Raw genomic sequence first — 82,115 nt, 5'->3', positions numbered from 1 at the left:
ATCCACGCCGTCGTCTCAGCGTAAACAAGCGTCCACCGCAACCCGCCCAACGTCCGTGACGACGGCCGACGCCCTTCTGAGTAGGACGGGATGGCGATAGATGCGCACTGATTTGGGTCGGCCGACAACAGAAATATTTTTGATTTACGGAATTTATCTGCTTGACACGATTTCCGTAAATCGGAAGTGATTTGCCCGTCGGGTTTTTTTGTCGCATACCCATGCATAAACGAAAAAAGGGCCGCTTGAATGAACAAGCGGCCCAAGTCTAGGGAGGAAACGCCCCAAAAGAGGGCAGCGACAGCGCGAGGCGCCGCCGCACAGTGCATGTAGGTACTAAAATGCGCCGATCAAGACGGGGACTCACGCTTCGTGCGGATTGTCCACTCGGTCTCTCAAGAAGAATTATGGTGACGCACAGGCGTCATTGCGAGCGAAGCGAAGCAATCCATACCGCGCCAAGCCGGCCCATGGATTGCTTCCTCCTTCGCTCTTCGAGCTACGGCGGACAAGTCGTCGCTTTCGCTCCTCGCAATGACGGCAAGTGGCGAAGGTCCCCTCACTTCATCACCGCCTGCACCTCGCTGCGAAACGCCTGCCGTGCCGCATCGCGTGAATAGAACATGTGGCCGCCGGGATAGACCACGAGTTTGACACGGTTCGGACTGGCGAAGGCCGGCAACCCGTCGAGGATGATCTTCGAGGCAAAATACGGCGTGGCGAGATCGAACAGGCCGTGCCCGACCAGCAATTTCATCTTCGGGTCGAGCGCGAGAATCTGCCGCAATTGGGAAACCGACTCGGCAGGTCCGCGGCCGAAATCCCAGGAACTGAGGACGCTGCCGTTGAGCAGATGGTACGAGCCGTCCGGCCGCCAGTTCAGCTTGCGCGTGGTGAGATCGACGGCGGCGCTGGTCAACGGCGCCATCAGCGAATCCCCGGACGGATCGCCGAAGTGCGAGGAGTCCGAATCCGGATAGGGATCGAAGCCCGACACCGACGCGTCATAGCGTCCGGTCACCCGGCCGTTGCGGCGGTCGAACTCGCGGCGGAATTCGCCGACCTCGAAGCGTCCGGCAAGCCGGCGGCTCACGGCCTGATCGATGCCGGTCAACGACGCGACCTTGTCGGCGAGCCGGTTGGTGGCCTCGGTGTCCGCCTGCCCCTTGAGCAGGTCGCTGACAAATTCGCTGCGCGCGTAGCGTTCAACATCGGCGAGATCGGCCCATTTCACCGGACTCTTCGCTTCGCGCGCCACCGCGGCCATGGTGGGAAGCCGGTGGACATATTGGAGCTGGCTGGAGCCGGAAAATTCGCGGTAGTCGAGCAAGGGAGAGACGAGGATCAGCCCGCGCACGCCGACGCCCTGCTGGGTCTGCAGGTTGCGGACGATCTTCGGGCCGCGGATGCCGCCATAGCTTTCGCCGGTGACATATTTCGGCGACAGCAGCCGGTCGTATTTTTCGAGCCAGCGCCGGATCACCAGCGCGATCGAACTGACGTCGCCATCCAGGCTGAAGAACCGCTTGCGCGCGTCCTCACCCGTCGCGACGAAGCGGCTATAGCCGGTGCTCACGGGATCGATGAAGACCAAATCAGTAAAGTCGAGCCAGGTCTCGGCATTGGGCACAAGCTCGGGCGAAGCGGAAGCAATCGCGCCATCTCCTGTAATCGACAGCCGCCACGGTCCGGCAGTGCCGAACTGCAGCCACGCCGATGATGCGCCCGGCCCGCCATTGAACAGGAACGTGACTGGCCGCGTGCCGCGATCGGTGCCGTCGAGCTGGTAGGAGGTGTAGGCGATGTCGGCCTGCGGCTCGCCTTTTTCGTCGAACAGCCGGATCGAACCTGCGGTCGCGGTGAAAGCCAGCGTGCGCCCGGGCAGCGCCAGCGTCTGTTTGGTGGTGGAATCCGGCGGTAGCCGGTGCTGATCGGAAACCGGTTGCGGCGTGGCGGCGTCGCCGCGCCGTCCGCCGCCCTTCTGTCCCTGCGGCGGTTGCGGCGGAAGCGTTGGCCCGGGCGTCGGCGTCGCGGCGGGTTGCTGCTGCGCGGCCGTCGGGCTTGCGTCCTGGGCGCGCACGCCGGCCACGCAAGACAGCATGACAAGCGTGATGGCGAGTTGCATATGACGCCGCGCGGTGAAGCGAAAAGCCATGACGTCCAGCTCCCTCTCACTTGCTCCCGGCCACTTGCTCCCTGCGCCGCGCGGTTGCGCCGCGGATTTCAGCCTGGGATGGCGACAGAAGAGCTGTGCTACAACAGGACGAAACCCGCTGGCATCACAATCCCGACAGTATTGCGTGAAAGCAATCCGCATGGGGCTTGATCCGCCGCATCGCCATGGTTGTCCTCGCCAACCGTTAGGTGATATCGGTCGGTTCCGCCCGCGGACCCGGCCAATTATTTTGATTCATCCATGAAACCATTTTGGCGCTGGCGAGACTAAAGAACCTGCGCTTTCCAATGGGGACCAAAATGAAACGTGCGATTGTTGCCTGCCTCGGCCTGCTGACGCTGGCTTCTCCCGCCGCGGCGGATTCACCGGTTGCGGTGGTCGAGGACATCAAGGGCAAGGTGACCGGCGCCGAATTCATGGACTATGTGACGGCCAGGTCCGTCATCAAGATCGCCGACGGCGGCTCCGTCGTGCTCAGCTATTTGAAGTCCTGCCGGCGCGAGACCATCAGCGGCGCCGGCACCGTTGTCGTCGGCAACGAGGAGAGCATGGTCGATCAAGCCGTCCTCAAGGCAGAGAAGACGAACTGCGATTCCAACCAGGCCAACGCCACCACCAAGGACACCAGCGCCGTCGCCGCCACCCTGCTCCGCAGCGCCAAAACCGCTTCGCTGCCCGAGCCGCAGCTGACGATCTACGGCGCCTCACCGTTCGTGCAGGCCAAGGGCCGCGGCACGCTGGTGGTGCGCCGGCTCGACCTCGCCGGCGAGCGTCACCAGATCGCGCTCGGCGGCACCCAGCTCAAGGGCAAGTTCGTCGATTTCGCCGGCGAGAACGTCGCCCTGGTCCCCGGCGGTCTCTACGCCGCCTCGTTCAAATCGTCGGAAATCGTGTTCCGGGTCGACGCGCAGGCAAAGCCCGGCGCGACGCCGATCGTCGGCCGGCTGCTGCGGCTGGAATAGTCGTGCCGGACCTCCGCGCTTGAGAATCAGGCGCAGCACGCGCAACCAGATGGTGATCGCCGCCATCGCGCTGGTCTGCGCGGCGGCCTCGGTTTCTCCGGCGGTCAGGCCGATCCGCGGGCTCTCGCTCGATATCCTCACGGCGCTGCGCTGGGAGGTGTTTGGCCGCAGGCAGGATCCGGCGGCCTCTCCGACGGTCGTCATCGCGATGGACGAGGAAAGCCTGCGCACCGCCCCGTTCAAGGGCTCGCCGATGCTGACCTGGACCGGGGAGATCGGCCGCGTGCTGACCGCGACCCTGGAAGGCGGCGCCAAGGTCGCCGGCTTCGACGTGGTGATCCCGACATCGATCGAGCAGTCGGAGATCCCGTTCGGCGAGAACATGCTGGGCACGAGGGTGCGCGGCTTCGACCGCGATTTCCTGCGCGCGCTGGCCGGCGCGACAGTCAATGGCAAGGTGGTGCTGGGGGAAACGCTCGGCGGCAACCAGCCGGTCAGGCCCTCGGCCGGACAGCGCATCGCGGTGCGGCAGCAGCAGAACATCCGCCCCCTCAACGTTCATACCGACCATGACGACGTGGTGCGGCGCATGCCGCTGACGTTCCCCATCAACGGCGCGAAGGTGCCTTCGATGGCGGTCGAGCTGGCGGCGCGCGCGATGGGCGCGGCTCCCGAATTCGACAAGAATGGCCGGATGACACTCGGTGGTTACCGGATCCCGGGCCGGGTGCCGAATACGCTGACGCTGAATTTCGAGGGCGGCGCGGCCGACATTCCGACGTTCTCGTTCGCCGACCTGCGCAACTGCGCGGTCAAGGACGACAAGGACTATTTTCGGCGCTGGTTCGACGGCAAGGTCGTCATCTTCGGCACCGTTCTCGATATCGAGGACCGGCGCATGACGTCGAAGCGCTTTGCAACCGGCATCGAGGGCGCGCGCACGCCGCGCTGCGCGGAGGGGAGCACGCCGGTCTCCGCCGCCTTCAGGACCAGCACGATCGCCGGCGTCTATATCCACGCCACCGCGGTCAACAACCTGATCTCGCGCAATGCAGTGGTTGAACCGGGGCCGCTGTCGCGCTTCCTGATCGCGGCTGTATTCGCGGCGCTGGCCGCCATTGCCGCGTGGCAGCTCAGACCGCTCGTCGCGGCGACGGCCTGGGCGGTCATGGTCGTGGCCGGCATCACCGGCGCCACCCTCGCCTTCAACCACGCGCTGGCGCTCCCGGTCGCCGAGCCGTTGCTCGCCAGCCTGTTGGCGCTGGCCTCGACGATCGGTTTCCGCTTTGTCGTCGCCGACAAGGATCGCCGCCTGCTGCAAAAGAGCTTTGCGCTGTACCTTGCCCCGCACGTCATCAACCGGATGCTGTCGTCGAACAAACTGCCGGAGCTCGGCGGCGAGACCCGCGAGGTGACGGTGTTCTTTTCCGACATCGAAGGGTTTTCGCTGATCGCCGAGAAGATGTCGCCGGACAGCCTGATGGAGCTGATGAACGAATATCTCTCGGCGATGACCGACGTCATCGAAAGTCATGGCGGCTATGTCGACAAATATATCGGCGATTCCGTCGTGGCCGTGTTTGGCGCGCCGGCCGACGATCCCGACCATGCCGCCAATGCGGCGCGCGCCGCGCTGGACTGCTGCACAAGGTTGGCCGAGCTCAACGCTTCCTCGGCGCTCTTTCACGAACACAGACTGGCGCAGCGGATCGGCATCAATTCCGGCGAGGCGCTGGTCGGCAATTTCGGATCGCGGCGCCGCTTCAATTACTCGGTCATGAGCGATGCGGTGAACCTCGCCTCGCGGCTGGAGGGGGCTAACAAATTCTACGGCACGACCGTCATCGCTTCGGAGACGACGGTTGCCCTTGCCGGCGACGCTTTCGCCTGGCGCGAACTCGACGCTATCAGAGTCAAGGGACGCAACCAGGCGCTGAAAATCTACGAACTGCTGGCGCTCTCGACCGGGCTTGGCGCATCCCGGCAGGCGCTGATCGCCCATTACGCCGACGGACTTGCGCATTGGCGGGCCCGGGAATTCGGGCTTGCCGCAACATGCTTCGAGCGTTCGGCTGAGATCGACCGGCCGGCAGCGCTGTTCAGGCAGCGCGCCCGGGAGTTGGCTGAAAATCCGCCTGACAAGGATTGGGACCCGATCCGAACCCTGCAGGAGAAATAACCGCTCCGGCCCTTCGGTTCAGGTTACCATCCCGGGCGTGGCGCCCTTCCATCTCGACAAGCGCCGCCAAGGTGTATAGACGAGCGCGGCGCAATCCGGCGCCACCATGAGCCCGTAATCCGATGGCCAGCCCCAAGCGATATGACCGCATCGCCTTCGTTGCGAGCGCTTCCGCCGAGGCGCAGGCGGCACTGGCGGAGTTGGTCAGCCTTTACGGCAATCACGACCCGGATACGGCCAATATCCTGGTGGCGATCGGCGGCGACGGATTGATGCTGGAAACGCTGCACCGGTACATGCGGACCGGCAAGCCGATCTACGGCATGCATCGTGGCACCGTCGGTTTTCTGATGAATGAATTCTCCACGCACGATCTGCATGCGCGGCTGGCCGCGGCGCGCGAGTCGCTGATCAACCCGCTGTTGATGCGCGCGACCGATATTCACGATCAGGTGCATCTGCATCACGCCATCAATGAAGTGTACCTGTTTCGCCAGACCTATCAGGCCGCGCATGTGCGCATCCTGATCGACGAGCACGAACGCATGGCCGAACTGATCGCCGACGGCATTCTGGTGGCGACGCCGGCCGGCTCCACCGCCTATAACCTCTCGGCGCAGGGACCGATCCTCCCCATCAATGCGGCGCTGCTGGCGCTGACCCCAATCAGCGCGTTCCGGCCGCGGCGCTGGCGCGGCGCCCTGCTCCCCAATACCGCCTTCGTGGTCATCGAAGTGCTCGAGGGCGGCAAGCGTCCGGTCGCAGCCGTGGCCGACCATGACGAAGTGCGCGACGTCCGCCGCGTCGAGGTGCTGTCCGACAAGTCGATCTCGATGCGCATGCTGTTCGACCCCGGCCACAGCCTGGAAGAGCGCATCCTGCGCGAGCAGTTCGGGCATTAGCTGTCGTCCCGGCCTTGAGCACAGATGCGCAATTGCGTATCGGGGGACCCATACCGCGTTGTGCTATCGGTTGAAGCGAGGTGGCTCACGCCTTCCGCAACAACAACGTTCGGTGGCTATGGGTCCCGGCTCAAGGCCGGGACGACGTGCTGATAGAGCGGTGACTAAGCTGCCGCCAGATCCCCCGCCGCCCCCTTTCGCAACCATTCGTTAACCGGCCCCGCGATATGGTTAACGCCGGGTGTACCGTGTTGCCCGGTATGCGCTTTAGGGCCGGACCATGTATCGCATCGACTTCAACAAGCTGCGGTTTCTGATTTGCGACGACAACCCGCATATGCGCCGCATCCTGCGGACGCTGCTGCACTCGTTCGGCGCGCGCGAGGCTTATGAATCCGAGGACGGCGCCACCGCGCTCGAAATGTACACCCATTACGTCCCCGATATCGTCATCACCGACTGGGCGATGCCGATCTTCGACGGGCTCGAGCTGGCACAGATGATCCGGCAGCCGGACTCCAAGGGCAACCCCTACGCGCCGATCATCATGCTGACCGGCCATTCCGACAAGCGCCGCGTGACGGTCGCGCGCGACGCCGGCGTCACCGAATTCCTGGCCAAGCCGATCTCGGCGAAGGGGCTTTATCAGCGCATCCTCAACGTCGTCGCCAACCCGCGGCCGTTCATCAAGACCAAGACCTATTTCGGACCCGACCGCCGGCGCAACACCAACAATGCCTATATCGGCCCCGAACGCCGCATCGGCGGCGAGATGGAAGTGATGCAGCAGCCGTCGCTGCTCGACAAGGCGCGATCCAGCGTCTAGCGCGCGAAACCGCTAAGGAACCCATCATGGCGAAGGAAAAACCCGGGAAGCTGGAGGTCACGAGCTTCGCCGATCACCACGTGATCACGCAGCCAAATCCCTTGCGCAAGGTGCTGCTGCGCGTTCCCGAATCCGACCTCGACGATCCGGTCGGACGTGCCGAGAAAGCGCTGGCCGGGCTGTCGGGTGAATTCAAGAACTGGATGACGATCGAGGCCGACCGGCTTTCCGCCGCGCACGCCGCCATCCTGCGAAGCGGCTTCACCGACGACGCCCGCGAAGAACTGTTTCGCGCCGCCCACGACATCAAGGGGGATGCTGCGACATTCGGCTTTCCTTCCGCGGGCGCCGCTGCCGAGAGCCTGTGCCGCATCATCGAACACGCACCCGATCTCGACCAGGTGCCGTCGGATCTCATTCGGCATCACATCAACGCCATTCAGGCCATCGTCCGCGAGCGCACCAAGCTCGACACCGCGGCCACCGCCGGCGTGCTCAGCCGTTCGCTGCGCGGCATCGCCGACGAATTCTTGACCCACGCCAACCGCGACCGCCCCGAACATCTCGAAGCGATTTTGGCGCCTAGCATTATTCCGGTGGAGTGAGGCTTCCCGTCATTGCGAGCGAAGCGAAGCAATCCATCGGGCCGCATACGCGGAAAGATGGATTGCTTCGTCGCTTACGCTCCTCGCAATGACGGTGAGGCGCAGCCTACGCCGCAATCAGATCGTGCGTGATCGCGTCCTCGGCAACGAGCTCGTCGCAGAACATGCGGGCTTCCTCGCGCGCCGATTCCGTCGCAAAACGGCGCAGCAGGATCAAGAGCGGTTCGGCGGCCTTGCGGTCGGTCTCGCAATGGGTCAGCACGCGCTCGACCATGCGGCGGCGCAGGCGCGCCGCACCGTCCAACGTGTCGACAAAGCCGGTCTCGTGGCAGACCTCGAGTGCGATCCGGAAGGCGGCGAAGGTGGATTCCGGCAGGCCCGCGCGGATCAGCAGCGCCTGCAGGCTGGCGCCGCCGCGATCGTGCAGCAGCGCGGTGACGCGGGCATGCGGCAGGCCGGACAGTTCGGCCAATGATGCGTCGAACAGTTCGAGATTACCTGACAATAGCGCGCGCAGGATCAGGCCCGCGGTGAGCTGGCCGGTGGCGCGCAGATGCTGCACCAGGCCCTGCATGTCCTCGCCGCGCGAACGCGCCGCGATGTTAACGGTCGAACGTTCGCGCGCTTCAGAGGCGAGCCGCCCTGCCCGGTCCGGGCTCAGCCAGTTCTTGGCGACGACGAATTGCGCCAGCGTGTCGGAAAGCTTGGCGACCAGCGCCATGCGCGTGGCGGAGGGCAGTCCCTCCAGCACCAGCATCGATTCACGTATCGCGGCGAGATGGCCGTGACGCTCGACGATGCGGTCCCAGGAAAAAGGCGCCAGCTCCGCATAGGCGTTCTCGATCAGCTCGAGGGCGGCGGCCGGCGAGCCGACTTCGGCGATCGCGGCGGATACCGATGGCGGCAGATTGACCCGGCGGGCGATCGCGCATTGCGTGTCGCTGTTGCCGGTCGCGACGATGTCGACGAGGTCGGCGTCGATCAGCAGCGGGGAATGTTCGAGCACCGGCAGCGCGATTGAAGCCTGGTCGAGCGCGAGCGCCTGCACGATCGCGGCGGGCGCTTCGGCGCTGCGCGAAAACACCTGCGACATCGCCTGGCGGACCAGCGGGGATGGATCGTCGAGCAGCATCAGCAGCGCGCCTTCAGCGGCGGCGCGGTCGTCCTCGGTGAGATCGGAAATCAACCAGGCCCGCGCCAAAGACCGCGTCGCCTCTGCCCGCTCGCCTGCCGGAGCGGTACGTATCCAACTGATGAACTGCCGAACGATCATGGTCTAGCCGGCCTACGCAACCCGAAACGACACCGTGACGCGGTGCCACTGTCATAGAAAATAAACCATGACGCTTAACAAAGGGTTCACCATAAACGTTTGGGATTATTGACGTTTCGTTAAGGGAACTCGCGCGCGCGGCCGGACTGTAGATGATCGGCCTCGCCGCGCACCGCTGGCGCTACCGCCGAAACCGCCCGGATTTGACGCGTTCTCTTGACGCGAACCATCTCGACACCAGGCGCCAATCCTTGCCTAACTACTCCTTCGTAGGCGCAAATCGACCTCGACAGGTCGGCGTTCGATCGCGCGATCCAGACTTTTGGTAACGAGCTCACCGGCGCCGATGTCGCGCTGTTCTATTACGCCGGCCACGGCGTGCAGGTCCGCAACGTCAATTATCTGGTGCCGATTTCGGCCAATGCGCCGCAAGGACAAGGAGAGATACGTCAAGAACTGGCCGAACCGATCGTACCGGCTGCAGATGGATACGATACGAACCTCGTGCGATCAGGCGAGATCAAGCTGCCAGATCAGCGGCGCGCTGGAATTCAGCCATTCCAATCCATCGAACGGCAAGAAGTCCTCAGGCACCGCATCGTTCGAATACGGCATCAGGTTTGGCCCCGACGGCGGCAAGATATTTTATGAGCAGGGCAAGACGCTGTCGGCGCAGAGGTAGCTCAGCGGTCTGTGTGCTGAGCAGCCTTAGCTGCTGAACGTGCCGTTGCGATCGCTGAACAGATCAAGCCGGCCCGGTGCGCGGACTTCGGGCTTCTGTCCCGATACCGATGGTGTCGCCGAGGCGACTGAGGTCGCTGACGCGACCGAGGTGAGCGCGGATCCCCTGCCCCACAATTCCTGCACCGCCGGCGAAATCGGTTCGCTGCGTGCGCCGGCCTGGAACAGCGAGCGGAAGATCGGCTCGGGCTGCGCGGAGGCGGTCTGCGAGGTCGCGGCGACCGGCGCCACGCTGCGGGTATCCGGGAAGCTCGACAGGTAGGCCGCGTTATCGATCACAGGCGCAGCCGGCATCGCTTGCGAGGCGCTCGCGACGGTGATGCGACGCGGCAGGTCACCGCCGACCGCCGCCATCGCGGTGCGGGTGGCCGGCGAACTGGCGGCGCTGGCGTAGCGCGAGTTCAGCACCGAATAGACCTCGGAGACGCTGCGGCCGCGGCCCGAACGATCGTAGAAGATCGAGCGGTTGGCCTCGGCGGCGGCCGGAAACATCTGCACCGCGGAAGCCTGCGGATTGTCCTCGGCGCTCGAGATCAGTTTTCCCGCGCCGCCGACGCCCATGAAATGCGCCATATAGAGTTCGGCGTCGCTCGGGCGGCGGCCGATCTTGCCGGTGAGCTTGAAGCTGTTCGACTGGGTCAGCACCCCCGCCATCGACGAAGCGGCTTGCGGATCGTCGCGCAGCTTCATGATCGCGGCACGCGCGGTCGGGTCGCTGACCGAATAGCTGCCGGACGGATTGCTGGTAATGGCGTCGGCATATTTGCCGTAGCCGAAATGGCTGCCGGCTTCCTTGACGGTGCCGAGCCAGGTCTGGTCGATGAACTGAAACAGCCCCCGCGCCGACGAGGTGGTCGCCGCCGCCTTCGGGTTGAAGTTGGATTCCATCTTGGCGGTGGTGAGCAGGTATTCGAAGCTCGCACCGGTGGTCGAGGCGGCCTGCTTGATCGAGCCCGCGATCTTCGTGCGCGTGGGATCGACACCTGCCGTGGCGTTCAATGTGTCGACCGACATGTTTCCTGGTGCCCCGCTCCCCGCGAAACGACCGCGCGGCCTAAAGCGAAAATCGCAATCAGCGCCCAATACGGCGCCACACTGGGACAGTTATGGTTAATGGGAGGTTAAGGCGACCTATCCGCTAAATGACACCGCCTTGTCGAAGCGCCGCAATTGCAGCCGGGTCATAGCCGAGCTCGGCCAGGACCAGATCGGTGTGCTCGCCCAGCATCGGCGGGCGCGCCGCGATTTCACCCGGCGTTTCCGACAGCCGGACGGCAGCCCGTACGACCGGCGCGGGTCTCGGCAGGCCCGGATAATCGACATCCTGCATGAAGCCGGCAGCGCGAATATGCGGATGATCGAGCGCCTGTTGCGGGCTGAGCACCGGTCCGGCCGGAATCATCGCTTCCCCCAGCGTGTCGACCGCTTCCTGCGTGGTGCGCTCGGCGCACCAGCGCGCCATCCGTTCGCTGATGACAGCGCCGTTGTCGCCGCGCTTGATGTCGTCCGCAAAGCGCGGATCGCTCAGCCATTGGTCCTCTTCGCCCATCAACCTTGCCCAACGAATGAACAGTGGATGACCCGTGACCTGGCACAGCACCCAGCCGTCCCGGGTGCGGTAAATGTCGGCCGGCGCAGCGGTCTGGCCGAGATTGCCGGTCGGAACGCGATTGGCCTTGATCACGGCCTGCTCGATCAACGTTGCGTTGGTGAACGACAACGCGGTTGCAAGCAACGCGCCCTCGACGATCTGCCCGCGCCCGGATTTGCCGCGCTCGATCAGAGCGGCAAGCGTCCCGAACGCACAGTGCAGCGCGGTTCCGAAATCAACCCAATTCACCGCGGCCCGGTAAGGCGGGTCGCCGGCGCCGGTCATGTATACCGAACCCGACATGACCTGCCCGACACCGTCGAAGCCGACGCGGTCGGACCAAGGCCCCGGCCCGCCGAATGCAGTTGCCGTCGTGAGGATGATGTCGGACTTGATCGCTTTCAATGAATCGTAATCGAGCTTCATCGCGCGCAGCGTCTGCGGCGGCAGGTTGGCGACGACCACGTCCGCAGTTGCAACCAGCCGACGCATCACCTCCTGCCCCTCCGGCTTCATCGGATTGAGCGTGATGCACTTCTTGTTCCGGTTGATCTGCAGGAACAGTGCGCCTTCGCCACCTTCGCCGACCGGTGCCACAAAGCGATCTTCGCTGCCGTCACGCTTCTCCACGCGAATGACCTCGGCGCCAAACTCGGCCAGCAGTGTCGCGCAATACGGTCCCGCGATATAGCGACCGAAATCCAGGACGCGCACGCCCTCCAGAACTCCCCTCATCGAACTTTTCCCTTATGTTTGCGCCAGATTACAGGGAATGATTTCCGCGACAAGGCGGCCAGCCGGTACGTCAACTTTTGATTCTAAGCAGACACAATCCACGGTGCGGAATATCAGTGCGACATCCACGACCTTCGCTTGATTTACATCGCCGCTATACTCGGCCGCCAGGCCAAAGCGGGGAGTTCTGTGCTACTTCTCAACCCCGCTTGGTCTTCGCAGTCGAACGATAGAAAAGAAAACAACAGGGCAGGAAAATGAAAAAGCTGACGCGGCGAACGTTGGTGACAGGTTCGGCGGCGATGTTGTGCGCCCCGTCCGTAAAGACCGAGGCGCAAACCGCGTGGCCCGCACGCCAGATTCGTATTCTCGTGCCGTATCCGGCGGGCGGCCAGACGGATGGCATCGCGCGGGCCTTCGGTGACTATCTGGCGCGGCAGGTGGGAAAGACGGTCATCATCGAAAACAAGGCCGGCGCAGGCGGCGTCATTGGCGTGTCGGAAGCGAAACGCGCAGAACCGGACGGCACCACCATCCTGTGCACGATCTCCTCGTCACTCATCCAGAACCGGCTTACGGTGAAGGACCTTCCCTACGATCCCGAGAGAGACTTCATTTATCTGACGATGGTCAGCGGCGCCGGGGGTCCGGTGGTGGCGGCGAAGAAGACGGGAGCAAAAAATCTTCGAGAGTTCATTGAATATGGAAAAAAAGTCGGCAGCCTGAACTGGGGATCGTACGGCGTGGGTTCGACGCCGCACGTCCTCATAGCGACAATGGCGAAGCAATACGGCATTCAATTTCAGGTCGTCCAATACCGCGGCGAGGCGCCGATGTGGAATGACATCGCGGGACAGACGCTGGATGGCGCCGCAGGAAGCTATGCCGCGGCAGCCCCCGTCATACAGGCGGGAACCGGAAACCTGATCGGCGTGGTAGGCAGCCGCCTGCCACCCTATCCGGACACGCCTACAATGACTGAACAGGGCGCCGTCGGCGACTTCTACGACCTTCGCGCATTCACCACTTTTGCCGTACCAACCGGCACACCGCAGGATATCGTCCAGCGGATCTCGGAGCTATTGATCCAGGCCGGATCCGACTCCAAGGTCCAGCAGATGCTGAACAACTTTCTGCTGAGTTCCCCAGCCAATCTCGAAACGACGGCTCGCATTTTCAAGCGCGACAGTGATGTGATGCTCGGTATCCTGCGCGACCTTGGCGTCAAGCCATCGGAGTAAAAACCGAGCGTCCGGCGAGGCCGCCAGCGCAACAACGGATCATTTTCGATACACCGCGTTCGGATCAAACAGCCGGTCCGCATCGACAAACGACAGCTGCGCGCCGCCGTCGCTCGCCGTGACCGCGCGATAGAAGCACGACTGCCGGCCGGTGTGGCACGCCGCGCCGTGCTGCTCGACGCGAATCCAGATCGCGTCCTGATCGCAATCCATCCGCATCTCGACCACGCGCTGGGTGTGTCCGGAGCTCTCTCCCTTGCGCCACAGCGCCTTGCGCGAGCGGCTGAAGTACCAGGCCTCGCCGCTGGCGATGGTCTTGCGCAGCGCCTCGTCGTTCATGTGCGCGACCATCAGCACGTCGCCGGTAGCAGCATCGGTCGCCACGCAGGTCAAAAGACCCGACGCGTCGAATTTGGGCTGGAACGCCAGCCCTTCCTCGCGGTCGTTGATATCTGCGGATGTGGACACGGCGGGCCTCGCGAAGATTCAAGCGAGGTTACCGGGCCGGACCTCGCACCATGGACAGGAAACGCGCCTGCTCCGCCGGATTGTCGCGGAACATGCCGGTATAGCGGCTGGTGAAGGTCATCGCACCGTGCTTGGCGACGCCGCGCACCGACATGCAGGTATGCTCCGCCTCGATCACGACGGCAACTCCGCGGGGCTTGAGCACCTCGTCGATCGCGGCTGCGATCTGCGCGGTGAGATGCTCCTGCGTCTGCAGGCGGCGTGCGAAGATGTCGGTCAGGCGTGCGAGCTTCGACAACCCGACGACCCGTTCGACCGGCGTATAGGCGATATGCGCCTTGCCGTAGAACGGCATCATGTGATGCTCGCATTGCGAGGTGAATTCGATGTCGCGGATCAGGACGAAATCGTCATAGCCCGCGGTTTCACCAAACGTGCGGTCGAGCACTTCGGCCGGGCACTGGTGATAGCCCTGGTAGAGCTCGTCGAAGGCCTCGACGACCCGGCGCGGGGTGTCGAGCAAGCCCTCACGGCCGGGGTTCTCGCCGATATAGCTGAGCAGCGTATGGACGGCCGCTTCGGCCTCGGCGCGCGACGGGCGCGGCTGATCGGCACGGACGGCAGCGGCCAGGAATTCGGCGGGATCGAGTTCGGCGGGGCGGGTGTCCGGCGCCACCTCAGGCGATTTGACCTCAGTCTTGCTGGGGCGAAGGGATTTGATCAATGCGTCCATGTCTTCTCCGTTCGACCGGTCCTTCAGACCGGAGTGTCACCGGGCAGACGGGGCGGGTTTGTTTGCCGCCGGGCGCCTGAGTCCCCTTGTTCCTAACACCACCGGGGTAGAATTGGCTTCCAATCAGGCCGCCGTGGCGACATGGACGGACTGTATTTCCGCCATGACCGTCCATATATAGGACGGTGAAACCCTGCCGCCAAGGGCACTCCCGCCCGCGGGCCCGAGACCTTGCTCCATGCTGAACGACATTTACAACAAGCGCATCATCGAGTTGGCCGGCAATATCCCCCGTCTGGGCCGCCTCCCCGACCCCGACGCCAGCGCCACCGCCCATTCCAAACTGTGCGGTTCCACCGTCAAGATCGACCTCAAGATGGACGGGCCGGTCGTTTCCGACTTCGCCCATGACGTGAAGGCCTGCGCGCTCGGACAGGCCTCCTCCTCAATCATGGCGAGCCATGTCATCGGCTCGACCGCGAGCGAGCTGCGCGAGTTGCGCGAGACCGTGCGCAAGATGCTGAAGGAAAACGGCCAGCCGCCGCAGGGCAAATGGGCCGACATCGCGCTGCTCGAACCGGTGCGCGACTACAAGGCGCGGCATGCCTCGACCATGCTGACCTTCGATGCGGTGGTCGATGCGGTCGGCCAGATCGAGGCCAAGGCGAAGCAGCCGGCGTAGGCGCAGCGGTACGCCGTCCCAAAACACCACTGTCATGCTCCGCGAAAGCGGGGCATCCAGTACGCCGGGAATTCTCGATCAACTACAGACGCCGCGGCCTACTGGATCATCCGCTTTCGCGATGACACCATTTGGCGTGGTTTACTTCGCGGGCTGGCGCCGGCGCGGCGGTGCCCGTGGACGGCTCCAATCGTATTCTGGCTAGAAATTCTAGCTAGTGAGACTGAGGCATGGCCCAGCGCAGTTGGTCGGTACAGGATGCGAAGAACCGCTTCAGCGAGGTCGTCGAGGCCGCGCGGTGCGTGCCGCAGACGGTGACCAAGCACGGCAAGCCCGCCGTAGTCGTGGTGGACGTCGTGGAGTACGAGCGCTTGCGGCACCTCGAACGTGCCCAGGCACCGTCCTTTGCCGATGCGCTGCTTGCCATGCCACAGGACGATGGCGACTTTCCGCGCCGCAACGTGCGCTTGCGCGACCTCGATCTCTGATGTTCCTGATCGATACCGTTACGCTATCCGAGCTGCGCAAGCGCAAGCGCGATCCGATGGGTTGTCAAATGGTTTGAACGACAGCGGACAACCGATCTCTTCCTCAGCGTCATTAGCATTGGCGCAATTGAGCGCGGAATTACGCGACAGCGCACGACCGACCCACGCTTTGCGGGCGCTCTTGCAGAATGGCTGGACCGAATCCTAACCCTCTACGGCGAGCGGGTCGTGCCATTCGACCTGCGAACGGCGCGGCGCTGGGGCGCCCTGAGCGCCGCTCTCGGCAATGACAGCGCCGATCTCATGATCGCGGCGACGGCACTCGAACACGGGCTCACCGTCGTAACGCGCAATGTATCGGATTTCGAGCCTTCCGGCGTCGCCGTTCAAGCGCGCGCAAGGTGCGCGATCCTGACCATGACGGGATAGATTTACTTCTGCGGCTGAGCCGGCGCCGGCGCGGCGGCGCCGCCGGTCGGAACCGCGGCTTCTGTCGCCGCGACGCCACCGGTGGGAACCGAAGCTTCGGCGGTCTTGGTCGACTTCGCCGGCTGTACCGTCGCCCGCTCCTCAACCGAGGAGCTGACAAACCGATCCTGCGTCGGCTTGGACTTCAGTTCGGCAACCGGCGTCGATGAGTCACGCGGCAGCACGTCGGCCACGGCGTCGGTCGTGATGAGATTGGTCAGGCGCAATTCGGCCGCCGACAATTTGTGCAGATCTTCCCACGGCGGCACGCTCAGCGCGAGCGACAACAGATCGCCGGTTCCGCCCATGTCGAAGGTGAACTTGGCGAGCCGGCCGATGTCGCGCTCAACGATCATCAGATCCTGCGCGGTGTAGCTCGCCGCCTTGGCGTCATCGGCGCGATCGCCCATCCAGATCTGATGCACGCGGACATGCGAGGCCGGCGACACATAACGCGTCTTGCCGGACAGCAGCAGGAACACGCACATCGACTCGCAATAGGCTTCCGGAACGACATGGGCGCGTTCGCCCTGCGCCGTCTGCGTGCGCACGGTGGTGCCGACCGTCGTCAGCGCGCCGAGGGCACGGAACCTGCGGCCGAGCGCAATGGAATCATTGACCGACCCGCCGCTGGAATCGAGCACGATGGTGGCGCCGCCAAGCTGGCGATCGCGCGCGAACTCTTCGAATGCCTTGGGACTGTCCGCGGTGACGATGCCGACGGCGGAGACCCAGCCCTTGCAGTCCGGCTGGCATGCGACCCACTTGAAGTGCATCGGCAGTTTGCGTTCTTCGAGGGTCACGCCGGCGTGCGCCGAGTTGACCGGCGTGGTGATCGCGCCAGGCAATGCGATACAGAGGGCGGTGGCACCGAGCATGGCCAAGCCGCGAATTTTAGCCGACGTAACAAACCTCAATTTGGTTCCTTCCCCCAAGCCCTATCGGCGAGCAACGGCAATGGCCCCACTTCAACGCCACATGATTCTGTCATACCGGCGTTATCAAAAAGGTAACCGTGCGCCCTGCGAGCGTCCATAGTACCTTTGCTGCATCGCCAATAAACCATCGGATAGTTTCCAACTGTGGCGTAAATATCTGCGTATGTTCAGTTCCTTACCGTGGAACCCCGCAAGAGTACGGAGATCGTTCGGCAAGCCATATGGAACAGTCATTCATGCCGTCATCACAGTGCACAAGATCACATTGCACAAAATCACAATGCATAGATTGTGCCACGACGGTCCGGCGCTTGCCCCGCAACGCGGGGCGCGGGCTGATCTGGATTTACCGGCGCACGCTGTCGCCGCTGGTCGGCTACAACTGCCGCCACCTGCCGACCTGCTCGGTCTATGGCGACGAGGCCATCGAACGCTTCGGTCTTTGGGGCGGCGGATGGATGACGCTGGCGCGGATCTTACGCTGTCAGCCCTGGGGCACGTCCGGGATCGACAACGTCCCGATCGCAAAACCGCCGGGCGCGCGATGGTATCTGCCGTGGCGCTACGGCCGATGGCGCGGCGTCAACGCGCCGTCGTTGCGCGCCGGCGAACACGACACCTTGTGAATCAACCCGGACGAGCTAGCGCCAGAAGAAGAAGCCGCCTCTCGGCTGCGGTTCGATCGGCGCCGGCGGACGCGGCTTTCTGGGACGCGGTGGCGGCGGCGGTGGCGGCTCGGCCGATGACGTCGTCTCCTGGCTGCCAGTGCCGTCGTCGGGCAACCTGACCGACAGCAGCAAGTTCGATTCATGCGTGCGCCAGCGATAGCCGATACCGAAATCCATCGGCTGCGCGCGCCTGAACAGTTCGGCATAGGATGGCTGATATCGCCCCGGGAACTCGTCGATCGGGCCGGCATAACGGCCGAACGGAAAGAAGCGCCATTTCTTCGGGCTGTAGTAGTGAAGCGGAACGCCGGAATCGTCCTGGATGATGGTGGCGCTGTTGGCGAGGATGTAATCGCGCACCGTGGTGAAATTGCCGGAGTGCAGCAGATAGGACGCGCTCTTGATCAGGCTGTTGCCGGGCGCCAGCGTCGAACAGAATTTCAGGAAGCCCGTGACCTTGACGCCGGAATTGGAAAGATCGGTCGAGAAATAATACAGCGTCTTTTCCGCGCCGTCGCTGCCGGCGAAGACGATGCGCGTGCCGCGCACCGCGTTCGGCCCGGGGTTCTCGTTGCCGAAATACGCCGCGCCCTTGTCGTCCAGCGCCACCGGCGTGACGCTGCGGATGGTCTTGCCCGAGCGCGCAAGAAACACATAGAGGACCGGCAAGGTGCCGTTGATCTGGCCGGCACTCAGATCGGTCTTCATCTGCTTGGTGATGAAGAAGCTGAAGCTCAGGATCGAACTCAGCGAACGCTCCACGCTGTAGAGCGCGGCGCCAACACCGCCGCGCGGCAGTCTCGTCAGATCCGGCACCGAGCCCGTCGGCTCGAGCGCGCTCAGCACGTAGGTCGTCGCCTTCGAATAGAACGCGTCGGCGTAGAGGAAGTCCGGCCCCGAGAACATGTAGAACATGGTCGGCCGCGGCGCCGCCAGGTTGCTATCCGCCCAGGCGCGGATCTTCGACAATTGCCGTTGCTCGAGCTGCGCGAACGCATTGTCGAAGAATTTGGCGTGGCGCTGCCAGGCCGGCTCCCTGGTCAGCGGCATCAGCGGCGAGTCGGCCGAGGGCATCATGCCGGCGAGAAACCTGGCGGTATCGTCGGCGGTTGCCGGATCGGCGGCGCGCGCGGGCAGCACCACCACGAACAACATCGCGGCCACCAGCGCCGCGATTCTCAACGGGGCAATTCTCACCGAAGCAATTTTCAACGAGGCAATTTTCAACGAAGCACGCATCTTCATTCGCTGCCCGCAGACGCGGCCACCGGGCCTTGATCGGCCCGCTTGCGGAAAACGGCGTAAATCAGAAGTCCTGACAGCATGATCAAAACACCAAGGAACACGCGCAGCGGTTGTTCCGTCAAGAGATAGTACATCATGAAGCCGGTCACGAGCAGGAATACCAGCGGGGTGACCGGGTATCCCCAGGCGCGATAGGGCCGCGGCAGGTCGGGGTGCGTGATACGCAGCTTGATGACGCCGAGCACGGTGAAGAACGAACAGAACAACAATGCGAACTGGATGAATTCGAGCACGGCTTCAAAACTGCGCGTGAACAGCATCAGGTTCGCCACCGTCAGCTGAAACAGAATAGCCCAGGCCGGCGCGCCGCCGGTCGACCGGCGCGCGAACGCGCGCAGCACCGGGATGTCCTCGCCCATGGTCATCATCACGCGCGGTCCGATCCACATCATCGCGCTGATCGAGGAGATCAGACCGAAGCAGATCATGGCGCCGACGATGCGGCCGCCGAACTCGCCGAAGATGTAACTGCCGGAGACGCGGGCAACGTCGAGCTGGCCCGCCAGCTTGTCGATCGGCGCCGAGTGCAGGAACACCGCGTTAAGCGCCACATACAGCACCAGCACGATCAGCGTCCCCGCCAGCATCGCGCGCGGCACGTTGCGCTCCGGATCGTGCACCTCGCCAATGATGTAGGTCGCCGCATTCCAGCCCGAGAACGAATACATCACGAATACGAGGCTGATCGCGAACGGCGCGCTGACGATGTGGGAGAAGTCGGACGCCGACGGCGCGAACGACAACGGCTGCGGCGTCGCCATCAGAAACCCAGCGACCAGGAAGGCCACGATCAGCAGCACCTTGAGGATGGTCGCGATCAACTGGAAGGTGCTGGAGTGCCTGACGCCGGTGAGCTGCACCAGCGACACCAGCCAGACAACGCCGACGGCGAGCGCCAGCGGCGGCGCGTCCGGAAAGACCGATTTGCCGTATTCGCCGAACGCCATCGCGGCGAGTGCGACGGGTGCCGCAAAACCAACGGTGGCCGACACCCAGCCCGCCACAAAACCGAAGGCCGGGTGAAAGGCGCGGCCGAGAAAGTTGTACTCGCCGCTCGAGCGCGGAAACATCGCCCCGAGCTCGCTATAGGCAAACACCCCGCACAGCGCGACGATACCGCCGACAGTCCACAGCAACAGGATCGAGAAGCCGGAAGGGATGTCCTTGACCTGAAAGCCCAGGCTGGTGAAGACGCCAACGCCGACCATGTCGGCAACGACGATGGAGATCGCTACCACGACCGAAATGGTCGAGCCGCCGCCGGGACGCGGGCCGGACCATGCCGCGCTGCCCGTTTCTGATGCCGCCATTTCGACCGTACCTTCAGCGCCGCGCGCCTGAACCCTCATGGTGCAGGCTGGAGCTGCCCAATTCAAGCAGCGTTAACAATGATTTAAACCGGGTAACGATTTAGGTATCTAATTACCAAAGGGCGCTGTTTTGACTTTCCCAGTGCACCCTGACATTGCGAAGACAAGATGGCGGGGCTCACAATCAGGACACGATTGGATGGTCTCCTTGCGGACTTCCGGATGTGGGGAGTTTTCTCCGGAAGCTTAACGTCGCCTAAACACGATCGAGGTACGCCGGTTAACGGTGGATCTTGGGTGGTTCTCAGGTGGTCCTTGGGGCACGGGGTGGATGGTCGGAGCGGATCCGAAATTCCAGATACATCATCGCGCAAACCGGGTGATTTCCCCGGCGACGCAGCGCGATGCCCAGCCCCGGCATGCCCATCCTCGTCGTTGGCACTGGATCGCGGCCGCTTCGCTTTTTGTACCCCTGTCGTTCGTGCTGGTTCAATGCGGCAAGGCGCCCAGCGCGGACATGCTGGCCGCGAACGCCCACGCCGCCACCGGCGACAGTTTTGAAGACCGCTTCCCGCAGCCGCAATTCGCCGACCGTTTCCCGACGCCAAGCGAGAGCCTGGTGCAGCAGGTTGCGCTGGCCCCAGCCCCGTCTCAACGCAAGGTGCGGACCGAGCCGGTCAGGGTCGCCTCGCTCAACTCCACGCTGACGCTTCCGCGCCAGAGCGAGCGCGAAGAACTGACCACGCTGGTCAGCATGAAATCCTCCGCCTTCCCCTATTTCGGCACCAATCCGCGCTCCGAGGCGCCGTTCCTCAACATCACCAAGGGCGATCGCAAGGGCCATCGCAGCTATGGCGGCCGGGTCTATTGGCAGGATGAGACCTACAATGACAGCCGCGTGCTGGTGCATGTCCCCGAGACCTTCGACGTCCGCAAGCCCGGCGTGATCGTGGTGTTCTTCCACGGCAACGGCGCGACGCTGGAACGCGATGTCCGCGACCGCCAATTGGTGCCGCAGCAGATTTCGGATTCAGGCGTGAACGCGGTGCTGCTGGCGCCGCAGCTGGCCGTGAACGCCGCCGATTCCAGCGCCGGCAAGTTCTGGCAGCCCGGCGGCTTCAAGCGCTTCATGGATGAATCGGCGACCCACCTCGCCCGCCTCACCGGCGACCCGAAATCGGCACAGGCGTTCGCCAACATGCCGATCGTCATCGTCGGCTATAGCGGCGGCTTCCTGCCGACCGCCTGGAGCCTCGACGTCGGCGGCGCAACCAACCGCGTCCGCGGCGTGTTCCTGCTCGACGCCGTCTATGGTGAACTCGACAAGTTCGCCAGCTGGATCGAGAAGAACCGCACCGGTTTCTTCGTCAGCTCCTACACCCGCTACACCAAGCGACGTGACCAGGAACTGATCGGGATGCTGCGCGACAAGGGCATCACCGTCACCGAGAACATGGACGGGCCGCTGCGTCCCGGCAGCGTCGTGTTCGTGCAGACGCGCGATGGCATTACCCATCGCAACTACGTTACGCAGGCCTGGACCGAGCATCCGGTCAAGGATGTGCTGGTCAAGATGGCGGCTTCGCCGCAGCTGACCCGGATCGCCAGCGCGCCGTCGCCCGCGAACCGGTAATCGGTCGCTTCAGCGAGGCTTCTTCGCAGCTCCTTCATATCATACCGCTGAATTCCACTGATCGAATTGTGATGTTGATGGCCCGACGATTTAGGGCGCGCAGCATTGTTCGACGCAGGCCCGCACCGTAGGGTGCAGCCATTAGGGGATACAACTTTTGGGGATGGTTTTGCAGGACGGCTTATACAAGGTTGAATTTCATACGGTTCACGGAACCGGCACCGGCGTGATTTACGCCATCGGCGGCAAGCTTCGGGGCGGCAATTCGGCTTTCGCGTTCATCGGCAATTACACCGACAAGGGCGACGGCATTCTGGCCAAGGTCACCACAGAGCGTCACAACCCCGATCCGGCTTTCAAGCCGCTGTTCGGCACCGACATGATCACGCTGACGCTGAAGGGGACCGACAACGGCGCCATGGTCGACTTCGAAGGCACCGCGCTGCAATTGCCCGGCGTCACCTTCAAGGCCGTGCTGACGCGGATGGCGGATTAGGGACTCATCGGGCCACGAAGAAAAAGTCTTCGCGTCCGGGCAGCGAGCCATACGTGTAAGGCTCCTGGCGTCCGGCGGTCGCTTCCATCACGTCATCGCGGACGAGGCGGAACAGCTTGTTGATCTCGACGCCTGGCGTCGCGATCCGCTGCACGACCGCGACCGCGAACGGCGAATAGTCCCCCTCGCCGTCCAGCGCGGTCTCGCCATGCTTGGCCGCGTAAACCACCAGCGATGCGCCCTGCACCTTGACCTCGCCAAGCCCGCGGCCGACCGAACGCGTCTTGGCGCCGCGCGTGTCGCCTTCGTTCGAAGCCGGCGCCGGCGCTGCGGTAACCGGCGTCGGGCTCGATGTTGCCGAATTCGCAAACGGGTTGTCCCGGCAGGCATCGAGCATCACGAGCCTGAGTTTCTTTGCGCCGTCGATGGCCGCCATCACCTGATCCAGCGGCATGGCCTCGAACAGGGCGTCGCGGCTGGATGCCAGTTTGGCATCGACCGGTATCAGGTAATTGACGCCATTTACCTCGATGCCGTGGCCGGCATAATAGACCATCGCCCAGTCGGACTTGTCGGCGGCCGCTGCAAACGTGCGCAGCACCTCGGTCATTTTCTCGCGCGTGACATCGATGGCGACCGTTACGCTGTCGAAGCCGATTGCACGCAATGTGCCCGCGATTTTTTCGGCGTCACGGCCTGGGTTCTCGAGCGCCCGTACCGATTTATAGGCGGAGTTACCGATGATCAGTGCGGCCCGGCGGCCTTGCTTTGCAGCCGTAGCCTTGGCCGCTGCGGGTGCCACGACGGGTATCGCAACAGCCGGGGTCGGCACCGAATTCGTCGAGACCGCCCTGATCGGGACCGGAAGGATGGTCGGCTGCGGCACACCAGAGGAAAGCGCCGCAAGACGCGCCTCGGCCGTATCACGCGCGGATTTCGACAGGTCACCCCGGCCGGAATTCTCGCTGATCGACAGCGCCGTTCGGAACTCGGATTTTGCGCGCTCGAGATCGCCGGTGCGCTCGAACGTCAGTCCGCGGCCGGTGAGTGCCGGCGCGAAGTCCGGTTCGATCCGGATCGCCTGGTTGAAGTCGGAAAGCGCCCGGTCATATTCGCCCATGTAACGCAGCGTCTCGCCGCGCAGTGTCAGGCCAAGGGCGATGCCGGGACCGCCGGCGTAAAGCTCGATGGCGCGGTCCTGGTCCTGCAAGGCACGCTCGAGGTTTCCGGTGCGACGCCAGGCGTCGCCGCGGTTGGCATAATATTTGGCGTTCTTGGGCGCGAGCCTGATCGCAACGCCAAAATCGGCTGCCGCCTTTTCATACTCCCCCATCGTCTTCAGGATCAGCGCCCGGTTGTTGTAGGCCGAGGCGCGATAGGGATCGTTGTTGATCAGAGCGATCGAGCGGTTGATGTCGGCAAGTGCCGCCGCGTGATCGCCCTTGTCGCTGAACATGTTGGCCCGCTGGTTATAGACCGCGGGATCACGGGGCAGGATCGCGGCGGCTTCGTTCAGCACCTCGAGGCCGCGATCGAAATCGCCCTTGCAGTGCTGCCAGTAGTACGAGATCCACAAATGCAGATCGTAATAGTCGGAGCTCTTCTTGGACGGCGAGACGTCCTTGGCGCGCATCAGGTCGGCAAACGCGGCGTCGCATTTCTTCTGGTTGAGGAAGCTCTGCGCGCGGTACGACAGCGCCAGCGCCAGTTGCTTTGGCGACCGGCTGGTATCGATCAGGATCGTGCATGCCGCGACGCGGTCGTCCAGTTCGCTGATGCTTTTCAGCGGACCGACCTTGCAACCGTTTGGGCGTTCACGCGCGATTACCTTGTCTGGCGACGCCAGCCCCACGGCCGCGAATTGAAGCGCCACCAACGCGGCGCAGGCCGCGATCTTGCCCTTCCCCACCATCGTCCCCCTCGGATTCCCCACCACGAGAGAAGCACGCGAACCCGGTCTTGTCACGATGGCGCGGTGTGGAACTTTGGCGTTGTGCCCGCTTGCACACGCGTCAGCGCGGCGCGACGCCCTCGCGCGCTCCGATCGCCTGCACGGTGGTTTTCGGCGGCGGACAGGTCGCCAGCGATCTCGCGGGTCGTCGCACCGAGGATGAGATAGGGACACGCCGAGTTGCAGCTCGCGCCGCGGGTCCAGAGATCGCCGTGGTGGACGCGGCCTGATTGCTTCAGCTTGAGGCAGACATCGCCGTTCTGCGCTTCGAAGCCGCACTCCTTGACCACCGTCCGCGCCACCCTGGCGATAGCGGACTTTTCGCCAGCATCGCGCCCATCGCCACCGCCTGGTCCAGATTGCCGCCGGGCGAGGCGAAATAGATCGGCAGGTTGCGATCCCTGACCTGCCGCAGGAATTTCCGGAAGCGCGCCGCCGCGGCCACATCGATCTTGCCCTCGGCCGCAATCCAGGTGTCGCAGCCGGGCCGCATGATCGGGCGCGCCCTTGACGACATAGAACACCATCTGTGCCGCCGGAACTGCGCCCGGCGCAGGCCTCACCGCGGGCACAGGCCGCGCGACAGGAGGAGCCGCCAACGCCGATCCTGCGACCAGGATGAAGGTAACGGCCAGAATTGCGCGCAGCGTCATGGGGCTCAAATCAAGGGAGACGGGCAAACATCTTCGAAACAACCCGCAAGCCATCCCTACCAACTTCATGCGACGGCAACCAGTGGATGCAACAGAATTCTGTCCGATCAGGGCGCCAAACGTCAAATACGTGGCGCGAATGGCCGATCGCCATATGACGTTGGTCATGCGGGCCTCTGGTGGCGTCCCCGACCGTTCATCGCGGGTCCGATCGGGCCGCCGATTTTCTTGATATTGCCCGATTGCAGGAGCCGAATCCCCTGCTATACCGCCTGTTCCCGCTTACCTGCGCTCGTTCGCAGGAGTGAGCTTTAGGAGACGCCAATGCCTGACAGCAATGCACCCGCACCGGGATTCCAATTTGGCCTTGCGAACTTGAAACCGGCCGAACCCGTGCAAAAAATCACCCTCACCTTCCCCGATGGCGCCAGGCGCGAATTTCCTCAAGGTATTACCGGGCTCGAGATCGCCAAGGGCATCTCGCCGTCGCTGGCCAAGCGCACGGTCGCGATGGCGCTCGATGGCGTGGTCGCCGACCTCAACGATCCGATCTCGGGCGATGCCAGGATCGAGTTCGTCAACCGCGACGACCCCCGCGCGCTGGAACTGATCCGGCATGACGCCGCCCACGTGCTCGCCGAAGCCGTGCAGTCGCTGTGGCCGGGCACGCAGGTCACCATCGGCCCGGTGATCGAAAACGGCTTCTATTACGACTTCTTCCGCAACGAGCCGTTCACGCCGGAAGATTTCGCGGCGATCGAAAAGAAGATGCGCGAGATCGTCGCCCGCGACCAACCCTTCACCAAGGAAGTCTGGTCGCGCGAGAAGACCAAACAGGTGTTCCGCGACAAGGGCGAAGCCTTCAAGGTCGAACTGGTCGACGCCATTCCCGGCGACGAGCCGATCAAGATCTATTTCCAGGGCGACTGGTTCGATCTCTGCCGCGGGCCGCACATGACCTCGACCGGCAAGGTCGGCAACGCGTTCAAGCTGATGAAGGTCGCGGGCGCCTATTGGCGCGGCGACAGCAACAACCCGATGCTGACGCGCATCTACGGCACGGCGTTTGCGAAGCAGGAAGACCTCGACCTCTATCTGAAGCAGATCGAGGAGGCCGAGAAGCGCGACCACCGCAAGCTCGGCCGCGAGCTCGACCTGTTCCACTTCCAGGAGGAAGGCCCCGGCGTGGTGTTCTGGCACCCGAAGGGCTGGACGGTGTTTCAGGCGCTGATCGCCTATATGCGCCGCCGCTTGACCGGCGACTACAGCGAGGTCAACGCGCCGCAGATCCTCGACAAGGTGCTGTGGGAGACCTCGGGCCACTGGGACTGGTACCGCGAGAACATGTTCGCGGCGCAATCGGCCGGCGACGAAGCCGAGGACAAGCGCTGGTTTGCGCTCAAACCGATGAACTGCCCCGGCCATGTGCAGATCTTCAAGCACGGCTTGAAGAGCTACCGCGACCTGCCGCTGCGGCTCGCCGAATTCGGCGTGGTGCACCGCTATGAGCCGTCGGGCGCGATGCACGGCCTGATGCGCGTGCGCGGCTTCACGCAGGACGACGCCCATGTGTTCTGCACCGAGGCGCAGCTCGCAGAAGAGTGCCTGAAGATCAACGATCTGATCCTGTCGACCTATGCGGATTTCGGCTTCGAGGGTGAGCTGACGATCAAACTCTCGACCAAGCCGGAGAAGCGCGTCGGCACCGACGAGATGTGGGACCACGCCGAGCGCGTGATGGCCACCGTGCTGTCGGAAATCCAGGCCAGCGGCAGCAACCGCATCAAGACCGCGATCAATCCCGGCGAGGGCGCATTCTACGGGCCGAAGTTCGAATACGTGCTGCGCGACGCCATCGGCCGCGACTGGCAATGCGGCACCACGCAGGTCGACTTCAACCTGCCGGAACGGTTCGGCGCGTTCTACATCGACGCCGACGGCTCCAAGAAGGTGCCGGTCATGGTGCATCGTGCGATCTGCGGTTCGATGGAGCGCTTCATCGGCATCCTGATCGAGCATTTTGCCGGCAACTTCCCGCTCTGGCTGGCGCCGGTGCAGGCCGTCGTCACCACGATTACTTCCGAAGGCGACGAATACGCGAAGGTGGTCGCTGCGGCGGCGCGGCGCGCCGGCCTGCGCGTCGAAATCGACCTGCGCAACGAGAAGATCAACTACAAGGTCCGCGAGCATTCGCTGGCGAAGATCCCGGCCCTTCTCGTCGTCGGCAAGAAGGAAGCCGAGACCCATTCGGTCTCGGTCCGCCGGCTCGGCAGCGAAGGCCAGAAGGTGATGCCGACCGACGAGGCGCTGGCGGCGCTGGTCGAGGAAGCCACCCCGCCGGACGTCAAGCGGGCCAGGCTCGAGACCTGATGACCGACGAGCAGGAGCTTCCGGCCTTTCCGATCCGGGCTTACCAGTTGATCCCGGATCCCAACCGGCCGACGGTGGTGGCGCTGGCGATCGAAACCGAAGAGGGCCACAGCCTGTTCCTGGCGACGCGGGAGATCCTGGAAGACCTCGGGAAGGATCTTCTGGAGCGGGCGGCGAAGATGCCGGCGAAGCGGGCGCCGCCGATTTAGGCAGCCTTGTTCTGCCCGATCTTGATCAGGGATTCGGCGGGAATGCCGAGTCCCTCGTGCAGCCGTCTAATCATGTTGAGCGTGAGTTCGCGCCGACGATTTAGCACTTCGTGCACGCGATTCCGGCTGCCGATAAAAGGGATGAGATCGCGCGGCTGCAAGCCGCTTTGTTCCATGTGATACCTGATCGCCTCCACAGGATCCGGCAGATCGAGCCGGTAATGTTTGCGCTCCCACGCTTCCACCAACGTGACCAGAACATCTAGCCGATCACCCTCGGGTGAATTGCGCCGGGCACTCATCAACCCTTCGATCTCCTTGAGCACGCGGCGATAGTCACGATGGGATTTAATGGGCGCTATATCCATAATCGGAATCCTCAAATGCTTTGCGCATCGATCGAGTCGTGCTGCCGATGCGTGCCGATGAACCTGATATAGACGACGCGATAGGGATAGTTGATCCAGACCACGATACGATATTTGTTACCGGCGATGTTGAAGACAGCGCGGCCATCCTTGAGAATGCTGGCGCTACGGATGTCCCGCTTGACGTCCGCCGGCTTCGCCCAATCCGCCTGCCTCACCTGGCGAAACCACGCCATGACCGGCTCGCGGGCGTCGGCAACATCCGCGCTTCGCCCGAGAAAATTCTTGATCGTGCTGAGCGCTATCACTCTCACCGCCTGAATCTTATCATAGTCCCACCTTGGGACCAAGACTTTTATCGCGAGCCGTCCGGCCGGTCATCCTCGCCATTCTGATCACAATCGGTCTAAAAAGGCCTTCACCAGCCTCGTCGGCTTCCTATCTACGTGATATCCGGTCGCCAACTCTTGCAACGAAAGCCTCATCGTGCCCGACGCCCTTGAACTTCTGAAACTCCGCCGTTCCGTCAAACCGCGCGAGATGAGCGGCCCCGGCCCTTCGGCCGCCGAACTCGAGACCATCCTGACTATCGGTTCGCGCGTGCCGGATCACGGCAAGCTGACGCCGTGGCGCTTCATCGTGTTCGAAGGCGATGCCCGCGCCCGCGCCGGCGACGTCATCGCAGCCGTGTTCGCGCGGAAGAATCCGGGCGCACCGGCGGCCGATGTCGAAATGGAGAAGCGCCGGCTGATGGATGCGCCGCTGGTCATCGCGGTGGTGAGTTTTGTCAAACCGCACCCCAAGGTGCCGGCGTGGGAGCAGGAATTGTCGGCCGGCGCCAGCGCCATGAACATCGTCACTGCGGCCACCGCGCTCGGCTACGGCGCCAACTGGCTGACCGGCTGGTTCGCATTCGACCGCGACGTGCTCGAAGGGCTCGGCGTGAAGCCGGACGAGAAGCTTGCCGGCTTCATCCATATCGGTACGCCGTCAAAGCCCGCCGAGGACCGCCCTCGCCCGGCACTGTCGGATATCGTGACGCGGTTCTGATCGCTCACGCCGCCTTCGAGGCCCGCCGACCGAATCCGGATAACAGCGCTGCAACCTCGGAGGCCGGTCTCGCCGCGCTGAACAAAAAGCCCTGCACCTCGTTGCAGCCTTCGGCGCGCAGCCAGTCGAGCTGGTCGGTGGTCTCGACGCCTTCGGCAGTCGTGGTGATGTTGAGGCTGCGGCCAAGGCCCGAGATCGCCCGCACGATCGCGACGCAGTCGGACCGCTGCGCCAAATCCTTCACGAAGGAGCGGTCGATCTTGATCTTGTCGAACGGAAAGCTCCGCAAATAGCTCAGGCTGGAATAGCCGGTGCCGAAATCGTCCATCGAGATGCTGACGCCGAGTTCGCGCAGCTGGTGCAGGATCGCCAGATTGGCTTCGGTCTCGGCGAGGAACACCGACTCGGTGATTTCGAGCTCGAGCCGCCGCGGCGACAGTCCGGAATGCGCCAGCGCCGAAATCACCGCCTGAACCAGATGGCGGCTGCGGAACTGCACCGGCGACAGGTTGACGGCGACCTTGATATCCGCCGGCCAGTTCATCGCCTCCGAACACGCCTCCCGCAACACCCATTCGCCCAAAGCCACGATCAAGCCGATGTCCTCGGCGACCGGAATGAACTCGGCCGGGGAGACCATGCCCTTGTCCGGATGGCGCCAGCGCAGCAGCGATTCAAAGCCGCTGATCCGATTGGCGGCGATGTCCACCAGCGGCTGGTAATTCAGTTCGAACTCGCCATGGGCAAAGGCCCGCCGCAGGTCGCGCTCCATGTCGCGGCGCTTCTGCGCCTGCTGGTTCATCTCGCGCTCGAAGAAACGGTGAACGCCGCCGCCGTCGGACTTGGCCCGGTACAGCGCCATGTCGGCGTTGCGCATCAATTCCTCGCAGCTCGCCCCATCACCGGGTGATAGCGCAATGCCGATGCTGGCGCCGACGATGACCTCGATCCCGTCGATATCATAGCCGGCACTCAGCACGCCGATCAGCCGGTCGGCAAAATCGCTGGCCTCGTTCGGCGAGACGTCTGAAGGCAGCACGATGACGAACTCGTCGCCGCCAAGCCGGGCGACGAAATTGTCGCCGCGCACCTCGGACCGCAGCCGCTCGGCCACCGCCTTCAGCAGGCGGTCGCCGATCGGATGGCCAAAACTGTCGTTGACGTTCTTGAACAGGTCGAGATCGACGCACAGCACCGCCACCCGCTTGCCCGCGGGCTGGCTCCGCTCCAGTGCGAGGCGAAGGCGATCCTGGAAGAAATCCCGGTTGGACAGATTGGTCAGGCCGTCATGATGCGCCATGTGGGCGATCCGCGCCTCCGCCTTGCGGCGCTCGGTGATGTCCACCACGGCGACCAGATAGCCGTCGCGGCCGTCGAATGCGACCCGCCGTCCGAATGTCAGAACATGGATTTCGCTGCCGTCGGCCTTGAGATGCCGCCAGTCGCGGCCTGAATCGTAGACATCGCCGACCTGCTGCAGCGCCTGGCTGTGGGTGGCCCATTCGTCCTGCGGCCAGATCTGGCGCAGCTGCATTTGCAGGAACGTTTCACGGCTATAGCCGTAATGCTGCACGGCCGCGTCATTGACGCTGATGAACCGGGTCGTCTCGGCGTCGAATACCCACATCGGCATCGGATTGTTGTCGAACAAGAGACGGAACGAGACCTCGCTTCGCTTGAGCGCCGTCACGTCGGAGAGCGTCAGCGAGAGCATGTCGCCGAACGCCGTGACGCCCAGTCGCAGGCTGCGATCGTCGCGGTCGATCTCGATCTGGCCGCCGTTGCCGTGACTGACGATGTCGCGCAACTGGCGGATCACGTCAGGCGCGCATAACAGGTTTCCACCGGCGCCGAGCCTATGCCACAACAGCGCGGCCAGCGGCTGCTCGAGCAGCCGGGCCGCGCCCTGATTGAGATGGACGATCTGGAAGTCGGCCGGCTGGCCGGCGGCATCGCGAATGGCTGCCAGCGACAGCACGCCCTGGTCGGTCGCGGAGAAGATCGTATCCAGCAGATTGTACCGGGCGTCACGTTCGTTGACATAGGCCCCGACCAGCGTGCCGCCCCAGCGCGACGAGGTCGGCAACGCCAGCACGTCATAGGTCCGCACCAGCCCGTCGCGCACGCAATGTGCCGACGCGAGATACGGACGGCCATTTTGAAGCGCACTCGACGCCGCTTCGCCGAGCGCGGTCGCGCAATCCGGCGGCAAGTCGCTCAACGGAATGTCCCAGCGGTCGTCGTTGAGCCATTGCTGAATGTAGCGGCCGCTGCGCGACAAACCGAGCGCGTCGTCATCTTTCCTGAGCAAGACGATGTGATCTGCCAGCCGGCCGAGACTGCCGAGCATGACATCTTCATATCGCGGCAGTGCTTCGCCCGGCCGCAACGCGGCCTGCCATTTGCGCTGCAGCACCGGAACGTCGTCGAACATCTCGGTGTTGAATTTCCCGGGCTTTCCCGCCGACTTCTTTTTGTTGGTCGCAACCATGACCGCCCCCGCTCGCCAAAATTCACCCCGTCGCATCCCAATGCCGTCGGGTTTAATGCCGTGTAAAAATTGCGGAAGCGATGCACCGATCCGGCGATTATGACAGTTTTAAGTTGTGCGATGGTTAGTGCGCGTTAGAGACTATGACAGTTGAGAGACGCGCCGAGCGGTCAGGCATCCAAGTGCGCCGCGCCCTATCCGCGTCATTGCGAGCGCAGCGAAGCAATCCACCTATCCACTCGCTGAGGCATGGATTGCTTCGCTCGCAATGACGGGATGATAGTGCGACTCCACACAATGCTGTCGTCCTCCGCGAAAGCGGGGGACCCAGTACGCCGCGGCTTTTCGGTTCTATCATCGGCACCTCTGGAATACTGGGTCGCCCGGTCAAGCCGGGCGATGACAACTGAATGTGTGTTTGCATTCCCGCGACGCATTGCGCCCGAGGTTTGCCAGAAACTTCCCGCCCTCTCAAAACAGAGGGCGCAGGGAATGCCGGATGCGCGCTGCACCCGCGGTCTCGTGTGCGAATTGTGCTAAGTAGGCTGCACACGAGCATACAGGGCAGCGGAGAACATCCGACATTCCCTGCGCAATGGCTTTACGGCTTATAACGCGCTCTCCCCGGTGAGACGGCCTCTATTGCCACCGTCGCCCCTCGGAATCGTTGGCTCCCAAAGGACTTGACGCCGTTACGGGCGCCAGGACCACACGCTTTCGCCGTACGCTTCAGCCGCGACCGTCAATCGCAACTGTCACGTCCACCGCAACCCGCCCCTCGTCGTGACGACGGCCGACGCCCCTCTGAGTGGGACGGGATGGGTGAGAATGTGCCGGTGATTTGGGTCGAAGGAAAGAGAAATATTTTTGATTTTCGTAAATTTCAGACTTGACATTATTTCCGTAAATCGGAAGTGATTTGCCCGTCGGGTTGATTTGTCGCACGCCGGCCGCAAGATTGCGCTTGCAAGCAAGGCGACGCAGCTCGCAGTGATGCGGGTTGAACTCATAGAACCGAGCAATCAGCGGACGTCCGCTTTATGAACCTACCGATGAAGGACGCCGGGCCAACTGTGGCGGCCTTTGTTCGGCGATCAGAGCAAAATTGATCGTGCGGGATCGGTGAAGCCGTCCATACTCAAACCATGGCATTAGAAGCAACACCGCTCACCCGTGAAGAGTTGCCTCCTGCTTACGGTCGGTAACGCGGCTGTAGCTCTGCGCCGACTATGCCCGCCGCACATGGCTCCCGGTTGATTGCACTGGGTTACATGGTTGATCTTACCGGTCGGCTGCATATGGGCCTGAAGCCGCGACTTCTCAAGCGGTTGAGGAACGATCCGTGCTGCGGGCGGTTTAACGCACACTGCAACATTTGTCGGGTAGCCGACGTTTCGTGCAGGCACCCATGGTGTGAGCATGACCCCGATGAACCGATTAAGCCGGCTTCCGACCTCCGTCAGGCGAAACCGGAACGTTGCAGCGGGCCATTCCTATGCGGTCGCCGCAGTAGTCGCAGCAGGAGCGCTGGCAGCGACGGCACTTCTGAACCGTCATCTCGCGAAAAAGGCCGAGCACGACAATCCGCCAGCGGGCCGGTTCCTTGATGTGGACGGTGTCCGTCTGCACTACGTGGAAAGAGGCTCGGGTGAGCCGCTGGTGCTTCTGCATGGCAACGGCAGCATGATCCAGGATTTCGAATCCAGTGGGCTAGTCGACCTAGCCGCCGAGAGCTACAGGGTCATTATCATCGACCGTCCCGGGTTCGGCCATAGCAGCCGACCGCGCAATGTCGTGTGGACGCCCGATGCCCAGGCTCAATTGATCGAGCGCGCGCTGAAGCGGCTCGGCGTTTCACAGGCGATCTTACTCGGGCACTCCTGGGGCGCATCGGTGGCGGTCGCCCTGGCTCTCAAGTTTCCCGACATGGTGCGCGGCTTGGTTCTCGCCTCGGGCTACTACTATCCCACCCTGCGTCCCGACGTCGTGGCCCTGTCCGCCCCGGCTGTCCCCGTTGTGGGCGATATCATGGGCCACACGCTGTCGCCCATGATCAGCAGGTTGATGTGGCCGCTCATGATGGCGAAGATCTTCGGACCCAAGTCGGCGCCTGCCAAGTTCCGGCGGTTCCCGAAGGAGATGGCGCTTCGTCCTTCGCAGATCCGCGCTTCGGCCGCCGAGTCGGCGCTCATGATTCCCGATGCCTTCCATTTCGAGGACAAGTATGCCGAGCTCAAAATGCCTGTCGTCATCATCGCCGGCGAAAACGACCGGCTGATCGACATCGACAAGCAATCGGCCCGGTTGCATTCCGACGTTTCGCAGAGCGCGTTTCACCGCGTTCCTCGAACCGGCCACATGATTCACCAGACAGCGACGGGCGAGGTGATGGCGGCGATAAACGAAGTTGCCGGCAACGGCCCCTAGGCCACAATCAACCCAAGATGGCGGATTACGCCTTCGGCTCAATCCGCCTTACGCGCTATGCAAGCAGCAAGACGATTTCGCACGTAAGCCCTTGGTCGCGCCAATCAAAACGTACTTCACCCCTGAGTTGGCCAATCATGTTTTCCATAATGCGTGTGCCGAACCCGCGGTGCGTGGGCGGCGTGGCGGTCGGCCCACCCGACTCGATCCAGCGCAAGCTGAGCCTTCCGCCTGCTGAAACGGACCATGAGATTTCAACGTGCCCCCCCGCTGCTGACAGCGATCCGTATTTTGCCGCGTTGGTCGCCAACTCGTGCAAGGAAATTGCAGCCGTTTGAGCCGTACTCGGCTCCAGCATAACGGTTGGTCCCTCAATTCGCACGCGCGCCTTTTGTCCCCCGCTGTAAGCCATGAGTTCCTGCGTGGCCAGACGGTGAAGCTCGGCTCCCGCCCAGCGGGATTCCACGAACAGCGTATGGACCTTTGCGAGGGCGTCGATACGCCCTTCGATCAGATGCTTCAGATCATCAGACGTATCGGAATTGGAAAGACGCACCGTCGCCAGCACAGTGGCCAGGATGTTCTTTGTTCGATGCTCGGCCTCACGCGCGAGATTGACCATCTGAGCTTCGCTGCGCTTGTGCTCGGTTATGTCGCGAGCGATTTTCGATGCGCCGATGACCTTGCCTTGGGTGTTTCTGACCGGTGAGATGGTCAGCGAAACGTCAATCAAACTCCCATGCTTGCGCTGCCGAACGGTTTGGTAGTGTTCGACGCGCTGGCCGCGCCGAATTCGTCCCATGATCGTTTCTTCCTCTTTTTGATGATCGGGCGGAATCAGAAGCGTAATCGGCTTGCCTATTATTTCCTCGGCGAGGTAGCCGAAAATTCGCTCCGCCCCGCCGTTCCAACTCGTGATGATGCCATCGAGGTCCTTGCTGACGATTGCATCGTCGCTGGATTCGATGATGGCGGCGAGCCGTAGCGCGGTCTCCTCACTACGTTTGCGCTCCGTTACATCCTGAAAGCAGTTGACGGCGCCGACAACGTTTCCACCGCTATCCTTGATTGCCTCGATGTCGACGAGCGCGATGCCGCGCGAGCCGTCCGGTCGCTCGATGTGGACTTCCTGTTCGCGCACGGAAATGCCGGTGCGCAGCACATCAGCCATGGGACATTCGTGGTGCGGGAGCAGACTGCCGTCGGGGCGGAACATTCGATAGGATCCGCAAAACCTTTCATTGGGATCGCTGAGTTTGGGCGACCGGCCCCACAGTTCGGCAGCGCGGCGATTGTACCGCAGAACCAGACCGTCCCGGTCACAAACATAAACGGCAAACGGCAATTGTTCGAACAGTCGCCCGGGCAATTCGAAGGCTTGTTCCGCATCGCGCATATCAAGGACGACGCCGGCTGCGTTCGCAACCGCATCCACCTCGACGGAGGTTCTCGCGGGCTTGCGCCGGAAGAAACGTAGCGCATCGGAAGGTGCATCGCTCATTGTGCTATGACTCGCTCCGAATTCAGGATCTGGATCATCTCGGGTCAAAATCCGACATTCTGCGACTCTCCTGATCCGCGTTATTTCGACTTGGCGGTTTGTGGTGTGAGTGCGCGCTTCATGGTGGCGTACATCCTCAACTGTGCGGCGTTACGAAGCGCATTCTGTCTCGCTTCTCCTTCGGGCAATTGCGTCGCCTCACTGACGCGCGCGTCTGCCTGCTCATCCAGATGGTCGGCCGTCAAGAATGTAACCTTGGTCCTGTTACGCATGCCGGTCCTCATTTCGGGGAGTACAAATTGCTCTCAAACCAAGCGAGAGGGTCGGATTGCGAGGGGCTGGAGATAACTTGCCTTTGGTGGACATGGCCGCAGCTTGTGCAGCGCAGCGTCCATTGCTCGTACCCCGGTTGCGAAGGCGTGATCCGCTGCACCGTGGGTGCGCCCTGGCAACGGTCGCATCGTGAACGCGACCGGACCCGGGGTGGTGAGGGGGCGATTTGAGCGTTCATATTTAATCTCCCAGGCGATTGCCAAAATCTAGTCCGGGGATTTAAGCTCGCCGCTAAGCCACCCTGTCGCGTCGCCGCTCATGGGATCGCTCACCACGAGGGTTCGTTGGGCGCGATCACATTTAGGGCACTCGAATGTGCGGAGTTCGTATCCCGCTGGGCCGGGCGCAATGCCAGCCAGGATCGTGCGGGTCTGGCAGTGCTGACAGCGCGGGCGCTCTAAAACGCTAAGCGGCGGGCCGGTTGGTAACGCATGAAAGCCGGGCATGCGGGCAGCCCTTTCGGATCAGGCGGGTGCACAACACGCTGCCGGACACCGGCTACTGACCGGGAGATTTTCTCACCTGGAAAACGGGTCCGCTGGTCAATATTGACCACAACACCCCATTTTTAATATTTAGGCATCGCTGGTCCAAAGGAGGGGCTTGTGAAGTCAGCAAAGCGACCGTTCGATCCTCAGGCTTTTCTAGCCAAAGTCGGGACCGGCAAAACGATACTGAAGTACCGTAAAGGCCGGATCATCTTCGCCCAGGGCGAAGAGGCTGATAGGATTTTTTACGTCCAATCGGGCAAGGTCAAGGTCACCGTTGTTTCCGAGCAGGGCAAAGAAGCCGTCGTCGGCATATTGGAGACTGCGCAGTTTTTCGGCGAGGGGTGTTTGAATGGCCAGGCAGTCCGCGTTGGAACCGCGAGGTCAATGGAGGAGTGCGTTATCACCTCGATAACGCGGAAGGCGATGCTGGCGGCACTCCGCAAGGAGCCAAAGTTTTCAGAACTATTCGTGACTTATCTGGTGACCCGGAGCAATCGCATTGAAGAAGATTTGATCGACCAGCTATTCAATTCGAGCGAGAAACGGCTCGCGCGCCTTCTGCTGCTGCTGGCCAATTTCGGGAAAACTGGAAAGCCAACGCCAATCGATGCTTCGATCAATCAAGCAACCTTGGCGGAGATGATCGGCACGACCCGATCCCGGACGAGCTTTTTCCTGAACAAATTTCGCAAGCTGGGATTTATCAGCTACAACGGAAAGATCGAGGTGCATCGTTCCTTGCTGAACCCAGTCTTGTATGAAAAACCTCACCTGGAAAGAGCTGACGAGCCAAACCAATAGCCCGCAAGGCGGATTACGCCTTCGGCTCAATCCGCCCTACACGCTGCGCTCTGAGCGATGCACGTACCCCTTCGAGGTAACCCTTCCGAGTGAGGTGACGGCGGCTCGATGCTGCGATAATCCAATCTAACCAACCCCACTTGGCCCCGCCCTCACAGGTGGGGCTTTTCGTTTCCTTGATGGGAACTGGCCGGATCGATCAGCGCGCCACGACCTCGACCTCGCCGTCAACACCGTTGACAACGTTGAACGGGCGCTCGAACACCTTGCCTTCGTTCTTGGCGATGGCGCGGTATTCACCTTCGGACAGCACGACGCGGGGGAACGCGCCGATCGATTCCTTGATGACGTCGCCGCCCGGCGTGATGACCGACCAGGCGGTGTTGGCGAGCGCCTCGCCGCCCCTGTCGCTGACCAGCTTCAGCGTGATGACGGCGGCGCGGTGGGTGACGATCACGTCGGTCAGCTTGCCGGCCTGCACGCGGATGTCGGAGCGGACCACCGAATTGGCGTCGCCGTAGTTGGAGATGATGTAGTAGGTCCCCTCCGGCAACAGCGCGACGTCGCCGCCGGCGACGTTGGGCAACAGCGAGGTCCGCTCGGCGCCGTCGAACTGGCTGCCTTTATAAATCGCGAACGAAATCTGGTTCGGCGGAATCTTGGAGGTGCCGACGCGGCCTTCGATGCGCAGGCCGCCGGCCGGAAGCACGAAGGATTCGCGATCGGTCTCCGACTTCAGGCTCACCGCCCGCACCGCGCTGACGAGGCCGAGCGCGACGTGCACGACATAATTGCCCGGCGGCAGCACGATGTTCGGGGTCGCACCGCGGTCCTCGCGGATCAGGCGGAACGTGCCGTTATCGTCGGGCTTGTCGGCGAACACCCGCCACACCAGTCCGCTGTTGATGACCGGCAAATCCTTGCCGTAGCGCGCCGTCAAGGACAGCACGGCCTGGCCGGGCGGCGAGGCGCCCGACGGTGGCGCCGGCGGCGGGACGGTGGCGATCGACGGCGGCACTAGGGTCGGCTGCGTCAACGTTGGCGGCAGGGTGGGAATCGAGCCGGGCGGCGCCAGGTTCATCGCGGGGCCGGACGGCGCATCTGGAATCGAACCCGGCGGCACCGGCGGTGGGCGATCGGAGAACATCTGGGCTGAAACCGGGCCAGGTGCCAGCAACACCAAGGCAAGCATTGGGGCAAGCAGAAGCCGCGGGAAAAGCCGCCACGCGCCCCCGTCCCCGCCGATGCCATTGCCTCGCCAAGTCATGGCCATGCTTTTCACTGAAAACGCGGCAAATTCAAGCCTGCAGAACAGACCGACTACCCCCTTTGGGCGAGGAACGGGCAGTTGATCCCGCGGTCGTGGTCCAGTCATAATCCCCGCCTAGGCCGCCTCGGCCGGGGCATAAACCATGCGTGGGGAATTGATCAGGGTGATTCTGGCACGGCCGCGCCGCGGCGAATATGCTTGAGCCGCAGGAGAGTTCTTGGTGTTGGATAATTGGATGGGCCGCGGCCAAAAGGGCTCCGACGGCCATGACGAGGTAGGGCTCGGCAGTATCCGCCGGCCGGTGATCGGGCTGGCGCTGGGCGGCGGCGCCGCGCGCGGCTTTGCCCATCTCGGCATCATCAAGACCCTGGTCGCGCACGGCATCCATCCCAATGTCGTGGTGGGAACCTCGATGGGTGCGGTGGTCGGCGGCGCCTATGCCTCCGGACAACTCGACAAGGTGGAGGGCTGGGCGCGCAGCCTGCAGCCGCGCAACATCTTCGGCTATCTCGATATCCGCCTCAACGGCTCCGGCCTGATCGGCGGCGCCAAGCTCGCCGCCGAACTGGAGACGACGCTGGGCCAGAGCCTGATCGAGGATCTGCCGGTGAAATTCGCCACCGTCGCCACTGAAGTCCGCACCGGCCACGAAATCTGGCTGACCCATGGCCGCATGATCGACGCGATGCGCGCCTCCTATGCGCTGCCCGGTATCTTCTCGCCGGTCCTGATCGGCGATCGCTGGCTGGTCGACGGCGCCCTGGTCAACCCGGTTCCGGTGTCAGCGGCGCGCGCCCTCGGCGCCGAGATCGTCATCGCGGCCAATCTCTCCAGCGACATCTTCACCCACGCGACGACGATCTATTCCCACGGCGCGGCAACCGACCTGACGGTTTCGGTCGCACCGGAAGCAATACCTGAAGCCGAGCCGGCAAAGCGCGGCTTCGGCAGGTTTTTCTCGGCCGAACGCACTATGAAGCGCGAATTCTTCGGCGGCGGCGGCCGGCCGGGAATCTCCACCGTCATGGTGGACGCCTTCAACATCATGCAGGACCGCATCACCCGCGCGCGGCTGGCCGGCGATCCGCCGGATCTGTTGATCTCACCCCGCGTCGGCAAGATCGGCTGGTTCGATTTTCACCGCGCCGACGAACTGATCGCCCATGGCGTGCGCGCCGCCGAGCGCGCCATCGATTCCATCCAGGAAGCGATCCACATTCTGGCGCCGCCAGCGGCCGGTACCGCCGCGGCCGCCGAAAAGGCCGGACCAGAGAAAGAATAGCGCTCAGGCGGTCTTGATGTAGTCGCGCAGCGCTTCCTGCTCGGCTTCATATTCATGGACCCGGCGCTTGACGATGTCGCCGATCGAGATCAGGCCGACCACCTTGCCGTCCTCGACGACAGGCAAATGCCTGAACTTGCCCAGCGTCATCATTTCCATGATGCCACTGACCGTGTCCTGCTCCCGGCAACTGACCACCTTGCGCGTCATCACGGCGCTGACCGGTTCATCCAGCACCTTGGCGCCGCGCTCGCCGAGCACACGAACGATGTCGCGTTCCGACAGGATGCCTTCGAGATGTCCCTGGTTCATGACCAGCACGGCGCCGATCTTGCGCTCGCCAAGCAGTTTGACCGCGGCCGAAAGTTTGACGTCCGGCTCGACGCTCAGGATGTGATGGCCTTTGGAATCGAGAATTGCACGTACCGTCATCGCCGCCTCCTGAATCGGTGCGCACCCCTTTTGGGGGTTCGACTTGTTCGCGAGTGTTCAATCAACAGTTTTGCGCCGTCTTCGTTTCAAGAGCGTCCGTTTCAGGCGCGGTTACGTAGCTCGGCTGTCTTGCACGGCAGCGGGCTTTGTCTTGCATCACGACATATGACGATGATGAATGAAATCGCGGTGCGCCGCAAGCGACGATCAGACGCGGTCGGCCTCGTCTTGCGATGACGCATCTGCAGCATGCGTTGCCATCCGCGGCACCGGATCGAACAGCGAAAACAGCATCAGGCCGGCGAGAAATCCGCCGATATGCGCTTGCCAGGCCACGGTGCCGCCGTCGACGCCGATCGCAATCGATCCGACGCCAAAGATGATGTTGACGCCGAACCACACCGCCAGGAATCCCAGCACGCGCGTGTCGCGAAAGGCCTGTCCGAGCGACAGCGCCGGCACCTTCGCCGCTTCATCCGCGTCGCCGCGGCTGAACGACAGAAAGCTCCCCTTCACAAAGGCAAAGCGAATGGCGGCCGCCATGGTGCCGGACACCGACGCCGACGCGCCGATCATCGGCGCGATCGCGTGTTCATGCGTGAGCAGATGCGCAAGCGCGCCGGCCGCCGCCGTCACCGCCATGAACACGTAAAACCTGACCGCGCCGAACCGGCGCGCCAGCGCGCTGCCGAACGGCAACAGCCACAGCACGTTGAAGCCGATATGGGTGAGATTGGCGTGCAGCAGCGAATAGGTGACGAAGGTCCAGACCTTGGCGCCCGCGCCGCCGGGAAAATCGATGTTGAGCAGCGTCGAATCGTAGCGTTTCGGAATGAAACCGAAGACGTCGATGGTCCAGTTCTCGAGTTCCGGCGGCAGCAGCACCCGCAGATGGATGACCGCGATCAGCGCGATATAGGCCGTCAGCGCACCCGGCAGGGTCAGGATCGGCTCTCGCGGACCGTCCGGGGCGTCAAGCTGGGTTTCAGGCTGGGATTCCAAGGGGCCAGGGACCTTTAGAGACACCTTTAGAGGCGGCTTTGGGGAATGATCGGCCCAGATAGGCGGCTTTGCCCGCGCTGTGCAAGTGCACAAAATGGCCGTGGTGGACATCACCCTCGTGTCCCGGACGCGGTGCAGCGTGCAACGCTGCTCCGCAGAGCCGGGACCCACAATTTGCGGTATACTATATCAAACAATGCCCGCCGAAGACCTCTTCGGGTTCAAGTTACGCGTGGACGCCCCCTTCTTCGTCTACATCCTCGAAAACAAGCGAAATGGAACGCTGTACATCGGCGTAATAATCTCGCCCGCCGCATCGCCGAGCACAAAGCCAAGCTGGTGCCCGGTTTCACCCGAATACGGCGTCGATCTGCTCGTCTATTTCGAAGCGTTCGATTCCGTCCTTGAAGCTCGCGCGAGGGAACACGCGATGAAGCGGTGGCGGCGCGCCTGGAAGATCGAATTGATCGAGAAACTCAATCCGGACTGGCGGGATCTGGCGAACGAGCTGAACGCGTAGCGGCTTAGATGGGTACCGGCTCTGCAGTGCACCGCAAGGGCGCTGCACTGCGTCCGGGACACGAAACTGCTGTGCCAAAAAAAGAAAAAGGGAGGATGCTGAGAACATCCTCCCTCATCGTGTGCCGATCTTTTCGCGCCCCTGGAGTTTAGGGAACATCCCCACCCCTCCCCGCGCGACGACCAAACTGTTTGACGCCACCTGTGTACCAACCGAGCCGAGCCGGTAAGTCGGAGATAAGCCGGCCGGGTCCGATGCGTTCCACTCTACGCAGGCCGCATCGGGATCGCCAATCGCATAGTTAATTTAACGTTAACAACGCAAAGCCGCCGCCAAAGCGGCCAAACCGCGTCCACGGCATGGACGCTGCACAGCCTGTCCTGCACAACACAGAAGGGACAGCACGTGAGCAAAATCGGGACAGATATGTGCCGCCAGGCCACGGGCGGGGGCAAGGCCAACGTATGAAACATCCATCGAGCCGTCAGTTTTTTGCCTATTGGGACGCAAAACGCGGCCACGCGCGGGCACCTGACCGCAGCGAGATCGAACCATCAGCGGTACGCGAACTGCTCGGCGACATCTTCGTGCTGGGTTACGAAAACGAGGCCGGCTTCCCCTTCCGCGTCGCCGGAACCCGGGTCTGCGCCCTGCTCGGCCGCGGCGCAAAGGACAGCAGCTTCTCGGCGCTGTTTGCCGAAGAGAGCCGCCGCGAAATCGAAGACATCGTGACGTACGTCGCCGAGGAAATGCTGGCCGCCGTCGCCGGCATCACCGCGACCTCGGAAGACGGGCGGACGGCGCATCTGGAATTGCTGCTGCTGCCGTTCAACAACCGCGCGCACGCGCCGATCAGCATCACCGGCCTGCTGGCGCCGTTCGAGGACGATCTCGGCACGCTGAAGGATTTCAGGCTGACGTCGTGGCGCTATCTGCACCGGCCGGAGAAACTCGTTCCCCGCGCCTTGCGCAAGCTCGCCATCGCGCGCGGCTTTATGGTCTATGAAGGGATTACCGGCCGCTGAACCGCGCCGCGCGCTTTTCCAGAAACGCGTTGCGCCCCTCCAGCGCATCCGCGCTCTTGCGGATCTCGGCCTGCGTCTCGATTTCGCGCCGGAACTGATCGGCATAGCTTGAGTGTTCGCTCTCCTCGATCAGGCGGCGTGTCGCAACCAGCGCCCGCGTCGGACCGCTTGCAAGCTTGCGCGCCAGCGCCAGCGCGCCGCCCTGAAGCGCGGCATCATCGAACACTTCCCGGACCAGTCCCCATTCCCGGGCCGTCTCGGCCGATAGCGGCTCGTTCATCAGCATCAGTTCGAGCGCACGCTGCCGGCCGACCAGGCGCGGCAACAGCCAGGTCGAGCCGAGATCAGGCACCAGCGCGATCCGGCTGAAAACCTGAATGAAGCTCGCCGAGCGCGCCGCGACAATCACGTCTCCCGCCATCGCGAGGCTGAAGCCGCCGCCGGCCGCAACACCATTGACCGCCACCACGACCGGCACTTTGCATTCACGCAGCGCCTTGAAGGCCGGCCAGTAATACCGCATCACGCCATCGACGATGTCGTCGCCGAGGATGGCGGCGGCCTTGAGGTTCTGGCCGGAGCAAAAGCCGCGGCCGGCGCCGGTCAGGACCAGCGCCCGTACCCCGGGATCCTCGGTCATCTCAGCGATCGCGAGGGCCAGATCGCCCAGCAGATCGGGTGTCATCGCATTCAGCGTCGCAGGCTCGTCCAGTGTCAGCACGCCGACGGCATCGTCGCGGTCTCGCTTCACTCCAGCCATCTCATCCCTCCCCGAAATTTGGCCGGCCCTGGCGGGCCCGACATTAAGCATCATGGTACCGAAACAACGCACGGACAAACAATCGCTTTCAGCGGTCTTGACCGAAAACGGCCTTTACCGGGATACTGACCGGATTGGACGTGAGCGATGTTTGAGATCATTATTTTTTGCGTGATTTTGCTGGCGGTTTGTTATTGGGCGGTCCTGTGGCTGATGGGACGGCGCGAGGATGTTTTGCACGGCGAGTTCGTCGAAGCCGGTGCGCAGGCCGAAGAGCCCGTTCGATCGGTATTTCCGAAGCGGCCTGTCCGTAAAGTTCAAGCGGTTCGGCAGAATTTCCCCGAAAAACCCGTCTTCCCCGCAAAACCCGTCATCACCGGGAAGCCCGGCATCACCGAGACGCGCGTTCAAACTGCAATCGCGGAGCCGGCCGTTCAAGCTGTCGTGTCGGAGCAACCCGCATTCAGGCAGGAACGGCTGGAGTCGCTGCTGAACTCGATCAAGCAGGATCTCAATCAGTTGGTCCAGAAGTAGCTGCACGGCATCGGTGGGCACCGGGCACGTGAGAATACGTGCGCGCGTTGACACAGGCCGTGCGCGGTCTGAGGCTTCACGACAACTCTTGGGAGTGAGGCGTTGCACAATCGCTGGGGAATCCTTGCCGTCCTGTTCGTGGTTCGCGGCACCATGGCGTTCCAGTTTCAAAGCGTCGCCGCCGTGGCGCCGCTGCTCGGCAACCAGTTCGGCGTCAGCATCGCCGACATCGGCCTCTTGATCGGACTCTATTTCGCACCCGGCATCCTGCTCGCCCTGCCCGGCGGCGCGATCGGCCAGAAATTCGGCGACAAGCAAACGGCATTGGGCGCGCTGCTGCTGATGCTGTCAGGCAGCCTCGCCATGGCCCTTGCCACTTCCTGGGGCGTACAGATCTGCGGACGATTGGTTGCCGGCGCCGGCGGCGTGGTCCTCAGCGTTCAACTGACAAAAATGCTCACCGACTGGTTCGCAGGTCGCGAGATCGCCACCGCAATGGCGATCCTGGTCAACTCCTGGCCCGCCGGCATCGCCGTCTCATTGCTGACATTGCCCGTGATCGGAACGCGCTGGGGCGTCGATGCCGTGCATCTCGCCGTCGCCGCCTTCACCGCCTGCGGCATCGCACTGATCGCCCTGTTATATCGTGCGCCGATTGATCATGCCGCGGCGTCCACAACCGCCGCCCGCCTTGATCGCAATACCGTTCTCGCCGTCATCACCGCGGGTCTGATCTGGGGTCTATTCAACATCGGCTTTGCGATCATTTTCAGTTTCGGACCATCGATGCTGGTCGAACGCGGCTGGACGATCGCCGCCGCGGGATCGGCCATCAGCATCGTGTTGTGGATCGCGGTATTCTCGGTCCCCTTCGGCGGCTTCCTGGCCGATCGAACCGGCCGTCCGCAAACCATCCTCGTCGCCGCCGCTCTCGTCTTTGCGATGCTGATGATCCTGCTGCCGCGGACGAGCGCCGTGGTTCTGACGGTTGCAGCCCTCGGATTGATCTGCGGTCAGCCGGCCGGCCCGATCATGAGCTTGCCTGCGCGGGTCTTGCAGCCGGCGACGCGGGCGATCGGCATGGGCCTGTTTTTCACGGTGTTCTATGCCGCCATGATGCTGGGGCCGTTTGTCGGCGGCAGCCTCGCCAAATGGACGGGGACCGCCGCCACCGCATTCGACTTCGGCGCGGCAATGGTTTTGCTGTGTCCGCTGCTGCTGTGGATGTTCAACCGGATGGCGGCGGCACGGACACACACAGCTTGATGCACATACTTGATGCAACCGGCGATAACACATCATTAACCCTGTCGGCCTTAGGGTCTTCCTGACGCCGAAGGACCGGACGTCGGGTGGCGAAGAATGTCGTTTGCGCAAAAAAAATCCACTGTACCGGTCGCCCAGGAGCGACGGCGCTTCCAGCGCGTGAAAGTCCACCTGCTCGGCCGCTACATGCTGCCGGACCGGCGTGAGTTTCCCTGCCAGATCATCAATATGTCGCCGGGCGGATTGGCCCTGCTTGCGCCTGGCATCGGCAATGTCGGCGACCGCGTCATCGCCTATCTCGACCATATCGGCCGGGTTGAGGGCAAGATCACCCGCATCATCGACAACGGTTTTGCCATGACCGTGGGCGCGACCGCGCGCAAACGCGACAAGCTCGCCGCCCAGCTGACCTGGCTCGCCAACCGCGATATTCTCAATCTGCCGGAAGACCGCCGCCACGACCGTATCGTGCCGCGCAACCCGATCGCGCTGCTCACGCTCGAGGACGGCAGCAAGATGACCTGCCGGATCATCGACCTCTCGGCGTCGGGTGCGGCGATTGCCGCGGAAAACCGCCCGCCGCTGAAATCGCTGGTCATGCTGGGCAAGGTCCAGTCCCGGGTGGTGCGAAATCTCGAGGAAGGCTTCGCGCTCGAGTTCGTCCACGAGCAAATTGCCGAGACGCTCGAAGACGCGGTTAGCGCGCGGTAAAGCGCCAGCCGCTCAAAATCCCGATTTATCGACCTCAAAAGGCGGTATCCGCGTTGCCGGATGCCGTCTTTGTGCGCTCTGGCGCCTGCCGGAGCCGGTTAACGCCGGCAGCTTTTGCAACCACAAATGTCGCTGCGGCAGCGCCTGGCGCGTTAATGCGTAAAATTTGAATCAATTGCAGTTGTTTCAAATTTTAGTCGAATTCTATTCAAGTATAGATCGAATTCGATGCGGTTTTTACTTGTATTCACGTCAAATGTACTTGGCCGACTTAGCGGCGGCGCAAATCCTTTGTGCGAAACATGGTCCCAACAAGAAACGGGGGCCACAATGTTGTTCAGGGGACAGGGGAAGGGATTGGCGATTGCCGCCATCCTGCTGGGGATGAGCGTCTCTACGGGTTTCTCGGCGAAAGCCGGTGACGCGATCTATGCCAGCCTCGGCGATACCACGCGTTCGCCGATCGGCTGGGTCGAATTCTGCGCCGAGAATCCCGGCGACTGCCGCGGCGGCGCGTCACAGCCGCGAGACATCGTGCTGTCGCAGACGGCATGGCGAGATTTGCTGAGGGTCAACAAGTGGGTCAACGAGACCATCAAGCCGATCACCGACATAGATCATTGGGGTGTGATCGAGAAATGGTCGTTGCCGACTGACGGCTACGGCGACTGCGAGGACTACGTGCTGTTGAAGCGCAAGATGCTGATCGACGCCGGCTGGCCGCGCGAGGCGCTGCTGATCACTGTGGTGCGCGACAAGAAGGGCGAAGGTCACGCGGTGCTCACGGTCAAGACCGACAAGGGCGAATTCGTGCTCGACAACCAGAACGAAAACGTCCTCGCCTGGACGGAGACCGGCTACCGCTTCGTCAAGCGTCAGTCGCAGAGCGATCCCAATCTGTGGGTGTCGCTCGGTGACAACCGCCCTGCGGTCGCCACCGCCAGTTCTCGCGATCGCTAACGACAAAGGAATTCACGAACCCGCGACCCGGTCACATCCCCACCCCTCCCCGTCCCAGACCGGTTCGCGCGCGGCCAGCCATCCCCCAATGGCTGGCCGCAACCTTTTTTGGGATCAAAGCGCAGCCGGCGTGCGGACAGATAGACCGGGTGCGCTGCGCTGATCCAGGACGTGGACTCATTAACACGCAGCCACAGTCTAATCGACGCAAGTTGAACGAAGGCAAGATAGTTCGCGGCGAGCCTGTCGTAGCGTCGCCACCCGACGACATTGTTTGATCCTGTTGAAGAACGGCTCGACCTGGTTGCGAGCGCGTAGAGATAGGGGCTGAAGCAGATCGGATCGCTGCGATTGCTTTTCGGCGGGATGTTGGCCCACGCGCCCTTCTTCATGGCAAGCTCTCTGATCCAGTCGGCGTCATAGCCACGGTCGGCCAGCAGCATTGACCCGACTTTCAGACGAGACAGCAGTTTTCCGGCAAGTCGAACGTCGTGGGCCTCACCGGGGCTCAGCGCCAGCCGTACCGGCAGACCATTGCTATCGACCACCGCATGAATTTTACTCGTCAAGCCGCCGCGTGACCTCCCCAACGCTTGGCGCTGGTTTCGTGTGATGCAGGCTCCATACTTATGCACGCGGACAATGGATGTATCGATCATCTGGACAGCGGCATCATGGGCAGCGGCGATCGCGTCGATGATGCGGTCCCATACACCAGCCCGCCGCCACCTAACGAAGCGGTTACAGCAAGTGGTGTACGGACCAAACGCCTCGGGCAGATCACGCCAAGGTGCTCCGGATCGCAAGACCCAGAAAATGCCATTGAGAACACGGCGGTCGTTTTACCCGAGGAACGCCACGCATCTAGTGTGCTAGACTTGATCGGTATGATGCCTTGTCCAGCGTGGGAGCGGTCTTGAGGCGGCGCGATTTCATAGCTCTTGCCGGCGGCGCGGCTGCGGGTTGGCCGCTAACAGCACGCGCGCAGCAGCCGATGCGGCGGATCGGCGTGCTGATGGGTTATGCCGAAAACGACCGGGAGGGACAGGCCTTCGTCGCGGCGTTCCGGGAAGGACTCCAGAAGCTCGGGTGGGCCGAGGGCCGCAACATCCGGATCGACACGCGTTGGGCAGCGGCCGACGTGAAGACGATGCAACGATTCGCCAAGGAACTCGTCGCGCTGCAGCCCGACCTCATTCTTACGCAAAACACACCCACCACAGCGGCGATGCTGCAACAAACGCGCACCATCCCCATCATTTTCGCGAACGTTGCCGATCCGGTCGGCAGCGGCTTCGTCGCGAACTTTCCGCGGCCGGGCGGCAACGCCACCGGGTTCACCTTGTACGAGCCGACGATGGCCGGCAAGTGGCCGGGGCTGCTCAAGGAGATAGCGCCGCGCGTCGCCCGGGTCGCATTCCTGTTTAACCCGGCAACCGCGCCCTATGTCGAATATTACATGACCCCTTTCAAAGCCGCCGTTGCGTCCTTCGGCGTGGAGGCGATCGCCGCACCTGTTCGCGACCCGTCCGAGCTTGAATCCGTCGTTGCCGCATTGGCACGCGAGCCGAATGGTGGCCTCATCGTGATGCCGGACATTTTCTTGACCGCTTATCGCGTAGAGATCACATCGCTGGTTGCTCGCTACCGTGTACCTGCCGTCTATCCGTTCCGTCTCTTCGCTGAAGTCGGCGGCCTGCTGTCGTACGGAAATGACCAGGTCGATAATTATCGGCGCGCGGCGACCTATGCCGATCGCATCCTCAAGGGCGCCAAGCCGAGCGAGCTTCCGGTCCAGGCCCCGGTCAAGTTCGAGTTGGTGATCAATCTCAAGACTGCCAAAGCGCTCGGCCTGAATGTGCCGCTGAGCCTTCAGCAACGCGCCGACGAGGTGATTGAGTAGCGCTTCTGTTTGCCGCATCTGCTCTCGGCAGAAAGTGGCCCATCGCGACATTTTGCGCTGCCGCACAACTCCGGCCGCTATAAGGGCAAAGCGGACATTGCCTTAGCATCACGCCGCTGGGTTTATGGGTTCACGGCCTAGCCTTCCGGCAGCCAGAACGCGAGCATGCGTTTGGTTTCGCCGGTCCTTCGACGCCGTTGCCAATTCGGGTTGCGCGAGAGGAATTGAAACGGGTCCCTGCGCTCTCTTGCGGCCTCTTCGAGATAGGCCCGCCTCTCGGCTTTTCCGCTGCCCGGCCGACGTGCGATGATGGCCGGCCTCATCGGGAGAACGCACCTTGGCCGCCACTGAGATCGATGCCATCCGCGCGTTGCTGGGCTCGAAGCCGCGGCCGGTCGGCTGGTCGGAACGGCGCCAGCGGCTCGACGAAGTCGGATCGACCTGGCCGATCGCTTCCGATGTGAAATGTGACGCCGTCGATTGCGATGGCGTGCCCGGCGAGTGGTCGCTTGTATCAGGCAGCGACCCGTCGCGCGTGCTGCTGTATTTTCACGGCGGCGGTTATTGCTCCGGTTCGATACTGAGCCATCGCCGGATGGTGACGGAAGCGGGCCGCGCCGCACAAGCGCGCACGCTCGCGATCGATTATCGGCGCGCGCCCGAGCACCCCTACCCAACTGCCCATGAGGACGCGCTGACGGCGTGGCGCTTCCTGCGCAAGCAAGGCATACCGGCGGCAAGCATCGCCGTCGGCGGCGACAGCGCCGGCGGCAATCTCGCGCTCGGATTGATCAGCCGGTTGCGCGCGGCCGGCGAGGACCTACCGGCCTGCGCCTGGCTGGTCTCGCCCTGGACCGACCTGACAATGTCGGGCACCACGCTCGACACCAAGGATGCCATCGACCCGTTGATCCACCGGACTTATCTCGCCGAACTTGCGGACGCCTATGCGCCGTCGCCGCTCGATCGCCGAGATCCGCTGATCTCGCCGTTATTTGCGGATCTTGCGGGCTTTCCACCGTTCCTGATCCAGGTCGGCTCGGCGGAAACACTGCTGGCGGACGCCACACGGCTGGCCGCCGCCGCCGGATCTAATGACGTCGAGGTGAGCCTCGAAATCTGGCCGCACATGATCCATGCATGGCCGGTCTGGAATGCGAGATTGGACGACGGACGCCGCGCATTGGCGAAGGCAGGGCAATTTATCCGCGCGCATCTGCAAGGGCCGCCGTAGAGCGTGTGAGGCCGTCCGAGACCATCTTGCGGCGCAAAACCCCGGAAATATTGAAGTTTTACCCGGAATCCCGCCTCGATTCGGTTAATCCCGGGTTTCGGGGCCGCCAAGCCTGTGGTAAGCGAGGGTATTGAAATTACGTCCGGATTTGGAATCTCATGATCGAGCCCGCCCCCGGGAATACCAGTGCGCTTGCGCGTATCGGCGGTCAGCCAATTGCAATCGGCGCCGTTGCCCTCGTCATCGTCGTACTGGGAATAGGCTCGATTACGCTGTGGCGGGCCTATACCGGCACCGCACCCGAAACCGACCGCGTTGTTGCGGTCAGGCAATTGCAGGCGCGTACCGCGCAGGCGTCCGAACAGCTGGTCGAGAAAACCAAGGGCCTCGAAGCCACCCAGCAGGAATCGATCGACCAGCTCCAGGTGGTGCAGGATCAATTGCTGACGGTGCGCCGTCTGCTCGCCGCGCAGCAGGCCGATACCAGAAAGCTCTCCGAACAGGTCGGCACCCTGACGGAATCGATCGACGGCTTGCGGCAATCGTTCGCGAGCGCGCAGGCGGCCGAACCGGCCGCCCCGCCCTCTACCCGCAAACGGTCGGTCAGGAAATCCAGCGCGGCAAAGCCGCGCTCGAGCAAGAGCGCCCTCAAGCGCGGCAGGTCGAACGGCTGACGCCCGTTCCGGACGCGGTCCGGGACCGCCCCTCAAAGCGAGAGCAACGGACCGCGCGCTTCCGCGATGTGCCCCGCACGATCAGCGCCCTTTGGCCTAGCTAATCGTGACGCATTCAGCGCAGGTTCGCCGTGCCCGGCTGCAGACCCCAGCGGCAATTCTCCACCACATGCCACCAAAAACCCGCTTTCCTGCCAATTTTGTGTTCCGAGTGTGAACTGCTTCACATATGGCCGTGGGAATCTCCTGCATGGTGCAGTTCACCGGATGGCGTGAGCCGATTTCAATATCCGGGGCTGGCAAGGTCGTTGACGGTATACTGCGTCGACGGCCTTGTTTTTTTGCCCGCGTTCATCCCTCGCCCCGGCGCTTCCGGAATCCACGATCAAATTGGACCTCGCAGGCAGGTGATTTGCCTGTGGCCGGCATTGTTTGCTGAATGCACCTCCCTTGAGCCCGTGCGGTCCTGATGCATGAGGACCGCACGCTACTCGTTTGTTTTTGATGCGTTTTCGGCGCAGATAAGTCTACGCAATCTGCGTAAACTTGATCGCTATGCGGAGAGATCCCCTTGCCCATAGTCCCACGCTGAAGGCAGGCGCCGCGTTTTACGGCCCGCCGGTCGATCCGCCCAACCCGCTGTGGCCGAAGAGCCCGACGCAGCTCGCGCCCGAGATGAAGGCGCCGGTGCTGGGCCTCTATGGTGAAGCCGATAGCGGCATTCCCGTCGCCACCGTGGAAGCCCTGAAGGCCGCCCTGGCGGCGAACAAGAAGACCGCCGAGTTCAAGATATATATCCGGGCGCCCCGCATGGCTTCCACGCCGACTACCGTGCCAGCTATCGCAAGGAAGCGGCCGACGACGCGTGGGCGCAGCGGTAGAAAACGCGTCAAAACTCTAAGAATACCTGCGGGCAAACCACAGACGTGAAAAATGACGCGCAGCAAATGGCTGCGCGCTGTTTCGAGAGACGGCCTATCCGGCGCGATCGCTGTTGCGATGCGGCCTGGATACCGTCTGCTCGATTTCCCAGAGCATCCAGACGACGGCCGCTCCCAGACCGACAACGACACCCAGGAGCACCAACGTCAAAGCCGGGACTGTGAGCATGTCCAGCATCCCCGATGCGATGCAAGCGGCGTACCAGCAAACCAAGCAAACCAAACGCGGCCTCGGTGATTAAACACCGGGGCCGCCGAAATCATCCCGATAACCCGCCAGGCCGGGATTAGTTGCAACCTGAACCGGCGCAATCGCGCGGCTTGTGTTCGCACCGCTGCGCGCCGGGCAACGTGCAGCCGCTGTAGCTAGCAGCCGCGGCAGATGCTCTTCACCTTGCGGTCGATGGTCCTGTTTTCCTGTTGGATGGCGGCATCAACATCGGCATGCGGTTGCGCCGTCGACCCTGTGCCCGCAGCGCCGGTCGTTACCCCGGCCCCGGTGTTCACGGCCCGGCCCGACGATTGGGCGGTGCCGGCGCTGTTGGTGCCGGGCGCAGCGGGAAGCCTGGCCGCGTTGCCTGTGCCGCTCGGATCGTTGCCCGAATTGTTCGGACCGGCCGCGTTTGCCGGGCCGGGTGGCACGCCATGGATGGAAGTCGGGCCGGCGCCCGCCGATCCCGCATTGGGCGTGCCCACCGCGCTGCTGCTTCCTGTTGTCGAGCCGCTTGCGGCGCCGCCGGCACTTGTGCCGCCAGCACTTCCGCTGCCGCCGCCTGCGCTTTGCGCCAACGAAATGCCAGGCACGGTCAGGATGGCGAGCGCTATCATTGCTGCAAATGCGGTTGGTTTGGTCATCGAGAACTCCTTTCCTGGTTCAACGACGGCGAAACCGGCTTGTTCCGGCCGGAACGATTTCGGGCGCGGACCATTATGCAATCATATCCGCCACGTTGCCGGAGCCGAGGCCGCTTGCGTAAACTGATTGCCTTCGACGACGACACGTTCGACAAGCTGAAACAGCTTGGACGCGACCGGATGGCGACGATTCAGGAACTGGCCGATGAGGCCTTTGCCGACGTTTTAAAGAAGCACGGCATCCCGATAGATCTCAAGGACGCCCTTCGCAAAAGCGCAAGACTTTCCGGCGCCAAAACAGAAAAAGTTGCACAACCGAAGAAGTCAAAAGCCCGGAAGGCAACATCATGACGACCGATCCCGATCCGTTCGAGCAGGGCCAGCGCGCGGCACGCGAGAATATCCCGGCTGAAGCCAATCCCTATCAGGACGGCAGCGAGCAGCATGCGCTCTGGGCCGCCGGGCACGAGCAAATTGCCGGCGCGGCCGAGGCCAGCGAGTCCGAAGATACCTGACGCGGTGTTCAGCCGATCTTCTTCAGACCGTTTTTGAACCGCGGTCCGTTGATGGCGTAGGACTTCGCCGCTCGTCCCATCGCCGTCGCCTGTTCGGGCGAAAGCGTGCGGATCACGCGCGCCGGCGCGCCGATGATCAGCGAGAGCTCGGGAAATTCCTTGCCCTCGGTGATGACGGATCCCGCGCCGACGACACTGCCGCGGCCGATCTTCGCGCCGTTCATCACGATCGAGCCCATCCCGACCAGCGCGTCGTCCTCGAGCGTGCAGCCGTGCAGGATGACGTTGTGGCCGACGGTGCAGTTCTTGCCGATCGTCAGCGGAAAGCCGGGGTCGGTGTGGCAGGTCGAATTGTCCTGCACGTTGGAGCCTTCGCCGATCTCGATCCACTCATTGTCGCCGCGGAGCACCGCGCCGAACCACACGCTGGCCCCATTCTTCAGGCGCACCTTGCCGATGACGGTGGCGGTATCCGCAATGAAATAGTTTCCGTCCGCGGGAAGATCGGGCCCCTGCCCGTCGAGTTCGTAGATCGCCATGATGATCAGGTCTCCGTTTGTGGAGACCTTGGCACAGCCGCCAGCGCATGATCAAGCAAAGGGCGGATACGCCTCAGGCGAACAGGCTCCAGGGGAACAGACTTTAAGCGAACAGACCTGCGGCCCGCAGCGTCATCAGGAAGAACGTGCCGGACATCAGACTCCAGAAGCCCGCGAGCACGGTCGCCATCATCACGAATTCGAAGCGGCGGCGCTCGATCCTGGCACCGCGCAGCGTATTGCGCATGATGATGAAGGGGGCGGCAAAAACCAGGAACGGAACCGCCGCAAACGTTTTCGGCGCCACGCCATTCCCGAGCAGCCCGAAACCGGCGGGCCGCGCCGCCATGGCCTGGTAGCCGCTGGTCAACGCGCCGGCGAGCGCAAAACCGATGCAAAGGGAAAACAGGGAATTCAACGCATCGGGCGACATCGAACACATCCGCTACAGAACAAACCGCGCCCTGCTTTCGCAAAATCGGGGACCCGCCGCCACAGCATCCTTAAGGAAGGGTTAACAGCTGAAGGCCACAATCCCGTTCGCGCATGGCTCGCGCTTGCCCGATGCCGGTGAAATCATACGGAAATCCCGCCGCCCGTGGCATATTCGCCGGGTGATTCGGCCTCAGCCTCGAACTCGACCGATATTTCTTTCATGACATTGCTTTCGACGGCCCAACACATCGCCCGCGACACGCGAAAAAACCCGCGCTCGCACATGGTGCTGATCGTGGTGGCAGCGACCATCGCCGCAGGCGCAATCGGGCTCGTGGCCTATCTGTTATGGCCGACCTGGGGCAATGGCGTAGCCAACGCGCCGTCGCGGTTACCGGTCAGCGTGGGCGGCACCCTCTTCAACGTGCCGACGTCGGCGATCCGCAGGAAAATCCAGCGCCATTCCGGTCCACAGGAACGCGTCGATCTCAACTTCACATTCCCTTCACTCGAAGCGCCCGAGTTGCCCCGGCACGTCAGCGCCGATACGGTCGAAGAAAAGGTGCAGCCGATCGACCGGATCTTCCTGTCGATCTCGGCGCACCACGACACGCTGGCGCCCGACGTCCGGGTCCGCACCATCTATCCACGCTATCTGGAGCCACCCGCAACGCCGATCGACGACGGACTGGCGATGCGCGCGTTTCGCGACGGCTCGCCCTATGCCAACGAAGATCTGTTCACCGCGAGCGCGCCCGTCCTCAACGCGCGCTGCACGCGCGACGGGGTGACGCCCGGAATGTGCCTGAGCGAGCGCCGGGTCGACGGCGCCGACCTGACATTCAGATTTCCGCGGAGCTGGCTATCGCAATGGCGCGACGTCGCCAATGCGATGAACCGTTTGACAGCGCAATTGCACGGGCTGCAAAAATAGCGGCGCCTTGTCTTGACGCGTTTTCTTTGCGCGAACCGGTACCCACTTCGCTCGAAACGCTATGGCCGCGCGCTTCGCCTCAACCCTGGTCGACCAGGTCTTCCTCGAGGATCGCCATCTGGAACTGGAAGGAACGGTCGTCGTCTTCGTCGTCGACGAACAGGACGCCGATGAACTCCTCACCGATATAGACCTCGGCGGAATCATCCTTTTTCGGGCGCGGCACCACGCGAATTTTCTGGTTGCCGAATACGCGCTTGAGATAGGCGTCGAGCTTCCTGACTTCCTGAACGTCCACGGCGGTCTCCAATCGGATATTATTGCGGTTTCCGGGGAGTTTTAGGCCGAGACGGCGCGAACCGCCAGCCGTATCTTCACGAGATCGACAGGTCAGAAAGCCCTTGAAAATCAGATCCCGATCGCGTTGAGCATCTGGTCCATGGTGCGCGATGGCTCGGCGCAGCCGGCTTCGCCAACGATCTTGGCCGGAACACCCGCCACGGTGACATTATGCGGCACCGGTTTGACCACCACCGAGCCTGCAGCGATGCGCGCGCAGTGACCGATCTCGATATTGCCGAGAATTTTCGCGCCGGCCCCGATCAGCACGCCGTGGCGAATCTTGGGATGGCGATCCTCGTTCTCCTTGCCAGTGCCGCCGAGCGTGACACCGTGCAGGATCGAAACGTCATCCTCGATGACAGCCGTCTCACCGCAGACGAAACCGGTCGCATGATCGAGAAAGATTCCGCGGCCGATGGTCGCCGCCGGGTTGATGTCAGTCTGGAACACCGCGGACGCCCGGCTCTGCAGGTAGTAGGCGAAATCCTTGCGCCCTCGCTTGTACAACCAGTGCGCCAGCCGATGAGTCTGCAGGGCGTGGAAGCCCTTGAAGTAAAGCAAGGGATCGATGAAGCGCGACGTCGCAGGATCGCGGTCATAGACCGCGACCAGATCGGCGCGGAACGCATTGCCGAAATCGGGTTCGTCGCGCAGCGCCTCGTCATAGGTCTGGCGGATCAGATCGCCCGACAGCGCCGAATGATCGAGCCGCTCGGCCAGGCGGTGGATCACCGCATCTTCCAGTCGCTCGTGATGCAGCACGGTCGAGTAGATGAAGGACGCCAGTTCCGGCTCGCGGCGAACGATGTCTTCCGCCTCGTTCCGCACGCGATCCCAGATCGGATCGAGCGCGGCCAGCTTCGAACCCTGCGGACTGACCTGATGCACTGCCATGGGATTATCTCGGCTTGTTCTCGGGGCTTGTTTCGCCCGGCGTTATAGCATGGCGGACGGATGGCTGTCCCGGGGCAGGCGGCGGCAGAGTAAATCCCCGCCGAACGCCCCAGGAACGGTTAGGGTCAATTCAAGGTGGTTGGCGATTTCAGGAAATCAAGCCGGGAAAGCTCCGACTATTGGTGAATTTCGGCCCCCCGGCCATTCCGGGCAAGCTGGCCGAAACCGGGGGGAAACCACATCAACACGCAGATTTTGCGCGCGCGGACGGGCGACTCGCGGCTGGCCTGGATCGCCGCCATCGCCATCCCCCTGATGTTGCTCGCCCCTGCCCTGTGGAACGGCTACCCGCTGCTCCAATGGGATACCGGCGGCTATCTGGCACGCTGGTATGAAGGCTACCTCGTGCCAAGCCGCTCCACGGTGTTCGGCCTCTATCTGCATTTCGGCGAAGACTCCGCGTTCTGGATCAATCTCGGAATCCAGGCGCTGGCAACGTTGTGGATCCTGCAGCTGACGCTGCGCGCATTCGAAATCGCCCAACCCTTGCGGCTGCTCGCAATGGGCCTGGTGCTGGCCCTGGCCACCGCACTGCCGTGGCTCGCGAGCACGCTTCTGACCGACCTCTACGCCGGCCTGTCGGTGCTGTCGCTCTTCATTCTGGTCGTGCTGGGCGAGCGCACTTCGACAATCGAAAAATGTTCGCTGTTCGCGCTGACGGCGTTCGCCGCGGCCTCGCACAGCGCCACGCTGGCAGTGCTGCTCGGGCTCTGTTGTGTGGGGTGGATCGTGCGTCCGTTTTCGCGCCGACGGATAACGGTTTCCGGTCTGCTGCAGGGCAGCCTCACCCTCGTCGCCGGCGCGGCGATGCTACTGGCGGCGAATTTCGCACTGTCAGGGAAAGTGGCGTGGACGCCCGGCGGCTATGGCGTCGCCTTCGGACGCATGCTGCAGGACGGCATCGTCGCGCGTTACCTGAAGGAGCATTGTCCGCAGCAGCAGTTGAAGCTCTGTCCCTATCGCGACCAGTTGCCTGCAACGGCCGATCAGTTTCTGTGGGGCAGCAGCGTGTTCAATACGCTTGGTCGCTTCAAGGGCCTGGGCGACGAGATGGGCTTCATCGTGCTGCGTTCGCTGGTCGAATATCCGGCACGGCAGATCGAGGCGGCGATCACAGGAACCACGCGGCAACTGGTCCATGTCGCGACCGGCGAAGGCACCAATGAATGGATCGGCCACACCTACGGGATCATCGAGCGTTATATCCCGACGCAGGTCAAGGCGATGCGCGCCGCGAACCAGCAGCGCTGGCGGCTCGACTTTGCCGCCATCAACCGTCTCCACGTTCCGGTGGCGCTCGTCTCGATGCTGCTGGCCGTAATCGTGTTCGGTCGCGGCCTGTGGCGGCGTCCGTTCGATGATCTCACGCTTCTCGCAGGAACCGTTACATTCGCCGTGCTCGGCAACGCGTTTATCTGCGCCGTGATATCAGGCCCGCATGACCGCTATGGCGCGCGCATGGCGTGGGTCGCGACCTTCGTGGTGCTGATCGCGGCGGCGCGGCAATTCTTCGGCGAGGACCCACGCGAAGGCTCAGCTTCGCCGTGACAGGAAATCGATGACGCCGGCCTTGTAGACCTTGTCGCCGACCGCGCGCATGTGATCGCGGTTCGGAATATCCAGCACCTCGGCGTCCGGAATGATCTCGCCCAGCGCCTGCGCCGAGCCTGCGATTTCGTCTGACGTGCCGACCGCGATCAGCACGGGCACATGGATAGCGGCGGCTTCATCCCGCGTCATCAGGCGCCGCGAGCCGCGCAGGCAGGCCGCCAGCGCGCGGCGGTCGGAACGGGTCTGGTCGGCAAAAGCGCGAAACGTCCGCCCAACCGGATCGGTCACGTCGTCCAGCGACGGCGCCTCGAGTGCGAGGGCTACGTTTTCGCCGGGGCCACCGCCCGTGATCATCCCGATCCCGATGCCGCCCAGGATGGCCGAGCGCAGCCGCTGCGGCTGGCCCAGCGCCATCACCGCCGTCATCCGCGATCCCAGCGAATAGCCCATCACGTCGGCCCGCTCGATTTCCAAATGATCCAGCAGCGCGATGACGTCGCCGGCCATGATCGCGATCTCATACTGCGCGGCGTCGTACAGCTTGCCGGAATCGCCATGCCCGCGGTTGTCGAGCGCGATCACGCGGCGCCCGGCTTTCTTCAGGTCGGACACCCAGGTCGGATAGACCCAGTTCACGTTCTTGCTCGAGGCAAAGCCGTGTACGAGAACGATCGGATCGCCCTCGCCTTCGTCGAGATAGGCAATTTCGATATCGCCGTTGTGAAAACTCGGCATCGCTCGTTCCATTTTTTGGGGAGTTCAAAATGCGCGATCGGAAAACGATCGCAACTCTAGCCGCAGGTTGCGGCACCCGCCAGAGCCGGGCCGGGAAGCAACGCCGCGGCCGCCGCCTGCTCACGCTGCCGCCTCGCCTTCTTGCGGCGCAGATACGCCATGGTGGCGCGCTCGGTGATCGCCTTGATCGACGACAAGAAGCCGAACAGCGCCAGCAGCGCACTGAATAGCCACAGCGACAGATTGAATGCGCCGGCCGCCAGCAGCAGAGCGCCGCGGCCGAACAGTTTCAGGATCGCCCGGGTCTGGCCACCCTTGGATTCCGCGAGCCGTGCGGCGCGCGCGATATCCTTCGGGCCCTCGGCGATGCGCAGCGTGTCGAGTGCACCGCGCGTACCGGCCTTTTGCCCGACGCGGCCGACGTCCTTAGCCAGCCGAACCAGTGCACCGGCCTTCTCGGCGCGGAACGCCGCCTTGATCGCGCTGACGGTCGCGCCGGGCCGCAGCACCGAGCCGGAGGCGACCGCCTTCTGCAGCATCGGCCCATCGACGACCTCGCGCGCCGAGCGGCCGGCCCATAGCGTCAGCCCCTCGCCCAGACGTCCGACCTTGCGGGCATCCTTGACCATGGTCAGTCCGGCACGCACCGGTAGCGCGCCACCGACCGACACATAGGTCGCCGCCGTCACCGCCAGGCCTACCGTCGCAAGCCCAAGTATCAGATGATCGGTATCCTCGCCCATCGCCAGATGCTTGCCTTCGCGCACCACGTCGCGGATATCGCCGAACACAAAGAGATCGCCGGCCACCGTGCCCGACAGGCTCGCGACATCCTCGGCGTTGCCGGTGACGAGACCGATCGCGAAACGTTTAGCAAAATGCGAGGTTGAGTTCGCGTCCGTGACGGCCTCGTTCACGCGCTGCGACAGTTCTTCGCTGATGACAATGTTCTTGTCGCGCGCAAGTTCGGCAAAGCTGCCGGCAAGATCGACATCGCCTGCCGCCAGCGCGGACTCGATATTTTCTGTAATCAGCGCCGGGTTGTTCCGCAGGGCAGAATTGATCCTCAGATCGGCCAATTCGGTCGGTTCGTCCTGCGCCGCCAGGATCGCAAAAGCGTCGCGCGCGTGTGGCCATAGCGCCGCACCCACGGCGATAGTTGCCGCCATGCCCGCCACCGCCAAACTGAGCCCTGCCCGCTTCATCCTGCAAAACCTGGGTTTTCGCTGCCCTCAACATAATGTGCCGCATTTGCGACACAACGTCCCCGACGAAAGAAGGGCTTCTCTGGGACGACAAGATTGTGTCGAATTTGCATGAGCAAATGTGCGGCGGCGACCTTCAAGAATCTGGGCTCTAGGAATCAACGGAACCCGTCAGTATGGTGCGCGGCATTTCGGGCCGGGCGCCGTGTTGGTTGCGTCCGCCCGTCATTGCTATCCAAGGTGAAACAAGATGTCCGATCATGTCGTCCCGCACTTTCACAACGACGCCGGCGTCTCGGTAATCGAGATCGGCTCGCAGGAATTCATGTGCGTGGGCGCCAATCCGCCGTTCGACCATCCGCATGTCTTCCTGGATCTCGGCAACGACAACGAGATCATCTGCCCGTATTGCTCGACGCTCTACCGGTTTGCCGCCGATCTCAAGGCCGGCGAAGCGCGCCCCCCGGAATGCGTGCTGAAAGATAAAGTCGCCTGACAGGTCCGCCGTGGCGGTTACGCGCACCATCGTTGTCGCTGGTGCCGGGATCGGAGGACTGACCGCGGCGCTGGCGCTCGCAAAGCAAGGCTTTCGCGTCGTCGTTCTGGAAAAGGCCGAGCGGCTGGAGGAAGCCGGCGCCGGCCTGCAGCTTTCGCCCAACGCCAGCCGCATCCTGGTCGAACTCGGTCTGCAGCCGCGGCTCGCGCCGCGCGCCGTGACGCCCGAATCCATCAACATCATGAGTGCCCGGGAGGGCGGCGAGATCGCCCGCCTGCCGCTCGGTGAGGCCGCGAATTTTCGCGCCGGCGCACCCTATTGGGTGGTGCATCGCGCCGATCTGCAGGCGGCGTTGCAGGCCCAGATCGATCACAGTCCCGACATCGAATTGCGGCTTGGCTGCCAGTTTGAGGACGTCGCCGCGCACGCCAAGGGACTGACGGTCGTGGGGCGCCGCGGCAACGCGCGGCAACAGGAACTGGCGGTGGCGCTGATCGGCGCCGACGGCATCTGGTCGGCGGTCCGGCATCATTTATTCCCGGAGGTCCAGCCGCAATTCTCCGGTCTGATCGCCTGGCGCGGCACGCTCGATGCGACGGCGCTGCCGCGCGAATATACTTCGCCCCGGGTGCAGCTCTGGATGGGACCAAGAGCGCATCTCGTCGCCTATCCGATCTCGGGCGGGCGGCGCATCAACGTTGTCGCGATCGTGCCGGGAACGTGGAACAGGCCGGGCTGGAGCGCACCGGGCGAGGCTAACGAAATCAAGGCGGCGTTCTCGCAACAATGGCCGGCGACCGCGCGAATGCTGATCGGCGCCGTCGATGAATGGCGGCGATGGGCGCTGTTCACGGTACCCGATATTCGCGAATGGAGCGACGGCGCGATCGCGCTGCTCGGCGATGCCGCGCACGCCATGCTGCCCTTCGCAGCCCAAGGTGCGGGAATGGCGATCGAGGACGCCGCGGTACTGGCGAAAGCCTTGAGCGAATGCGCCGGCGACAATACCGCCGGCATCCCGGCGGCCTTCAAGCGCTACGGACGGCTGCGCCGCGCCCGCGTGTTAAGGGTTCAGCGCGCCGCAAGGCGGTCCGGACAAATCTATCATCTGACCGGACCGTTGGCGCTCGCGCGCGATCTCGCCATCAAGTCGCTCGGTCCAAGGCGAATGCTGGCGCGGCAGGACTGGATTTACGACTGGCGGGCGTGAACATCCGATGCGAGCGCATGGCGCGGGAGGACTTCCGCAGGACGCGTTATCGCGACGATGGACGGGATCCCCTGACGCCTGCAGGTGGCGCAGGCGGCGTCGCCGCCGCGCTCGCGGCAGGTTTGGATTCCGGCGGCGCCTCCTGGCATTTGTTGCGCCGCCACGCCTCTTCGGCGAATTTCGATTGTCCCTGGGTCGCAATGAGTTCGTTGCGATAGGCAAGCTCCGACACCACCGAGCCGCCGACGCCGGTTTCAGCCTTCGCCATCAGGCCCTGCAGTTCCGCCTTGCGCCCGGCAATCCGGGCGCGTTCCGTCTCGAGATGCTTGCATTCGTAGAGATCGTATTTGGCGGGATCGGCGAAAGCCGTCGACATGTTGTCGCCCACGCTAGCACAGGCGGAGAGCCCTGCCCCTGCCGCGAGCAGCGCCAACACGCCTGCGGCACACGAAATTCGCCGGCGATGGGACGTGGATTCGGACATCGGACCTTCATAAGCCTACAACGTTGAGATTGCCTAAAGCAGGACCAGATGTCCGCATTGAGGCTTTGCGTCCGGCCCCGCGTTCCCTTAAACGAAAGGCGCGGTTTCCGGGGGCGGATTATCCCATTTCCACTTCGCCGGCAAACGCGCTAAGTACCTGATCTTCTGACTAAAGCGGGCGTGGCGAAATGGTAGACGCAAGGGACTTAAGTCTTTGAGTGCCCTTAGGGAAACCTAAGGAGTAGAACTGCTCAAATTCGGGGAAACCTTTTAACTGGCAACCCCGAGCCAAGCGCTCCCGCCGAGAGGCTGGCGCGAAGGTGTAGAGACTAGACGGGCAGCACCTAACGCGCGAAAGCACCACGGTGAAGGTATAGTCCAGACCACAAACGAGCTGGTATGCGTGAACACGCAGAAGCAAGGCGGCGAAAGCCGTAGCTGGTATGAAAATCCCTCGGTTCGAAAGGACTGTGCCGGTTCGAGTCCGGCCGCCCGCACCAATTGAGGTGCCGCAGATTTCTTCCTCGAAAGACCGAAAATTGTTTCGAATGCTGCTCGCCATTCCAGCGTTAAAGCTTCACACGGTTATAATTCGCTTGGACAGCATGAATTGATGGCGGTCGGGGGAGCGGCATTGCAGCAAACAAGCCTTTTCGAAATGCGCCGGCTGGAGATGCTGAGCAACACGATCTTCGGCGTTGCCATGACGCTGCTCGCCTACGACCTGCCGAAGGCCGGCAGTTTCGCGAGCGCGCCGGCCTGGATCGACCTCGTTCGCGTCTATGCGCAACCGGTCATCGCGCTGACGATCAGCTTCGTGGTCGCCGGCCTGTTCTGGTTCAGCCATCACCGGCGGCTCGCCGTGGCGCCGGAAGCCAGCCGCGGCGTGGTATTCCTCAATCTGCTGTTTCTTCTGTCGATCATCATCCTACCGGTGACGAACGGCCTTTACGGCAGCTGGCGGCTCGACGGCGTGGTCGCCGTGATCTACGGAATGCATCTCGCTACGATCGCCACGTTGAACGGGCTGCTGTGGGTTATCGCCCTCAGGGGCCGCCGCGACATGCCATTGCGGGTGACGGTATTATTTCCGATTTTGGTGTTCGTCATCGGAACAGCCATCGCCACATTCTCCCCAAAGGTGGCGCAATTCATCTGGTGCCTGGCCTTTTTCTCGCCGATCGCAGGCTGGCTCGCCGAACGATGGTCGCGCTAACGAACGACCTTCGCGTCGGCCGCCTTGATCAATCGGCTCGCCTCTTCGGAAATTTGCCGCTCGACCTTCGCCTGAAACTCTTTCCGATCTAACCCCGGCGGAATCGGCGGCAGGTAGGACAGAGAAATGTTGCCGCTGTGAATCATCAGCGTCTTCTTGCCCCAGAACAATCCGGAATTATGCGCCGTCGGCAACACCGGGATATCGAGATTGGTGTACAGCGCGGCGATGCCGGCCGCATGGAATGTCATGGGCTCGTCGACCGCCTGGCGCGTGCCTTGCGGAAATATCAAGACTTTGCGGCCTTCGCCGATCGCGGCCCTTGCTTCCGCGATCATTTGCTTGAGCGCCTGCCGGCCCGCCGACCGGTCGACCAGGATCATCGGATAGCGGTGAAGGAACCAGCCGACCACCGGGATATTGAGCAGTTCTTTCTTGGCGACGATGCTGGCATCGGGAAAAATCACGCAGAGCGCAACCGTCTCCCACAGCGATTGGTGATTACAGGCGATGATGCACGGGCCAATTGGAATGTTGTCGCGGCCTAGCTCCCTGTAATCCAGCCCCACCACGTATTTCAGAAGAAACACGATGCCGTGCGACCACAATTGTGACACCGCGCGAACCTTTGCGCTGCTCGCATCGAAAACCCACAACAGGGGTATCGCCGGCGACAGCACCAGCGTCCACAGCACCACCAACGCATCGAATGCGACCGATCTCAGATAATGCAACGATAATGTCCCTTGAGGCTTCTGCGATTGACGGGCCCCGAATACAGTACTTTTCGACCCTTGCATAATTCCGGACGGGCCCAGACGGCCGCCTGCCCCAAAGAAAATCCGTTTCGCCGTGGACCGGCCGGCATTGTCTATCTAGGATTGTCACGTGCCGGCCCTGGAACAGATCACCATCTCCCCGCGCCTCACCTTCGACGCCCTCGTCGCGGGCGAGGCCGGCGCGCCGCTGGTGTTGCTGCTGCACGGCTTTGCCGAATCGATGCATTGCTGGCGCGCCCAGGTTACGGCGCTCGGCGATATGGGATACCGCGCGATTGCGCCGAGCCAGCGCGGTTACTCTCCGGGCGCGCGGCCTAACCCGCGCGAGTTCTCGCACTACCTGATCGACCGCCTGATCGACGACGCGCTGGCCATCGCCGCGGCCTCGGGCTATGGCGAGGCGCGCTTTCACCTGGTCGGCCATGACTGGGGCGGCAGCATCGCCTGGGGATTGGCCGACCGTTGCCACGAGCGGCTGGCCTCCCTCAGCATTCTTTCGCGGCCCCATCCGAACGCGTTCAATCGCGCGCTGCACATGGCCGACGGCGAACAGGCTAGTCGCTCGCGGCACCACAAGGCGTTCCTCGAACCTGACGCCGCCGACATAGTGCTCGCCGACAACGCCAAATGGCTGCGCGATCGGCTCATTGCCAACGGCGTTCCCGCTGAGGCGATCGAACGGCATCTGGCCGTGCTCGGCAACAAGGACGTGATGGAAGCGGCGCTGGCCTGGTACCGCGCGCGCGGCGCGGTCCGCGGGCCGCTCGGTCCGATCCGTGTGCCCACGCTCTACATCTGGGGCGACGCCGACGACACCGTCGGCCGTATCGCCGCCGAAGGCACCCGCGATTTCGTCGCCGCGCCCTATCAATTCGAAGTCCTGCCCGGCGTCGGGCATTTCGCGGCCGATCAGGCGCCGGAACGGGTCAGCGAATTATTGCTGGCGCATATCGCAGCGCACCCGGATTGATGGAACCTGATGCGCGCTAAAATGTTGTCCTGCAGCAATTGGAGCATGACGACATGGCCAGCGAACAACCTACCGAAAAATCTGATGCCACGGGATGCAAGCCGGCCAGGGATCCGCACTCGCCTTCGCCACGGCCGCAAATCCCGTCTCCGCTCTCGAACGACGGGCCAGAACTGCTGCGCGACAGCAACTGCTAGGAGAGCCATCAAGCGCTGGCGGCGAATTCCTGATGCCGGCCGGGCGCGGCGTCGAACAATGCCCTTGTATATTCGTGCTGGGGCGCGGCGAAGACCTCCGCCGTGGTGCCCTGTTCGACGATTACCCCGCGCTGCATGACCGCGATCCGGTCACAGACCTGGGCTGCAACGCGCAAATCATGGGTGATGAACAGCACCGCCAGATTGAACTTGCGACGCACCTCGTCCAGCAGCTTCAGCACCTGGTCCTGTACGGAGACGTCGAGCGCCGACACCGGCTCGTCACCAATCAGCAATTCAGGCTCCATCGCCAGCGCCCGCGCAATGCAGATCCTTTGGCGCTGGCCGCCGGAGAACTGGTGCGGGAAACGATCGATCGCGGCCGGAGGCAGGTGCACGATCGCCATCAGGTCGCGCGCACGCTGCAGCGCCTCCTTGCGGCTGACGCCAAAATTCATCGGCCCCTCGATGATCGCCTCACCGACCGTGCGGCGCGGATTGAGCGATCGATATGGGTCCTGGAAAATGAACTGGATGCGCCGGCGCATGGGGCGAAATTTCGTCTCGCGCATGGCCGCGATATCGACCCCGTCAATCTTGATGCCGCCACCGGAGGTTTCGACCAGCCGCGCGACGCAACGCGCCACCGTCGACTTGCCCGAACCGGACTCGCCGACAATGCCCAGCGTTTCGCCGCGACGGATCGTCAGCGAGACGTCCTTGACCGCGGCCACGACGCGCGCCTTCGGATTGAACAGCGATCGCTTGCCGTAGGTCTTGAACAGATTCTCGGTCTGCAAGACCACCGGACCGGTCACCGGAGATCGCTTCGGCGGCGTCATGCTCGGCACCGCGCGCAGCAGCATCCTGGTGTAGTCCTCGCGCGGATTGCGCAGCACCTCCTCGCAAGGGCCCTGCTCCACGATCCGGCCCATCTGCATCACCACGACGCGGTCGGCGATCTCGGAAACGACGCCGAAATCATGGGTGATGAACAGCACGCCGGTTTTGGTGCGCCCCTGCATCTCCCGCACGAGCTTGAGGATCTGCGCCTGCGTGGTGACGTCGAGCGCCGTCGTCGGCTCGTCCGCAATCAACAGAGCCGGGTCGAGCACCAATGCCGCCGCGATCATGATCCGCTGGCGCTGGCCGCCGGAGAGCTGGTGCGGATAGGCGTCGATCATCTGTTCGGGATCAGGCAGATGCACGGAACGCATGATCTCGAGCACGCGCGCACGCTGCTGCTTCGGATCGAGATCGGTGTGGATTTCCAGCACCTCGCGGATCTGATCCCCGACCCGCTCGACGGGGTTGAGCGCGGTCATCGGCTCCTGGAACACCATCGCCATGCGGGTGCCGCGGATCGCGCGCAGTTCGGCATCTGACTTGGCAAGCAGTTGATCGCCCTGCAGCCGGATCGAGCCGGTTTCGACCTGCATCGCGCCTTTCGGCAACAGGCCCATGACGGCCTGCGCAGTCACGGATTTGCCGGAGCCGGATTCGCCGACCACGCAAACGATCTCGTCGGCGTTGACGGCCAGGTTGATGCCCTGCACGGCGTGGGTCCGGTCGCCGCCCCTGATGACGACGGAAAGATCGGAAACTTCAAGGACCGTGTTGCTCACATCACACCCGCTTCGCCATCTTGGGATCGAGCGTGTCGCGCAGACCGTCACCGAGAACGTTGACGGCCAGAATGGTCAAGGCAAGGCACACGCCGGGATAGATGATGTTGTGCGGGAAGAGGCTGAACACCTCTCGCCCCGCGGCCATGATGTTGCCCCAGGTCGGCACTTCCGGCGGCACGCCGATGCCAAGGAAGGACAGGATGGCTTCGATGAGGATGGCGGAGGCGCAGATGAAGGTGCCCTGCACGATCATGGGCGCGATCGTGTTCGGCAGCACATGCCGCCACAGCAGTTTCGGGGTCGAAGTGCCGAGCGTCACCGCCGCCTCGACATAGGGCTCCTCGCGCACGCTGAGCACGATGGACCGCACGAGCCGGACCACGCCTGGAATCTGCGGAACCGTGATGGCGATGATGACCGTCCACACGCTGGAACGGAACAGCGACACCATGGCGATCGCCAGCAGAATGGCCGGGATCGCCATCAGGCCGTCCATGATCCGCATGATGATGGCGTCGAGAATGCGGAAGAAGCCGGCAAGCAGGCCGATGAACAGGCCGCAGGCGACGCTGATCAGCGCCACCGTGACGCCGACAAAGAGCGAAACGCGCGCGCCATAGACCACGCGGCTGTAGACGTCACGTCCGAGGCTGTCCGTGCCTAACTTGGCGATCATCTTGATGCGTTCGCCGGTGTCCGTGCGTATCGTGATTTCGGCGCCGGGAACCTTGTTTCGCGCGATCGGGCTGATCGCCGTCGGATCGATGGTTCCGAGCCAGGGTGCCAATAGCCCCATCAGCAATACGATCATGATGACGGTGCTGCCGAACATCACGCCCGGGTTGCGCAGCAATTTGCGATACGCGGCTGGCTTGGCCGGGCTCGCCGGCAGCACGGGTTCGAGGATGGTTGCGTCGGCCATCAGTAGCGAATCCTGGGATCGAGGATGGTGTAGAGCATGTCGACCGACAGGTTGATCATGACGTAGACGAATGAGAACAGCAGGATCACGGCCTGGATCGTCGGGTAGTCGCGCGCCAGCACCGCGTCAACCGTGAGCCGGCCGAGACCTGGAATCGTGAACACGCTTTCGGTAACGACCACGCCGCCGATCAGGAGCGCCACGCCAAGTCCGATCACCGTGACGATCGGGACGGCGGCATTGCGCAGCGCATGACGGAACAGCACCTTTCGCTCGGATTGTCCCTTGGCCCGCGCGGTGCGGATATAGTCTTCCGACAGCACTTCCAGCACGCTGGTGCGCGTCATGCGCGCGATCAGGGCGATATAAATCACCGACAAGGTCACCGACGGCAGGATCAGCCGCTGCACCCAGCCGCCGACCCCCTCCGAGATGCGCTGATAGCCCTGCACCGGCAGCCAGTTCAAATAGACCGCGAACAAATAGATCAGGAGGTAGCCGATCACGAACACGGGCACGGAAAATCCGAGCACCGAAAAGCCCATCACGATGCGGTCGATCCACGACCCGTGCCGGTGCGCGGCCAGCACGCCGAGCGGAACGGCGACAAACACCGCGATCAGGATCGTGAACAGCGCAAGCGACAAGGTCGGCTCGATCCGCTCGCCGATCAGCGCAGCCACCGTCTTCTTGAAGAAGAAGCTTTCGCCGAGATTGCCGGTCAACACCCGGCCCGACCAGATCACGAACTGCTCGATCATCGGCCGGTCGAGGCCGAGCTGGCTGCGGATCTGCGCCACCTGTTCGGTGGTGGCGTTGTCGCCGGCGATGATCGCCGCAGGATCCGAGGGGGTCAGCCGCAGCATCAGGAAGATGAAGACCGCAACCACCAGCATCACGGGGATCGTGCCGAGCAGACGCCGAAAGAGATAGCCGTACATCGACATGGAAGCGCGATCCTATAACCGAACGGGCGGCGGCGAACCGCCGCCCGTTGTCAACTTACTTCGTGATTTCCACGTTCCAGAGCACCGGCACCGGTGAAATCAGATACCCCTTGACGTTCTTGCGCATGGCAACGGGTTGAACGTACTCGCCGACCGGAATCTCCGGCGTGAACTCGATGACGCGTTGCTGTACCGCTTCGGCGATCGCTTTCTGCTTGGCCGGGTCGGTCTCGCGGGCAAAGTCGTCGCGCAGCTTCTCCAGCTTTTCGTCGCAGGGCCAGCCGAACGACGCCTTGTCGCAAGCCGCGTTCACATAGGCCGTGGAGATCGGGTTCATCACGTCGGCAGCGACCCAGGCCGTGAGGAAGGCGTTCCAGCCGCCCGCCTCCGGCGGGTCCTTCTTGGCACGGCGGGCGACCAGGGTCTGCCAATCCATCGACTGCATGTCGACCTTGAAGCCCGCCTTTTCCATCAGCGATTTCGCCACCGGAGCAAGGTTGGTCAGGGTCTTGAGGTCGGTGGAGTGCATCAGCATCACCGGCGTGCCGTCGTAGCCCGCCTCCTTCAGAAGCTCCTGGGCCTTCTTGGCGTTGGAGGTCAGCAGCCCGTCCATTCCCTTGGTGCTGGCGAAAGGCGTGTCGCAGATGAACAGCGCCTTGCACGGCCTGATGTAGTTCTCGTCACCGATGGTCGCCATCAGGAAATCTTCCTGATTGAAGGCGTACCACAACGCATGGCGGACTTTCGGATTGTCGAACGGCTTGTGCAGCGTGTTCGGCCTGAAGACGTATTGCAGCTTCGCCAACGGCGACACGACAATATTTACGTTCGGATCCTTCTTCAGGGTTGGAAGCAGGTCGTGGCTGGGCGCCTCGATGAAGTCGATCTCGCCCTTCGACAGCGCGTTGACCGTTTGCTGCGCGTCGGAAATGGCGCGCCACTCGACGCGATCGACCTTGGCGATCTTGCCGCCGGCAAGGCCCGAGGCCGGCTCGGAGCGCGGCTTGTACTTGTCGAACTTGACGTAAACCGTCTTGTCGCCGGGCTTCCACTCATCCTTGACCAAAACAAAGGGGCCGGATCCCGTAAAATCCTCGATCTGCTTGTTGGCGTCCGTTTCGGCGACGCGTTTGGGCATCATGAACGGCACGTTGGACGATGGTTTTGACAGGCCGAGCAGAACGAGGCCAGTCGGTTCCTTGAGCTTGATGGTGAAAGTTTTGGCATCGACGGCGTTAATGGAGTCGACGAAGGTCATCATTTTCTGACCGAGCGAGTCCTTGATCGCCCAGCGCTTGATCGAAGCGATGCAGTCTTCCGACGTCACCGGCTTGCCGTCGTGCCACAGCAGTCCGTCGCGCAGCGTGAAGGTATAGCCCTTGCCGTCCGCCGCGGCTTCGTACTTCTCGACCATCTGCGGCTTTACCTCACCCTTCTCGTCCTGGGCGAGAAGCGTGTCGTAAATCATGTAGCCGTGGTTACGGACGATGTAGGCCGTGGTCCAGATCGGATCCAGAATCTTCAGATCCGAGTGCATGACGACGCGCAAGGTAGTTTGGGCCGTCGCCGGCGACGCCACCGCTGTCAGGCTGCCAACGCAAGTCGCAGCAAGAATTACTTTTTTGAACGCATTCATTCCTTCACCTCCATTGTCGCTCGGCGCCCGAACGCTTTTCTTGTTCGGGCCCCCTGCCCGGTTTCTGACCGGACTATAGGGTCGATCTTGAGCTTCACAACACCCTTTTGGTCCGACGACAGGGATGACGCCGGCGTTCAGGTGGAAGTCGGGATAGCCCTCATCCGCATCTGGCTTGCGCTGGCCGCTGGGTGGCCCCTATCCGGCTACGCCAACACGCCTCCACAAAAATCTACAATCAAGAATGATGCCAGAATTGCCATTCCCCCGATCCGATACGGCGAAAGTCTGACGGCGGCATGTTTTCCCTTTACAAAATCGCCGCCGCTCCCTCTCGTACGGACCCATCGGCACCGAGCCCAAACATTCCGGCCGAACCGGGAGAACCCAGATGAATCCTGCCAACCTTCCCTTTGATTCCGAGACCATGCTGCAGGGGCTGCGGAGCTGGGTCGAATGCGAAAGCCCCACCTGGGACGCCGGCGCGGTCGACCGCATGCTCGATCTTGCAGCGCGGGAGATGGCCATCATGGGTGCGACCATCGAACGCATCGCCGGGCGGCAGGGCTTTGCCGGCTGCGTCCGAGCGCGCTTTCCCCACCCGAAACAGGGCGACCCCGGCATCCTGATCGCCGGCCATCTCGATACCGTCCATCCCGTCGGCACGCTGCAAAAGCTGGCGTGGCGGCGCGAGGGCAACAAGTGCTACGGCCCGGGCATCTTCGACATGAAGGGCGGCAACTACCTCAGCCTGGAGGCGATCCGGCAACTGGCGCGCGCCTCGTTCACGACGCCGCTGCCGATCACGGTACTGTTCACCCCGGACGAAGAGGTCGGCACGCCGTCGACCCGCGACATCATCGAGGCCGAAGCCGCCCGCAACAAGTATGTGCTGGTGCCCGAGCCGGGTCGCGCCAACAACGGCATCGTCACCGGACGTTATGCGATTGCCCGGTTCAATCTCGAAGCGATCGGCAAGCCGGGCCATGCCGGCGCCACGCTCTCATCCGGCCGTTCCGCGATCCGCGAGATGGCACGCCAGATTATCGCCATCGACGGCATGACGACTGAAGATTGCACTTTTTCGGTCGGCATTGTGCATGGCGGCCAGTGGGTGAACTGCGTCGCTACCACCTGTACCGGCGAGGCGCTCAGCATGGCCAAGCGGCAAGCAGATCTCGATCGCGGCGTCGAGCGGATGCTCGCGCTTTCCGGGACCAGCAATGACGTCACGTTCAAGGTCACCCGTGGTGTGACCCGGCCGGTGTGGGAGCCCGACGCCGGCACGATGGCGCTCTACGAACAGGCGCGCGGCATTGCACAAGGCCTTGGTCTCGAACTCTCGCACGCCAGCGCCGGCGGCGGCTCCGACGGCAACTTTACCGGCGCGATGGGTATCCCAACCCTTGACGGCCTGGGAGTTCGCGGTGCCGACGCGCATACGCTCAACGAACATATCGAGATCGACAGTCTGGCCGAGCGCGGCCGGTTGATGGCGGGTCTGCTGGCGACATTGACGTAAGTTGTGTTTGGTCATTCCGGGGCGCGCAGCGAACTATGGTGCGCCCTTGCGCACCTGGGAATCTCGAGATTCCCCAATGCGCCATTGCGCATCTGAGGTTCGATGCTTCGCATCGCCCCGGAATGACGGAGCAAGCTAAGGCGTTTTAACTCGCTCGCAATGGCGGATGGGGCGGCATGCAAAACGGAATTGCTCCACGGCTTGCGCTTGGCGCAGTGACACGCTTAACGTCCCTCACGAATGCACCGGTTGGGAAAACTTGATGACCCGCATCGCCGTTGGCGCCTTTCTGCACGAGACCAACACGTTCGCGCCGACCAAGGCGACCTATGACGATTTCGTTCATGGTGGCGGATGGCCGTCGATGGCGCATGGCGCCGACGTGCTCAAGGTGATGCGCAAGGTCAATATCGGCCTTGCCGGCTTTGTCGAAGCCGCCGAGGCCAATGGCTGGGAGCTGGTGCCGACGATCTCGGCGGCCGCTGTTCCATCGGCCCATGTCACCAAAGATGCCTTCGAACGCATCATGAAGGAAATGGTCGATGGCATCGCGGGCGCGGGGCCGATCGATGCCGTCTATCTCGACCTGCACGGCGCCATGGTCACTGAGCATTACGACGACGGCGAAGGCGAAACGCTTGCCCGGGTGCGCAAGGTGATCGGCAAGGACCTGCCGCTGGTCGTCAGCCTCGACCTCCATGCCAACGTCTCGCCCCAGATGATGGAACATGCGGATGCGCTCATCGCCTACCGCACCTACCCTCACGTCGACATGGCCGACACCGGCCGGGCCTGCGCAAAGCATCTGGCGTTGATGCTCAAGACAAAGGCGCGCTACGCAAAAGCCTTCCGGCAATTGCCGTTCCTGATCCCGATCAGCTGGCAATGCACGAGCGACCAGCCGACCAAAGGCATATATGAAAGGCTGGCGGCGCTGGAGAGCGCTTCAGTTCCGACGCTGTCATTCGCGCCCGGTTTTCCGGCCGCCGATTTCAGGGATTGTGGCCCCAGCGTATTCGCCTATGGCGCGACGCAGGCCGATGCGGATGCAGCCGCCGACAAACTGGTAGCGCTGGTCGAGAGTCACGAGGACGATTTCGACGGCCGCATCTATTCGCCCGACGACGGCGTGCGCCACGCCATGGAATTGGCCAAAAGCGCCAGCAAGCCGATCGTCATCGCCGACACCCAGGACAATCCCGGCGCCGGCGGCGATTCCGATACGACAGGCATGCTGCGTGCGCTGGTCCGCAACAAGGCGACCCGCGCCGCCACCGGCGTAATCTATGATCCGGAGTCAGCCAAGGCCGCGCATGCTGCGGGCGTCGGCGCCACCGTGACGCTTTCGCTCGGCGGCAAATCCGGCATCGCGGGCGACGCGCCGTATCAGGAAACGTTCGTCGTCGAAAAACTGTCGGACGGCAAATTCGTGGCGTCCGGCCCCTATTATGGCGGCCGCGACATGGACATGGGACCGTCGGCGTGCCTGCGCATCGGCGATGTCAGAGTGGTCGTGAGTTCCTACAAGGCGCAACTCGCCGACCAGGCGATGTACCGCTATGTCGGGATCGAGCCGACCGAACAGGCGATCCTGGTCAACAAGAGCTCGGTGCATTTCCGCGCTGATTTCGAGCCGATCGCCGAAAAACTGCTGATCTGCGCCGCGCCCGGTGCGATGCCGGCCGATACCGCCACCCTGCCCTGGACGCGGCTGCGTCCGGGTATCCGCATCAAGCCGAACGGCCCTGCTTTTGCGACTCCAGCCAAATCTCGTTCAACCGTAACCGGATAAACAGACATGCCCACCATCGAACGCATCGACGGCTATGCCGAAGAACTCACCGCGATCAGGCGCGATCTTCATGCGCATCCCGAGATCGGCTTCGAGGAGGTCCGCACGTCGGGCATCGTCGCCGACAAGCTGACGCAATGGGGCATCGAGGTGCATCGCGGCCTAGGCGGCACCGGCGTCGTCGGCGTGCTCAAGGGCAAGGGCAACAGCGGCATGAGGATCGGCCTGCGCGCCGACATGGATGCGCTGCCGATGGAAGAGAACACCAATCTGCGCTGGCGCTCGACCATTCCCGGCCGCTTCCACGGCTGCGGCCATGACGGGCACACCACCATGCTGCTCGGCACCGCGCGCTATCTCGCCGAGACCAAAAACTTCGACGGCACCGTGCATTTCATCTTCCAGCCCGCCGAAGAAGGCCTCGGCGGCGCCCGCGCCATGATCAAGGACGGCCTGTTCCAGAAGTTTCCCTGCGACGAGGTTTACGGCCTGCACAACGCGCCTGATCTGAACCATGGCGAGATCGCGATCCTGCCGGGCCCGGCGATGGCCGGCGCCGATTTCTTCGACATCACGATCGACGGCTACGGTGCCCATGGCGCGATGCCGGAGCGCTCCAAGGATGCCGTGATCATCGCCACCACGCTGGCACAGGCGCTGCAGACCGTCGTCAGCCGCAATGTTCCCCCGCATCATCCGGCGGTGCTGTCGATCACGCAGATCCATGCCGGCTCGGCCTATAACGTCATTCCCGGCCAGGCCAAGCTGTGCGGCACGGTCCGCGCCTTCGATGACGGCGTGCGCGCGCTGATCCGCGAGCGCATGCGCGCGATCTGCGCCGGCATCGCCGCGGCGTTCCAGTGCGAGATCACTGCCGACATCCGCGACACCTTCAGCGTGCTGGTGAACCAGGAAGAGCAGTCGCGGATCGTTGAGGCGGTGGCGCGTACCGTGGTCGATCCGGACAAGGTGATCACCCGCACCGAGCCGAAGATGGGCAGCGAGGATTTCGCCGACATGATGCAGGCGGTGCCTGGCGCCTATTTCTGGGTCGGTCATGAAGGCTCGGTGCCCGTCCACAACCCTGGTTTCGTCCTCGACGACAAGATCCTGCCGATCGGCGCCAGCATGTTCGCGCGCATCGTCGAGACCCGCATGCCAGTAGGTTAGGTGCCCATGCATAAAACCAAAAAAGAAGAAGAGGTCACGTCGCTGCACGATCTCAGCGCCGTCGACCTTCTCGCCGGCTACCGCGCCAAGCAATTCTCGCCGTCCGAAGTGCTGGAGGAAGTGCTTGATCATGTCGCGGCCTGGGAGCCGCACATCAAGGCGCTCTATCTGCTCGATCCCGAGGGCGCCCGCGCCGTCGCCAAAGCATCGACCGAACGCTGGCAGAAGGGCGAGCCTGTCGGCACGCTCGACGGTGTGCCGGTGACCATCAAGGACAATATCGCTACCAAGGACCAGCCGGTGCCGCTCGGCGCCGCCAGCGTCAAGCTGGTGCCTTCACCGAAGGACGCGCCGCCCGCCGCACGGCTACGCGAAGCCGGCTCCATCATCTTCTCCAAAACGACGATGCCGGATTACGGCATGCTGTCGTCGGGCCTTTCGAGTTTCCATCCCCTCACCCGCAATCCCTGGGACCTCAGCAAGAACCCCGGCGGATCCTCTTCCGGCGCCGGTGCTGCGGGTGCTGCCGGTTACGGCCCGCTGCATCTTGGAACTGACATCGGCGGCTCGGTGCGGTTGCCGGCCTGCTGGTGCGGCCTGGTCGGGCTGAAGCCGAGCCTCGGACGCGTTCCGGTCGATCCCTTCTATGTCGGACGCGTCGCCGGGCCGATGACCCGCATCGTCGACGATGCGGCGTTGATGATGAGCGTGTTGTCGCGTCCCGACCGGCGCGACGGCATGAGCCTGCCCGCGCATGAAATCGCCTGGAAGGCGCTCGACAAGTCGCCGCGCAAAGTGCGCATCGGGTTGATGCTCGATGCCGGCACCGGCCTGCCGCTGGAGAAGGAAGTACGCGAGGTCGCCGTCAAGGCCGCCAAGGCGTTCGAATCCGCCGGCGCGGTCGTTACTGAAATCGACGGCATATTGACGCGCGAGATGCTCGACGGGATCGACAATTTCTTTCGCGCGCGAAGCTGGGACGATATGTCCAGGCTGACGCCGGAGGAGCGCAGCAAGACGCTGCCTTACATCCTTCAATGGGCGGAGGCCGGCGCGAAGCTGTCAGGTCTTGATGTCATCAGGGGCTTCAACGCCACCATGGCGATCCGCACCGCCGCGGCAAAGCTGTTCTGCGATCTCGATTATGTGGTCTCCCCGGTTTCGCCGGTGGTGAACTTCCCGGCCGAGTTCGCTTCCCCGGTCAACGATCCCGAAAAACCGTTCGAGCACATCGCCTATACCGTGCCGTGGAATATGTCGGAGAACCCGGCCATCTCGATCAATGGCGGCTACGACAAAAAGGGCTTTCCGATCGGTGTGCAGATCGTGGGCCGGCGGTTCGACGATCTCGGCGTGCTCGGCATGGCCAAGGCGTTCGAAGGCCTGCGCGGCCCGCAAAAGCCGTGGCCGGCCCCGCCGAAGAAGTAATTATCCCTCAATGCCGTCATGGCCGGGCTTGACCCGGCCATCCACGTCTTGGCTACTGCCAAGGAAAGACTTGGATGCCCGGCACATAGGCGAGCAAAGCGACGCCGTCCTTCAGACGGCTATGGCCGGGCATGACGATGCGGATGAGCTAGACGAAAAAAACAATCTAGAGAGAGGACACCCCATGGCGTATGAGACCATCAAGTACGAGGTCGCCGAGCAGATTCTCACCATCACCCTGAACCGGCCCGACAAGCTCAACGCCTTCAACGGCACCATGCAGCAGGAATTGATCGACGCGTTCGACGCGGCCGACAAGGACGACAATGTCAGGGCCATCATCGTCACCGGCGCCGGCCGCGGCTTTTGCGCCGGCGCTGACCTTTCCTCCGGCGCCAACACGTTCGATCGCGACGCGCGGCGCGGGCCGGTGAAGCGGCTTGCGGATGGCACGGTCGATTACAGCGATCCGCAGGTGCGCGACGGCGGCGGACAGGTGACGCTGCGCATCTTCAAGTGCCTAAAACCCGTTATCGCGGCGGTGAATGGTCCCGCGGTCAGCATCGGCGTCACCATGCAGCTCGCGATGGATATCCGCATCGCTTCTGAAGCCGCGCGCTTCGGTTTTGTGTTCTCCCAGCGCGGCATCGTGCCGGAGGCCGCCTCGAGCTGGTTCCTGCCGCGCCTCGTCGGCATCGCCCAGGCACTGGAGTGGTGCTACACCGGCCGCGTCTTCCCGGCGCAGGAGGCCCTCGCCGGCCGCCTCGTCAGCAAGGTGGTGCCGCCGGACGATCTGCTGCCGACCGCCCGCGCACTCGCCAAGGAAATCGCCGCCAAGACCGCGCCGGTCTCGGTGGCGCTGATCCGCCAGATGATGTGGCGCATGATGGGCGCCGACGATCCGATGGAAGCCCACAAGGTCGACAGCCGCGGCATTTATGCCCGTGGACGCTCCGATGACGTCAGGGAGGGCGTGGTCTCGTTCCTGGAAAAGCGCCCGGCGCAATTCAAGAACAAGGTTTCATCTGATATGCCCGACTATTACCCGTGGTGGGACGAGCGGGAGTATAAGTGACCGCGCAGCGGTCATCCCGGGGCGCGAAGCGAACCCGGGATCTCGAGATTCCGGGTCTGGTCCTTCGGACCATCCCGGAATGACGGATCGCGAAATGACGGATGTTCAAGACTGCGTCGTCCTGTTGCATGGCATCAGCAGGACGGCCCTGTCATTCCGTAAAATGCAGACCGCGCTCGAGGCCGCCGATTTCGCCACGCTGAACATCGACTATCCCAGCCGCCATCACGCGCTGGAAGCGCTGGCTGAGCACATCCATCCCGCCGTCACACACTTAGCCGCTGGGATCGCAGGCCAACTTCATTTCGTCGGCCATTCGATGGGCGGCCTGCTGGCCCGCGTCTACCTTTCCAGATACCGGCCGGAGCGCCTCGGCCGCGTGGTGATGCTCGGCACGCCCAATGGCGGCAGCGAGATCGCCGATCGCCTGAAGAACGTATCGCTCTACCGCGCCTGGTTTGGACCCGCCGGCGAGCAACTCGTGACCCGGCGCGATGCCGCAACCGGCGCATTGTTTCCGCCGGTCGATTATCCCGTCGGCATCATCGCGGGAAACAAGTCGATCGATCCGACATCCTCATTGTTCCTGCCGAAGCCGCATGACGGCAGGGTATCGGTGGAGAACACCAAGCTTGACGGGATGGCGGATCATGTTGTGATCGCCACGGCGCATCCTTGGCTGCCGGGGAATCGTGTGGCGATTGCGCAGACGATTGCGTTTCTGAGGGATGGAAGGTTCGACAGGCAAGAGAGCGGATGAGAAGGAGCCAACTCTCCTCGCGTCGTCCCGGCCTTGAGCCGGGACCCATAGCCACCGGCTTTGGTTTTGCGAAGAGCGTCTACCACTTTGCTTCCTCGCTACATCACGCGGTATGGGTCCCGGCTCAAGGCCGGGACGACGTAATCACCCCATCGTCAGCGCCACGCGGCCGATCGCCTTGCGGTCGATCAACAGCCGCATCGCGCGCGCGTAGTCTTCCAGCGGCAGCCGGTGCGAAATGTTGGGGCGGATTTTTCCGGCTTCCGCCCACTCCGTGAGCGCCTTGATCCTGACCTCGCCGAGAACAGGATTTTTCCGCACCGCTTCACCGGCGCGCACACCGAGCACGCTGGCGCCCTTGATCATCAACAGATTGGTCTTTGCAAGACCGATGCCGCCGGTAAAGCCGATGATCAAGAGCCGGGCGCCCCAGTTGATGCAGCGCATCGAGTTCTCGAACACCTCGCCGCCGACGGGGTCAAACACGACATCCGCGCCGCGCCCGTCGGTGATGCGCTTGACCGCGTCGCGAAACGGCTCCTGGTCGTAGCGCACCAGATGATCGGCGCCCCGCGCTTTGGCGATCGCAAGTTTTTCGTCACTCGACGCGGTCGCGATCACGGTGGCCCCCAACATCTTGCCGATCTCGACCGCCGCTAGTCCCACGCCGCCACCGGCACCATGCACGAGCAGCACTTCACCCGGCTGCACCTGCCCGCGATCGATCAGCGCATGATAGGCGGTGCCGTGACCGGCCAGGAACGTCGCGCCCTCCGCATAGTCGAAGGTCGAAGGTAACCGCACCAGGTGGGCAGGCGTGGTTACGGCCTCGTCGCAATAAGCGCCATGGCGCATCTTCACGATCACCTTGTCACCGACCTTGACACCCGTTGCATCATTCACCTCGACGACATCGCCGGCGGCTTCAACGCCGGGCGTGAACGGCAATGGCGGCTTGAGCTGGTATTGACCCGCCGCCATCAGGATATCAGGAAAATTGATCCCGGCGGCGCGGATCGCGACACGCACCTGCCCCGGCGCCAACGGTGCCGAGTCGAACGTTTCCAGGCGCAGGCTTTCGGGCGGGCCGAGTTCGCGGCAGACGACGGCTTTCGGCATCAGGCAGCCTTCTCTTGCAGCCGCAGCACGGCTTCGCGGATCAGCGGCATGCGGTCGTTGCCAAAGTACATGTCTGATTTGCCAACGAAGATGGTCGGCGAACCAAAGCCGCCGCGCGCCATTACTTCGTCGGTGTTGGTCTTGAGCTGGTCCTTGATTGCCTGCTCACCAATGCCGGCAAAGAACTTGACGTGGTCGACGCCGACGCTCTTGCAGACTTCCGTCAATACCGAGTCCTGCGAAATATCCTTGTCGCCGCCCCAATAGGTCTCGAACACGGCGCGCGCGAACGGCACCATGTGCTTTTCAGATTCGTTGCCCAGCCAGATGCAGCCGCGCATCGCCTTGACGCTGTTCACCGGAAACACCGTCGGCGGCATCTTGATCGCAAGCCCCGCGGAGCGCGCCCAGTCGGCAAGGTCCTTTTTCATGTAGCGCGCCTTCAGCGGCACCGGCGTCTCGCGCTGGGCGTAAACGCTGGGATTGACCGTGTTGAAGATGCCGCCGACCAGGATCGGCCGCCACGAAATCTCGACACCGAGCTCTTTTGCAAGTGGCTGGATGTTGTGGAAGGCGAGATAGGTCCAGGGACTGGAGCAGTCGAAGAAAAATTCGATCATGGCGTTTCCTTATTATTTATCGTGTTTGCCGCGTTATACATTCCCGTCACCCTGAGGTGCCGTCGCGCAGCGGCCGCCTCGAAGGGTGGAGGGCCCGTGCCTTCGCATCCTTCGAGGCTCGCAAGGGCTCGCACCTCCAGCGATAACGGCGAAGCCGTTACGCGGGATGACGTTATCTACTTCCGTCCAACCATCTCCTTCGCCTTCTGGCCGAACATGTTCTTCCGCGCTTCCTCGTCGAACGGTTCTTTCACGAACTTGCCGATCGCCAATCCCGCCTGCACCTGCGGCCGGGCCCGTACGACGGCGTACCAGCGCTTGATGTTCGGATAATCGTCGAGCGTAAAGCCCTGTGCCTTGTGGGTCATGGTCCAGGGAAAGCAGGCGATGTCGGCGATCGAATAATCGCCCGCGATATAGGCCCCGGTCTTGCCCAATTGCGTATCGAGTACCCGGTACAGCCGCGCCGCCTCATCCCGGTAGCGCTCGATCGCGTATGGGATCTTTTCCTGCGCATAGAGCGCGAAATGGCCGTGCTGGCCGAGCATCGGCCCGAGCCCACTCATCTGCCACATCACCCACTGCACCGCGTGGGAGCGGCCGCGCATGTCCGCAGGGAGAAAACGGCCGGTCTTTTCCGCGAGATAGATCAGGATCGCGCCGGTCTCGAACACCGAGAACGGCGCGCCGCCGTCGGCCGGCGCATGGTCGACGATGGCCGGAATGCGGTTGTTGGGACTGATCGCGAGGAACTCCGGCTTGAATTGCTCGCCGGCGCGGATGTTGACCGGGATCACGGTATAGGGGAGCCCGAGTTCCTCCAGCATGATCGAGATTTTCCAGCCATTGGGCGTCGGCGCGTAATGCAGGTCGATCATGGTTTCCCCAGCTGCCGGACCTGCCGGATTATTCCCGGCGAGAACGACTTTGTTGTTCTGTACGGCGATCATAAGACATGGCAGACAGGCGCTCAATCAGAACCACCCGGGAGGCTCCCATGCTGTTTCCAACGACGATCGCCGGCTCGCTGCCGAAGCCGGAATGGCTGGCCGAGCCCAACACGCTGTGGGCGCCCTGGAAATCCAAGGGCGACGAGCTCGCCCGCGCCAAGCGCGACGCTACCATGCTGGCCGTAAAACTGCAGGAGGATTGCGGCGTCGATATCGTCACCGAGGGCGAACAGGCCCGCCAGCATTTCGTCCACGGCTTTCTGGAAAAAGTCGACGGCATCGATTTCGCCCATAAGGTCGAGATGGGCATCCGCAAAGACCGCTACAAGGCGATGGTGCCGCAGGTGGTGGCGCCGCTGACGCTGAGGGGCCGGGTCCATGCCGATGAGGCCCGCGTCGCCCGTGCCCATACCGGACGCAAGCTGAAATTCACCTTGCCCGGCCCGATGACCATCATCGACACCGTGGCGGACGGCCATTACGGCGACCGCGTCAAGATGGCGTTCGCCTTTGCCGAACTGCTGAACGAGGAAGCCAGGGCGTTGCAGGCCGACGGCGTCGACATCATCCAGTTCGACGAGCCCGCCTTCAACGTGTTCATGGACGAGGTTTCGGACTGGGGCATCAAGGCGCTGGAGCGCGCCGCTCAGGGCCTGACCTGCGCCACCGCCGTGCACATCTGCTACGGCTACGGCATCAAGGCCAACACCGACTGGAAGGAAACCCTGGGCAAGGAGTGGCGACAGTACGAGGAGATTTTCCCGGCGATCGCCAAAAGCTCGATCCAGCAGGTCGCGATCGAATGCCGCAATTCCAAGGTGCCGCTCGACTTGCTGGCGCTGCTCTCCGGCAAGATCGTCCAGGCCGGCGTGATCGATGTCGCCAGCGACACGGTCGAGACCGCCGAAGACGTCGTCAAGGTGATCGACGCGGTGTCGAAATTCGTGCCGAAGGCCAACATCGTCGCGACCACCAATTGCGGCATGGCGCCGATGCGCCGGGATATCGCGGAGGCGAAGCTGGCGGCGCTCGGGGCCGGAGCGAAACTGGCGCGGCAGCAATTGGGGTGAGCAGCGGTCCCAACCACCGTCATGGCCGGGCTTGACCCGGCCATCCATGTCTTTCTTCGATGAGCAAAGTAAGGCGTGGATGCCCGGCACAAGGCCGGGCATGACGAAGAATAGAGTCCGGCTCAATCCTTCAATTCACCCGCGCTGGGATGCAGCACCGGCCGATATCCGGCACCCATCGCACGCAGCGTCGACGGCGGCGTCAGCAGCATCGCGTCCTCGATCGCATGGCCCGCCTGTCGATATCCTGCCATCGACCATTGCAGCGCCCTGCCTTGCAGGACCAGAAAACTCTCCGCCCCCGCCTGCACCATCGCCCCATCAGGCAGCTTCTCAACCGACATCGGCAGCGCGTGCAGCCGCTTCTTGCCTTTCTCCAGCCGCTCCCGATGCAGCACGGCATCGATATCGCGCGCGAGGACGTTGGCGACGCCATTGCCCTCTTGCCACGCCGCACGAAACCGGTTGGCGTCATCGCGG

The 82,115-nt window shown here is 63.1% G+C and carries 81 protein-coding genes and 2 pseudogenes (1 of these 83 cut by a window edge); 45 read left to right on the top strand and 38 right to left on the bottom strand.

Annotated elements, in window-relative coordinates; genetic code table 11:
• Positions 1 to 559: 559 nt before the first annotated feature.
• Entirely contained in the window at positions 560 to 2,155 is a 1,596-nt protein-coding gene (locus JQ574_RS20335) for a S10 family serine carboxypeptidase-like protein (RefSeq protein WP_212204938.1), read from the bottom strand.
• A 320-nt stretch (positions 2,156 to 2,475) separates the two neighbouring features.
• Between JQ574_RS20335 and JQ574_RS20330 the strand changes: the two genes are divergently transcribed.
• From JQ574_RS20330 to JQ574_RS20310, 5 genes are all read left to right on the top strand, one after another.
• Complete coding sequence (locus JQ574_RS20330; protein WP_212204936.1) at positions 2,476 to 3,138, top strand: hypothetical protein; 663 nt, start codon at positions 2,476 to 2,478, stop codon at positions 3,136 to 3,138.
• 25 nt (positions 3,139 to 3,163) lie between these two features.
• Positions 3,164 to 5,317 (top strand): adenylate/guanylate cyclase domain-containing protein, encoded by a 2,154-nt coding sequence (locus JQ574_RS20325; RefSeq protein WP_409363369.1) that lies wholly within the window; start codon positions 3,164 to 3,166, stop codon positions 5,315 to 5,317.
• A gap of 122 nt (positions 5,318 to 5,439) precedes the next feature.
• On the top strand, positions 5,440 to 6,219 hold the full coding sequence (locus JQ574_RS20320; protein WP_212204934.1) for an NAD kinase: 780 nt from the start codon (positions 5,440 to 5,442) through the stop codon (positions 6,217 to 6,219).
• Positions 6,220 to 6,499: 280 nt separating this feature from the next.
• On the top strand, positions 6,500 to 7,045 hold the full coding sequence (locus JQ574_RS20315) for a response regulator (RefSeq protein WP_212036134.1): 546 nt from the start codon (positions 6,500 to 6,502) through the stop codon (positions 7,043 to 7,045).
• 26 nt (positions 7,046 to 7,071) lie between these two features.
• Positions 7,072 to 7,650 carry an Hpt domain-containing protein gene (locus tag JQ574_RS20310; RefSeq protein WP_212204932.1) on the top strand — a complete coding sequence of 193 codons (579 nt, stop codon included), beginning with the start codon at positions 7,072 to 7,074 and terminating at the stop codon, positions 7,648 to 7,650.
• Positions 7,651 to 7,756: 106 nt separating this feature from the next.
• Here JQ574_RS20310 and JQ574_RS20305 read toward each other — a convergent pair whose 3' ends face one another.
• Positions 7,757 to 8,923 (bottom strand): DUF2336 domain-containing protein, encoded by a 1,167-nt coding sequence (locus JQ574_RS20305; RefSeq protein WP_212204930.1) that lies wholly within the window; start codon positions 8,921 to 8,923, stop codon positions 7,757 to 7,759.
• 273 nt (positions 8,924 to 9,196) lie between these two features.
• Here JQ574_RS20305 and JQ574_RS35540 point away from each other — a divergent pair.
• Positions 9,197 to 9,346: pseudogene (locus JQ574_RS35540) on the top strand (caspase family protein); the annotation flags it as partial.
• Positions 9,345 to 9,605 carry a hypothetical protein gene (locus JQ574_RS35180; RefSeq protein ID WP_249119472.1) on the top strand — a complete coding sequence of 87 codons (261 nt, stop codon included), beginning with the start codon at positions 9,345 to 9,347 and terminating at the stop codon, positions 9,603 to 9,605. The pseudogene JQ574_RS35540 and the gene JQ574_RS35180, both read left to right, overlap by 2 nt.
• 26 nt (positions 9,606 to 9,631) lie before the next feature.
• Here JQ574_RS35180 and JQ574_RS20295 read toward each other — a convergent pair whose 3' ends face one another.
• Positions 9,632 to 10,678, bottom strand: coding sequence for a transglycosylase SLT domain-containing protein (locus JQ574_RS20295; protein WP_212204927.1), 1,047 nt, complete (start codon positions 10,676 to 10,678; stop codon positions 9,632 to 9,634).
• 124 nt (positions 10,679 to 10,802) lie between these two features.
• Complete coding sequence (locus JQ574_RS20290) at positions 10,803 to 11,990, bottom strand: CaiB/BaiF CoA-transferase family protein (RefSeq protein WP_212204901.1); 1,188 nt, start codon at positions 11,988 to 11,990, stop codon at positions 10,803 to 10,805.
• Positions 11,991 to 12,247: 257 nt separating this feature from the next.
• Here JQ574_RS20290 and JQ574_RS20285 point away from each other — a divergent pair, with 257 nt between their 5' ends.
• A complete protein-coding gene (locus JQ574_RS20285) occupies positions 12,248 to 13,231 on the top strand; it encodes a tripartite tricarboxylate transporter substrate binding protein (RefSeq protein ID WP_212383799.1) in 984 nt (327 codons plus the stop codon).
• A 39-nt stretch (positions 13,232 to 13,270) separates the two neighbouring features.
• Here the strand turns inward: JQ574_RS20285 and hisI are convergent, their stop codons facing one another.
• A complete protein-coding gene (hisI, locus tag JQ574_RS20280; RefSeq protein WP_312014684.1) occupies positions 13,271 to 13,699 on the bottom strand; it encodes a phosphoribosyl-AMP cyclohydrolase in 429 nt (142 codons plus the stop codon).
• Between the two features lie 28 nt (positions 13,700 to 13,727).
• Positions 13,728 to 14,432 (bottom strand): GTP cyclohydrolase I FolE, encoded by a 705-nt coding sequence (gene folE, locus JQ574_RS20275; RefSeq protein ID WP_212204897.1) that lies wholly within the window; start codon positions 14,430 to 14,432, stop codon positions 13,728 to 13,730.
• A 238-nt stretch (positions 14,433 to 14,670) separates the two neighbouring features.
• Here folE and JQ574_RS20270 point away from each other — a divergent pair, with 238 nt between their 5' ends.
• The 3 genes from JQ574_RS20270 (at position 14,671) to JQ574_RS20260 (ending at position 16,031) form a co-directional block, all read left to right on the top strand.
• Positions 14,671 to 15,114 carry an iron-sulfur cluster assembly scaffold protein gene (locus JQ574_RS20270; RefSeq protein ID WP_212204895.1) on the top strand — a complete coding sequence of 148 codons (444 nt, stop codon included), beginning with the start codon at positions 14,671 to 14,673 and terminating at the stop codon, positions 15,112 to 15,114.
• 230 nt (positions 15,115 to 15,344) lie between these two features.
• On the top strand, positions 15,345 to 15,602 hold the full coding sequence (locus tag JQ574_RS20265) for a type II toxin-antitoxin system prevent-host-death family antitoxin (protein ID WP_212204893.1): 258 nt from the start codon (positions 15,345 to 15,347) through the stop codon (positions 15,600 to 15,602).
• A gap of 12 nt (positions 15,603 to 15,614) precedes the next feature.
• On the top strand, positions 15,615 to 16,031 hold the full coding sequence (locus tag JQ574_RS20260) for a type II toxin-antitoxin system VapC family toxin (RefSeq protein ID WP_312014685.1): 417 nt from the start codon (positions 15,615 to 15,617) through the stop codon (positions 16,029 to 16,031).
• Positions 16,032 to 16,033: 2 nt separating this feature from the next.
• Here JQ574_RS20260 and JQ574_RS20255 read toward each other — a convergent pair whose 3' ends face one another.
• Entirely contained in the window at positions 16,034 to 16,948 is a 915-nt protein-coding gene (locus JQ574_RS20255) for a hypothetical protein (RefSeq protein WP_212204891.1), read from the bottom strand.
• A 296-nt stretch (positions 16,949 to 17,244) separates the two neighbouring features.
• Between JQ574_RS20255 and yidD the strand changes: the two genes are divergently transcribed.
• The gene (gene yidD, locus JQ574_RS20250; RefSeq protein ID WP_249119471.1) at positions 17,245 to 17,634 is read left to right on the top strand and encodes a membrane protein insertion efficiency factor YidD; all 390 of its coding nucleotides are present in this window, start codon (positions 17,245 to 17,247) and stop codon (positions 17,632 to 17,634) included.
• Between the two features lie 15 nt (positions 17,635 to 17,649).
• On the opposite strand, the gene JQ574_RS20245 is transcribed toward yidD, so the two are convergent.
• Together JQ574_RS20245 and JQ574_RS20240 are read right to left on the bottom strand one after the other, a co-directional pair.
• Complete coding sequence (locus JQ574_RS20245) at positions 17,650 to 18,831, bottom strand: hypothetical protein (RefSeq protein WP_212205029.1); 1,182 nt, start codon at positions 18,829 to 18,831, stop codon at positions 17,650 to 17,652.
• An 86-nt stretch (positions 18,832 to 18,917) separates the two neighbouring features.
• Entirely contained in the window at positions 18,918 to 20,291 is a 1,374-nt protein-coding gene (locus tag JQ574_RS20240; protein ID WP_212204889.1) for an APC family permease, read from the bottom strand.
• A gap of 331 nt (positions 20,292 to 20,622) precedes the next feature.
• Here JQ574_RS20240 and JQ574_RS20235 point away from each other — a divergent pair, with 331 nt between their 5' ends.
• Together JQ574_RS20235 and JQ574_RS20230 are read left to right on the top strand one after the other, a co-directional pair.
• Positions 20,623 to 21,924: an alpha/beta hydrolase gene (locus JQ574_RS20235; RefSeq protein ID WP_212204882.1), complete on the top strand. Its 1,302-nt coding sequence runs from the start codon at positions 20,623 to 20,625 to the stop codon at positions 21,922 to 21,924.
• Positions 21,925 to 22,087: 163 nt separating this feature from the next.
• Entirely contained in the window at positions 22,088 to 22,420 is a 333-nt protein-coding gene (locus tag JQ574_RS20230) for a GrlR family regulatory protein (protein WP_249119484.1), read from the top strand.
• Between the two features lie 4 nt (positions 22,421 to 22,424).
• Here JQ574_RS20230 and JQ574_RS20225 read toward each other — a convergent pair whose 3' ends face one another.
• Positions 22,425 to 24,332, bottom strand: a complete 1,908-nt coding sequence (locus JQ574_RS20225) for a caspase family protein (RefSeq protein WP_212204880.1) — start codon at positions 24,330 to 24,332, stop codon at positions 22,425 to 22,427.
• A 50-nt stretch (positions 24,333 to 24,382) separates the two neighbouring features.
• Entirely contained in the window at positions 24,383 to 25,024 is a 642-nt protein-coding gene (locus tag JQ574_RS35725; protein ID WP_212204878.1) for a hypothetical protein, read from the bottom strand.
• Between the two features lie 324 nt (positions 25,025 to 25,348).
• On the opposite strand from JQ574_RS35725, the gene thrS reads away from it, so the two are divergent.
• On the top strand, positions 25,349 to 27,394 hold the full coding sequence (thrS, locus tag JQ574_RS20215; protein ID WP_212204876.1) for a threonine--tRNA ligase: 2,046 nt from the start codon (positions 25,349 to 25,351) through the stop codon (positions 27,392 to 27,394).
• A complete protein-coding gene (locus JQ574_RS20210; RefSeq protein ID WP_212204874.1) occupies positions 27,394 to 27,603 on the top strand; it encodes a hypothetical protein in 210 nt (69 codons plus the stop codon). The genes thrS and JQ574_RS20210 overlap by 1 nt, the downstream gene beginning before the upstream one ends.
• Here JQ574_RS20210 and JQ574_RS20205 read toward each other — a convergent pair.
• Both JQ574_RS20205 and JQ574_RS20200 read right to left on the bottom strand, forming a co-directional pair.
• Positions 27,600 to 27,971, bottom strand: a complete 372-nt coding sequence (locus JQ574_RS20205; RefSeq protein WP_212204872.1) for a type II toxin-antitoxin system HigA family antitoxin — start codon at positions 27,969 to 27,971, stop codon at positions 27,600 to 27,602. The genes JQ574_RS20210 and JQ574_RS20205 overlap by 4 nt on opposite strands.
• Before the next feature lie 11 nt (positions 27,972 to 27,982).
• Entirely contained in the window at positions 27,983 to 28,285 is a 303-nt protein-coding gene (locus JQ574_RS20200; protein ID WP_409363364.1) for a type II toxin-antitoxin system HigB family toxin, read from the bottom strand.
• A 172-nt stretch (positions 28,286 to 28,457) separates the two neighbouring features.
• On the opposite strand from JQ574_RS20200, the gene JQ574_RS20195 reads away from it, so the two are divergent.
• Positions 28,458 to 29,021, top strand: a complete 564-nt coding sequence (locus JQ574_RS20195; protein ID WP_212204870.1) for a nitroreductase — start codon at positions 28,458 to 28,460, stop codon at positions 29,019 to 29,021.
• 4 nt (positions 29,022 to 29,025) lie between these two features.
• Here the strand turns inward: JQ574_RS20195 and JQ574_RS20190 are convergent, their stop codons facing one another.
• Positions 29,026 to 31,512: a bifunctional diguanylate cyclase/phosphodiesterase gene (locus JQ574_RS20190; RefSeq protein WP_212204868.1), complete on the bottom strand. Its 2,487-nt coding sequence runs from the start codon at positions 31,510 to 31,512 to the stop codon at positions 29,026 to 29,028.
• 1,428 nt (positions 31,513 to 32,940) lie between these two features.
• Between JQ574_RS20190 and JQ574_RS20185 the strand changes: the two genes are divergently transcribed.
• Complete coding sequence (locus JQ574_RS20185) at positions 32,941 to 33,939, top strand: alpha/beta fold hydrolase (RefSeq protein WP_212205023.1); 999 nt, start codon at positions 32,941 to 32,943, stop codon at positions 33,937 to 33,939.
• Positions 33,940 to 33,994: 55 nt separating this feature from the next.
• Here the strand turns inward: JQ574_RS20185 and JQ574_RS20180 are convergent, their stop codons facing one another.
• Together JQ574_RS20180 and JQ574_RS20175 are read right to left on the bottom strand one after the other, a co-directional pair.
• On the bottom strand, positions 33,995 to 35,440 hold the full coding sequence (locus JQ574_RS20180) for a sensor histidine kinase (RefSeq protein ID WP_212204866.1): 1,446 nt from the start codon (positions 35,438 to 35,440) through the stop codon (positions 33,995 to 33,997).
• 80 nt (positions 35,441 to 35,520) lie between these two features.
• Positions 35,521 to 35,712: a hypothetical protein gene (locus tag JQ574_RS20175; RefSeq protein WP_212204863.1), complete on the bottom strand. Its 192-nt coding sequence runs from the start codon at positions 35,710 to 35,712 to the stop codon at positions 35,521 to 35,523.
• Positions 35,713 to 36,378: 666 nt separating this feature from the next.
• Here JQ574_RS20175 and JQ574_RS20170 point away from each other — a divergent pair.
• The gene (locus JQ574_RS20170; RefSeq protein WP_312018270.1) at positions 36,379 to 37,065 is read left to right on the top strand and encodes a Crp/Fnr family transcriptional regulator; all 687 of its coding nucleotides are present in this window, start codon (positions 36,379 to 36,381) and stop codon (positions 37,063 to 37,065) included.
• Between the two features lie 199 nt (positions 37,066 to 37,264).
• Here the strand turns inward: JQ574_RS20170 and JQ574_RS20165 are convergent, their stop codons facing one another.
• A complete protein-coding gene (locus tag JQ574_RS20165) occupies positions 37,265 to 38,332 on the bottom strand; it encodes a hypothetical protein (RefSeq protein WP_212204861.1) in 1,068 nt (355 codons plus the stop codon).
• A 223-nt stretch (positions 38,333 to 38,555) separates the two neighbouring features.
• On the opposite strand from JQ574_RS20165, the gene JQ574_RS20160 reads away from it, so the two are divergent.
• Positions 38,556 to 39,617, top strand: a complete 1,062-nt coding sequence (locus JQ574_RS20160) for a patatin-like phospholipase family protein (RefSeq protein WP_212204859.1) — start codon at positions 38,556 to 38,558, stop codon at positions 39,615 to 39,617.
• 3 nt (positions 39,618 to 39,620) lie between these two features.
• Here JQ574_RS20160 and JQ574_RS20155 read toward each other — a convergent pair whose 3' ends face one another.
• On the bottom strand, positions 39,621 to 40,049 hold the full coding sequence (locus JQ574_RS20155) for a CBS domain-containing protein (RefSeq protein ID WP_212204857.1): 429 nt from the start codon (positions 40,047 to 40,049) through the stop codon (positions 39,621 to 39,623).
• Positions 40,050 to 40,256: 207 nt separating this feature from the next.
• On the bottom strand, positions 40,257 to 41,051 hold the full coding sequence (locus JQ574_RS20150; protein ID WP_249119469.1) for a rhomboid family intramembrane serine protease: 795 nt from the start codon (positions 41,049 to 41,051) through the stop codon (positions 40,257 to 40,259).
• Positions 41,052 to 41,247: 196 nt separating this feature from the next.
• On the opposite strand from JQ574_RS20150, the gene JQ574_RS20145 reads away from it, so the two are divergent.
• Positions 41,248 to 41,571, top strand: coding sequence for a GIY-YIG nuclease family protein (locus tag JQ574_RS20145; protein ID WP_312014682.1), 324 nt, complete (start codon positions 41,248 to 41,250; stop codon positions 41,569 to 41,571).
• A 464-nt stretch (positions 41,572 to 42,035) separates the two neighbouring features.
• A complete protein-coding gene (locus JQ574_RS20140; RefSeq protein WP_212204853.1) occupies positions 42,036 to 42,596 on the top strand; it encodes a PAS domain-containing protein in 561 nt (186 codons plus the stop codon).
• Here JQ574_RS20140 and JQ574_RS20135 read toward each other — a convergent pair.
• Positions 42,583 to 43,356, bottom strand: a complete 774-nt coding sequence (locus JQ574_RS20135; protein WP_212204851.1) for an enoyl-CoA hydratase-related protein — start codon at positions 43,354 to 43,356, stop codon at positions 42,583 to 42,585. The genes JQ574_RS20140 and JQ574_RS20135 overlap by 14 nt on opposite strands.
• A 147-nt stretch (positions 43,357 to 43,503) precedes the next feature.
• Between JQ574_RS20135 and JQ574_RS20130 the strand changes: the two genes are divergently transcribed.
• The 4 genes from JQ574_RS20130 (at position 43,504) to JQ574_RS20115 (ending at position 46,827) form a co-directional block, all read left to right on the top strand.
• The gene (locus JQ574_RS20130; protein ID WP_212295604.1) at positions 43,504 to 43,890 is read left to right on the top strand and encodes a hypothetical protein; all 387 of its coding nucleotides are present in this window, start codon (positions 43,504 to 43,506) and stop codon (positions 43,888 to 43,890) included.
• Between the two features lie 102 nt (positions 43,891 to 43,992).
• A complete protein-coding gene (locus JQ574_RS20125) occupies positions 43,993 to 45,156 on the top strand; it encodes a CynX/NimT family MFS transporter (RefSeq protein ID WP_212204847.1) in 1,164 nt (387 codons plus the stop codon).
• Between the two features lie 96 nt (positions 45,157 to 45,252).
• Entirely contained in the window at positions 45,253 to 45,867 is a 615-nt protein-coding gene (locus JQ574_RS20120; protein ID WP_212204845.1) for a PilZ domain-containing protein, read from the top strand.
• Positions 45,868 to 46,197: 330 nt separating this feature from the next.
• The gene (locus tag JQ574_RS20115; protein WP_212204843.1) at positions 46,198 to 46,827 is read left to right on the top strand and encodes a transglutaminase-like cysteine peptidase; all 630 of its coding nucleotides are present in this window, start codon (positions 46,198 to 46,200) and stop codon (positions 46,825 to 46,827) included.
• Here JQ574_RS20115 and JQ574_RS20110 read toward each other — a convergent pair.
• Positions 46,824 to 47,633: an IS5 family transposase gene (locus JQ574_RS20110; protein ID WP_249119468.1), complete on the bottom strand. Its 810-nt coding sequence runs from the start codon at positions 47,631 to 47,633 to the stop codon at positions 46,824 to 46,826. The two genes, JQ574_RS20115 and JQ574_RS20110, sit on opposite strands and share 4 nt — an antisense overlap.
• A gap of 110 nt (positions 47,634 to 47,743) precedes the next feature.
• Between JQ574_RS20110 and JQ574_RS20105 the strand changes: the two genes are divergently transcribed.
• From JQ574_RS20105 to JQ574_RS20090, 4 genes and pseudogenes are all read left to right on the top strand, one after another.
• Positions 47,744 to 48,730, top strand: coding sequence for an ABC transporter substrate-binding protein (locus tag JQ574_RS20105; protein WP_212204841.1), 987 nt, complete (start codon positions 47,744 to 47,746; stop codon positions 48,728 to 48,730).
• Positions 48,731 to 49,067: 337 nt separating this feature from the next.
• Complete coding sequence (locus JQ574_RS20100; protein ID WP_212204839.1) at positions 49,068 to 49,964, top strand: alpha/beta hydrolase; 897 nt, start codon at positions 49,068 to 49,070, stop codon at positions 49,962 to 49,964.
• A 158-nt stretch (positions 49,965 to 50,122) separates the two neighbouring features.
• The gene (locus JQ574_RS20095; RefSeq protein ID WP_212204837.1) at positions 50,123 to 50,638 is read left to right on the top strand and encodes a hypothetical protein; all 516 of its coding nucleotides are present in this window, start codon (positions 50,123 to 50,125) and stop codon (positions 50,636 to 50,638) included.
• Between the two features lie 573 nt (positions 50,639 to 51,211).
• A pseudogene (locus tag JQ574_RS20090) lies at positions 51,212 to 51,519 on the top strand (dienelactone hydrolase family protein); the annotation flags it as partial.
• 426 nt (positions 51,520 to 51,945) lie between these two features.
• Here JQ574_RS20090 and JQ574_RS20085 read toward each other — a convergent pair.
• Positions 51,946 to 52,434 carry a hypothetical protein gene (locus tag JQ574_RS20085; protein ID WP_212204835.1) on the bottom strand — a complete coding sequence of 163 codons (489 nt, stop codon included), beginning with the start codon at positions 52,432 to 52,434 and terminating at the stop codon, positions 51,946 to 51,948.
• A gap of 114 nt (positions 52,435 to 52,548) precedes the next feature.
• Here JQ574_RS20085 and JQ574_RS20080 point away from each other — a divergent pair, with 114 nt between their 5' ends.
• Entirely contained in the window at positions 52,549 to 52,785 is a 237-nt protein-coding gene (locus JQ574_RS20080; RefSeq protein ID WP_212204833.1) for a hypothetical protein, read from the top strand.
• Entirely contained in the window at positions 52,782 to 52,949 is a 168-nt protein-coding gene (locus JQ574_RS20075) for a hypothetical protein (RefSeq protein WP_212204831.1), read from the top strand. The genes JQ574_RS20080 and JQ574_RS20075 overlap by 4 nt, the downstream gene beginning before the upstream one ends.
• A gap of 8 nt (positions 52,950 to 52,957) precedes the next feature.
• Here the strand turns inward: JQ574_RS20075 and JQ574_RS20070 are convergent, their stop codons facing one another.
• Both JQ574_RS20070 and JQ574_RS20065 read right to left on the bottom strand, forming a co-directional pair.
• The gene (locus JQ574_RS20070; protein ID WP_212204829.1) at positions 52,958 to 53,488 is read right to left on the bottom strand and encodes a gamma carbonic anhydrase family protein; all 531 of its coding nucleotides are present in this window, start codon (positions 53,486 to 53,488) and stop codon (positions 52,958 to 52,960) included.
• A 103-nt stretch (positions 53,489 to 53,591) separates the two neighbouring features.
• Positions 53,592 to 53,921: a DUF6949 family protein gene (locus tag JQ574_RS20065; protein WP_211996228.1), complete on the bottom strand. Its 330-nt coding sequence runs from the start codon at positions 53,919 to 53,921 to the stop codon at positions 53,592 to 53,594.
• Positions 53,922 to 54,143: 222 nt separating this feature from the next.
• On the opposite strand from JQ574_RS20065, the gene JQ574_RS20060 reads away from it, so the two are divergent.
• Positions 54,144 to 54,857 carry a hypothetical protein gene (locus JQ574_RS20060; protein WP_212204826.1) on the top strand — a complete coding sequence of 238 codons (714 nt, stop codon included), beginning with the start codon at positions 54,144 to 54,146 and terminating at the stop codon, positions 54,855 to 54,857.
• Positions 54,858 to 54,936: 79 nt separating this feature from the next.
• On the opposite strand, the gene JQ574_RS20055 is transcribed toward JQ574_RS20060, so the two are convergent.
• Both JQ574_RS20055 and cysE read right to left on the bottom strand, forming a co-directional pair.
• Positions 54,937 to 55,155: a DUF3126 family protein gene (locus JQ574_RS20055; protein WP_192734033.1), complete on the bottom strand. Its 219-nt coding sequence runs from the start codon at positions 55,153 to 55,155 to the stop codon at positions 54,937 to 54,939.
• A gap of 110 nt (positions 55,156 to 55,265) precedes the next feature.
• Positions 55,266 to 56,093, bottom strand: coding sequence for a serine O-acetyltransferase (gene cysE / locus JQ574_RS20050; RefSeq protein ID WP_212036171.1), 828 nt, complete (start codon positions 56,091 to 56,093; stop codon positions 55,266 to 55,268).
• A gap of 255 nt (positions 56,094 to 56,348) precedes the next feature.
• On the opposite strand from cysE, the gene JQ574_RS20045 reads away from it, so the two are divergent.
• Positions 56,349 to 57,701, top strand: coding sequence for a hypothetical protein (locus JQ574_RS20045; RefSeq protein WP_249119466.1), 1,353 nt, complete (start codon positions 56,349 to 56,351; stop codon positions 57,699 to 57,701).
• On the opposite strand, the gene JQ574_RS20040 is transcribed toward JQ574_RS20045, so the two are convergent.
• Both JQ574_RS20040 and JQ574_RS20035 read right to left on the bottom strand, forming a co-directional pair.
• Complete coding sequence (locus tag JQ574_RS20040; protein WP_212204824.1) at positions 57,687 to 58,439, bottom strand: alpha/beta fold hydrolase; 753 nt, start codon at positions 58,437 to 58,439, stop codon at positions 57,687 to 57,689. The two genes, JQ574_RS20045 and JQ574_RS20040, sit on opposite strands and share 15 nt — an antisense overlap.
• Before the next feature lie 56 nt (positions 58,440 to 58,495).
• Positions 58,496 to 59,644, bottom strand: coding sequence for a hypothetical protein (locus JQ574_RS20035; protein WP_212204822.1), 1,149 nt, complete (start codon positions 59,642 to 59,644; stop codon positions 58,496 to 58,498).
• 250 nt (positions 59,645 to 59,894) lie between these two features.
• Here JQ574_RS20035 and JQ574_RS20030 point away from each other — a divergent pair, with 250 nt between their 5' ends.
• Both JQ574_RS20030 and JQ574_RS20025 read left to right on the top strand, forming a co-directional pair.
• Positions 59,895 to 60,140 carry a zinc-finger domain-containing protein gene (locus JQ574_RS20030; RefSeq protein WP_192734038.1) on the top strand — a complete coding sequence of 82 codons (246 nt, stop codon included), beginning with the start codon at positions 59,895 to 59,897 and terminating at the stop codon, positions 60,138 to 60,140.
• 10 nt (positions 60,141 to 60,150) lie between these two features.
• Entirely contained in the window at positions 60,151 to 61,350 is a 1,200-nt protein-coding gene (locus JQ574_RS20025; protein ID WP_212204820.1) for an FAD-dependent monooxygenase, read from the top strand.
• A gap of 46 nt (positions 61,351 to 61,396) precedes the next feature.
• On the opposite strand, the gene JQ574_RS20020 is transcribed toward JQ574_RS20025, so the two are convergent.
• The gene (locus tag JQ574_RS20020) at positions 61,397 to 61,834 is read right to left on the bottom strand and encodes a twin-arginine translocation pathway signal (RefSeq protein ID WP_212204818.1); all 438 of its coding nucleotides are present in this window, start codon (positions 61,832 to 61,834) and stop codon (positions 61,397 to 61,399) included.
• 658 nt (positions 61,835 to 62,492) lie between these two features.
• On the opposite strand from JQ574_RS20020, the gene JQ574_RS20015 reads away from it, so the two are divergent.
• Complete coding sequence (locus JQ574_RS20015; RefSeq protein WP_249119480.1) at positions 62,493 to 63,050, top strand: TMEM175 family protein; 558 nt, start codon at positions 62,493 to 62,495, stop codon at positions 63,048 to 63,050.
• On the opposite strand, the gene JQ574_RS20010 is transcribed toward JQ574_RS20015, so the two are convergent.
• A complete protein-coding gene (locus JQ574_RS20010) occupies positions 63,047 to 63,784 on the bottom strand; it encodes a 1-acyl-sn-glycerol-3-phosphate acyltransferase (protein ID WP_212204813.1) in 738 nt (245 codons plus the stop codon). The two genes, JQ574_RS20015 and JQ574_RS20010, sit on opposite strands and share 4 nt — an antisense overlap.
• Positions 63,785 to 63,938: 154 nt before the next feature.
• Between JQ574_RS20010 and JQ574_RS20005 the strand changes: the two genes are divergently transcribed.
• Complete coding sequence (locus JQ574_RS20005) at positions 63,939 to 64,799, top strand: alpha/beta hydrolase (protein WP_312014681.1); 861 nt, start codon at positions 63,939 to 63,941, stop codon at positions 64,797 to 64,799.
• Positions 64,800 to 65,004: 205 nt separating this feature from the next.
• On the opposite strand, the gene JQ574_RS20000 is transcribed toward JQ574_RS20005, so the two are convergent.
• The 4 genes from JQ574_RS20000 to JQ574_RS19985 all read right to left on the bottom strand — a co-directional run bounded on the left by JQ574_RS20000 (position 65,005) and on the right by JQ574_RS19985 (position 70,129).
• Positions 65,005 to 66,621, bottom strand: a complete 1,617-nt coding sequence (locus tag JQ574_RS20000) for an ABC transporter ATP-binding protein (protein ID WP_212204811.1) — start codon at positions 66,619 to 66,621, stop codon at positions 65,005 to 65,007.
• 1 nt (position 66,622) lies between these two features.
• The gene (locus JQ574_RS19995; protein ID WP_212204809.1) at positions 66,623 to 67,546 is read right to left on the bottom strand and encodes an ABC transporter permease; all 924 of its coding nucleotides are present in this window, start codon (positions 67,544 to 67,546) and stop codon (positions 66,623 to 66,625) included.
• A complete protein-coding gene (locus JQ574_RS19990; protein WP_212205015.1) occupies positions 67,546 to 68,487 on the bottom strand; it encodes an ABC transporter permease in 942 nt (313 codons plus the stop codon). The genes JQ574_RS19995 and JQ574_RS19990 overlap by 1 nt, the downstream gene beginning before the upstream one ends.
• A gap of 61 nt (positions 68,488 to 68,548) precedes the next feature.
• Complete coding sequence (locus tag JQ574_RS19985; protein WP_249119465.1) at positions 68,549 to 70,129, bottom strand: ABC transporter substrate-binding protein; 1,581 nt, start codon at positions 70,127 to 70,129, stop codon at positions 68,549 to 68,551.
• A 391-nt stretch (positions 70,130 to 70,520) separates the two neighbouring features.
• Between JQ574_RS19985 and JQ574_RS19980 the strand changes: the two genes are divergently transcribed.
• The 6 genes from JQ574_RS19980 (at position 70,521) to JQ574_RS19955 (ending at position 77,876) form a co-directional block, all read left to right on the top strand.
• Positions 70,521 to 71,651 (top strand): M20/M25/M40 family metallo-hydrolase, encoded by a 1,131-nt coding sequence (locus JQ574_RS19980; RefSeq protein WP_212383797.1) that lies wholly within the window; start codon positions 70,521 to 70,523, stop codon positions 71,649 to 71,651.
• A gap of 262 nt (positions 71,652 to 71,913) precedes the next feature.
• Positions 71,914 to 73,443, top strand: a complete 1,530-nt coding sequence (locus JQ574_RS19975) for a M81 family metallopeptidase (RefSeq protein ID WP_212204805.1) — start codon at positions 71,914 to 71,916, stop codon at positions 73,441 to 73,443.
• A gap of 6 nt (positions 73,444 to 73,449) precedes the next feature.
• Positions 73,450 to 74,613, top strand: a complete 1,164-nt coding sequence (locus JQ574_RS19970; RefSeq protein ID WP_212204803.1) for a M20 aminoacylase family protein — start codon at positions 73,450 to 73,452, stop codon at positions 74,611 to 74,613.
• Between the two features lie 6 nt (positions 74,614 to 74,619).
• Positions 74,620 to 76,041 (top strand): amidase, encoded by a 1,422-nt coding sequence (locus tag JQ574_RS19965; protein ID WP_212204801.1) that lies wholly within the window; start codon positions 74,620 to 74,622, stop codon positions 76,039 to 76,041.
• A 184-nt stretch (positions 76,042 to 76,225) separates the two neighbouring features.
• Positions 76,226 to 77,116, top strand: coding sequence for a crotonase/enoyl-CoA hydratase family protein (locus JQ574_RS19960; RefSeq protein ID WP_212383795.1), 891 nt, complete (start codon positions 76,226 to 76,228; stop codon positions 77,114 to 77,116).
• A gap of 94 nt (positions 77,117 to 77,210) precedes the next feature.
• Positions 77,211 to 77,876, top strand: a complete 666-nt coding sequence (locus JQ574_RS19955) for an alpha/beta fold hydrolase (RefSeq protein ID WP_249119464.1) — start codon at positions 77,211 to 77,213, stop codon at positions 77,874 to 77,876.
• Between the two features lie 144 nt (positions 77,877 to 78,020).
• Here JQ574_RS19955 and JQ574_RS19950 read toward each other — a convergent pair whose 3' ends face one another.
• The 3 genes from JQ574_RS19950 to JQ574_RS19940 all read right to left on the bottom strand — a co-directional run bounded on the left by JQ574_RS19950 (position 78,021) and on the right by JQ574_RS19940 (position 80,493).
• On the bottom strand, positions 78,021 to 78,995 hold the full coding sequence (locus JQ574_RS19950; protein ID WP_212204792.1) for an NADPH:quinone oxidoreductase family protein: 975 nt from the start codon (positions 78,993 to 78,995) through the stop codon (positions 78,021 to 78,023).
• Positions 78,995 to 79,615, bottom strand: coding sequence for a 2-hydroxychromene-2-carboxylate isomerase (locus tag JQ574_RS19945; protein ID WP_212204777.1), 621 nt, complete (start codon positions 79,613 to 79,615; stop codon positions 78,995 to 78,997). Before JQ574_RS19945 ends, JQ574_RS19950 begins: the two co-directional genes overlap by 1 nt.
• Before the next feature lie 176 nt (positions 79,616 to 79,791).
• Positions 79,792 to 80,493, bottom strand: a complete 702-nt coding sequence (locus JQ574_RS19940; protein WP_212204775.1) for a glutathione S-transferase N-terminal domain-containing protein — start codon at positions 80,491 to 80,493, stop codon at positions 79,792 to 79,794.
• Positions 80,494 to 80,612: 119 nt separating this feature from the next.
• Between JQ574_RS19940 and JQ574_RS19935 the strand changes: the two genes are divergently transcribed.
• Complete coding sequence (locus JQ574_RS19935) at positions 80,613 to 81,635, top strand: methionine synthase (protein WP_212204773.1); 1,023 nt, start codon at positions 80,613 to 80,615, stop codon at positions 81,633 to 81,635.
• Positions 81,636 to 81,757: 122 nt separating this feature from the next.
• Here JQ574_RS19935 and JQ574_RS19930 read toward each other — a convergent pair whose 3' ends face one another.
• Positions 81,758 to 82,115 carry the 3' portion of a hypothetical protein gene (locus JQ574_RS19930; protein WP_212204764.1) on the bottom strand. Its footprint extends 269 nt past the window's final position, so the window shows 358 of its 627 coding nt (coding positions 270–627); the start codon falls outside the window, past its right edge; it ends in the stop codon at positions 81,758 to 81,760.

Source organism: Bradyrhizobium sp. AUGA SZCCT0158 (assembly GCF_018130065.1).
Taxonomy (GTDB): domain Bacteria; phylum Pseudomonadota; class Alphaproteobacteria; order Rhizobiales; family Xanthobacteraceae; genus Bradyrhizobium.
Note: the sequence above shows the minus strand (reverse complement) of the source record. Positions and strands in the feature narration are given on the sequence as shown.

Excerpts from the sequence above, each read along its gene's own strand:
- JQ574_RS20330 (WP_212204936.1), top strand. The coding sequence starts at position 2,476 with ATGAAACGTGCGATTGTTGCCTGCCTCGGCCTGCTGACGCTGGCTTCT.
- JQ574_RS19985 (WP_249119465.1), bottom strand. The coding sequence starts at position 70,129 with ATGAATGCGTTCAAAAAAGTAATTCTTGCTGCGACTTGCGTTGGCAGC.
- JQ574_RS20020 (WP_212204818.1), bottom strand. The coding sequence starts at position 61,834 with ATGTCCGAATCCACGTCCCATCGCCGGCGAATTTCGTGTGCCGCAGGC.
- thrS (WP_212204876.1), top strand. The coding sequence starts at position 25,349 with ATGCCTGACAGCAATGCACCCGCACCGGGATTCCAATTTGGCCTTGCG.
- JQ574_RS20285 (WP_212383799.1), top strand. The coding sequence starts at position 12,248 with ATGAAAAAGCTGACGCGGCGAACGTTGGTGACAGGTTCGGCGGCGATG.
- JQ574_RS19960 (WP_212383795.1), top strand. The coding sequence starts at position 76,226 with ATGGCGTATGAGACCATCAAGTACGAGGTCGCCGAGCAGATTCTCACC.
- JQ574_RS20335 (WP_212204938.1), bottom strand. The coding sequence starts at position 2,155 with ATGGCTTTTCGCTTCACCGCGCGGCGTCATATGCAACTCGCCATCACG.
- JQ574_RS20120 (WP_212204845.1), top strand. The coding sequence starts at position 45,253 with ATGTCGTTTGCGCAAAAAAAATCCACTGTACCGGTCGCCCAGGAGCGA.
- JQ574_RS20210 (WP_212204874.1), top strand. The coding sequence starts at position 27,394 with ATGACCGACGAGCAGGAGCTTCCGGCCTTTCCGATCCGGGCTTACCAG.
- JQ574_RS20065 (WP_211996228.1), bottom strand. The coding sequence starts at position 53,921 with ATGTCGCCCGATGCGTTGAATTCCCTGTTTTCCCTTTGCATCGGTTTT.
- JQ574_RS20185 (WP_212205023.1), top strand. The coding sequence starts at position 32,941 with ATGAACCGATTAAGCCGGCTTCCGACCTCCGTCAGGCGAAACCGGAAC.
- JQ574_RS19970 (WP_212204803.1), top strand. The coding sequence starts at position 73,450 with ATGCCCACCATCGAACGCATCGACGGCTATGCCGAAGAACTCACCGCG.
- cysE (WP_212036171.1), bottom strand. The coding sequence starts at position 56,093 with ATGGCAGTGCATCAGGTCAGTCCGCAGGGTTCGAAGCTGGCCGCGCTC.
- folE (WP_212204897.1), bottom strand. The coding sequence starts at position 14,432 with ATGGACGCATTGATCAAATCCCTTCGCCCCAGCAAGACTGAGGTCAAA.
- JQ574_RS20290 (WP_212204901.1), bottom strand. The coding sequence starts at position 11,990 with ATGAGGGGAGTTCTGGAGGGCGTGCGCGTCCTGGATTTCGGTCGCTAT.
- JQ574_RS20245 (WP_212205029.1), bottom strand. The coding sequence starts at position 18,831 with ATGTTGTTCGTGGTGGTGCTGCCCGCGCGCGCCGCCGATCCGGCAACC.
- JQ574_RS20235 (WP_212204882.1), top strand. The coding sequence starts at position 20,623 with ATGGTCGGAGCGGATCCGAAATTCCAGATACATCATCGCGCAAACCGG.
- JQ574_RS19945 (WP_212204777.1), bottom strand. The coding sequence starts at position 79,615 with ATGATCGAATTTTTCTTCGACTGCTCCAGTCCCTGGACCTATCTCGCC.
- JQ574_RS35725 (WP_212204878.1), bottom strand. The coding sequence starts at position 25,024 with ATGACGCTGCGCGCAATTCTGGCCGTTACCTTCATCCTGGTCGCAGGA.
- JQ574_RS20255 (WP_212204891.1), bottom strand. The coding sequence starts at position 16,948 with ATGCTCGGTGCCACCGCCCTCTGTATCGCATTGCCTGGCGCGATCACC.
- JQ574_RS20305 (WP_212204930.1), bottom strand. The coding sequence starts at position 8,923 with ATGATCGTTCGGCAGTTCATCAGTTGGATACGTACCGCTCCGGCAGGC.
- JQ574_RS20310 (WP_212204932.1), top strand. The coding sequence starts at position 7,072 with ATGGCGAAGGAAAAACCCGGGAAGCTGGAGGTCACGAGCTTCGCCGAT.
- JQ574_RS19955 (WP_249119464.1), top strand. The coding sequence starts at position 77,211 with ATGACGGATGTTCAAGACTGCGTCGTCCTGTTGCATGGCATCAGCAGG.
- JQ574_RS20085 (WP_212204835.1), bottom strand. The coding sequence starts at position 52,434 with ATGACCAAACCAACCGCATTTGCAGCAATGATAGCGCTCGCCATCCTG.
- JQ574_RS20175 (WP_212204863.1), bottom strand. The coding sequence starts at position 35,712 with ATGCGTAACAGGACCAAGGTTACATTCTTGACGGCCGACCATCTGGAT.
- JQ574_RS20295 (WP_212204927.1), bottom strand. The coding sequence starts at position 10,678 with ATGTCGGTCGACACATTGAACGCCACGGCAGGTGTCGATCCCACGCGC.
- JQ574_RS20070 (WP_212204829.1), bottom strand. The coding sequence starts at position 53,488 with ATGGCGATCTACGAACTCGACGGGCAGGGGCCCGATCTTCCCGCGGAC.
- JQ574_RS20190 (WP_212204868.1), bottom strand. The coding sequence starts at position 31,512 with ATGGTTGCGACCAACAAAAAGAAGTCGGCGGGAAAGCCCGGGAAATTC.
- JQ574_RS20115 (WP_212204843.1), top strand. The coding sequence starts at position 46,198 with ATGTTGTTCAGGGGACAGGGGAAGGGATTGGCGATTGCCGCCATCCTG.
- JQ574_RS19940 (WP_212204775.1), bottom strand. The coding sequence starts at position 80,493 with ATGATCGACCTGCATTACGCGCCGACGCCCAATGGCTGGAAAATCTCG.
- JQ574_RS19965 (WP_212204801.1), top strand. The coding sequence starts at position 74,620 with ATGCATAAAACCAAAAAAGAAGAAGAGGTCACGTCGCTGCACGATCTC.
- JQ574_RS20035 (WP_212204822.1), bottom strand. The coding sequence starts at position 59,644 with ATGAAGCGGGCAGGGCTCAGTTTGGCGGTGGCGGGCATGGCGGCAACT.
- JQ574_RS19980 (WP_212383797.1), top strand. The coding sequence starts at position 70,521 with ATGAATCCTGCCAACCTTCCCTTTGATTCCGAGACCATGCTGCAGGGG.
- JQ574_RS20075 (WP_212204831.1), top strand. The coding sequence starts at position 52,782 with ATGACGACCGATCCCGATCCGTTCGAGCAGGGCCAGCGCGCGGCACGC.
- JQ574_RS20315 (WP_212036134.1), top strand. The coding sequence starts at position 6,500 with ATGTATCGCATCGACTTCAACAAGCTGCGGTTTCTGATTTGCGACGAC.
- JQ574_RS20135 (WP_212204851.1), bottom strand. The coding sequence starts at position 43,356 with ATGGCTGGAGTGAAGCGAGACCGCGACGATGCCGTCGGCGTGCTGACA.
- JQ574_RS20040 (WP_212204824.1), bottom strand. The coding sequence starts at position 58,439 with ATGCCGAGTTTTCACAACGGCGATATCGAAATTGCCTATCTCGACGAA.
- JQ574_RS20140 (WP_212204853.1), top strand. The coding sequence starts at position 42,036 with ATGAAACATCCATCGAGCCGTCAGTTTTTTGCCTATTGGGACGCAAAA.
- JQ574_RS20180 (WP_212204866.1), bottom strand. The coding sequence starts at position 35,440 with ATGAGCGATGCACCTTCCGATGCGCTACGTTTCTTCCGGCGCAAGCCC.
- JQ574_RS19995 (WP_212204809.1), bottom strand. The coding sequence starts at position 67,546 with ATGGCCGACGCAACCATCCTCGAACCCGTGCTGCCGGCGAGCCCGGCC.
- JQ574_RS20205 (WP_212204872.1), bottom strand. The coding sequence starts at position 27,971 with ATGGATATAGCGCCCATTAAATCCCATCGTGACTATCGCCGCGTGCTC.
- JQ574_RS20015 (WP_249119480.1), top strand. The coding sequence starts at position 62,493 with ATGCGCCGGCTGGAGATGCTGAGCAACACGATCTTCGGCGTTGCCATG.
- JQ574_RS35180 (WP_249119472.1), top strand. The coding sequence starts at position 9,345 with ATGCGCCGCAAGGACAAGGAGAGATACGTCAAGAACTGGCCGAACCGA.
- JQ574_RS20225 (WP_212204880.1), bottom strand. The coding sequence starts at position 24,332 with ATGGTGGGGAAGGGCAAGATCGCGGCCTGCGCCGCGTTGGTGGCGCTT.
- yidD (WP_249119471.1), top strand. The coding sequence starts at position 17,245 with ATGCCGTCATCACAGTGCACAAGATCACATTGCACAAAATCACAATGC.
- JQ574_RS19950 (WP_212204792.1), bottom strand. The coding sequence starts at position 78,995 with ATGCCGAAAGCCGTCGTCTGCCGCGAACTCGGCCCGCCCGAAAGCCTG.
- JQ574_RS20230 (WP_249119484.1), top strand. The coding sequence starts at position 22,088 with ATGGTTTTGCAGGACGGCTTATACAAGGTTGAATTTCATACGGTTCAC.
- JQ574_RS19975 (WP_212204805.1), top strand. The coding sequence starts at position 71,914 with ATGACCCGCATCGCCGTTGGCGCCTTTCTGCACGAGACCAACACGTTC.
- JQ574_RS20095 (WP_212204837.1), top strand. The coding sequence starts at position 50,123 with ATGATCGAGCCCGCCCCCGGGAATACCAGTGCGCTTGCGCGTATCGGC.
- JQ574_RS20060 (WP_212204826.1), top strand. The coding sequence starts at position 54,144 with ATGACATTGCTTTCGACGGCCCAACACATCGCCCGCGACACGCGAAAA.
- JQ574_RS20240 (WP_212204889.1), bottom strand. The coding sequence starts at position 20,291 with ATGGCGGCATCAGAAACGGGCAGCGCGGCATGGTCCGGCCCGCGTCCC.
- JQ574_RS19990 (WP_212205015.1), bottom strand. The coding sequence starts at position 68,487 with ATGTACGGCTATCTCTTTCGGCGTCTGCTCGGCACGATCCCCGTGATG.
- JQ574_RS19935 (WP_212204773.1), top strand. The coding sequence starts at position 80,613 with ATGCTGTTTCCAACGACGATCGCCGGCTCGCTGCCGAAGCCGGAATGG.
- JQ574_RS20165 (WP_212204861.1), bottom strand. The coding sequence starts at position 38,332 with ATGACTTGGCGAGGCAATGGCATCGGCGGGGACGGGGGCGCGTGGCGG.
- JQ574_RS20155 (WP_212204857.1), bottom strand. The coding sequence starts at position 40,049 with ATGACGGTACGTGCAATTCTCGATTCCAAAGGCCATCACATCCTGAGC.
- JQ574_RS20270 (WP_212204895.1), top strand. The coding sequence starts at position 14,671 with ATGCTGAACGACATTTACAACAAGCGCATCATCGAGTTGGCCGGCAAT.
- JQ574_RS20130 (WP_212295604.1), top strand. The coding sequence starts at position 43,504 with ATGTTTGAGATCATTATTTTTTGCGTGATTTTGCTGGCGGTTTGTTAT.
- JQ574_RS20030 (WP_192734038.1), top strand. The coding sequence starts at position 59,895 with ATGTCCGATCATGTCGTCCCGCACTTTCACAACGACGCCGGCGTCTCG.
- JQ574_RS20320 (WP_212204934.1), top strand. The coding sequence starts at position 5,440 with ATGGCCAGCCCCAAGCGATATGACCGCATCGCCTTCGTTGCGAGCGCT.
- JQ574_RS20145 (WP_312014682.1), top strand. The coding sequence starts at position 41,248 with ATGCCCGCCGAAGACCTCTTCGGGTTCAAGTTACGCGTGGACGCCCCC.
- JQ574_RS20265 (WP_212204893.1), top strand. The coding sequence starts at position 15,345 with ATGGCCCAGCGCAGTTGGTCGGTACAGGATGCGAAGAACCGCTTCAGC.